Annotated in this window: 94 protein-coding genes, 1 tRNA gene and 2 riboswitches (1 of these 97 running past the window's edge); of the genes, 53 read left to right on the forward strand and 42 right to left on the reverse strand. The window is 71.7% G+C overall.

Annotation, left to right across the window (positions count from 1 at the left end; all coding sequences use genetic code 11):
* Window positions 1-296 precede the first annotated feature (296 nt).
* Window positions 297-905 carry an IclR family transcriptional regulator gene (locus ACIBF8_RS24165; protein ID WP_396786025.1) on the reverse strand — a complete coding sequence of 203 codons (609 nt, stop codon included), beginning with the start codon at window positions 903-905 and terminating at the stop codon, window positions 297-299.
* Between the two features lie 438 nt (window positions 906-1,343).
* On the opposite strand from ACIBF8_RS24165, the gene cysS reads away from it, so the two are divergent.
* Window positions 1,344-2,759 (forward strand): cysteine--tRNA ligase, encoded by a 1,416-nt coding sequence (gene cysS, locus ACIBF8_RS24170; RefSeq protein ID WP_396785817.1) that lies wholly within the window; start codon window positions 1,344-1,346, stop codon window positions 2,757-2,759.
* Entirely contained in the window at window positions 2,759-3,889 is a 1,131-nt protein-coding gene (gene rlmB / locus ACIBF8_RS24175) for a 23S rRNA (guanosine(2251)-2'-O)-methyltransferase RlmB (RefSeq protein WP_396785818.1), read from the forward strand. The genes cysS and rlmB overlap by 1 nt, the downstream gene beginning before the upstream one ends.
* Window positions 3,890-4,051: 162 nt before the next feature.
* On the opposite strand, the gene ACIBF8_RS24180 is transcribed toward rlmB, so the two are convergent.
* Window positions 4,052-5,143 carry an ABC transporter ATP-binding protein gene (locus tag ACIBF8_RS24180; protein ID WP_396785819.1) on the reverse strand — a complete coding sequence of 364 codons (1,092 nt, stop codon included), beginning with the start codon at window positions 5,141-5,143 and terminating at the stop codon, window positions 4,052-4,054.
* 339 nt (window positions 5,144-5,482) lie between these two features.
* Here ACIBF8_RS24180 and ACIBF8_RS24185 point away from each other — a divergent pair.
* The 3 genes from ACIBF8_RS24185 to ACIBF8_RS24195 all read left to right on the forward strand — a co-directional run bounded on the left by ACIBF8_RS24185 (window position 5,483) and on the right by ACIBF8_RS24195 (window position 6,631).
* Window positions 5,483-5,559 (forward strand) — tRNA-Thr (locus ACIBF8_RS24185).
* 215 nt (window positions 5,560-5,774) lie between these two features.
* On the forward strand, window positions 5,775-6,176 hold the full coding sequence (locus tag ACIBF8_RS24190; RefSeq protein ID WP_396785820.1) for a helix-turn-helix domain-containing protein: 402 nt from the start codon (window positions 5,775-5,777) through the stop codon (window positions 6,174-6,176).
* A 35-nt stretch (window positions 6,177-6,211) separates the two neighbouring features.
* Window positions 6,212-6,631, forward strand: coding sequence for a VOC family protein (locus ACIBF8_RS24195; protein WP_396785822.1), 420 nt, complete (start codon window positions 6,212-6,214; stop codon window positions 6,629-6,631).
* Window positions 6,632-6,646: 15 nt separating this feature from the next.
* On the opposite strand, the gene ACIBF8_RS24200 is transcribed toward ACIBF8_RS24195, so the two are convergent.
* Window positions 6,647-7,195 carry a hypothetical protein gene (locus ACIBF8_RS24200; protein WP_396785823.1) on the reverse strand — a complete coding sequence of 183 codons (549 nt, stop codon included), beginning with the start codon at window positions 7,193-7,195 and terminating at the stop codon, window positions 6,647-6,649.
* 221 nt (window positions 7,196-7,416) lie between these two features.
* On the opposite strand from ACIBF8_RS24200, the gene ACIBF8_RS24205 reads away from it, so the two are divergent.
* A complete protein-coding gene (locus ACIBF8_RS24205; protein ID WP_396785824.1) occupies window positions 7,417-8,184 on the forward strand; it encodes an enoyl-CoA hydratase/isomerase family protein in 768 nt (255 codons plus the stop codon).
* Window positions 8,185-8,281: 97 nt separating this feature from the next.
* Entirely contained in the window at window positions 8,282-9,808 is a 1,527-nt protein-coding gene (locus ACIBF8_RS24210; protein ID WP_396785825.1) for a protein kinase, read from the forward strand.
* Between the two features lie 71 nt (window positions 9,809-9,879).
* Here ACIBF8_RS24210 and ACIBF8_RS24215 read toward each other — a convergent pair whose 3' ends face one another.
* The 4 genes from ACIBF8_RS24215 to ACIBF8_RS24230 form a co-directional block, all read right to left on the reverse strand.
* Window positions 9,880-10,323: an HNH endonuclease gene (locus ACIBF8_RS24215; protein WP_396785827.1), complete on the reverse strand. Its 444-nt coding sequence runs from the start codon at window positions 10,321-10,323 to the stop codon at window positions 9,880-9,882.
* 212 nt (window positions 10,324-10,535) lie between these two features.
* Complete coding sequence (locus ACIBF8_RS24220) at window positions 10,536-11,744, reverse strand: hypothetical protein (protein WP_396785828.1); 1,209 nt, start codon at window positions 11,742-11,744, stop codon at window positions 10,536-10,538.
* A gap of 66 nt (window positions 11,745-11,810) precedes the next feature.
* On the reverse strand, window positions 11,811-13,358 hold the full coding sequence (locus tag ACIBF8_RS24225) for an FAD-dependent oxidoreductase (protein ID WP_396785830.1): 1,548 nt from the start codon (window positions 13,356-13,358) through the stop codon (window positions 11,811-11,813).
* A gap of 25 nt (window positions 13,359-13,383) precedes the next feature.
* Window positions 13,384-13,872, reverse strand: a complete 489-nt coding sequence (locus tag ACIBF8_RS24230; RefSeq protein WP_396785832.1) for an MSMEG_6728 family protein — start codon at window positions 13,870-13,872, stop codon at window positions 13,384-13,386.
* Between the two features lie 95 nt (window positions 13,873-13,967).
* On the opposite strand from ACIBF8_RS24230, the gene ACIBF8_RS24235 reads away from it, so the two are divergent.
* The 7 genes from ACIBF8_RS24235 to ACIBF8_RS24265 all read left to right on the forward strand — a co-directional run bounded on the left by ACIBF8_RS24235 (window position 13,968) and on the right by ACIBF8_RS24265 (window position 33,795).
* Window positions 13,968-15,953 carry an NAD-binding protein gene (locus ACIBF8_RS24235; RefSeq protein WP_396785833.1) on the forward strand — a complete coding sequence of 662 codons (1,986 nt, stop codon included), beginning with the start codon at window positions 13,968-13,970 and terminating at the stop codon, window positions 15,951-15,953.
* A 75-nt stretch (window positions 15,954-16,028) separates the two neighbouring features.
* Window positions 16,029-16,589: a hypothetical protein gene (locus tag ACIBF8_RS24240; protein ID WP_396785836.1), complete on the forward strand. Its 561-nt coding sequence runs from the start codon at window positions 16,029-16,031 to the stop codon at window positions 16,587-16,589.
* Between the two features lie 109 nt (window positions 16,590-16,698).
* On the forward strand, window positions 16,699-28,293 hold the full coding sequence (locus tag ACIBF8_RS24245; RefSeq protein WP_396785837.1) for a LamG-like jellyroll fold domain-containing protein: 11,595 nt from the start codon (window positions 16,699-16,701) through the stop codon (window positions 28,291-28,293).
* A complete protein-coding gene (locus ACIBF8_RS24250; RefSeq protein WP_396785839.1) occupies window positions 28,290-28,862 on the forward strand; it encodes a suppressor of fused domain protein in 573 nt (190 codons plus the stop codon). The genes ACIBF8_RS24245 and ACIBF8_RS24250 overlap by 4 nt, the downstream gene beginning before the upstream one ends.
* 278 nt (window positions 28,863-29,140) lie before the next feature.
* Entirely contained in the window at window positions 29,141-31,993 is a 2,853-nt protein-coding gene (locus tag ACIBF8_RS24255) for a BTAD domain-containing putative transcriptional regulator (protein WP_396785841.1), read from the forward strand.
* 30 nt (window positions 31,994-32,023) lie between these two features.
* Window positions 32,024-33,013 carry an ATP-binding cassette domain-containing protein gene (locus ACIBF8_RS24260; RefSeq protein WP_396785842.1) on the forward strand — a complete coding sequence of 330 codons (990 nt, stop codon included), beginning with the start codon at window positions 32,024-32,026 and terminating at the stop codon, window positions 33,011-33,013.
* Window positions 33,014-33,039: 26 nt separating this feature from the next.
* Window positions 33,040-33,795 carry an ABC transporter permease gene (locus ACIBF8_RS24265; RefSeq protein WP_396785844.1) on the forward strand — a complete coding sequence of 252 codons (756 nt, stop codon included), beginning with the start codon at window positions 33,040-33,042 and terminating at the stop codon, window positions 33,793-33,795.
* 28 nt (window positions 33,796-33,823) lie between these two features.
* Here ACIBF8_RS24265 and ACIBF8_RS24270 read toward each other — a convergent pair whose 3' ends face one another.
* Both ACIBF8_RS24270 and ACIBF8_RS24275 read right to left on the reverse strand, forming a co-directional pair.
* The gene (locus ACIBF8_RS24270; RefSeq protein WP_396785846.1) at window positions 33,824-35,062 is read right to left on the reverse strand and encodes an APC family permease; all 1,239 of its coding nucleotides are present in this window, start codon (window positions 35,060-35,062) and stop codon (window positions 33,824-33,826) included.
* Window positions 35,063-35,073: 11 nt separating this feature from the next.
* Window positions 35,074-35,811: a phosphatase PAP2 family protein gene (locus tag ACIBF8_RS24275; RefSeq protein ID WP_396786026.1), complete on the reverse strand. Its 738-nt coding sequence runs from the start codon at window positions 35,809-35,811 to the stop codon at window positions 35,074-35,076.
* 132 nt (window positions 35,812-35,943) lie between these two features.
* Between ACIBF8_RS24275 and ACIBF8_RS24280 the strand changes: the two genes are divergently transcribed.
* Window positions 35,944-37,155, forward strand: a complete 1,212-nt coding sequence (locus ACIBF8_RS24280) for a DUF4032 domain-containing protein (RefSeq protein ID WP_396785847.1) — start codon at window positions 35,944-35,946, stop codon at window positions 37,153-37,155.
* Between the two features lie 307 nt (window positions 37,156-37,462).
* Here ACIBF8_RS24280 and nagA read toward each other — a convergent pair whose 3' ends face one another.
* Genes nagA through ACIBF8_RS24295 form a run of 3 tightly spaced genes read right to left on the reverse strand, consistent with a single transcriptional unit; the run spans window position 37,463 to window position 40,466 of the window.
* Window positions 37,463-38,572 (reverse strand): N-acetylglucosamine-6-phosphate deacetylase, encoded by a 1,110-nt coding sequence (gene nagA, locus ACIBF8_RS24285; protein WP_396785848.1) that lies wholly within the window; start codon window positions 38,570-38,572, stop codon window positions 37,463-37,465.
* Entirely contained in the window at window positions 38,569-39,516 is a 948-nt protein-coding gene (locus ACIBF8_RS24290) for an ROK family protein (RefSeq protein ID WP_396786028.1), read from the reverse strand. The genes nagA and ACIBF8_RS24290 overlap by 4 nt, the downstream gene beginning before the upstream one ends.
* A gap of 20 nt (window positions 39,517-39,536) precedes the next feature.
* Window positions 39,537-40,466, reverse strand: a complete 930-nt coding sequence (locus tag ACIBF8_RS24295) for an SIS domain-containing protein (RefSeq protein WP_396785850.1) — start codon at window positions 40,464-40,466, stop codon at window positions 39,537-39,539.
* Between the two features lie 200 nt (window positions 40,467-40,666).
* On the opposite strand from ACIBF8_RS24295, the gene ACIBF8_RS24300 reads away from it, so the two are divergent.
* The 9 genes from ACIBF8_RS24300 to ACIBF8_RS24340 all read left to right on the forward strand — a co-directional run bounded on the left by ACIBF8_RS24300 (window position 40,667) and on the right by ACIBF8_RS24340 (window position 47,486).
* Window positions 40,667-41,452, forward strand: coding sequence for a DeoR/GlpR family DNA-binding transcription regulator (locus ACIBF8_RS24300; protein ID WP_053654382.1), 786 nt, complete (start codon window positions 40,667-40,669; stop codon window positions 41,450-41,452).
* 121 nt (window positions 41,453-41,573) lie between these two features.
* Window positions 41,574-42,584 carry an ABC transporter ATP-binding protein gene (locus tag ACIBF8_RS24305; RefSeq protein ID WP_396785852.1) on the forward strand — a complete coding sequence of 337 codons (1,011 nt, stop codon included), beginning with the start codon at window positions 41,574-41,576 and terminating at the stop codon, window positions 42,582-42,584.
* Entirely contained in the window at window positions 42,581-43,597 is a 1,017-nt protein-coding gene (locus tag ACIBF8_RS24310) for an ABC transporter permease subunit (RefSeq protein ID WP_396785854.1), read from the forward strand. The genes ACIBF8_RS24305 and ACIBF8_RS24310 overlap by 4 nt, the downstream gene beginning before the upstream one ends.
* 111 nt (window positions 43,598-43,708) lie before the next feature.
* Window positions 43,709-44,113 carry a DUF3263 domain-containing protein gene (locus ACIBF8_RS24315; protein ID WP_396785856.1) on the forward strand — a complete coding sequence of 135 codons (405 nt, stop codon included), beginning with the start codon at window positions 43,709-43,711 and terminating at the stop codon, window positions 44,111-44,113.
* Between the two features lie 208 nt (window positions 44,114-44,321).
* Window positions 44,322-44,957, forward strand: coding sequence for a hypothetical protein (locus ACIBF8_RS24320; RefSeq protein ID WP_396785857.1), 636 nt, complete (start codon window positions 44,322-44,324; stop codon window positions 44,955-44,957).
* Window positions 44,954-45,349 (forward strand): phage holin family protein, encoded by a 396-nt coding sequence (locus ACIBF8_RS24325; RefSeq protein WP_396785858.1) that lies wholly within the window; start codon window positions 44,954-44,956, stop codon window positions 45,347-45,349. Before ACIBF8_RS24320 ends, ACIBF8_RS24325 begins: the two co-directional genes overlap by 4 nt.
* Before the next feature lie 22 nt (window positions 45,350-45,371).
* Window positions 45,372-45,971: a DUF3618 domain-containing protein gene (locus tag ACIBF8_RS24330; RefSeq protein WP_396785859.1), complete on the forward strand. Its 600-nt coding sequence runs from the start codon at window positions 45,372-45,374 to the stop codon at window positions 45,969-45,971.
* Window positions 45,940-46,836 carry a hypothetical protein gene (locus ACIBF8_RS24335; RefSeq protein WP_396785861.1) on the forward strand — a complete coding sequence of 299 codons (897 nt, stop codon included), beginning with the start codon at window positions 45,940-45,942 and terminating at the stop codon, window positions 46,834-46,836. Before ACIBF8_RS24330 ends, ACIBF8_RS24335 begins: the two co-directional genes overlap by 32 nt.
* 140 nt (window positions 46,837-46,976) lie before the next feature.
* Window positions 46,977-47,486: a GNAT family N-acetyltransferase gene (locus ACIBF8_RS24340; protein WP_396785863.1), complete on the forward strand. Its 510-nt coding sequence runs from the start codon at window positions 46,977-46,979 to the stop codon at window positions 47,484-47,486.
* Between the two features lie 75 nt (window positions 47,487-47,561).
* Here the strand turns inward: ACIBF8_RS24340 and ACIBF8_RS24345 are convergent, their stop codons facing one another.
* Genes ACIBF8_RS24345 through ACIBF8_RS24375 form a run of 7 tightly spaced genes read right to left on the reverse strand, consistent with a single transcriptional unit; the run spans window position 47,562 to window position 55,801 of the window.
* Entirely contained in the window at window positions 47,562-49,775 is a 2,214-nt protein-coding gene (locus ACIBF8_RS24345) for an AAA family ATPase (protein WP_396785865.1), read from the reverse strand.
* 36 nt (window positions 49,776-49,811) lie between these two features.
* Window positions 49,812-50,324: a hypothetical protein gene (locus tag ACIBF8_RS24350; protein WP_396785866.1), complete on the reverse strand. Its 513-nt coding sequence runs from the start codon at window positions 50,322-50,324 to the stop codon at window positions 49,812-49,814.
* 38 nt (window positions 50,325-50,362) lie between these two features.
* A complete protein-coding gene (locus ACIBF8_RS24355; protein ID WP_396785867.1) occupies window positions 50,363-51,121 on the reverse strand; it encodes a GTP-binding protein in 759 nt (252 codons plus the stop codon).
* Complete coding sequence (locus ACIBF8_RS24360) at window positions 51,099-51,587, reverse strand: DUF742 domain-containing protein (RefSeq protein ID WP_396785868.1); 489 nt, start codon at window positions 51,585-51,587, stop codon at window positions 51,099-51,101. Before ACIBF8_RS24360 ends, ACIBF8_RS24355 begins: the two co-directional genes overlap by 23 nt.
* A complete protein-coding gene (locus tag ACIBF8_RS24365; RefSeq protein ID WP_396785870.1) occupies window positions 51,584-52,057 on the reverse strand; it encodes a roadblock/LC7 domain-containing protein in 474 nt (157 codons plus the stop codon). Before ACIBF8_RS24365 ends, ACIBF8_RS24360 begins: the two co-directional genes overlap by 4 nt.
* Window positions 52,054-54,636 carry a nitrate- and nitrite sensing domain-containing protein gene (locus ACIBF8_RS24370; RefSeq protein ID WP_396785871.1) on the reverse strand — a complete coding sequence of 861 codons (2,583 nt, stop codon included), beginning with the start codon at window positions 54,634-54,636 and terminating at the stop codon, window positions 52,054-52,056. Before ACIBF8_RS24370 ends, ACIBF8_RS24365 begins: the two co-directional genes overlap by 4 nt.
* Window positions 54,623-55,801, reverse strand: a complete 1,179-nt coding sequence (locus tag ACIBF8_RS24375) for a hypothetical protein (protein WP_396785873.1) — start codon at window positions 55,799-55,801, stop codon at window positions 54,623-54,625. Before ACIBF8_RS24375 ends, ACIBF8_RS24370 begins: the two co-directional genes overlap by 14 nt.
* 372 nt (window positions 55,802-56,173) lie before the next feature.
* On the opposite strand from ACIBF8_RS24375, the gene ACIBF8_RS24380 reads away from it, so the two are divergent.
* Together ACIBF8_RS24380 and ACIBF8_RS24385 are read left to right on the forward strand one after the other, a co-directional pair.
* On the forward strand, window positions 56,174-59,038 hold the full coding sequence (locus ACIBF8_RS24380) for an alpha/beta fold hydrolase (protein ID WP_396785874.1): 2,865 nt from the start codon (window positions 56,174-56,176) through the stop codon (window positions 59,036-59,038).
* A complete protein-coding gene (locus tag ACIBF8_RS24385; RefSeq protein WP_396785876.1) occupies window positions 59,038-59,904 on the forward strand; it encodes an ABC transporter permease in 867 nt (288 codons plus the stop codon). The genes ACIBF8_RS24380 and ACIBF8_RS24385 overlap by 1 nt, the downstream gene beginning before the upstream one ends.
* 9 nt (window positions 59,905-59,913) lie before the next feature.
* On the opposite strand, the gene ACIBF8_RS24390 is transcribed toward ACIBF8_RS24385, so the two are convergent.
* Window positions 59,914-60,633, reverse strand: a complete 720-nt coding sequence (locus tag ACIBF8_RS24390; protein ID WP_396785877.1) for a DUF4232 domain-containing protein — start codon at window positions 60,631-60,633, stop codon at window positions 59,914-59,916.
* Between the two features lie 345 nt (window positions 60,634-60,978).
* A complete protein-coding gene (locus ACIBF8_RS24395; RefSeq protein WP_396785878.1) occupies window positions 60,979-61,284 on the reverse strand; it encodes an ArsR/SmtB family transcription factor in 306 nt (101 codons plus the stop codon).
* A 91-nt stretch (window positions 61,285-61,375) separates the two neighbouring features.
* Here ACIBF8_RS24395 and ACIBF8_RS24400 point away from each other — a divergent pair, with 91 nt between their 5' ends.
* Complete coding sequence (locus ACIBF8_RS24400) at window positions 61,376-62,338, forward strand: DMT family transporter (protein ID WP_396785879.1); 963 nt, start codon at window positions 61,376-61,378, stop codon at window positions 62,336-62,338.
* Here the strand turns inward: ACIBF8_RS24400 and ACIBF8_RS24405 are convergent, their stop codons facing one another.
* Complete coding sequence (locus ACIBF8_RS24405; protein ID WP_396785880.1) at window positions 62,339-63,100, reverse strand: hypothetical protein; 762 nt, start codon at window positions 63,098-63,100, stop codon at window positions 62,339-62,341. It lies immediately after the preceding gene.
* Between the two features lie 164 nt (window positions 63,101-63,264).
* Here ACIBF8_RS24405 and ACIBF8_RS24410 point away from each other — a divergent pair, with 164 nt between their 5' ends.
* From ACIBF8_RS24410 to ACIBF8_RS24425, 4 genes are all read left to right on the forward strand, one after another.
* The gene (locus tag ACIBF8_RS24410; protein WP_396785882.1) at window positions 63,265-63,789 is read left to right on the forward strand and encodes a hypothetical protein; all 525 of its coding nucleotides are present in this window, start codon (window positions 63,265-63,267) and stop codon (window positions 63,787-63,789) included.
* Window positions 63,790-63,833: 44 nt separating this feature from the next.
* Entirely contained in the window at window positions 63,834-66,692 is a 2,859-nt protein-coding gene (locus tag ACIBF8_RS24415) for a hypothetical protein (protein ID WP_396785883.1), read from the forward strand.
* Between the two features lie 162 nt (window positions 66,693-66,854).
* Window positions 66,855-66,990: riboswitch (SAM riboswitch) on the forward strand.
* A gap of 10 nt (window positions 66,991-67,000) precedes the next feature.
* On the forward strand, window positions 67,001-68,287 hold the full coding sequence (gene thrC, locus ACIBF8_RS24420; protein ID WP_396785885.1) for a threonine synthase: 1,287 nt from the start codon (window positions 67,001-67,003) through the stop codon (window positions 68,285-68,287).
* Between the two features lie 251 nt (window positions 68,288-68,538).
* Window positions 68,539-69,558, forward strand: a complete 1,020-nt coding sequence (locus ACIBF8_RS24425) for a GNAT family N-acetyltransferase (RefSeq protein WP_396785886.1) — start codon at window positions 68,539-68,541, stop codon at window positions 69,556-69,558.
* 9 nt (window positions 69,559-69,567) lie between these two features.
* Here ACIBF8_RS24425 and ACIBF8_RS24430 read toward each other — a convergent pair whose 3' ends face one another.
* Window positions 69,568-71,760 (reverse strand): hypothetical protein, encoded by a 2,193-nt coding sequence (locus tag ACIBF8_RS24430; protein ID WP_396785887.1) that lies wholly within the window; start codon window positions 71,758-71,760, stop codon window positions 69,568-69,570.
* A 130-nt stretch (window positions 71,761-71,890) separates the two neighbouring features.
* On the opposite strand from ACIBF8_RS24430, the gene paaN reads away from it, so the two are divergent.
* Complete coding sequence (gene paaN / locus ACIBF8_RS24435; protein WP_396785888.1) at window positions 71,891-73,564, forward strand: phenylacetic acid degradation protein PaaN; 1,674 nt, start codon at window positions 71,891-71,893, stop codon at window positions 73,562-73,564.
* A 144-nt stretch (window positions 73,565-73,708) separates the two neighbouring features.
* On the opposite strand, the gene ACIBF8_RS24440 is transcribed toward paaN, so the two are convergent.
* A complete protein-coding gene (locus tag ACIBF8_RS24440) occupies window positions 73,709-74,239 on the reverse strand; it encodes a GNAT family N-acetyltransferase (protein ID WP_396785889.1) in 531 nt (176 codons plus the stop codon).
* Window positions 74,240-74,450: 211 nt separating this feature from the next.
* Here ACIBF8_RS24440 and ACIBF8_RS24445 point away from each other — a divergent pair, with 211 nt between their 5' ends.
* From ACIBF8_RS24445 to groL, 3 genes are all read left to right on the forward strand, one after another.
* Window positions 74,451-74,654 (forward strand): cold-shock protein, encoded by a 204-nt coding sequence (locus tag ACIBF8_RS24445; protein WP_196920002.1) that lies wholly within the window; start codon window positions 74,451-74,453, stop codon window positions 74,652-74,654.
* Window positions 74,655-74,750: 96 nt separating this feature from the next.
* Window positions 74,751-75,926, forward strand: a complete 1,176-nt coding sequence (locus tag ACIBF8_RS24450) for a hypothetical protein (protein ID WP_396785891.1) — start codon at window positions 74,751-74,753, stop codon at window positions 75,924-75,926.
* A gap of 273 nt (window positions 75,927-76,199) precedes the next feature.
* On the forward strand, window positions 76,200-77,822 hold the full coding sequence (groL, locus tag ACIBF8_RS24455) for a chaperonin GroEL (RefSeq protein ID WP_030490078.1): 1,623 nt from the start codon (window positions 76,200-76,202) through the stop codon (window positions 77,820-77,822).
* Between the two features lie 56 nt (window positions 77,823-77,878).
* On the opposite strand, the gene ACIBF8_RS24460 is transcribed toward groL, so the two are convergent.
* The 3 genes from ACIBF8_RS24460 to ACIBF8_RS24470 all read right to left on the reverse strand — a co-directional run bounded on the left by ACIBF8_RS24460 (window position 77,879) and on the right by ACIBF8_RS24470 (window position 81,827).
* On the reverse strand, window positions 77,879-78,127 hold the full coding sequence (locus ACIBF8_RS24460) for a hypothetical protein (protein ID WP_396785893.1): 249 nt from the start codon (window positions 78,125-78,127) through the stop codon (window positions 77,879-77,881).
* Between the two features lie 79 nt (window positions 78,128-78,206).
* Window positions 78,207-79,139, reverse strand: coding sequence for a GNAT family N-acetyltransferase (locus tag ACIBF8_RS24465; protein ID WP_396785894.1), 933 nt, complete (start codon window positions 79,137-79,139; stop codon window positions 78,207-78,209).
* Window positions 79,140-79,208: 69 nt separating this feature from the next.
* Window positions 79,209-81,827: a S8 family serine peptidase gene (locus ACIBF8_RS24470; protein ID WP_396785896.1), complete on the reverse strand. Its 2,619-nt coding sequence runs from the start codon at window positions 81,825-81,827 to the stop codon at window positions 79,209-79,211.
* Between the two features lie 228 nt (window positions 81,828-82,055).
* Here ACIBF8_RS24470 and ACIBF8_RS24475 point away from each other — a divergent pair, with 228 nt between their 5' ends.
* Window positions 82,056-83,873, forward strand: coding sequence for a glycerol-3-phosphate dehydrogenase/oxidase (locus tag ACIBF8_RS24475; protein ID WP_396786030.1), 1,818 nt, complete (start codon window positions 82,056-82,058; stop codon window positions 83,871-83,873).
* A gap of 88 nt (window positions 83,874-83,961) precedes the next feature.
* Window positions 83,962-84,498 carry a hypothetical protein gene (locus tag ACIBF8_RS24480; RefSeq protein WP_396785897.1) on the forward strand — a complete coding sequence of 179 codons (537 nt, stop codon included), beginning with the start codon at window positions 83,962-83,964 and terminating at the stop codon, window positions 84,496-84,498.
* Window positions 84,499-84,508: 10 nt separating this feature from the next.
* Here the strand turns inward: ACIBF8_RS24480 and ACIBF8_RS24485 are convergent, their stop codons facing one another.
* Window positions 84,509-85,909 carry an FAD-binding oxidoreductase gene (locus ACIBF8_RS24485; protein WP_396785898.1) on the reverse strand — a complete coding sequence of 467 codons (1,401 nt, stop codon included), beginning with the start codon at window positions 85,907-85,909 and terminating at the stop codon, window positions 84,509-84,511.
* Window positions 85,910-85,977: 68 nt separating this feature from the next.
* Between ACIBF8_RS24485 and ACIBF8_RS24490 the strand changes: the two genes are divergently transcribed.
* Entirely contained in the window at window positions 85,978-86,262 is a 285-nt protein-coding gene (locus ACIBF8_RS24490; RefSeq protein ID WP_396785899.1) for a DUF4031 domain-containing protein, read from the forward strand.
* Here the strand turns inward: ACIBF8_RS24490 and ACIBF8_RS24495 are convergent.
* A complete protein-coding gene (locus ACIBF8_RS24495) occupies window positions 86,234-86,890 on the reverse strand; it encodes a metal-dependent phosphohydrolase (RefSeq protein WP_396785900.1) in 657 nt (218 codons plus the stop codon). The two genes, ACIBF8_RS24490 and ACIBF8_RS24495, sit on opposite strands and share 29 nt — an antisense overlap.
* Before the next feature lie 106 nt (window positions 86,891-86,996).
* On the opposite strand from ACIBF8_RS24495, the gene ACIBF8_RS24500 reads away from it, so the two are divergent.
* On the forward strand, window positions 86,997-88,232 hold the full coding sequence (locus ACIBF8_RS24500) for an aromatic acid exporter family protein (protein WP_396786031.1): 1,236 nt from the start codon (window positions 86,997-86,999) through the stop codon (window positions 88,230-88,232).
* A 24-nt stretch (window positions 88,233-88,256) separates the two neighbouring features.
* On the opposite strand, the gene ACIBF8_RS24505 is transcribed toward ACIBF8_RS24500, so the two are convergent.
* Window positions 88,257-89,516, reverse strand: coding sequence for an aminotransferase class V-fold PLP-dependent enzyme (locus ACIBF8_RS24505; RefSeq protein WP_396785902.1), 1,260 nt, complete (start codon window positions 89,514-89,516; stop codon window positions 88,257-88,259).
* A gap of 46 nt (window positions 89,517-89,562) precedes the next feature.
* Window positions 89,563-89,683: riboswitch (SAM riboswitch) on the reverse strand.
* Window positions 89,684-89,706: 23 nt separating this feature from the next.
* Between ACIBF8_RS24505 and ACIBF8_RS24510 the strand changes: the two genes are divergently transcribed.
* Window positions 89,707-91,200: a PrsW family intramembrane metalloprotease gene (locus ACIBF8_RS24510; RefSeq protein ID WP_396785904.1), complete on the forward strand. Its 1,494-nt coding sequence runs from the start codon at window positions 89,707-89,709 to the stop codon at window positions 91,198-91,200.
* Window positions 91,201-91,224: 24 nt separating this feature from the next.
* On the opposite strand, the gene ACIBF8_RS24515 is transcribed toward ACIBF8_RS24510, so the two are convergent.
* Window positions 91,225-91,392, reverse strand: a complete 168-nt coding sequence (locus ACIBF8_RS24515) for a hypothetical protein (RefSeq protein ID WP_167337262.1) — start codon at window positions 91,390-91,392, stop codon at window positions 91,225-91,227.
* Between the two features lie 93 nt (window positions 91,393-91,485).
* The gene (locus tag ACIBF8_RS24520) at window positions 91,486-91,824 is read right to left on the reverse strand and encodes a co-chaperone GroES (protein ID WP_030327790.1); all 339 of its coding nucleotides are present in this window, start codon (window positions 91,822-91,824) and stop codon (window positions 91,486-91,488) included.
* A 105-nt stretch (window positions 91,825-91,929) separates the two neighbouring features.
* On the opposite strand from ACIBF8_RS24520, the gene ACIBF8_RS24525 reads away from it, so the two are divergent.
* On the forward strand, window positions 91,930-93,294 hold the full coding sequence (locus ACIBF8_RS24525) for an AI-2E family transporter (RefSeq protein ID WP_396785905.1): 1,365 nt from the start codon (window positions 91,930-91,932) through the stop codon (window positions 93,292-93,294).
* 11 nt (window positions 93,295-93,305) lie between these two features.
* Here ACIBF8_RS24525 and ACIBF8_RS24530 read toward each other — a convergent pair whose 3' ends face one another.
* A complete protein-coding gene (locus ACIBF8_RS24530) occupies window positions 93,306-95,510 on the reverse strand; it encodes an ATP-dependent DNA helicase (protein ID WP_396785906.1) in 2,205 nt (734 codons plus the stop codon).
* A 103-nt stretch (window positions 95,511-95,613) separates the two neighbouring features.
* Here ACIBF8_RS24530 and ACIBF8_RS24535 point away from each other — a divergent pair, with 103 nt between their 5' ends.
* The 4 genes from ACIBF8_RS24535 to ACIBF8_RS24550 all read left to right on the forward strand — a co-directional run bounded on the left by ACIBF8_RS24535 (window position 95,614) and on the right by ACIBF8_RS24550 (window position 98,956).
* Window positions 95,614-96,120: a DUF402 domain-containing protein gene (locus ACIBF8_RS24535; RefSeq protein ID WP_396785907.1), complete on the forward strand. Its 507-nt coding sequence runs from the start codon at window positions 95,614-95,616 to the stop codon at window positions 96,118-96,120.
* A 121-nt stretch (window positions 96,121-96,241) separates the two neighbouring features.
* On the forward strand, window positions 96,242-97,183 hold the full coding sequence (locus tag ACIBF8_RS24540) for a PPK2 family polyphosphate kinase (RefSeq protein ID WP_396785908.1): 942 nt from the start codon (window positions 96,242-96,244) through the stop codon (window positions 97,181-97,183).
* A gap of 128 nt (window positions 97,184-97,311) precedes the next feature.
* Window positions 97,312-97,938 (forward strand): DUF47 domain-containing protein, encoded by a 627-nt coding sequence (locus ACIBF8_RS24545; protein WP_121653529.1) that lies wholly within the window; start codon window positions 97,312-97,314, stop codon window positions 97,936-97,938.
* 10 nt (window positions 97,939-97,948) lie between these two features.
* On the forward strand, window positions 97,949-98,956 hold the full coding sequence (locus tag ACIBF8_RS24550; RefSeq protein WP_396785909.1) for an anion permease: 1,008 nt from the start codon (window positions 97,949-97,951) through the stop codon (window positions 98,954-98,956).
* Between the two features lie 56 nt (window positions 98,957-99,012).
* Here the strand turns inward: ACIBF8_RS24550 and ACIBF8_RS24555 are convergent, their stop codons facing one another.
* Window positions 99,013-99,981 carry a Gfo/Idh/MocA family protein gene (locus ACIBF8_RS24555; protein ID WP_396785911.1) on the reverse strand — a complete coding sequence of 323 codons (969 nt, stop codon included), beginning with the start codon at window positions 99,979-99,981 and terminating at the stop codon, window positions 99,013-99,015.
* 124 nt (window positions 99,982-100,105) lie between these two features.
* Between ACIBF8_RS24555 and ACIBF8_RS24560 the strand changes: the two genes are divergently transcribed.
* On the forward strand, window positions 100,106-100,939 hold the full coding sequence (locus tag ACIBF8_RS24560) for an NUDIX hydrolase (protein ID WP_396785913.1): 834 nt from the start codon (window positions 100,106-100,108) through the stop codon (window positions 100,937-100,939).
* A gap of 241 nt (window positions 100,940-101,180) precedes the next feature.
* Here the strand turns inward: ACIBF8_RS24560 and pstB are convergent, their stop codons facing one another.
* From pstB to ACIBF8_RS24595, 7 genes are all read right to left on the reverse strand, one after another.
* A complete protein-coding gene (gene pstB / locus ACIBF8_RS24565; RefSeq protein ID WP_396786032.1) occupies window positions 101,181-101,957 on the reverse strand; it encodes a phosphate ABC transporter ATP-binding protein PstB in 777 nt (258 codons plus the stop codon).
* A gap of 17 nt (window positions 101,958-101,974) precedes the next feature.
* On the reverse strand, window positions 101,975-103,063 hold the full coding sequence (gene pstA / locus ACIBF8_RS24570; protein WP_396785914.1) for a phosphate ABC transporter permease PstA: 1,089 nt from the start codon (window positions 103,061-103,063) through the stop codon (window positions 101,975-101,977).
* On the reverse strand, window positions 103,060-104,151 hold the full coding sequence (gene pstC, locus ACIBF8_RS24575) for a phosphate ABC transporter permease subunit PstC (RefSeq protein ID WP_396785916.1): 1,092 nt from the start codon (window positions 104,149-104,151) through the stop codon (window positions 103,060-103,062). The genes pstA and pstC overlap by 4 nt, the downstream gene beginning before the upstream one ends.
* A gap of 35 nt (window positions 104,152-104,186) precedes the next feature.
* A complete protein-coding gene (gene pstS / locus ACIBF8_RS24580; RefSeq protein ID WP_396785917.1) occupies window positions 104,187-105,293 on the reverse strand; it encodes a phosphate ABC transporter substrate-binding protein PstS in 1,107 nt (368 codons plus the stop codon).
* 290 nt (window positions 105,294-105,583) lie between these two features.
* Window positions 105,584-106,510: a mycothiol synthase gene (mshD, locus tag ACIBF8_RS24585; RefSeq protein WP_396785918.1), complete on the reverse strand. Its 927-nt coding sequence runs from the start codon at window positions 106,508-106,510 to the stop codon at window positions 105,584-105,586.
* A gap of 58 nt (window positions 106,511-106,568) precedes the next feature.
* Window positions 106,569-107,444, reverse strand: a complete 876-nt coding sequence (locus ACIBF8_RS24590) for a polysaccharide deacetylase family protein (protein WP_396785920.1) — start codon at window positions 107,442-107,444, stop codon at window positions 106,569-106,571.
* Between the two features lie 154 nt (window positions 107,445-107,598).
* Window positions 107,599-108,318 (reverse strand): winged-helix domain-containing protein, encoded by a 720-nt coding sequence (locus tag ACIBF8_RS24595; RefSeq protein ID WP_396786033.1) that lies wholly within the window; start codon window positions 108,316-108,318, stop codon window positions 107,599-107,601.
* Between the two features lie 241 nt (window positions 108,319-108,559).
* On the opposite strand from ACIBF8_RS24595, the gene ACIBF8_RS24600 reads away from it, so the two are divergent.
* The 7 genes from ACIBF8_RS24600 (at window position 108,560) to ACIBF8_RS24630 (ending at window position 113,618) form a co-directional block, all read left to right on the forward strand.
* Entirely contained in the window at window positions 108,560-109,618 is a 1,059-nt protein-coding gene (locus tag ACIBF8_RS24600) for a hypothetical protein (protein WP_396785922.1), read from the forward strand.
* Between the two features lie 105 nt (window positions 109,619-109,723).
* Window positions 109,724-110,512, forward strand: coding sequence for a DUF2993 domain-containing protein (locus ACIBF8_RS24605; protein ID WP_396785923.1), 789 nt, complete (start codon window positions 109,724-109,726; stop codon window positions 110,510-110,512).
* 105 nt (window positions 110,513-110,617) lie between these two features.
* Complete coding sequence (locus ACIBF8_RS24610; protein ID WP_310503780.1) at window positions 110,618-110,695, forward strand: Ms5788A family Cys-rich leader peptide; 78 nt, start codon at window positions 110,618-110,620, stop codon at window positions 110,693-110,695.
* Between the two features lie 203 nt (window positions 110,696-110,898).
* On the forward strand, window positions 110,899-111,747 hold the full coding sequence (locus tag ACIBF8_RS24615) for a sulfurtransferase (protein WP_396785924.1): 849 nt from the start codon (window positions 110,899-110,901) through the stop codon (window positions 111,745-111,747).
* Between the two features lie 2 nt (window positions 111,748-111,749).
* On the forward strand, window positions 111,750-112,070 hold the full coding sequence (locus tag ACIBF8_RS24620) for a DUF1416 domain-containing protein (protein WP_091402852.1): 321 nt from the start codon (window positions 111,750-111,752) through the stop codon (window positions 112,068-112,070).
* 184 nt (window positions 112,071-112,254) lie between these two features.
* Window positions 112,255-112,707, forward strand: a complete 453-nt coding sequence (locus tag ACIBF8_RS24625; protein ID WP_396786034.1) for a winged helix-turn-helix domain-containing protein — start codon at window positions 112,255-112,257, stop codon at window positions 112,705-112,707.
* 47 nt (window positions 112,708-112,754) lie between these two features.
* Entirely contained in the window at window positions 112,755-113,618 is an 864-nt protein-coding gene (locus ACIBF8_RS24630) for a hypothetical protein (protein WP_396785926.1), read from the forward strand.
* A 19-nt stretch (window positions 113,619-113,637) separates the two neighbouring features.
* Here ACIBF8_RS24630 and ACIBF8_RS24635 read toward each other — a convergent pair whose 3' ends face one another.
* Window positions 113,638-115,343, reverse strand: the 3' portion of a protein-coding gene (locus tag ACIBF8_RS24635; protein WP_396785928.1) for a glycogen debranching N-terminal domain-containing protein. Its footprint extends 349 nt past the window's final position; 1,706 of the gene's 2,055 nt are visible here — the last part of the coding sequence; its start codon lies beyond the right edge, outside the window — the gene reads right to left on this strand; its stop codon occupies window positions 113,638-113,640.

Here is a 115,343-nt window from a genome sequence, read left to right on the forward strand (position 1 = left end):
TCTGCGCCCGCTCCGCGGACGACAACCTCTGCCCCGGCATGACCCCTCATCCTGACGAGAATCCACCCCGTTGCAACAACCACTTGAGCCCAAGGGCGCTGGGATACCACACTTCCCTGAAACCCGAGTTGATCAAGCCCGGGGGCGGACCAGGCAAGCCCGGGGGCGGACCAGGCAGGCCCGGGGGCGGGCAGGGCGAGGCCGGGGCGGGCAGGGCAAGACCCGGGGGGCGGACCAGGCAGGGCCGGGGCGGGCAGGGCGAGGCCCGGGGGTCGGGCGGAGAGACCGGACCGGGATCAGCTGAGGGCGGTGGCGATGGCTCGGGCGGCGGCCAGCACCTGGGGGCCGATCGTGTCGACGTCCAGTGGGGCGAGCGCGACCACGCCGACGCTGGCCTCCAAGCCGGGTACGCCGAGCACCGGCGCCGCCACCCCGTACGCCCCGGCCTGCAGCTCTCCGCTGCTACTCAACGGGTCTGCCACCCCGGCCCGACCGGCCAGGATCGCCCGGCCCGCTGCTCCCCGGTCCAGTGGATGCCGTGCCCCGGCCCGGTACGCGACGTGGTACGACGTCCAGCTCGGCTCGACCACGGCCAGGGCCACGCCCTCCCCACCTTCGACGACGGTCAGGTGCGCGGTCGCGCCGGCCTGCTCGGCGAGGCGGCGTAGCGCCGGCAGCGCGCCCTCGGCGAGCAGCGGCTGGGCTCGTCGGGCCAGGTGCAACAGTCCGGCGCCGAGGCGCAGTCGACCCTCGTCGTCGCGGCGCAGCATGCCGTGCCCGGTCAGTGCGCTGACCAGCCGATAGACGGCAGCCCGGCCGATGCCGAGCCGGTTCGCGGCCTCGGTGACGGTCAGACCGCCCGGCGCGTCGGCGACCAGGTGCAGCAGCCGCAACCCCCGGTCCAGCGTCTGCGACGTCTCCCCACCCCGCCCGGCAACCGCATCGGCCCGCCCCGCGCCAGCACGGGACGGCCCGAGAGCCCCGTCGCCGCCAGTGTCGGACGGCCCGAGAGCCCCGTCGCCGCCAGTGTCGGACGGCCCGAAGGCCCCGTGGCCGCCAGCGTCGGACGGCCCGAAAGCCCCGTGGCCGCCAGTTTCAGATGGCCCGAAAGCCCCGTGGCCGCCAGTGTCAGACGGCCCGAAAGCCCCGTGGCCGCCAGCGTCGGATGGCCCAGGAACCCCGTTGCCGTCAGCGTCAGACAGCCCGAGGACCGCGTCGCCGGGGGCGGTGGGTTTGGCTGGCGGGTCACCGGAGCCACCGGAGCGTGCGGTCGCATCCACGCCTGGCAGCGTACGACCCGGCACCGGCGGACCCGGACAGGCACGGACAGCTACCCTTGTACGGTGACGCTACGCCTGTATGACACCGCCACCCGATCGGTGCGGGACTTCGTCCCGCGGGAAGCCGGCAAGGTGGGGGTCTACCTGTGTGGTCTCACTCTGCAGGCCCCGCCGCACATCGGTCACCTTCGCTCCGGCGTCAACTATGACGTGCTGCGCCGCTGGCTGCTGACCGCCGGCTACGAGGTCACCTTCATTCGCAATCTGACCGACATCGACGACAAGATCCTGGTCAAGGCGGGCGATCAGGGTCGGCCGTTCTGGTCGATCGCGTACGCCAACGAGCTGCTGCTCGCCGAGTCGTACCGGTCGTTGAACGTGCTGCCGCCGACCTACGAGCCGCGCGCCACCGGGCACATTCCCGAGATGCACGAGCTGATCAAGAAGTTGATCGCCGACGGGCACGCGTACCCGGCGAGTGACGGCTCCGGCGACGTCTACTTCGACGTGGCGTCCTGGCCGGCGTACGGGTCGCTGTCGGGTCAATCCCCGGACGCCATGCAGCCCGCCGGGGACGCCCCCGACCGGGGCAAGCGGGACCCGCGTGACTTCGCGCTGTGGAAGGGTGCCAAACCGGACGAGCCGGCGGACGCGTACTGGCCCTCGCCGTGGGGGCTGGGCCGGCCGGGCTGGCACATCGAGTGCTCGGCGATGTGCTGGCGGTATCTCGGCCCGGAGTTCGACATTCACGGCGGCGGCCTGGATCTGACGTTCCCACACCACGAGAACGAGATCGCCCAGTCCCACGCCGCCGGGTTGCCGTTCGCCCGCTACTGGGTGCATCACGGGCTGCTCAGCATCGGCGGGGCCAAGATGGGCAAGTCCGCTGGCAACGCGTTGGGCCTGGCGTACGTGGACTCGCTCGGGGTGCGGCCGGTGGAGCTGCGTTACTACTACGCCGCCGCGCACTACCGCTCGGTGATCGACTACTCGGAGGATTCGCTGCGCGACGCGGCCACCGCGTACCGGCGGATCGAGGGTTTCGTGCTGCGGGCGGCCGAACGCGTCGGTGCCGGGCAGTTCGCTGAGCTTCCCGCCGGCTTCGTCGCGGCGATGAACGACGACCTCAACACGTCCGCCGCGCTGGCTGTGCTGCAACAGCACATTCGGGACGGCAACACCGCGCTGAGCGTCGGCGACGATGTGACCGTCCGCACCACGCTGGCCGTGGTGCGGGCGATGCTGGATATTCTCGGGATCGACCCCCTCGACCCGGCCTGGACCGGTGGCGGCCGATCAGACGATCTGCGTGCCGTGGTGGACTCCCTGATCGCGCTGGCCCTGGAGCAGCGTGCGCAGGCCCGGGGCCGCAAGGACTGGGCTGCCGCCGACGCGGTACGTGACCAGCTCAAGCTGGCCGGCGTGGTGGTCGAGGACACCCCCCAGGGCCCCCGTTGGACTATTGGAGAGCAGGACTGATGGCCGGCAACTCGCAGCGCCGTGGCCGGCGACTGACGTCGAAGGCGAGCGCCCCCAAGGGCTCCGGTGGCAAGAACAAGGACTCGCTGGCCGGGCGGGGCCGCACCCTGCCCGCCGACGAGCGGCCGTGGCACAAGGGCTACTCGGGCACCGAGAAGCTGCCCCAGCGCACCGCCTGGAAGCAGGACAAGGAGCGCCGCGCGGCGGCCGAGGAGGGGCGTGCCCCCAAGATCGGTCAGCCTGGTAGCAAGGACACCACCTGGGGCCGGGGCGGCGGCCGGGGCGTACCGGTCGGTCGGGGCGCCACCAGCGGCCGGGGCGGCAAGCCGTCCGCGCGGTCCGGTCCTCGGGTCACGCCGGGGCGCAAGTCCAACCCGTCCAAGGACACCCCGGAGCTGCTGGTCGGGCGTAACCCGGTGCTGGAGGCGCTGCGCGCCAGCGTGCCGGCGACGGCGCTCTACACCGCCCAGGGCATCGACATGGACGACCGGATCAACGAGATCATCCGGACCGCCGCCGACCGGGGCATCGCCAACCTGGAGATCAGCCGGGCCGAGTTGGACCGGATGACCGGCGGCGTGCTGCACCAGGGCGTCGGGTTGCAGGTGCCGCCCTTCGCGTACCAACCATTCGAGGACATGGTCGCCGCTGCCCTGGAGCAGCAGGCCCCGCTGCTGGTCGCGCTGGACGGTGTCACCGACCCGCGCAATCTGGGCGCCGTGATCCGGTCGGCGGCCGCGTTCGGCGCGCAGGGTGTCTTCGTACCCGAGCGTCGTGCCGCCGGGATCACCGCGACCGCCTGGCGGACCAGTGCCGGCGCGGCCGCGCGGGTGCCGGTGGCGCAGGTGACCAACCTGACCCGGTCGTTGAAGGCGTGCCGGGAAGCCGGCTTCATGGTCGTCGGCCTGGACGCCGACGGCGACACCGACCTCTACAACCTGGAGGCCGCGGTCGGTCCGCTGGTGGTGGTGGTTGGTTCCGAGGGGCGCGGTCTGTCCCGCCTGGTCGGGGAGACCTGCGACCTGACCGTGAGCATTCCGATGATCTCCGAGGTCGAGTCGCTCAACGCCAGCGTGGCGGCGGCGGTCGCGCTGGCCGAGGTCGCCCGCCGGCGTTCCGTCGAGCTGTAGCGCACATCCACGAAGGCCCTCTCCCGAGCGCGGGAGGGGGCCTTCGTCGTCAGATCTGACGGGTCCAGGCGACGAAGATCCGGTACGACCGGGGAGCGTGCTCGGGTACGACGAAGGGGCGGCCCGCCGAAGCGGACCGCCCCTTATCGGTACGGCGTTACGTCAGATCCGGCTACCGGTGGCGGCGTGGAAGACGTGGCTACGACCGGCAACCGGCCTGACGAACACGGTGTCACCCATGTTCGGCATGTTGCGCCGGTCGGTACGGACGACGAAGCGCTCCGAGTTGCCACCCAGCGCGGCGTGGCCGTAGACGTTGGCGTCCGAACCGAGGTCCTCGACCAGCTCGACGACGACCGGCATGCCGCCCTCGGTCGGGCTGACCAGCTCGCAGTCCTCCGGGCGGAAGCCCACGGTGACCTTGCCGTCGCCACCCTCGGCGCGGGCCGCCTCGACCTGCTCCCGGGTCAGCGGGATGTTCAGCTCAGCGAACTCGGCACCCCGCTCGTTCAGCGGAACGGTCTTGATGTTCATGGCGGGAGAGCCCATGAAGCCGGCGACGAACACGTTGGCCGGGGTGTCGTAGAGCGCCCGAGGGGTGTCCACCTGCTGCAGCACACCGTCGAGCAGCACCGCGACGCGGTGACCCATGGTCATGGCCTCGACCTGGTCGTGCGTGACGTAGACCGTGGTGACGCCCAGCTTGGCCTGCAGCGACGCGATCTGGGTACGGGTCTGCACACGGAGCTTGGCGTCGAGGTTCGACAGCGGCTCGTCCATGAGGAAGACCTGCGGCTCGCGGACGATCGCCCGGCCCATCGCGACACGCTGACGCTGACCACCGGAGAGCGCCTTCGGCTTACGGCTCAGGTACTCCTCCAGCTGGAGCAGCCCGGCCGCCTCCTTGACCCGCCGGTCGATCTCCGACTTGGAGGTCTTGCGCAGCTTGAGGGCGAACGCCATGTTCTCGTACACCGTCATGTGCGGGTAGAGAGCGTAGTTCTGGAAGACCATCGCGATGTCGCGGGCCTTCGGGGGAAGGTGGGTGACGTCACGCTGGTCGATGTAGATCGAGCCGGCGTCCACGTCCTCCAGGCCAGCGAGCATCCGCAGGCTGGTGGACTTACCACAACCGGAGGGGCCGACCAGGACGAGGAACTCGCCATCGCCGATCTCGAGGTCCAGCTCGTTGACGGCGGGACGCTCTTGGCCCGGGTAGATCCGGGACGCCTTGGAATAGGTGACCGTAGCCATGGTGAAGCGCTTCCTTTCACCGGCAGGAACGTGCCGGACGATCCGAGTGAAGGAGCGACCGGCACGTGTCCGTGCCGGTCAACGGACGGCGGCCCGGATCGCGGGGGCGTCGGGTCGTCGTCCGTGTGTGAACCGTAAACGGGTTTCCTCGTGCTGCCAAGGCGGGGAAGCGTCGAACGTTATCCACGGCCTACGCATTCCGGTCACTCCGGCACGGTCGGACATCAATCGACGCCGCATTACCCCGGCGGGCGTCGGGTTGTTGACGATTCCCGTGGTCGGGAGGCCTCGCGAGCGGGATAAGCGGACGTCAGTCGCTATGCTGACCTCGACGCACGCGCCCCTGTAGCTCAGCTGGCCAGAGCACTCGCCTTGTAAGCGAGATGTCGCCGGTTCGATCCCGGCCGGGGGCTCCAATTCCATCAGGCTTTCCCCGATGGGCACTGCCACGAGTCGACCGGTTGACAGCACCGCCTCCGAGGCGAAGGTGCCTCCGGGTGTCCGCTCCGGTGACGTGGAGATTGGGCGGACCAGCGTTACCGGGCACCGCCGCGATGAGATCCACCCGACTCGACGACGACGTGCCCGGCGTAGCCTGGGTCGGACGGTGAGCGGAGCGAGGCGGGGGCCGATGAGTCGCGCGGTGGAGGAGTCGAACCGGGCGATGCTGCGTGCCCGGGACGCCATGGACCGGGCGTACGCCGAGCCGCTGGACATCCCCGCGCTGGCCCGGATCGCGCACGTCTCCGAGGCGCACTTCATCCGCACCTTCCGGGCCACCTTCGGCGAGACCCCGCACCGTTACCTGCAACGCCGCCGGGTGGAGCGGGCGATGACGTTGCTGGTGGAGACCGACCGGGACGTGACCGACATCTGCTACGCCGTCGGCTTCGGCAGCCTGGGCACGTTCAGCCGGACGTTCCGGCAGATCGTCGGGGAGTCGCCCTCGGATTTCCGGCGGCACCGCGTCGCGCTCGCCAATGTGCCGTCGTGCTTCACCAAAGCCTGGACCCGACCCAGCAGTTTTGGATAAGCAGCAGGTCACGGCCAACGTCTAGCGTCATGGGCATGACGATGAACGCGATCAGCCGCTCCCAGATCTACGTCCTCGACCAGGACGCCGCGCTTGACTTCTACGTCAACAAGCTCGGCATGGAGGTCAACACCGACCAGGACCTCGGTTTCATGCGGTGGTTGACGGTCAACCTGCCCGGCGACCCGGAGCGCGAGATCCTGCTGGAGAAGCCGGGCCCGCCCGCGCTGGACCCGGCCACCGCCGAGCAGGTCCGGGAGCTGCTCACCAAGGGTGCCCTCGGTGGGTACCTCTTCATGACCACCGACGACGCCCGCAAGACGCACGAGAATCTGGTGGCGAAGGGCGTCGAGATCACCGACGAGCCGACCGAGCGCCCGTACGGGATCGACTTCGGCATCCGGGACCCGTTCGGCAACCGGATCCGCATCGGCCAGATGTTCCCCCGGGCGTAACCGGCCCGCCCCGGACTACCTGACGTTGGTGCCGGTGGCCCGCAGCAGCAGCTTGACCACCGCCTGGGTGGCCGGCGGCGGGGGCGCGTCGGCCGGGCAGTCGACGTACCCGGATTCGACGCTGCCCACGATCAGCCGGTAGTGGAACGCGTCCGCGCAGCTGGTCGCGGTGGTCGGCTGTCGCGCCTCGGCGGCCAGCCGGGGGTCGGCGACCAGCCCTGTCAGGAGGCCGAGATCGGCAGGGGTGAGCCGGCCGTTGCGCCGACTGCCGGCCCGGTCCACCGCGGTCCACTGACCGTCCGGTTCGACGGTCACGGAGTCACCGCGCCCGGCGAAGCCGCCGGAGGTCCGCAACGTCACCTGCGCGGGCGCGGCGCTGGCCCCGGGGCCGACGGTGGGGATGGTGGTCGGCAGCGGTGCGCCGGTGGCCGTGCCGGCCGGGCCGGAGGCGCCGAAGGTCGACGGCTGGGTGGGGGTGGTGGGGGCTCGGTCGACGCTGGTGCAACCGGTCAGGAGGGCGGCCAGGAGCGCGACCGTGACGGCGGTCGTCGATGCGGGTCTCATCTCCGTCGGACGCGGGCCCCCAAGCGTTGGTTCCCCCACCCGACGCCCAGCCGTTTCTGGCAATCGTGGACAGTTTCCGTCAGACGCTGATCGGAAACTGTCCACGATTGCGCCCGCACCGGGGCGGACGATCGTGGTTGGGCTCGCGCCGTTAGGGTCGCCGGATCGGCGTGGTACGCCGGATCGGCGGTGTCGCGCAGGTGGCGGGGGAAGGAGCGGACGTGTCGGACGCGGAGTTGACCGTCGAGGTGACCGGGCCGGTCGCCACCGTGGTGATGCACAACCCGGCCCGGCGCAACGCCATGACCGCGGCCATGTGGCGTCAGCTCCCCGAACTGCTCGACCGGTTGGAGCCCGACCCGGACGTACGGGCGTTGGTGCTCACCGGCGCGGGCGACGCCTTCTGCGCGGGTGCCGATCTTGGCGACCTGGCCGAGCTGTTGGACGCCGGTGACGCCAGCATCGCGGTGGCCGCCGAGGAACGGCTCGCCCGCTTCGCCAAGCCGACCCTCGCCGCCATCCGAGGCGCGTGCGTCGGGGGTGGGGCGCAGCTCGCGGTCGCCTGCGACCTGCGGATCGCCGCGGACGACGCCCGTTTCGGCGTACCCCCGGCCCGGCTCGGTCTGGTCTATCCGGCACCGACGACGCGTCGGCTGGCCCGGCTGGTCGGCCCATCCGCCGCCAAGCACCTGCTGTTCACCGCCGAGCTGATCGACGCCGAACGCGCCCTGCGGGTCGGCCTGGTCGACGAGGTGCTGCCATCCGATCGGCTCACCGCGCGGGTGGGCGAGCTGACCGCGACGATCGCCCAGCGGTCGTCGTTGAGCATCGCCGCCGCGAAGGAGATCATCGACGATCGGGCCGAGCCGGCGCGGATCGCCTGGTGGCACCGGAAGGTGACGACCACCGGGGAGGCCCGGGAAGGGGTCGCGGCGATCACCGAACGTCGGCAGCCCCGTTTCGCCTGGCGGCCACCGACCGTCGACTGACCACGTTCAGCTGGTCGGGTGAGGCCGGCGTCGCACCCATTGCATTTTCTCGATCCCGGGTGGCCCGCTCCCAGGCGGGTACGGCAGGCTGTCCGTCGTGCAGCGTGATCAGTTGCTTGCGGGCCGCTACCGGCTCCTGGAGCGCCTCGGCAGTGGCGGCATGTCGGCGGTGCACCGGGCATACGACGAGGTGCTCGAACGAGATGTCGCGGTGAAGGTGCTGGTCGGCTCGGACAGCAACGCCCGACAACGGATCCGGGGCGAGGCCAAGGCAGCCGCCCGGCTTTCCCATCCGCATGTCACGAGCGTCTACGACTACGGCGAGTCGTCGTTGGACGGTGCCCAGGTCCCGTTCGTGGTGATGGAGTTGCTCGGCGGTCACACTCTCGAACACCGGCTGGCGGCCGGGCCGTTGCCGCCCCGCGCCAGCCTGCGGGTGTGCGCCGAGGTGGCCGCAGCGCTCGCCGCAGCCCACGAGCAGGGGTTGGTGCACCGCGACATCAAGCCGGGCAACGTGATGCTCACGCCGACCGGCGCAAAGGTACTCGACTTTGGCATCGCGGCAGCCGCCGGCGAGCCGGAGATCGACTTCGAGGGGCGACTGCTGGGCACGCCGGCGTACCTGGCGCCGGAGCGGTTACAGGCCGGCGAGGTGCTGCCGGCCAGCGACGTGTACGCCCTCGGCCTGCTCCTGCACCGGGTGCTCACCGGGCGACTGCCGTGGCCCGCCGAGGCGCAGACCGGGATGCTCCGCGCGCACACGCACGTCGAGCCGGAGCCGCTGCCGCCGATCGACGGCGTACCGCCCGAGGTGCATCGGCTCTACCGCTGGTGCCTGGCCGGCGACCCCGCCGACCGGCCGCCGGCCGCCGACGCGGCGCGCATCCTGCTCGGCGCCGTCACCGGCGCAGCGTCCGAGGCGGCCGCCGTCGCCGCCGAACCGCCGGCAGGCGACGCCGAACCGCCGGCAGGTTACGCCGAACCGACCGCGACCGAAGCCGGGGCCGCGACCGGGACCGCGACCAGGACCAGGACTGTCGATTCGGCGCAGCGGGTGCGGCGCGGGTCGTGGCGTCGGCGGCGGGCCGTTCTGACGGTCGGCGGCGCGGTGATCGCGGCACTGGCGTTGGCCGGGTCGCTCGGCGACTTCAGCAATCGTCGGCACGGGCAGGGCGCCGTGCCGAGCGGCAGCGGCCCGGGCACCACCACGGTCGGGATGCCGGGCAGCGAGGAGCCGATCGACGCCGTCGACACCGGACCGTCCGCCGTCTCGCCCACCAGGAACTCCGCGCCCGCCTCCCGGACCAACCCGGGTGCGACAGTGGCCCCGAGCCCGACGACCAACGTTCCAGGCCCGACCCCGACCGAGGCCGTGCCCACGTCCACCCCCGGTGCGGGCGTGCCCGTGCAGGCGCGCGGCGGGACGGTCACCATTCGCTGCGTGGGGAAGTTGGTCGAGGTGCTCGCGGTGACGCTCGCGCCCGATTTCCGGGCCGAGACGTACGACCCGGGCCCGGCGAAACAGATCGAGCTCGCGCTGACCTCCACCGAGTACCGCAGCGAGATCCGGGTGCAGTGCCCCGGTGGCAGCCCGAAGTCGAGGGTGCGGGAAAGCGCCGCCTGAACCGGGGGCCGACGGGTGCCGCGCCCGGGACGTACCCGGGACGCGGCCCCCCGTTCCCGCCGGCCGGTCCGTCACCGCCCGGCCAGCGCCCCCCAGCCCGGGTTCACCGGCTCCCGGCGCAGCGGCATGCCCGCCTCCGCCGGCGTCCGGTCGCCCTTGCGCTGGTTGCAGGCGTAGCAGGCGGCGGTGGTGTTTCGCCAGGTGTTCCGGCCGCCGCGCGAGCGGGGCAGGATGTGGTCGATGGTGGAGGCCGGGCCGCCGCAGTACGCGCAGCACCGGTCGTCGCGGCGCAGCACGCCGGAGCGCGACCAGGCCGGCCCGGAGTTGAACCGCCACCGGGTGACCACGAAGCGGACCAGTCGCACCACGCGGGGCAGCGGGAAGACCCCGATCACCCGGTCCGGCTCGGCCTCGTGAATCTCGGCCACCCGACGACAGAGCATCCGTACGGCGTGTTGAACGGTGACCCGGTGCAGCGGGCCGAGGTCGGCGTTGATGACGAGGACGCCGTCCATCGGGGCTCCTTTCCAGATGGTGACGGACAGCAAGAAGCCGCCCGGTCCTGCGGTCGGACGGGGCGGCTCGGCGCGTACGGGTACGCGTCAGTCGGGCCGGCCCGCCCGGGGACCTTCCGCTCGGTAACCGTCACCGGGCAGCGGCGACGGCACGGTGGTGACGTGCGACATCGTCATGAGCTGCTCCCGCGGTGGTGGTTGACCTTGCGCGCTCACGGTAGGTCGACGCGGGAGACACGGGCAACGTATTTCGATCGGCCGGCGTCGTCGGGACGTCGCTGGCGGCGGCTGCGGGGAACTGTCTTCGCGGTGACCTGGGCGGTGGTCAGCGGCCGGTTCAGCCGCAGGGCCATCCGGGCGGTGAGTTCGCTGTCCAGCAAGGGCCGGTTGACCTCACCGGCGACCGACAGCGCGGGCCCGGAGACCGACCGCCAGATCGCGGCCAGTCCGGCGCCGAGGCCCACCAGAGCCACGGTGGCCCGGGTGGTCGGCGAGCCGGCGGCCGCAGCGGCGCTCACCCCGACGACCGCGAAGAGCACCAACAGCAGGGGTACCAGCACCGGCCAGAAGATGCCCCGTGCCGCCTGCGCCACCAGCCGCCGGTCCCGGATGATCAGATTCCGGGCGATCACCGCGTAGTCCTCCTCGTCGAGCAGGTCGCGCGGGTGCAGGCCGCCGGTGAGCACATCGCGCCAGAGGTCGCCCTGGCCGCGTAGCGCCCGGCTCAGCGCGGCGGGCGTCGGCTCGGTCGGGTCCCCGTGGCCGGCGCGGTCGACCGCGCCCGCCCAGGCGGCCATCGACCGGCGCACCACCGCGGCGGAGTACGGCGGCAGCACGCTGGCCAGCTCGTCCAACCACCGGCTGATCTGGACCTGCCGGCCGCCGAACTGCCTCAGCAACTGGGTGACATCGCCGGCCCGGACGGTGTCCGCCACCGACCGACCCAGCCGGTAGGCCAGCCCGACCCGGTGGTTGGCGGCCATCGCCCAGCGCAGCACCTCCACGTTGAGGTCGTCGAGGGCGAGCAGCAGCGGTACCGGATCGGTGGCGTCGGGCCGGCCCACGTCGGGTAGCAGGGCTCGGGCGGCCGTCGTGTCGGGCACCGGTCCGGTGTGCCGGGTGAGTTCGGCGATCTGGGCCAGGGCGACGTCCACCCCGTCGAGGTACATCCGCATCCGCCGCTGGGCGGACATCTCGGTGAGGTTGGAGAGTTTGGCCGGCGGTACGGCCGGGCGGGCCTCGACAAAGGCTTGGGGTTCCGCGTGCTGCCCGTGGTGGTAGGCGTCCGCCATCCACCAACCGAGTCGAAGTGCGGTGACGATGCAGGCGCGCTCGTCGCGGATCAGCGGGTACGTGTCGTCGCGGCCGATTTCGTCGAGCGGCGAACCGTCCTCCGCGCCGGCGCGGTGCAGTGGTGACATCCCCCGCTGCCCTCCCGCCCGGCCGATCGACGGTTGATCATCTGAGCGTACGACAGCGCAGGGGGCTTATGTGGTGTTTTGTCGATTTAGCCGGCCGGCCAGCAGCCCGCGCGGCCGGATCGAGCGCACCGGCTCGGCCGCGCCACCTGCGGCACGCAGGATGTGGTTCGCGGCGATGATCCCGGTCGCGGCGGAGCGTTCCATCAACGCGCTCGGGAAGTCCGTGGCGATGCCGTCGCCGGCCAGGTAGAGGCCGTTCGCGTCGGTGCGTACCCCCGGTCGCCAGGCGTGGCTGCCCGGCGTGAACGCCGGCGCCTGCGCCTCGACCCGGGCCCGCAGCTCGCGGACCCGCAGGTCGCCGGCCTCCGGCCAGAGCGCGACCAGCTCGCGGCGCATCCGCTCGGCCAGCTCCTCGGCCGGCACGCCCGGCTCACAGGCGTACGCGTGCAGCTCGATGACCGACCCGCCGGTCTGCCGCGCCCAGCGCCGCGGCTCGTTCTCCAACCGGTGATACAGGGTCACCGAGTCCAGAGTCGGCTGGCGGGACACGCCGCTGAACACCGCCCGCTCGGCGGCCACGTCCCCGTCACACCAGTAGCGCGCCACCGCGTAGGGCGGGCCGGGCGTGCCGAAGGCAGCCATCCGTGCGGTCAGCTCGGGGGCCCGCCCGGCCAGGTCCGGTGAGGCGGCGACCAGCACGGCGAGCGCCGGCGGGTCGACGGCGAGCACGACGTGACCCGCCGGATGGCTGCCGCCGTCGGTGGTCGTCACCCGCCAGCCCTCGGCGTCGCGATGCACGCCGGTGGCGGCGCAGCCGGTGACCACCCGGCCGCCGTGCTTCTCCACGTGCCGGGTCAGCGGCTCCCAGATCGCCGTGGCGTAGTCCTCGTCGGGGCAGTCGAAGGCCAACCCCTCCGGGTTGCCGAGCAGATAGAAGTGGAACTGGGCGACCATCTCGGCCGCCGACATCTCCGCCTCGTGGTTGAAGAACGAGTGCGAGAAGACCTCGAACAGCATCGCCCGCGCCCGGTCCGGCAGTCGCAGCGAGGCCAGCAGCTCGTCGGCGGTGGTGTGATCCAGGTCGGCGTAGGTGCGCACCGGGTCGTAGCTGAGCAGCGGCAGCGCGGCATCCCGGTCCATCAGTCGCAGGTCGGCCAGGCGCAGGCTGGGGCTGCGCAACAGCAGCGCGAGCAGGTTCGCCGGCGGCGCGGGCGGCAGCTTGCCGAACTCCTCGGTCGGCCACTGGGCACTGAGGATCGGATAACCCGCAACGGGCTTGAGGAAGCCCAGGTCCCTGTCGATCCGGCGAAGGATGGACCGCCAGTTGTAGTACTGCCGGAAGAACGCGTGGAAGCCGTGCTCGTTCTGCTGGCTGCCGTCGGCGAGCGCCTCCGGCCAGGCGCCCAGTCGACCGCCGAGCGTGGGAGCGGCCTCCAGCACCGTGACCGCCACACCCCGTTCGGCCAGCACCACCGCCGCCGACATGCCGGCGATGCCGCCACCCACCACCAGCGCCGTGGTCGGTCGCGGCACGCGGTCGGCGCCACCGCCGCCCGGGTCCACCTGGTGCTGCCGTACGCCGATCAGCCGACCTACCACTTGGGACAGCGCCATGGGTCCAGTCTGCCCCACCTTCGACTCAATCGTTCGCCAAGCAGCGGCGGGGGCGGTCGGAGGCGGGCCAGACGTACTCCAGGTCCTCGGGCACGTCGTCGCCGAAGAGCGGGCGGTAGTGCGCCGGGTCCTTGCGCAGCAGTGACGAGCGGTGACTCAGGTGCAGGTCGTCGCGGCCCAGCCAGGGCGGCAGCTCACCGGCTTCGGCCAGCTCGTCCTGGGTCCGGATGACGCCGGCACCGCAGGCGGCGGCGAGGTCGACGGTCATCGTGGTGGCGCAGGTGTCGGCCCGACCCGGTTCGGTCCAGACCGCGCACATGTCCAGCCCGTAGCGGACGAGCGCCTCCTCGTACCCGGCCCACATCTTCACCGCCGGGTGGTTGCGCCAGCCGTACCCGGGTCGGGTGAGCCCGCGCAGCACCTGGATGGCCTCCACCCGCTGCTTGCCCAGCCGCTTCTGGTCCAGCGTGCGGGCGCTGGCCAGAAAGCCCGGGTACGGGAGGAACGTCTGCATGTCGCTGCTCTACCCGTCGCCGGGTCGGACATACCTGGTCCCGGGATGATCCGGACGGGGTCGCCCAGCATGGTCGTGCTGATTACGATCCGGGCATGGCGGAGCCGTGGCGGGACCGGGCGCGACGGGCGGTCGAGTGGAACTGGCGGCTGCGCTCCGTCGGTGATCCCCGCCCGCACTACGTGATCTGCGGAAAGGACGCGCTCGCCTACTACGTGGCCCGGGCGATGCTCGAATCCGAGCTACCGGCCGGCGGGGCCCGGGTGACCGTCGTGGTGCCGGAGCGGTACCGCAGCAACGGGCCGGACGTGGCCGGGCTGCGCGGGGTCCGGGTGGTCCGCTCGGACCGGTTGGACGTGGCCACCTTCGAGGCCGCCGGCCTGGCCGGTGCGACCGGGCTGGCCCTGCTGCACCAGGACGACGTGGGCAACCTGCACGCCGCGCTCTGTGCCCAGGCCGTCGACCAGCGGGTCCGCCAGGTGCTGCGGATGTTCAACGGCACCCTCGCCGACGGCGTACGCAAGCTGCTCAAGGCCCCGGTCGAGGTGCTCTCCGACGCCGAGATGGCCGCGCCGGCCTTCGTGGCCGCCGCACTCAACGAGGTCGACCCCAGTTCCTTCCAACATCGGGACAAGACGCTGCGGGTGGCGCGGCTGGCCGACGTCCGCGCGCAGGACGTGGTCTGCGCGCTGGCGCACTTCACCGAGACGCAGGGGGTGGAGCTGCTGCCGGCCGAGCAGGCCGGCGCCGACCTGGTGCTCGCCGAGGCGACCGGCCAGCCACCGGGCACCGAGGTCGCCGCCCGTCGACTGGTCCGAGCCCGTCGGCGGCGTCGCCCGGTCGCCATGCTGATGGGAGCGGTACGCGGCTTCGCCACCCGCAAGATCGGCATCGCGGTGATGCTGGTCCTCGCACTGATCGCGGTGCTGGGGGCGTTGATCTCTCGCGCCGAGGACGTCTCCCCGGTGGAGGCGCTGTACCTGACGCTGGTCACCACGCTCAGCGGCGCCGACCCGGACACCACCAAGGCGGCGGACGCGCAGATCATGCAGGTGGTGCTCAACCTGGCCGGGTTGGCGCTGATCCCGCTGATCACCGCGGTCGTGGTGGACGGCATCGTCAACGCCCGGCTGGCCCTGCACACCGGCCGGTTGCAACCCGCCCGGGTCGGGCACGTGGTGGTGATCGGCCTGGGCAACGTGGGCACCCGGGTGGTTGCGCAACTGCGCGAGTACGACGTCGAGGTGGTCGCGATCGACAAGGACCCGGAGCCGCGCGGCGCCGCCCTGGCCCGCCAACTGGAGGTGCCGCTGATCGTCGGCGACGCCGCGCTACCGGAGACGCTGGTCGCCGCGTCGGTGGCCGACTGCCAGGCGCTGGTGGTGGCATCCACCGACGATGTGGCCAATCTGGAGGCGGCGCTCGCCGCCCGCGACCTCCGAGCCGACCTGCGGGTGGTGCTGCGGCTCTTCGACGGTGACTTCGCCGAACGGGTGGAGGAGACCTTCGCGCTCGGCGTGTCCCGGTCGGTCTCCTACCTGGCCGCCCCGGCCTTCATCGGGGCGTTGACCGAACGCGCCGTGATCAGCACCATCCCGGTCGACCGGCACGCGCTGCCGGTCGCCGAGGTGCCGGTGGCCGCCGGCTCCGAGTTGGACGGCCGACCGCTGGACGTGGTCAACCGGGACGGGCAGGTCCGGCTGATCGCGCGGACCCCGGCGGGCGGTGCCAAGACGATCTGGTGGAAGGACCTCGACCCCCGGCAGGTGATTTTCGCGGGTGACCGGCTGACCGTGGTCGCCCGGCGGCGCGGGCTGGACTGGCTGACCCGGCAGTGCGCCCCGCCGGCCCACCCGAGCGTGGTCCCGCGGCCGGCCGGGTCCGTGCACGGCGGGTTGCCCACCCCGGCGGCGGCGTCCCCCTCGGTGCCGGGCCCGACGGACTCCGGCGTCGCCGCGTCCGCGCCCGGTGCGGCGCATCCCGTTCCCCCCGCCGACGGCGTTCCTTCGACAACCGACAACGACCCAGCGGACGAATTCGAGCTGACCCGCCGGCGTGACGGGGTTGGCGAGGTGAGCTGACGGTACCCGGCGTGGCCGATGCGGCACCCACCAATGGAGTCGGCCGAGTAAGGTGCGCCCGTGCTTGGTGGTGGGGTGGGTCGACGAGCTCGCGACGCGCAACGGCCGCGCCGCGACACGGTGGTCGTACGGTGGTTGCGGGCTCGGCCCAGGTGGTGGCCGCTCGCGGCGGCCGGCCTGATCGCGGTGGTGGTCGTCGGCTGGGCGCTGTGGCCCGAGGCTGAGCCCGAGCCGCGCCAGCGCGAGTACCGGGCCGAGACGGCGTGCCTGCTCACCGGCACGGCGGGCGTCGCGGCTCCCGAGGCTCGTCCGGTGTGGACCGGAATGCAGGAGGCCTCACTCGCGACGCAGGTCAAGGTGCAGTTCCTCGAGGTCGACGGCCCCCAGACCGGCGAGAACGCCGAGACGTTCCTCGCCAGCCTGGTGCAGAGCCGCTGTGGGGTGATCCTCGCCGTCGGCGAGGCTCCGGTGCAGGCGGTGGGTCCCACCGCGGCGCGGTTCCCCGCCGCGAATTTCGTCGCCTTCGGTGCCGCGACCCCAGGCCCCAATGTGGTCGTCGAAGAGGCCACCAACCCGGAAGCGGTGCAGCGTAGGGCACGGGACGTGGTCGCGGCGCTCGCCTCCGTTAAGGACTGACGCTCCAAGGTTTCTCTCAGGATTGGCCGTTCGGACATCTTGTGCCGAAGATCGAAGAGCCCTCACACTCCGCGTTGGTAATTTCACTTCACGGGGGAGGGGACCGGCCATGCGCCGATCCGTTACCACTGGCGCGCGCCGCGCGGCATTCGTGGTGGCCGTTGTCTTCGGGCTGACGGTCGCCATACCGGCCGACGTGGTGCGGCCAGGTGGTGAGTTTCCACTTACGTGGCTCACCTGGTTCGCGCAGCGTCCCGCCTGGTCGGCGACCGCGGCGTTCGTGGGCCTTCCCGTGCAGCACAGGGGGAAGCCGGTCACGGTCGACCCGCACGTGCCGGCTTCGGCGACCGATGCCGGCACGGGGGCAGGGCGGGCACCCCAGCCCGCGCCCGGCACCCTCGAGTCGTACCAGCCGCACCGAATCGCCACCACGCCCGAGGTGACGGATGTGGCTGAGCCGGGCTTCGACGCCCGGACCAGCACCCGGGACGCCCGGAAGTCGAGTGCGCGCTCGGACATCTTCGCGAACGCCGACGGCTCCTTCACCAAGCGCACCTACAACCGCCCGGTCAACTACCGCGCAGCGGACGGCAGTTGGCAGAAGATCAATTCGAACCTCGCCCGCCGCTCCGACGGCCGTCTGCACGTCACGGCGAACCGGCTCGGCGTGTCGGTCGCCGCCGGCACTCCGGGTGCGACCGGGCGCGCCACCAACTCGGCCGCGGACGGCGACCTCGCCCAGCTCACCCTCCCCAGCGGTGAGAGCGTCGGCTACCGGCTCGAGGGCGGCACCGTCAACGCGCCCGAGGTGACCGGGCCGACCGCTCGCTACCGGGACGTTCTTCCGCACACCGACCTGGAGCTGACCACCTTCGACGCCGGTATCAAGGAAACTCTGGTGCTGCGTTCGCCGGAGGCGGCGTCGACCTGGGTGTTCCCGCTGCGGCTCACCGGCCTGACCCCACGACTCACCGCCGCGGGCTCGGTGGAGCTACTCAACGCCGACGGCAAGGCCGTGGCCTGGTTCCCGCACGGCTCGATGCAGGACTCGAAGGTCGACCCCCGTTCCGGCGCCCCGGCCGAGTCCGACGCCGTCACGTTCGAGATCGTCACGTTCGACGGCGCGCCCGCGCTGAAGGTCGTGGCCGATCCGGCCTGGCTGCGTGACCCGGCCCGCCAGTATCCGGTGCGGGTGGACCCCACCGCGACCACCGGCACCACCGGTGACGTCTACGTTGACAGCGACAGCCTGACCACCAACCACAACGGCGACAACCTGCCCGTCGGCACGTACAACGGCGGTGACGTCAAGGCACGCTCGTTCATCCACTTCGACGAGTTCACCAGCGACGGCCTCGCCGGCAAGCGGTTCAGCGCGGCCAAGCTGCGCCTCTACCACACCTGGTCGTACAACTGCACCTCGCACAAGGCGTTCGACGTGCACCGGGTGACGCAGGCGTGGACGGTCGCCGGCCTGACAAGCGCCGCGCACCCCGGGCCGACCATCTCCCCCTCGATCGGCTCGCTGACCATCACCGACAACTACCCGGCCTGCACCAACGACCCGCCCAACCGGAGCACCGGCAAGTGGGTCACCGTGCCGCTCGCCGTCGACACGTTCAACGACTGGTCGACCGGTGGCATGAACGAGGGCCTCGCGCTGACCGCCTCGGAGACGGACTCGACGGCCTGGAAGCGGTTCACCGCCGCCAACTACTCGGACGGCAGCTACAAGCCGTATCTGGAGCTGACCTACACGAACAACGTCGCGCCGCAGGTCAACGTCCGCTACCCGACGAACAACGCGGTCGTGCAGACCCTCACCCCCGAGCTGCACTCTCGGGCGGTCGACCCGGACAACTGGCCGGCCAAGGGTTTCACCTACAACTACGTGGTCGCGGACGCCGGCACCGGCGCGGTGGTGGCCAACTCGGGCTGGGTCTCGACGGCGAGTTGGACCATCCCCGCGGGCAAGCTGACCTGGAACAAGAGCTACCTCTACACCGTCCAGGTCAACGACAAGGCGGGTTCCAGCGCGGTCTACCCGGCGTACGCGTTCACCACGTCGGTGCCACAGCCGTTGCTCACCGGGAGTCTGGCGCAGAACTCGGGGAAGGGCTACGACGCCGGCATCGGCAACTACACCACCTCGGCCACGGACGCCAGCGTCGCGACGGTCGGCCCGTCACTGGCGATCACCCGTAGCTACAACAGCCTGGATGCCCGGCGCAGCAACGCCTTCGGTGCCGGCTGGTCCAGCATGCTCGACACCAGGGCCACCCAGGTACGCGACGTGGCGGGCCAGGTGCAGTCGGTCCTCATCACGTACCCGACCGGTCAGGACGTGGCGCTCGGCCGCAACGCCGACGGCACGTTCACACCCGCTTCCGGCCGGTTCTCCGTCCTGAAGGAGAACAAGGACGTCAGCGGAGCCGTCACCGGTTACACGCTGACCGACAAGGACGCCTCTGTCTACGTCTTCGCCCAGTCGGCCGGTAGCGGAGTCTTCAAGATCACGAGCGTGACCGACGCCAACGGTCGGACGATGACGTTCACGTACGACGCCAGCTCGAACGCGACGAAGGTGACCTCCGCCTCCGGCCGGTCGCTCTACGTCACCTGGTCCACCCCGGCCGGTTCGGCGTACGTCCATCCGGCCACCGTGTACACCGACCCGGCCGTCCCCGGTGACTCGAGCACCTCGACGACCTGGCAGTACACCTACGGCACGAGCGACCAGCTGGCCAAGGTATGCCCTCCGACGAGCGCGACGGCCTGCACCACCTACCAGCACGACAGCACCTCGCAGTACGCCAACGCGACCCTGAACGCCGGGCCGTACTCGTACTGGCGGCTGACTGAGGCTGCCGGCGCCACCACGGCGGCGAGTTCGGTGCTGGGCAACGCAGGCGTGGACAACGCCCGCTACAACAACGTCGCGCTGGGCCAGGCGGCGGCGCTGCCCGGCTCCACCGCCACCGCTGCCGGCTTCAACGGCACCAGTTCCCACGTGCAGCTGCCGGGCAACCTGGTCAGCGACGGCCAGTACCAGTCGGTCAGCATGTGGTTCAAGACCACCACCCCGAACGGCGTGCTGTTCAGCTACCAGGCCGATGCGATCACCAAGGGCACCACGGCCGGCAACTACACCCCGTCGATCTACATCGGTAACGACGGCAAACTGCGTGGATCGTTCTGGAACGGGACCCCGTCGCCGATCAACACGAACGTGACGGTCACCGACGGCGCCTGGCACCACGTGGTGTTGGCCGGCGCCGGGGACACCCAGAAGCTCTACCTGGACGGGATCGACCGGGGCACCCTCGGCGGCACCATCGCCCAGATCCCCGGCGGCTCGGCGAACGTGCTGGTCGGTGCCGGGTTCGTCGGCGGTGGCTGGCCCAGCCACGTCAACAGCGGCGTGACGCCCGCGAGGGCCACCTACTTCACCGGCTCCATCGCCGAGGTGTCGTTCTTCAACCAGGCGGTCACCGGCACCACGGCGTCGGCGTTGCACAGCGCCGGTCGCACGGCCCACCCGGTGCTCAGCGCGGTGGTCCGTCCCTCGGGTGGGATCACCGCCCAGGTCGGCTACGACAAGACGACCGGCCGGGTGTCCACGGTCACCGACGAGAACGGCGGCGTGTGGACGATGGGCACGCCCACCGTCTCGGGCAGCAGTGACGTCTACGCGGCCTCGGTGCTCGGCGCGAAGCCGGCCGACTACTGGCGGCTCGGGGACGTCGAGGCGACGGACGCCGCCAACGAGGTGCAGGGCGGTGTCGCCACCTACAGCTCCGCCACGCTCGGTGTCGCCGGCCCGTTCAGCGACAGTCGGGCCGCGTCGTTCAACGGAACAACCTCCTACCTGCAACTTCCGCCCGAGGATGCCCCGGCCACCGGGCCCAACTCGGTCGAGATGTGGTTCAAGATGCCGGCCGGCAACACCGCCGGTGGTGTCCTCTACGGCTACCAGGCCAGCCCGATGTCGGACCCGGCGGTCGCCGGTATGTGGACCCCGGCGCTCTACGTCGGCACGGACGGCAAGCTGCGGGGCGGGTTCTGGACCGGCATCTCCACCCGGGTGATCACCAGCGCGGGCCTGGTCAACGACAACAAGTGGCACCACGTCGTGCTCTCCGCCGCCAGCAACACGCAGTCGCTCTATCTGGACGGCGCCGCCGTCGGCAAGCTCGACAACGCGTTGGTCGTCGCCGACAAGCAGAACGTCTACGTCGGCGCGGGCAAGTGGGCCGGCGGATGGCCGATGCACGGCACCCGTGACGTCGGCTACTTCAACGGGTCGATCGCCGAGGTGGCGTTCTACCGTTCGCAGCTCTCCGCCGACCAGGTCACCGCGCACTTCCAGGCGTCGAAGCAGACCGCACCGGTCGCGGTAACCATGGTCAACGGTGTCGCCAGCGCGATCCCGATGCCCGTCTCCACCGTCTCGGTCACCGGGCCGACCGGCGAGAAGGTCTCCTACAGCTACGACCTGGTCAACGGCAGCCGGATGGTCGCCCAGACCGATGGGCTGGGCAACACCACCAAGTTCGGGTACGACGTGGGCGGCTACGGCAACCTGACGTACGACCCGCGCGGGGTCTGGTCCCAGGAACTCCAGGATGCCCGGGGCAACACGAAGCAGGTCATCACCTGCCAGGACCAGTCGGCCAGCAAGTGCTCGTCGGTCTACTACACCTACTACGCCAACTCGGCCGAGCCTCTGAACTGGGCGGACGCCGCGTTGCCGATGATGTTCGAAGACTTCAGTGGTGACGGCGCTCCGGACGTGGTCTACCGGGCCGCCAACAACACCATCCAGATGGTGCAGGGCAACGGCGCGGGTGGCTGGCTGACCAGCCTGCCAACGCAGATCGGGACCAGCCTGGCTGCCGCGAACATGGCGGTGGCGGCCAAGGACTTCTCCGGCGACGGCAAGCCGGACCTGCTGTGGCGCAGCGCCTCCGACGGCAACCTCTACATGCTCAACGGCAACGGCGCGGGTGGCTGGGTGTCGAGCACCTCGGTCAAGATCGGCCCGAATGTCAGCGCCGCGGACCTGATGGTCTACTCCAAGGACTTCAGCGGTGACGGCAAACCCGACATCATCTACCGCAGTTCCGCCGACAAGAACCTGTACCTGCTGAAGGGCAACGGCTCGGGCGGCTGGTTGAGCACCACCGCGACCCTGATCGGCCCGAACGTGAGCGCCGCGAACCTGCTCGTCGCTCCGGGTGACTTCGACGGCGACGGCAAACCCGACGTGCTCTATCGCAGCAGCGCGGACAACAACCTCTACCTGCTGCGGGGCAACGGGTCCGGTGGTTGGTTGAGCACCACCGCCACCCGGGTCGGCACCGGCTGGGGCAGCGCCAAGGCGCTGCTGTCGGCCGGCGACTTCGACGGTGACAAGAAGCCCGACGTCGTCTACCACAAGACCACCGACAACGACATGTACCTGGTGTCGGGCAACGGGACCGGTGGGTGGGCGACCGGCAGCTCCATCAAGATCGGTGGCACGCCCGACCCGCGCAACGACGTCATCCTGACCATGCGCGACGGTCGATCGTCGTCGGCCACGGACAACCGCTACCTGACCAGCTACGGGTACGACGGCAAGGGCAACCAGACCAGCATCACCGACCCGCTGGGCCGGGTCACCCGGACCACCTTCACCGACGGCACCACCGTCGCGGCGAAGGATGGCGGGTTCGCCCCGGCCGGTCTGCCCTCGACCGTGACCACCGCCGGCGGGCAGACGCAGACCATCACCTACTACGCCAGCGGCGACGTCGCCGAGATGGTCGAACCGGGCGGCAAGGTCACCCGCTACACCTACGACGGGTTGGGCCGCCTGCTCACCGAGACCGATTTCACCGGCAGCTACCCCGCGGGGCTCACCACGAGCCACGAGTACGACCGGTTGGGCCGCGAGATCAACGAGACCGAGCCGGGGGTCACGAACCGGGTCACCGGCGCGATCCACACCGCCCGCACCACCACCGTGTACGACGACGACGGCAACGTCACCGAGGTCACGGTCAGCGACCTGACCGGCGGCGACGCGTCCCGTACCGAGAAGCACACCTACAACTCGTACGGGCAGGAGTCGACGACCACCAACGGCGTCAACCAGACCACCGCGTTCGAGTACGACCGGTACGGCCGGGTGGTCAAGGAGACCGGCCCGGACGGCGGGGTGACCAGCAGCACCTACGACGTCGAGGGCAACCTGCTCACCACGACGGAGAAGAACTTCACCGGCGACCCGAACAAGCCGTCGGCACCCCGTGACCTGGTGACCACCAGCCGGGCGTACGACCCGGCGGGCCGGCTCGCCAGCGAGACCGACGCGATGGGCTGGACCACCAGCTACACGTACACCGACAACGGTCTGGAAGCGAAGGTCAGCCGGACCGACGGCACCCGGACGTTCGTGGTGGAGGAGAACCTCTACGACGCTGCCGGCAACGTGGTCAGCGAGATCACCAACAACGGTCACACCGTCACCACCACGGAGTACGACGCAGCGGGCCGGTCGACGGCGGCGGTCGTCGACCCCACCGGGCTCAAGCGCCGCACCGCATTGACCTACGACGCCGACGACAATGTCATCTCCACCGTCTCCTCCGGGCCGGACGGCACCGTCACCAGCGTCTCCGACGCGCTCTACGACAGCGCCGGCCGGGCCATCGCCGAGACGGAGTACCCGTCGGCGGCGCTGACCCCGGTGGCGCGCTGGAAGCTCGACCAGACCAGCGGCACGAAGGCCGCCGACTCCGCCGGCAACAGCACGGCCAATGCGGTCGGCAACGTCGCCTGGTCCACCGACCGGGGCGGCTCGGCCGTCCTCGACGGCACCAGCGCGTACCTGAAGACCGGCCCGGTGGTGGACACCAAGCGCGCGTTCACGGTCACCGCCTGGGCCAAGCTCAAGTCCGGCGGCCCGACCACCGACCAGCTCGTCTTCGCGGCGCCCGGATCGAACGGCAACTCGGCTCTGAAGTTGTATTACGCGCCGGCCCAGAGCCGCTGGTTCTTCGCCATGGCGGTGACCAAGGCGGACGGGACCGTCACCTGGCTCGGCGGCGGCGGTCCGACCGGTTCCGCAGTCACCGACGCGTGGACGCACCTGTCGCTCGTCATGGACCCGACCGCCAGGACGGGCAAGCTGTACGCCGATGGCAGCCTGCAGACCACGGTGACCACCACCGAAGCCTTCAACAACACCGCGACCGGTTTCACCATCGGCGGCGCGGACGGTTTCGGCTGGTTCCCCGGCGGCATCGACGACGTGCAGGTCTACCAGAAGGCTCTGACCGACGCGGAGGTTTCGCAGGTCAGAGCGGGGACCGCCCCGGCGGCGGACGCGCACGTCATCCGTACCTCGCAGGTCCTGGACTCCGACGACCTGCCCACCTCGGTCACCGACCCGAACGGCAACACCACCCACTACGGGTACGACGAGGAGGGCCGGGCGGTGAAGACCACCGCCCCGGCGGCGATGACCGAGCAGCCCGGTCAGGTTCCGGCCCTGGCCAACGCGGTGAGCCTGGTCGGGTTCAACACCTTCGACGAGCCGACCGACACCCGGGACGCGAACGGCAACTGGTCGGTGGTGGAGTACGACGCGGTGGGCCGGGTGGTGTCGGACAAGGCGCCGGCGTACACCCCGCCCGGGTCGGCGACGCCGATCGTGCCGGAGACCCGGCACAGCTACGACGAGAGCGGTCAGCTGGAGGCGGTCACCGACCCGCTGGGCAAGGTGACCCGCTACGAGTACGACCAGCTCGGCCGGGTGTCGAAGGAGATCGCGCCGAACGACGGCGCCACCACCTACACCTACGACGACGCGGGCAACGTGCTGTCGTCCACCGACCCGACCGGGGCGGTGAGCGCCGCGACCTACGACTACCTGGGTCGCACGGTCACCTCGACGGAGGTGGTGCGGCAGGAGGGCAAGAGCCACACCACCAACTACACGTACAACGCCCAGGGTTGGCCGTCGCAGGTCACCACGGCCGCCGGGGTGAACAGCTCGACGACGTACAACGTGCTCGGTGATCCGCTGACGGTCACCGACGGCGCCAACAACGTGAGCCGCTACGAGTACGACGCCGAGGGTCGGACCACCAAGACGATCCGCCCGGACGGCTCGTACGCCACGGTCACCTACGACATGGCGGACCGGCCCACCCGCACCGCCGAGTACAGCCCGACCGGGACGTTGCTGTCGGAGCAGTCGGCCCGCTACGACCGGGCCGGCAACATGGTGGCCAGCACCGACGCCCGTAAGACGACGGTGACCTACGAGTACGACGCGACCGGCGTGGTCACCAAAGAGACGCAGCCGATCTCCGCGTCGGACTCCATCGTCACCACGTTCGGCTACGACCTGGAGGGCAACCGCACGCGGTTCACCGACGGCCGGGGCAACGCCTTCCACACCAGGTACAACTCGTGGGGCCTGCCGGAGGCGATGATCGAACCGGCAACCGCCGCGCACCCGGACCCGGCGGACCGGACCTTCACCCTGGAGTACGACAAGTCCGGTCGCCCGGCGAAGCAGACCATGCCGGGCGGGGTGTCGGTCAGCAACGAGTACGACGATCTGGGGCAACTGGTCCGGCAGTCGGGCTCGGGGGCCGAGGTCGCCACGGAGGACCGGACCTTCGGCTACGACGTCGCCGGCCGGATGACCTCACTGTCCGGCTCGGGCGGCACGAACACCATCACGTACGACGACCGAGGCCTGCCGCGGTCGGTGACCGGCCCGTCGGGGAACTCGGCGTTCGGGTACGACCCCGACGGCCGGCTGGCCTCCCGGCAGGACGCGGCCGGCACGACCTCCTACACCTACGACGGCGCGGGCCGGCTCTCGTCGCTGGCCAACCCGACGGCCGGCGTGCAGATGGCCTACACGTACAACACGCTCTCCCAGGTCAAGAAGATCACGTACGGGTCGAACGGGAACACCCGCGACTTCACCTTCGATCCGCTGCGTCGGCTCACCGGCGACGAGTTGAAGTCGTCCGCCGGGGCGTCGCTCGCGAAGATCACCTACGGCTGGGACGCGAACAGCAACATCATCTCGAAGTCGACGACCGGGTTCGCCGGCTCGGCGGCGAACACCTACACCTACGACCTGGCCGACCGGCTGACGTCCTGGAACAACGGCGCCGCCACCACTGTGTACGCGTACGACAAGTCCGGTAACCGGGTGCAGAACGGTTCCAAGCTGTTCACCTACGACCAGCGGAACCGGCTGCTCACCGCCGACGGGGCGAGCTACACCTACACGGCCCGGGGCACCCTGGACAACGCCGGCGGCAACATCACCCGCACCGACGCCTTCGGGCAGGTGGTGTCGCAGCAGTCGACGGGCGGTACGCAGACCTACACGTACGACGGTCTGGGCCGCGCGATTCGGCCCGGCCACGCGTACACCGGTCTGGGGAACGACCTAGCGGCCGACTCCAGCGCGACCTACGTGCGGGGGCCGTCCGGCGAGGTGGTCGGCGCCAACGGCGGCGGCAACCAGCGGATGGTCTGGACGGATCTGCACTCGGACGTGGTTGGGCAGTTCACCCCGGCCGGGACGGCGTTGGCTGGCTCGGTGACGTATGACCCGCTGGGCAAGGCGCTCAACACCAGCGGGCTGCTCGGTCAGCTCGGCTACCAGTCGGAGTGGACCGACGCGTTGACCAGTCGGGTCAACATGCTGGCCCGCTGGTACAACACGGACACCGGGCAGTTCGACACTCGGGACACGGCGAGCAACAGCCCGCTGCCGGACTCGATCAACGCCAACCGGTACCAGTACGGCGACGCGAACCCGATGACGGTCACCGACCCGAGCGGACACTTCGGCTTGGGCAGCCTGAAGAAGTCCTTCTCCCGCGCGGTCAGCTCGGTCACCTCAAGCGTCCGCTCGTACGCGTCGTCGGCCTATTCGTACGCCTCGTCGTACGCGTCGTCGGCCTACTCGTACGCGTCGTCGGCCTACAGTGCCGCGAAGTCGACGGTGAAGAAGACCGCCTCGCGGGCCAAGGCGGCGGTGAAGAAGAAGTACCACCAGGCCAAGAAGAAGTACAACCAGGTCAAGAAGCAGGTCAAGAAGAAGTACAACCAGGCCAAACGGGCGGTCAAGAAGAAGTACAACCAGGTCAAGAAACGCGTCGCCAAGAAGGTGGCGGCGGTCAAGAAACGCGCCAAACAGGCCGCGGCGAAACTGAAGCAGGCCGGTAAGAAGATCGCCGCCAAGGCACAGCGGGTGGTCAAGAAGGCCACGACTGCCGTGCGGGATGCCGCGAACGCGACGACCAAGTGGGTCAAGGAGCACAAGGACGTCCTGTTGGAGGTCGCCGCGATCGGCGGCGCGATCCTGGCAGGTATCGCCTGCACGGCGGTGACCGCCGGTGTCGGTGCGATCGCCTGCATGGCCGGTGCCGGGGCGCTGATCAGCCTGGCCAAGGACGCCGCGCAGGGCGACATCCACAGCATCGGTGACGCGCTGGGCTCCCTGGGCACCGGTGCGGTGACCGGGCTGATCGGTGGTGCGGGCGGGGCCATCGCGGCGCGGGTCGGTGCTGCGGTGGCGAAGAAGGTCGGTACCGGTCTGGTGGGCCGGTTGGCGACCGAGGCCGCCGAGAACGGTGTTGAGGACGCGGTCGGGCAGTTGGCCACGTCGGGCACCTACAACCCGCGGGCTGCCGCGGAGAACATGGTGCCAGGGCTCGGTGGGTTGAGCCGCAAGGGCGGCGGAGGCGCACGCTCCGGTGGGGCTTCTTCGAGTGGCTCCGGTGGTGGTAGCGGGTTCAATCCGCTCGGCCTCGCGGTCGGTGGCGGTGGTGGCGGCTGTAAGGGCAGTCGGCACAGCTTCGATCCGAAAACCCGGGTCCTCATGGCGGACGGCACGAGCCGGCCGATCGAGGACGTCAACGTCGGCGACAAGGTCATGGCGACCGACCCGGTGGCTGGTAAGTCCGAGCCGAAGCAGGTCACCCAACTGCACCGGAACATCGACAAGGACCTGACCGACCTGACCGTCCGCGACCAGGACGGCAACGTGACGAAGGTCGAGACGACCTGGCACCACCCGTTCTGGAACGCCTCGAAGCGCAAGTGGGACGACGCCAAGGACCTGAAGCCGGGCACCAAGCTGCTGGTCAAGGGCAAGGGCGCGGTCACCGTCGTCGCAGTGCTCAACAAGCTCGGCGTCGAGGAAATGCGCGACCTCACCGTCGCCGACATCCACACCTACTATGTGATCCCCGGTGATGAACCGGTGCTCGTCCACAACAACAACCCTGCCCGCTTCATCTGTGACAGTGACGGCGTAACTACTGATAGTGAGTATGCGGTTCCTACTGAGAGGTATAACCGCAAGAAGCACTACGGTGGAGCGCAGACCAACGGTCCTGCAGGTCGCGCAGCTCGAGCGGCTGGCGAGGGGCAGCCTTGCCCGGTTTGTAGGAAGACGATGGTCACCGGCACGGAGACCGCACCGATCCCGGAGCACGAGCCGGCCCTCCTTTTGCACTACTACGTGCACGGGGGCAAGGATTCGTCCAATGCGGAACGCAGACGGGAGGCCAGGGAGGGTATCAATGGTGCGGCGTGCAGGACATGCCAGAACGAGCAGGGTGCGGAGATGGCCACGATTTCGAGGAATATCGCGAAGGCATTTGGGTTGACATGACGACTACCAGTGATCAGGTTCATCGGCAGCTTCTCGAACATATCGGCGGCAGTTGGCCCGACCGAGAGCAGGTGGATCTGGAGTGGGAGATGGGGCCAATCAAAGAGCGCCTTCCTTCGTTCCAAGTTAGGCGCCTTTCGCCCCCTGGCCCGGGCTTTGGATATGTCTACCTTTCAGTTGGTGCATTCGAAGCTCCCAGCGCGCCTCCTTACGAGTTCTTCCTGATGGCGCCAGCGGAATCGTGGTCCCATGTAGAAACGCTCGCAATGGTGGCTCATTTCCATTCCTTTCCTGAACATTCTTTGCGCCCAGGCTCCTTAGTGGATCTCGGAAAACCGTGGACTGAAGGCTCCAAGTTCCATCATCTTCTGGTGTCTTGGCCCCACCCTTTCGATCCTCGGGTGGCAACGTGTGACACAGCTCGCGGTGAAGTGATGTTCTTGTGGCTGGTCGCGATTTCCGAACAGGAGGCGCAGTTTTCTCGTACCTACGGGGTGGAATTGCTTGAGGATCGCCTTGAGGCTTCCGGGGTGAATCTGTTAGATCCGTTCCGGGGCTCGGTCATCTGATCCTCTGGGATGCTATGGACTTCGGTTGGGACTTGGCGGCCGAATCGCGGCCGCAGCCGAGTCATCGGCGTAAGGAAGATGCTCGTTCACCGCGAGAGCAGAGCCACCCGTGACTTCGACTGTGGGCTGGCTAAGTTCGAGGCCAGCCCACCGACCCCATGCACCTGTTGCTCCTGATGAAGGATCTCCGCCGCGCGCTCAGCGGTTGACCCTCCAGATCAGCAGGGGCGGCGGATCGGTCCGCAGGAACCGGCCGGCAGTGGGCGACAATCCATGGCATGCGTTTCCGCATCCTGGGGCCGACCCAGGTGGTGCTGGCCGACGGGCGAGAGGTCCCCGTGGGCGGTCCGCGGCTGCGCGCGCTACTGGCGCTCCTGCTGCTCGACGCGGGTCGGGTGGTCTCCACCGAGCGACTGATCGACGGCCTGTACGGCGATCATCCACCCCGAGGTGCGGCCAACGCGCTGCAGTCCCAGGTGTCGCGGCTGCGGCAGGCCCTGCCGGCCGGGCACGACCCGGTCGAGTTTCACCCGGCCGGTTATCGCCTCGCCGTGGATCCCGACGATGTCGACGCGTACCGGTTCGAGCGGCTCGCCGAGGCGGGTCGCCGCGCGCTCGTCGACGGTGACTGGCCCCGGGCGGCGGCCGTGTTGCGCGAGGCGCTGGAGCTGTGGCGTGGTCCCGCCCTGGCCGATGCCATCGGTGCAGGCGGCGCGCCCGCGCAGGCGGCCCGGCTGGACGAACTGCGGTTGGCCGCCATCGAGGATCGGGTTGAGGCGGACCTGGCGTTGGGCGCACACGGCGCGCTGATCGCGGAGCTGCGGGAACTGGTCGTCACGCATCCGCTGCGGGAGCGCTCGCGGGGCCAGCTCATGCGCGCCCTGGCCGCCTTGGGTCGGCCGGCGGAGGCGCTGGCCGAGTTCGAGGACGCCCGGCGCACGCTGGCCGACCAGCTCGGCGTCGACCCGTCGGCGGAGCTGGCCGCGATTCATCTCGCGGTGCTGCGTGGCGAGGAACGCGGGTCGGCCGAACCCGCGCTGCCGGGCCAGCTCACCACGTTCGTCGGGCGGGAGGATGAGCTAAAACGCGTCGGCGAGCTGCTCGGCGAGCGGCGGCTGGTCACCCTCACCGGCCCCGGGGGCGCGGGCAAGACGCGCCTGGCGATCGAGGCCGCGGGCCGGGTCGACGGGGAGGTCCGTTTCGTCGAGCTGGCGGGGCTGGCCGACGGTTCGGACGTCCCGCAGGCGGTGCTGAGCGCGCTCGGCCTGCGCGACGCCGGCCTGCGCGCCCCGGCCGAGCCAGGCCGACAGACCACCGATCGGCTGGTCGAGGCGCTCGCCGAGCGGCGACTGCTGCTGGTGCTCGACAACTGCGAGCACGTCATCGCCGACGCGGCCCGGCTTGCCGCCCGGTTGTTGAGCGGGTGCCCGGCATTGCGCGTCCTGGCCACCAGCCGCGAGCCGCTCGGGCTGGCCGGTGAGGCGTTGTGCCCGCTGTCCGGGCTCACCCTGCCACCGCTCGGCGCATCGGCGCTGGACACCGACGACTACGCGGCGGTCAGCCTTTTCGCCCAGCGGGCGGCCGACGTCGTACCCGATTTCACCGTCACCCCGGCCAACGTCGAGCTGGTCCTGCGGATCTGCCGCACGCTCGACGGCCTGCCGTTGGCCATCGAGTTGGCCGCCGCGCGACTGCGAGCGTTGCCCGTCGCCGAGGTGGCCGCCCAACTGGACGATCGGTTCCGGATGCTGTCCATGAGCAGCCGTGCTGCGGCGCCCCGGCACCGCACCCTCCGGGCGGTGGTCGAATGGAGCTGGGACCTGCTCGACGACGCCGAACGGCGACTGGCCCGACGGCTGACCGTCTTCGCCGGTGGGGCCACGCTGGAGGCGGCCGGGCGGGTCTGCGGCCTGCCCGGCGCCGAGTTCGTCGACGCGCTCACCGGTCTGGTCGACAAGTCCTTCGTGGAGATGACCGGCGGCCGGTACCGGATGCTCGAAACGGTGCGGGCCTTCTGCGCCGAGCGTCTCGCCGAGGCCGGCGAGGCCGACCAAATGCGTCGCGCGCACACCGCGTACTTCCTGGAGTTCGCCTGGACCGCCAGCGACCACCTCCGGTGCGCGGAGCAGCTGCACTGGCTGCGACGGCTCGACGCGGAGCGGGACAACCTGCACGCGGCGCTGCGCCGTGCCACCGCCGCCGGTGACGCGTCCGACGCGGCGGGGCTGGTCGCGGCCCTGTCGTTCTACTGGTGGCTGCGCGGCATGCGTGGGGAAGGGGCGCGGCTGGCGGCCGACGTCCTCGAACTGCTCGGCGCCGAAGCACCGCCGGGAATGAGCGAGGAGTTCGCCCTCTGCGTCTACAACGCGTCGCTCGCCGGTTCCGGTCACCTGCCGTCTCTCGGGACGCAGCACGCCGTGATCCGCAGCCTCGACCGGCCGCCGCGACAACCCTTCTTGCTGTACCTGTCGGGGATCTCGACCGGACCGCCATCCGGCGGAGTCGAGCACGTCGACGAGCTGACACGGGAGCTGCAGTGGCTGGTCGGCCGGGACCCGTGGATCAACGCGCTTGTCGCGATGGGAAGGGGCTCGACGTTGATGTGGTGTGGTGAGCAGGACCGGGCCAGGGCCGCGCTGACCACCGCGCTCGACGGCTTCCGAAAAACCGGGGACCGGTGGGGTTCCATGATCACGCTTGGTGCGCTCGGCGAGCTGGCGGCGTGGCAGGGCGATCCGGAGACGGCGGGCGCCCACATGGACGAGGCCATGGGCCTGGTCGAGGCGCTCGGGTCGGCCGTCGACCAGGCCGACATGCTGCGTACCCGGGGTGAGATAAGGCTGCGCGCCGGTGACCTCGCGGCGGCGCACGACGACTTCGCCGGTGCGCTGCTCCTCGCGCAGCGCAGCGGCGCGCCCGAGTTCGTGGCCAGCGCCCGGCTCGGCCTCGCCCAGGTGGCGCGCCTGCGCGGTGACCTGGCCGCGGCGCGGCGGTTCTGCGAGGAGGCGTTGATCGGCGGGCTCACCGGCTGGTATGTCGGCGAGGCCGCCCGTGCGGAGATCCTTCTCGCTCTGCAGGAGATTACCGAGGCGGAGAAGGCCGGTGCGCCGCCGTCAGTGGACGGTGCGTGATCCGTCAGCGCCCGACCGCACCGTGGGGGCATGACGACATTCGAAGTGGTCGCCGAGGGCCTGGGCAAGCGGTACGGCCCGACCCGGGCGCTCGACGCGTTCGATCTGACCGTGCCGGCCGGCACGGTCCACGGACTGCTGGGGCCGAACGGCGCGGGCAAGACGACGGCCGTACGAATCCTCACCACGCTGCTGCGCTTCGACACGGGACGGGCCACCGTGGCCGGGTACGACGTGCTGCGGCAGCCCGACGAGGTGCGGGCCCGGATCGGGCTGACCGGGCAGTACGCCGCGGTCGACGAGATCCTCAGCGGCCGGCAGAACCTGGAGCTGTTCGGCCGGTTGTTCCGGCTCGGCCGACGGGAGGCCCGTCGACGCGCCGGCGAACTGCTGGAACGGTTCGGGCTCGAGGAGGCGGCGAGCCGGTCCGCCGGTGAGTACTCGGGTGGGATGCGCCGCCGGCTGGACCTCGCCGCCAGCCTGATCCGTACGCCGCGGGTGCTCTTCCTGGACGAGCCGACGACCGGCCTGGACCCGCGCAGTCGCAACCAGGTGTGGGACCTGGTCCGCGGTCTGGTCGCGGACGGGACCACGGTGTTGCTCACCACCCAGTACCTGGAGGAGGCCGACCAGCTCGCCGACCGGATCTCGGTGATCGACGTCGGCCGGGTGGTGGCCGAGGGCTCACCGGACGAGCTGAAGTCGATGACCGGTGGTGACCGGATCGAGGTGGTGGTGCGCGAGGCCGCCGAGGTGACCCGGGCCGCCCGCATCATCGCGCCGATCTGCGGCGCGGAGCCCGAGCTCGACCCGGAGGTTCGGCGGCTCAGCGTGCCGGTGGTCGACCGCGTCACGGCGTTGGTCGACGTGGTACGTGCCCTGGACGACGCCGGGATCGCGGTCGAGGACGTCGGCCTGCGGCGCGCGACGCTGGACGAGGCGTTTCTGCACCTGACCGGGCGCCGTCCGGACGAGACCCGCGAACCCGTCGGGGCCGGCCGAAAGGCGGACGCGGCATGACGGCAGCGATCACGGACAGTTGGACGATGACCAGGCGGAACATGACCCACGTGATCCGCGCGCCGGAGGAGTTGATCCTCTACTTCTCGCTGCCGATCATGTTCGTGCTGGTCTTCGGGTACGTCTTCGGCAGCGGCATGCAGGTGTCCGGTGGTGGCAACTACCGGGAGTTCCTGCTGCCCGGGGTCTTCGTGATGACGATGCTGTACGGGCTGGGGGCCACCGCGACCGGCTTGGCGCTGGACCTCAGTCGGGGGGTGGTCGACCGGTTCCGGTCGATGCCGATGGCACGGTCCGCGCTGATGACCGGTCGCAGCGCCGCCGACCTGTTGCGCGCCCTGCTGGAGATGTCCACCCTGCTGGTGTGTGGCCTGCTCGTCGGGTGGCAGTGGCGCCTCGGTGTGGGCAGAGCGCTGCTTGCCGTTGGGCTCCTCCTGCTGCTGCGAATCGCGATCACCTGGGTCGGGATCTACCTGGCGTTGCTGGTCCGCAACCCGGACACGGTCGGTGTGATCGTCTTTCCGGCGGCGTTCCCCTTCACCGCGATCTCCAATGTCTTCGTGTCGCCCGAGCTGATGCCGTCGGTCATCGGGACGATCTCGGAGTGGAACCCGCTGTCGGCCACCGTCGCGGCGATCCGTGAACTGTTCGGCAACCCGGGCCTGGGTGGCGACTCCTGGCCGGCGGAGCACGCGGTGCTGTTGGCGGTGCTCTGGCCGGTGTTGCTGATCGCGACGTTTGCTCCGCTGGCCGTGCGCCGCTACCGACGGCTCAGCCGCTGAATCCTCGCGCGCCGGTGGCCCCTCCGGGTCACCGGCGCGAGCGGCGGAGCGCGTACCAGGCGGCACCGGCCGCGAGCACACCGAACCCCGCCAGCACGCTGGTCACGGGCAGATTGACCGCGAGTAGCAGACACCCGGCCAGCCCCAAGCCGGCGAGCACCTGCACCGGCAGCCGACGACCAGACTCCCGGCCCAGCGTGAGCGCCGCCGCGTTGGTGATCGCGTAATAGACGAGCACGGTGCAGCTGGAGAAGCCGATAGCGTCGCGTACGTCGCCCAGCAGCACCACCACGATCACCACGGCGGCGACCGCCAGTTCGGCCCGGCGCGGCACCTGGTGCACGGGGTGCACGGCGGCCAGCGCGCCGGGCAGGTCACGGCGACGGGCCATCGCGAGGGTGGTCCGGCCGACCCCGGCGACCAGGGAGAGCAGCACCCCGACGACCGCGATGGTGGCACCGGTGCGGACCACCCACGCGAGGCCGGGCAGCCCGGCGGCGGTCACCACGTCGACCAGGGGCGCGGCGGAACCGGCCAGCCGGTCGGCGCCGAGCACGCCGAGCGCGACCACGGCCAGCACCAGGTAGATCGCGAGCACCACCCCGAGCGCCAGCGGCACCGCGCGCGGAATGGTCCGCTGCGGGTCGCGGACCTCCTCGCCGAGCGTGGCGATCCGGGCGTACCCGGCGAAGGCGAAGAAGAGCAGCCCAGCGGCGGTGAGCACGCCCCGCGCCGAGCCGCCGGGTTCGCCGAGCCGGCCCAGGTGCACCGGCCCGCCCAGCACACCGACGACCGTGACGAGGGCCAGCACCGCGAGCACCAGTGCGACGAGGGCCCTGGTCACGGTGGCGGTCTTGCCGATGCCGCGCAGGTTGACCCCGGTCACCGCGAGCACCGCGCCGACGGCGACCAGCCGCGCCTGGCCCGGCCAGAGGTACGCCCCGATGGTCAACGCCATCGCCGCGCAACTCGCCGTTTTACCGACCACGAAGCCCCAGCCGGCCAGGAACCCGGCGAACGGCCCGAGCCGTTCCCGGCCGTACACGTAGGTGCCGCCGGACTCCGGATAGCGGGCCGCCAGCCGCGCCGAGCTGGTCGCGTTGCAGAAGGCGATGAAGCCGGCCAGCACCAGCGCCGGCAGCAAGCCAGCTCCGCCGGCCGCCGCCACGGCCGGGCCGAAGACCACGAAGACGCCCGCGCCGAGCATCGAGCCCAACCCGATGACAACCGCATCGGGTACGCCGAGCCGCCGCGCCAGTTGATTCACGAGGCGAAACCCTAGGGGTACGAGGTGAACGGCCGGTCCCATTCGCGTAACCGGCCGGGGAGTGGCACGTCGTCCCAGGGCACCCGGTGCAGCACCCGGTCCAGGAGCAGGCCCAGCAGCAGCCCAGCCGCCGAGTCGGTCAGCCAGTGCCAGCCGAGGTAGGTGGTGGTGGTGAGGACGACCAGCGGCGGCACGATGCGGATCACGGTGACGAGCCGGGCCGGTAGGTGCCGGCCGAAGCTGCGGGCCAGCGGGGCGAGCAGCAGTGCGATGACGCCGTACCAGACGATGGCGTTGGCGACGTGCCCCGACGGGTAGGACTGGGCGAATCGGACCGGCAGGTCGTCGTGGAACAACGGCAGGGTCTGCTCGGCTGGCAGGAAGGGTTCCTTGATGCTGGCGCTCGGTGCCGCCCGGGCGGTCCAGACCTTGAGCGGACCGATCGTCAGGTAGGTCAGCACGAAGCCGACCACCGGCGGCAGGATCGGCCGCACCGACCGCAGCCGGACGGCCAGCAGCACACCCAACCCAGCGGCGATCAGAGTCAGTGGGGTGCCCTGGCCGAGCAGGTTGAACACCCGGGCCACCCAGTAGGCGAGCGTGGGTCGGTGCCCGTCGGCCCAGTCGGCGACGGCCCGGTCCACCCCGAAGAGGTGGTCGGCGGCGAGCGCCGCCGTCAACCCGACCAGAGAGACCAGGAGGAGCGCGTCGAACCACCAGCCGGCCGGGCGGACAGGCCGTAGCCGCAGGTCACGTCGTACCGCCGTGGGTTTGAGCACGCGACCACGCTACCGGTCCGGCGCGAGGACCGGATGTTTGGTGCTGTGGGCCCAACCACGATGTGAGGCGGATGCGGGGGGCGACCAGTCATGCTTGTGCCCGTGCGGATCACGTCTGCCCTCGTGGACCCGGCGCTGCTCGACCTGCCCTGGTCGACACCGCTGGAGGAGTGGCCTGCCCAACACCTGGTGGCGCTGCCGCAGGGCATCTCCCGACACATCGTCCGGTTTGTCCGGCTGGGCGAGTACGTGTACGCGTTCAAGGAGACCCGCGAGCGGATCGCCGAGCGGGAGTACGACCTGCTCCGGGCCCTGGAGCGGATCGGTTTTCCGTCGGTCGAGGCGGTGGCGGTCGTCGCCGACCGGCAGACCGAGGACGGGGAGCCGCTCGAATCGGTGCTGATCACCCGGCACCTGCAGTTCTCGCTGCCGTACCGGGCGCTGTTCTCGCACACCCTCCGGCCGGAGACGATGAGCCGGCTGCTCGACGCGCTCGCCGCCCTGATCGTGCGGATGCACCTGACCGGCTTCTTCTGGGGCGACTGCTCGCTGTCGAACACCCTGTTCCGGCGGGACGCGGGCGCGTTCGCCGCCTACCTGGTGGACGCCGAGACGGGCGCGCTGCACACCTCGCTCTCCAACGGTCAGCGCGGCGAGGATCTGGAGATCGCCCGGGTGAACATCTTCGGTGAGGCGCTGGACCTGCAGGCCGCCGGCCTGCTGCACGAGTCCATCGACCCGGAGGTGGTCTGCGAGGAGGTCGTGCAGCGCTACGAGCGGCTCTGGCACGAGATCACCTATGAGCAGGCGATCGAGCGGGAGGCCCGGCACGACATCGAGGGCCGGATCCGCCGGCTCAACGAACTGGGCTTCGACGTCGCCGAGGTGGCCATGTCATCCATCGACGACGGGCGGTTCCTGGTCCGACCAAAGGTCGTCGACGCCGGCTACCACACCCGGCGGTTGCTGCGGCTGACCGGGCTGGACGCCGAGGAGAACCAGGCGCGCAAGCTGCTCAACGACCTGGACGCCTACCGCGCGGAGAGCGACCTGATCGACGAACAGCAGGCCGCGCACCGCTGGCTCACCGAGGTCTTCGAGCCGGTGGTCCGGGCCGTTCCCGCGCACCTGCGCCGCAAGTTGGAGCCGCAGGAGCTGTTCGCCCAGATCATCGAGCACAAGTGGCTGCTCTCCGAGCGGGCCGGCCGGGACGTGGGGATGCGCCACGCGGTCCAGTCGTACCTGACCGACGTCCTGGTGCACCGCCCCGACGAGCAGGCCGTCCTCGGCGTGGAAGTCGCCACCCTGAGCTGAGCCTCAGCCTGGAGCTGATGTCGTAGACGAGTCAACTCCAAAGGGTTCCTAACGCCCTGTCGAGCTGCCCCGAATGTGGGGCGGGCTGGTGTGCGGTGCACCGACACCGAGCGCCTACACCCGGCCCGCCGCCCGCCCGGCTGCTCGCCCGCCCGCCGGCTGCTCGTCCGCCCCGAATCTGGGGCAGCTCGACAGGCAGCGCAACAGGCCCAAGAGACCAACAGGCCCAACAGACCAACAGGCCCAACAGGCGCGGCCGGTCGGGGGCACGCCCGCGACCGGCCGCCTGCGCGCGAAGGCTCCGGCGTCACTCCACCCAGGAGCCCTCACGCAGCACTCGCACCACGTTGAGGTCGTCGTCGAGCACTACCAGGTCGGCGCGGAGACCCACCTGCAGGGAACCGACCCGGTCGCCCAGGCCGATGGCCCGCGCGGGGGTGGTGGCGACCATCCGTGCGGCGTCGACGATCGGGATGCCGGCGTTCACGGCGTGCCGCAGCGCGGCGTCCATGGTCAGCGTGCTGCCGGCGATCGCGCCGTCACGGGCCAGCCGCGCCACCCCGTCAGCGACGGTGACGGCCTGGCCGCCCAGTTCGTACTCGCCGTCGGGCATTCCGGCGGCGGCCATCGCATCGGTGATCAGCGCGGCGCGGTCCGGCCCGGCGGTGGCGGTGGCGAAGGTCAGCATGCCGTCGTGCAGGTGCACCCCGTCGCCGATTAGCTCGCAGATCACGGTGGGCGCGTCGAGTAGCGCCACCACCGGGCCCGGCTCGCGGTGGTGCACCGGCCGCATCCCGTTGAACAGGTGGGTGCCGACACTGGCGCCGGCGGCGACCGCCGCGCGGGTCTGCTCGTACGTGGCGTCGGTGTGGCCAACCGCCGCCACCACCCGCTGCGCGGTGAGCAGCTTGATCGCCTCCAGTGCGCCGTCGCGCTCCGGAGCGAGGGTGACCATCCGGATCGCGCCCCGACCCAGCTCGATCAGCTCGGTCAGCTCGTCGGTCGACGGGTCGCGCAGGTACTCGGGATTCTGTGCGCCGCAGCGGGCGGCCGACAGGTACGGGCCTTCGAAGTGGACCCCTGCCAACACGCCCTCGTCGACCAGCGGCGCGAACGCCTCGGTGGCCGCCCGCATCAGCGAGTAGGGCGCGCTGACCAGGCTGGCCAGCAGGGTGGTGGTGCCGTGCGCCAGGTGGAAGTCCGCCGCCGCGCGAGCCTCTTCGGCCTCCCCGGTGGTGAAGGTGTGCCCGCCGCCGCCGTGCGTGTGCATGTCGACGAAGCCGGGCAGGATCCAGTGCCCGTCGCGCACCGACGGGTACTCGGCCACCGCTGTGATCCGATCGCCGTCCCACTCGACGCAGCCCTGTCGGACGACGCCGGTCGGGGTCACCACTCGGCCGTTCACCCGTACGGTCATCGCTTCTCCTGATGGTTAAGGACGCGCACGGCGTCCAGGGCGAGCAGTGCGGCACCGAGGCAACCGGCCTCGTCGCCGAGGGCTGCCGCGACCAGCTGCGGCTCCCGGTGGAAGGTCATTCGCTCGTGCAACGCCGCCCGCAGCGGGGTCAGCAACCCGTCCCCGGCCTGGGCCAGGCCGCCGCCGAGCACGATCGTCGCCACGTCGAACAGGGCCTGCCCGCTGGCGAGGCCATCGGCGAGCGCCTCGATCGCCTCCTGCCAGACCTGGCTGGCGAGCGGTTCGCCGGCGGCGGCCCGCTCGGCCACCTCGGCCGCCGTCACCGGCGCGTCGGCAGTCTCACCGGCCAGCTCGGCGTAGCGGCGACCGATCGCGGCTGCCGACGCGATCGCCTCCAGACAGCCGGGTCGGCCGCAGCCGCAGCGCGGGCCGTTCGGCCGGACCAGGATGTGGCCGATTTCCCCGGCGGCGCCGTGGGCGCCCACGGCCGCCGTGCCGTCGACGACGTGCGCGGCCGCGATGCCGGTGCCGATCGCCACGAACAGCACGTGCCCGGTGCCGCGTCCGGCGCCGAGCCGGGCCTCGGCGAGGCCACCGACGCGCACGTCGTGGCCGATCGCCGTCGGCAGGCCGAGCCGCGTCACCGCCAGGTCCCGCAGGGGTACGTCCCGGAAGCCCACGTTCGCCGACCAGACCGCGACTCCGCGCGCCTCGTCCACCACCCCGGGCACGGCGATGCCGACGGCGATCGGGGTGAGCCCGTCGGCGCGGCCCTTGTCGGCCAGCCCACCGGCCACGTCCAGGATGGTGTCGACCACGGCGGCCGGGCCACGCGCGGCGTCGGTGGGGTGCCGCTCGGTGCGGATCGCGACGCCGTCCGGTCGGACCAGGGCGCACTTCATGCCGGTGCCGCCGACGTCCAGCGCGACGACCACGCGGTCCATGCCCACGGCGTCGCGGTCGCTCACGCCAACACCACGGACCGGGTCAGGTGTCGGGGCGCGTCCGGGTCGAGGCCCCGACTGGTCGCCAGCGCGACCGCGAAGCGTTGGGCCAGGATCAGGTCGGCCATCGGGTCGACCGGGGTACGACCGGCGGACCAGCTGCCCAGCACCGTGCGCCAACCGTGCGTGCGGCTGTGCACGAAGGCCGCGCCGGTGGCGGCGACATCCTCGGGCAGCCCGTCGGGCAGCTCACCGAACGCCCAGACCAGCCGGCCCGGCGCGGCGACCGAGATGGGCCCGTGCCGGTAGTCCATCGCCGGGTACGCCTCGGCCCAGAAGGTGGCCGCCTCACGGCACTTCAGCGCCGCCTCCTGGGCCAGCCCGACCGTCCACCCCCGACCAAGGAAAGTGGCCTGTTCGATGGTGGCCGGGTCGATCGGCAGCGGGGAACGTACCGCCACCTCGGCGTCGGCGGCGAGCGCGCTGACCGGGTCGCCCAGGTGGGCCCGGAGCAGGGCCAACGCGGTGGTCGCGAAGCGGGTCTGCACCACCGACCGCTCGTCGGCGAAGGGCATGGCGACTGTTGCCTCGGCCAGCTCGACCGCCGGGGATGCGGGGTCACCGACGATGACGGTGGTGGGTGTCCGGCCGCGCAGCGCGGCGAGCAGGTCCAGCACCTCCGTGGTGGTGCCGGAACGGGTGATCGCGATCAACCGGTCGTAGCGGCGGCCGGCCGGGAACTCGGACGCCTGGAACGCGTCGGTCTCGCCCAGGCCGGCCTGCTCGCGGCGGGCCGCGTACGCCATCGCCATGAACCACGACGTGCCGCAACCGACGACGGCGACCCGCTCACCGGGGCGCGGCAGGTGACCGCGCACGACGTTCGCCAGTGCGGCCGCCTCCCGCCAGCAGTCGGGTTGGCTCGCGATCTCCGCGTCCACGTACGCCATGGGAACTCCTCGCAAGGGCCGACCGGTGCGCAATACGGCTCGTTAGACCCGCATTTCGCGCGTTATTCTGCGCGAACGCGGGTGACCATGGCAACCGGCCAGCCGATCGCGCAGGTCAGTCTTTTGCGCCAGCCTAGTTTCGCGCACTAGTGTGCACGCAATCAATCACCGTCCGTGCAGTTGCTGGGAGGGCCCCCGCGGTGGACCGGTACGCCAGATGGAACGCCCTGCTCGAAATGCTGACGGACAACGGCCGGGTCAGCGTCGAGGCGGCAGCCGAGCGGCTGGACGTCTCCCAGGCCACCATCCGACGTGACTTCGACCAGCTCGCGCAACAGCAGATGATCACGAGGACTCGGGGCGGCGCGGTCGCCAACGGCGTGTCGTACGACCTGCCGTTGCGCTACAAGACGGCCAAGCACTCGGCCGAGAAGCAGCGGATCGGGGCGGCCGCTGCGGCGCTGGTCACGCCGGGCACGGTGGTCGGCCTGAACGGCGGCACCACCAGCACCGAGGTGGCGAGGGCGCTCGCCGTCCGACCGGATCTGAACACCAGCGCCGAAGGCGCCCAGCTCACCGTGGTGACCAACGCGCTGAACATTGCCAACGAGCTGCTGGTCCGCTCCCGGATGAAGGTCGTGGTGGCCGGCGGCGTGGTGCGTCCGAAGTCGTTCGAGCTGGTCGGTCCGCTGGGTGGGGCGCTGCTGCGCGAGGTCACCCTGGACGTCGCCCTGCTCGGTGTGGACGCCATCGATCCGCAGCTCGGGGCCGCCGCCCATCACGAGGGAGAGGCGGCGATGAACAACCTGATGGTGGCCCGCGCCAAGCGCGTGGTGATCATCGCGGACTCGTCCAAGCTGGGCGGTCACGCCTTCGCCCGGATCTGCCCGGTCGAACGGGTGGAGACGCTGGTGACCGACTCCGGCGCCGCCCCGGAGGTGGTGGACGCGTTCCGCGCTGCCGGCGTACAGGTCGTCTGCGCCTGACCGGTCACGCTCCGTCAATGAAGTAGCCCGATCGGCGCGTCGATGCATACCGCGTATTGCGCACTGCTGCATACCGCGTATGGTGTCGGCTGTCACGCCCACCCATCGGGGGAGGTGCAGCTTGCCAGCTGTCCTGGAGATCGAAGGTCTACGTAAGACGTACAAGAGTCGTCGACGCGGCACCCGCAACGCGCTCGACGGCTTCGACATGCGGGTCGACGCGGGGCAGGTGCACGGCTTCCTGGGTCCCAACGGGTCCGGCAAGACCACCACGCTGCGTACCCTGCTCGGCCTGATCCGACCCGACGGCGGCCGGATGGCGCTGCTCGGGCACGAGGTCCCCGACGCACTGCCCACGGTCGCCGGCCAGGTCGGCGCGATCGTGGAGAGCCCGCAGTTCTTCCCGCACTTCACGGCACGGGACACGCTGGCCCTGCTCGCGGGGGCGGGCGAGGTGCCGGCGGCCCGGGTCGACGAGGTGCTGGAGCTCGTCGGGCTGCGCGACCGGGCCGGTGAGCGGGTCAAGACGTACTCGTTGGGCATGAAGCAGCGGCTCGCCGTGGCCTCTGCCCTGCTGAAGAACCCGAAGCTGCTGATCCTCGACGAGCCGGCCAACGGCCTCGACCCGGGCGGCATCCGGGAGATGCGCACGCTGATGCGCAACCTCGCCGAGTCCGGCATGACGGTGGTGCTGTCCAGCCACATCCTCGGTGAGATCCAGCTGATCTGCGACTCGGTCACCATCATCTCGCTCGGCCGGCGGGTCGCGTTCGGCCCGGTCGACGAGGTGCTCGCACAGCACTCGTCCGGTGCGGTCCGGATCCGGCTGGAGGCGGTCAGTGACCTGCCGCTGGCCACCGAGGCGCTCACCCAGGCCGGGATCCGGGTCACCGGTCACCCGGACCACCTGATGCTGGCCGGCGTCGACAAGCCGGCGGCGGTGACCCGGCTGCTCGCCGAGAAGAACCTCTACGTCAGTGAGTTGGCGCCGATCGCCGTCGATCTGGAGAGTGTCTTCCTCGAACTGACCGCCACCGCGCCGGTACCCGGCCAGCACCGGCAGGTCGACGAGTCCATGAAGGTCGGCGGGTCGGGTCAGCCCGGTCCTGCCGGAGGAGGGTGGGGCGCGTGAGCCTCTTTCGTACGGAGCTGCGCCGGCTCGCCAAGCGGCGTTTCACCCGTTACATGACGCTGCTCGGCCTGCTGGTGCTGGCTGCCGTGGTGGTCGGGGTGTTCTTCACCAACCAGAAGATCGACGCCGGCCAGCTCGCCAAGGCCGAGCGGCAGGCCGACCAGCAGTACCAGGAGCAGGTGCGCTGGAGCGAGCAGGAGCGCGCCGCGTGCGAGCAGGCCAAGACGGCCGGTACGGCGACCGACGGCCGCTACCCGGACGACTGCTCGATGATCACGGCCCCGTCCCGGGACCAGATCGAGGCGAAGTGGTTCCTGCCCTCGACGTTCAACTTCCGGGAAACGTTCGACGAGACACTGATCCCGTTCGCGGCGATCCTCGCCCTGGTCGGGTTCGTCATCGGCGCGTCCTTCGTCGGTGCCGAGTGGAGCACCGGCGGCATGATGAACCTGCTGCTCTGGCGGCCGAAGCGGCTCACCGTACTGCTCACCAAGCTGGCCGCGCTGCTCACCGGCATCCTGGCGGTGACGCTGCCCGCCGCGGTGCTCTGGTTCGCCGGATTCTGGGCGGTGGCCACGTTCCGCGGCAGCACCGAGAAGATGACCTCGGGTGCCTGGCAGTCGTTCCTGCTGACCGGCGTCCGCGGTGTGGCGCTGGTGTTGGTGCTCACCACCATCGGCTTCGCCCTCGCCTCGCTGGGTCGGCACACCGCGATGGCCCTCGGTGGCGTGGTGGCGGTGATGGTGGTCGGCCAGTTCGGTCTGGGCATCCTGCTGTCCATGGCGGGCGTGCGGTTCGCCGAGGCGTGGCTGCTGCCCACGTACGCGCTGGCCTGGATGACAAAGACGGTCAAACTGGAGGACTGGAACTCCTGCAACGCGACCTACTTCGGGCAGTGTGAGCCGGCCACGATGGAGATCACCTGGCAGCAGTCCTCTGTCCTGCTCTCGGTCGGGGTGGTGGTGATCCTCGGGGCGGCGCTCTGGGCGATGCGTCGCCGCGACATCTCCTGACCTGACCGAAGTGACGCGGCGCGGTCGGCCCGGCCGTCGGGGTTCCCGGCGGCGCGGGGCCGGCCGCGCCGCTTGCTGCGTCCCTGCTCGCCCCTGGCTAGGCTGAGCGACATGTCCGCCGACGCCACCCCGGCCACCCCCGAGCCGTCCACCGACGCTCGTCCGGGTGACGCGGCGGGTGGCGGCGGACCGGCCGTCCCGAACCCCCGACCGGCGCCGCCCATCGAGATCACCGACGAGTCGGCGTCGCCCGCCGACGAGTCGGCGCAGCCCCCTGATCCCGCCCCGGGGCTGACCGAACGGGAGCGGGCCATCCTCGTTTTCGAGCAGCAGTGGTGGCGGCACGCGGGTGCCAAGGAGCAGGCCGTCCGAGACACCTTCGGGATCTCGTCGACTCGGTATTACCAGCTGCTCAACGGCCTGCTGGACAATCCGGCCGCGCTCGCCGCCGACCCGGTGCTGATCAGCCGACTCCGCCGGTTGCGCTCCTCACGAGCCCGCAACCGCCGCCGCTAACTCCCACCCCACCCCACCCCACCCCCGCGATCTTGCACTTTCTGTTGCCGTTTCGCGGTTTTTATGGGTCTTTGCCGGGACACAAAGTGCAAGATCGCGCTGTCTAGCGTCGGTCAGCCGGGCTAGCCGCATGGCGGCCGGCCGGGCGGGTAGGCGGGAGGTGTTCCGGGGTCGCCAGGCGACCGAGAACCCAGGAGGGGAGCGGAGCATGACGGCAACGAACCAGAGCGGACGTGGGCAGCAGGCCCGACAGGAGGCCTCCCGGGTCGGCCAGCAGGCCGCGCAGGCCGGGGGGCAGGTTGCTCACACCGCCGCTGAGCAGGGCGGGCAGGTGGCTGCGGAGGCGCGGCGGCAGGCCCAGCAGTTGACCGGCGAGGCCACTGGGCAGCTTCGGGAGCAGGCGCAGTCGCAGCAGCGGCGGGCCGCCGCAGGGCTGCGCGACCTGGGTCAGAACCTCAGTTCGATGGCTGAGCGGGACGGCGATGCCGGACTGGCCGGTCAGGTGGTACGCAAGGCGGCCGACGCCGCCCAGCAAACGGCCGGCTGGCTCGACGAGCGCGAACCCGGCGAGGTGCTCGACGAGGTCCGCACGTACGCGCGGCGCCACCCGGCGACGTTCCTCGCGGGCGCGGCGGTAGCCGGGCTGCTGGTGGGGCGGCTCACCCGTGGCCTGACCGCACCGCCCTCGGGCAACGGCCAGGGTGGCAGCGGGTCCGGTGCTTCGTCACCAGCGCAGGGCGCACCGGCGGACGCCGGTCAGCCGTACGTGGGGACGGCCCGGGCGCAGAACGTCTCGCCCACCGGCCAGCCGGCGCGGAACCTGCCCGGCGGGGTGGCGCCGTGAGCGCCCCGGAGAAGGAGCGGACCCAGGCCTCGGTCGGCGAGCTGATCGGTGATGTGACCCGGGACATGTCCACCCTGGTGCGCAAGGAGGTCGAGCTGGCCAAGGCCGAGTTGCGCGAGGAGGCCAGCCAGGTCGGCAAGGCCGGCGGCATGTTCGGTGGTGCCGCGCTGGCCGGGTTCCTGGCGGTGTTGTTCGTGTCGTACGCCCTGTGGTGGGGGCTGTCCAACACGATGGACCAGGGGTGGGCGGCGCTGATCGTCGCGGTCATCTGGGCCGCCGTGGGCGGTGGCCTCTTCATCAACGCTCGGACCCAGCTGAAGCGGGCGCGCGCGGTTCTGCCCCGGACAAAGCAGACTGCCCGGGAGCTGCCGGACGCCCTGCGGGGTCGGTGAACGAGTCGGGAGGGAACAGGTCATGTCCAGTGATCCGGATCGGATCCGGCGGGAGATCGAGACCACCCGCAACGAGTTGAGCAGTGACGTCGACGCACTGACCGACAAGGTCAACCCGCGTCGGATCGCCGGTGACCGCGTCGGGCAGGCCCGCGGGGCGTTCACCCGAGCGAAGGAGAAGATGATGGGCAGTTCGAATCAGCTCGGGCAGGAGGCTGGCCAGCGGATGTCGCACGTGGCCGGCTCGGTACGCGACGAAACCCGTTCACTCGGGCAGCACTCCCGCGAGCAGGCTCAGGGCAACCCGATGGCCGCCGGCCTGGTCGCCTTCGGAGTTGGTCTGCTGGCCGCCTCGTTGATCCCGCCGAGCGGGCGTGAGCGGCAACTCGCCGGACGCGCGCGGAGCATGGCGACTGAGCACTCCGGTGAGCTGCGCGAGCAGGCGAGCCAGGTTGGCCACCAGATGCAGGACAACCTGCGGGGGCCCGCGCAGCAGGCGGCCCAGTCGGTGCGGTCCAGCGCCCAGCAGGGCGTGTCCGCGGTACGCGACCAGGGCCGTTCGGCCGCCGGGCAGGTGCAGGGAGAGACGCATGCGGCCGTTGACGACCTTCGGCAGCACTGACCCGATCGGCGCGGCGGGGCCGGCGCAGGTGATGCGGGTGAGTTCCGCGTCCGCGCTGGCCCCGGACCGGGCGGTCAACGAGGACCTGGTCTTCCGGTTCGGTCCGCTGGTCGGTGTCCTGGACGGCGCGACCGTACCGGACGGCTTCGACACCGGTTGCGTGCACGGGCCCGAGTGGTACGTCCGGCACCTGGCCGCCCGGATCGGCGTCGCCGAGGCGGTACGCCCCTCCGCCCGACTGACCAGCAATCTGGCCGCGGCCATCCTGGCGGTGCGCGCCGACCACGGCGGGCAGTGCGACCTCGACCATCCCGGCACCCCGTCCAGCACGGTCTGCCTGCTGCGGGACTGCGGCGACCAGGTGGACTACCTGGTGCTCTGCGACAGCCCGCTGGTCCTCGACGCCGGCGGGCAGGTCAGCGTGGTGACCGACAACCGGCTGGACACGGCAATGGCCGAGCTGCGGGAGACCGTGGCGACCGTGCCGGGCGGCGCGGCGGACCCGGTCACCCGGTTCCGGCACGCGGTGAGCGTCCAGCGGGAGCGGATGAACCGTACGCATGGCTACTGGGTTGCGGCTGCCGACCCGGACGCAGCCTTCCACGCGGTGACCGGGACCCTGCCCCGGCGCGGTCCGGCGGCGATCCGGCGGGCCGCGCTGCTCAGCGACGGCGCGTCCAGCGCGGTGGAGCAGTTCGGGCTGACCGACTGGGCCGGTCTGCTGGACCTGGTGAGCGCCGATGGGCCGGGCGCGTTGATCGACCGGGTGCGGGACGCCGAGCGCGACCACCCCGATCGGCTGCGTCGGCACAAGTCCACCGACGACGCGTCGGTGGTGTTCTGCGAGTTCGAGCCGGCGGTTTGAGCGCTCGACACCCGGACGGGTGACAACAGAGCGTGAGGTGGAACACCCCGGCCGCCCGACCGGCCGGTACCGCTGTCCAGACCGCCAGTGGATGGCCAATGGGGTGGACTTCGGCCGATGAGGGCGGCAGACTGCGGCACGTGGCGGGTGCGGTCCGGCTGGAGCCGGTGGACGAGCGGAACCTGGAGCCGTTGCTCTCCGTAGCGGCTGCGGAGGCGGAGCCCGGTGACGTCATGCCTCCGGTCGAGGCTCCCGCCGGCTGGTCGCTCGCCCGCCGCGAGGCGTTCCGGGAATTCCATCGGGCCAGCTTTCGCGGGCTGGACGGCCCGACCCGTTCGCAGATGTACGCCATCCTCGTCGGTGGCGAGGTGATGGGCATGGTGCGGATGACGCGCTGTGACGAGCCCGGCACGGTGGAGACCGGAATGTGGCTCGGCCGCTCGGCACGCGGGCAGGGGATCGGCGCGGCAGCCCTGCGGGAGCTGCTGAACGCCGCCGCTCGGGCCGGCATGCGAGCGGTGGTGGCCGAGACGACCTCGGACAACATCGGCGCGGTCGCCGTCCTGCAGAAGTGCGGCGCGAAACTGCGCGAACACGACGGCAAGGTGCACGCCGAGATCTGTCTCGACTCGACACCGCCCGCCCGTTGAGAGGTGCCGGCTGGTCGGCGGCGATGTGACGTACTACGGACGTCCCGCGCGTGACAAAGGGTTGTGCTGCTCTGATCACTCCCGGTTGGCGGCGTACTCGGCCAGCCGCCTGACCTGGGCGGGGTCCAGCGACGGACGTACCCGGGCCCGCGCGGTCGCCACGTGCGCGGCGGTGACCGTGGCCGCGGCGAGCGACTCCCGCATCGCGGCCAACGCCGCCTCCCGGACCAGCGCCGCGCAGTCGGCGGCGGAGAAGCCGGTCAGCTCGTCGCCGAGGGCGGGCAGGTCGACGTCCGGTGCCAACGGCACCTGCCTAGACGCGGCCCGCAGGATCTCCGCGCGGGCCGGCCCGTCCGGCGGCGGCACGTAGACCAGCCGCTCCAACCGGCCCGGCCGCAGCAGTGCCGGGTCGACCAGATCCGGTCGGTTCGTGGCGCCGACCACCACCACGTTGCGTAGCGTCTCCACCCCGTCCAACTCGGTGAGCAGGGCGGCGACCACCCGGTCCGTGGTGCCACCGTCGGTGGCCTGGCCGCGTACCGGTGCCAGCGCGTCCACCTCGTCCAGGAAGATCAGGGTGGGGGCCGCCTCCCGGGCCCGCCGGAACAGCTCCCGGACCGCGCGTTCGCTCTCGCCGACCCACTTGGAGAGCAGTTCGGCGCCCTTCACCGACAGCACGTTGGCCCGTCCCGAGCCGGCCAGCGCGGTGACCAGGTAGGTCTTGCCGCAGCCCGGCGGCCCGTAGAGCAGGACACCGCGCGGCGGCTGCACCCCGAGCCGGGCGAACGTGTCCGGGTAGGTCAGCGGCCACAGCACCGACTCGGTCAACGTCTGCTTGACCTCGTCCAGGCCACCCACGTCGTCCAGGGTCACCGAGGCCAGATCCAGGGTGGACGCCGCCATCGTGGTGGGCCGGACCACCTCCCGAGCGGCGGTGAAGTCGGCCATCGACACCGTCGGCGTCTCGGCGGACTTCTGCCGCAGCGCCGCGCGTACCCCGGCCTCCCGGACCAGCGCGGCCAGGTCCGCCGCGACGAACCCGGGGGTACGCGCGGCGACCTCGTCCAGCCGGACGTCGTCGGCCAACGGCACCTGCCGGGTCAGCACGGTGAGCTGTTCGCGGCGCAGCGCCTGATCCGGCAGTGGGACGCTGATTCGCAGCGACAGCAGGTCCGGCGCCCGCAGTGCGGGGTCGACGGCCTCCGGCCGCCCGGTGGTGCAGACCACGGCGACGCCGGCGCGGACGCAATCCGCGAGCACCTGGCGGAACACCGTCGCCACCGGGCCGGGCTCCTCCGCCGGTGCGATCGCCTCGACGTCGGTGACCAGCAGTACCGCCGGCCCGCCGGCTCGGGCGGCCGTGCCCGCGACGCGCAACCGCTCGGCGGCGGCCTGATTGGCCAGCGCGGCCACCTCGGGTGCCCAGAGCGGGTGCACGCGGGCACCGACCCGGGCGGCCACGGCCCGGACCAGCGCCGACTTTCCGGAGCCCGCCGGGCCGACGAGCAACACCCCCAACGAGATGGTGGTACCCAGCCGGCCCAGCACCTCCCGGTGGTGGAAGCCGAGATCGAGCAGTTCGGTCAGCTCCTCGGCCTGGGTTCGCAGGCCGGGCAGCTCGTCCACGTCGGGCGCGTCGTCCGCCGGGGCCACCTCGGTGCTGGCCCGCGGTTGGGTCGGTGCGGTGTCGACCGGGCTGGGCCCGCCGTGGGTGCTCGCGCCGTGCTCCCAACCGAGCACCGTGCCCATGGTGACCAGCGCACCGGCCCCCGGCTCGACCGTGACCACGGTGAGCAGGGTGCTGGTCCAGGCGAACCCGACGGTGTTGGCGAGGCTGCGTCGCGCCGCCTCGACCAGGCTGCGGACCGAGGCGTCCGGCAGCACGTCCTGCGGTAGCAGCGACACGTCGTCGCCGGCGGTGAGCACCTTGCCCAACAGGGCGAGCCGGAGCATCTCCGGGCTGACCGCCGCGACGACCTCCACTGGCCCGGTCAGGACGACCCGGCTCGCCGGGACCAACGGCACCGGGCTCACCCGCACCTGACCACCGTCGCGCAGACCCAGGTTGCCCAACGTCAGGTCGTCGGCGTACAGCAGGGCGCTGCTCGCACCCGGTGCGGCCGCCGCCGCGATCCCGGCCGTCTCCCGGCGGCCGACGAGCCGGACCGGATCGCCGGGGCGGAGCCCCAGTGCGGTCAGCGCCTCCGGGTGCAGCCGCACGATGCCCCGTCGGGCGTCCAGCGTGGCCGGCCGCAGGCTCGCCGTCAGGGTCAGATCAGGTTGCGCCACCGCCCGACCGTAGCCGCCAGCGGCCAGCCCCGCCGGTCAGCGCCGCGGATCCAACTCGTCCAACAGCGACGGGTCGCGCCGGATCAGCTCCGCCAACCGGGCCGCCGGGTCCGGGGTCAACCCGTCCGGGCCGGGCGCCCAGGCGGGCACCGTCCGGCCGGACAGCGGCCAGGACGGCGGGGGTTCCACCGGCGCCGCCGGGGGCACCGGTCCGACCGTGACGGCGGGCCCGTCCCAGGAGACCCGCATCGGGTACGTCCGCCCGGCGTGCTCCACCTGCACGGTCACCGCCAGCCCGGGGTGGGCATCGACGACCTGGCGGACCGCCTCGGCCACCTCCTCGACCGGTCCCCACCCGGGCACGTCACTCGGGGTCTCGACCCCCGCGTGCCGCGGATCGTGCCGGCCCGGCCGGGCGTTGCGGGCGCCGCTGCCGAGCCCGGTCGGGCTCGACGGTGCGGCGGTGTCGTCACGGTCGGCGGCCCGACGGCGTGACGCCTCCTCACGCCGGGCCAGCCGGGCCAGCGTCTCGTCCAGGTCGCCCCTCACCAGATCACCTCTTCCCGCCACGGCCGGAGCTGGTCGGCTCAGGCCCTTCTGTCTCGGGTAGCGCGGTCCAGCGCACGATCCAGGACGACCAGGAGGGCGTCCCGCACCGAGAGCCGGTCCCGGGCATCGAACTGCACCAGAGGAACATGATCGCCGATGGCCAGCGCCCAGCGGATCTCGGCGAGCTCCAGGGCCAACCGCCCGTCGAAGGCGTTGACCCCGACCACGAACGGCAGCCCGGCCCGCTCGAAGAAGTCGATGGCCGGGAAGCAGTCGTCCAGCCGGGCGCTGTCCACCACCACCAGCGCGCCGAGTGCTCCCCGGGCGAGGTCGTCCCACATGAAGCCGAACCGGGTCTGCCCCGGCGTGCCGAACAGGTAGAGCTTCAGGCTGCGGTCGATCGTCACGCAGCCGAAATCCATCGCCACCGTGGTGGTGGTCTTGGTGGATCGGGCGCCCGGGTCGTCCACGCCGATCCCGGCGCTGGTCATCTCGGCCTCGGTGGTCAGGGGCGCGATCTCGGAGATCGCGCCCACGGTGGTGGTCTTGCCCACCCCGAACCCACCGGCGACCAGGATCTTGACCGGGATCGGCGGTGCGGCCGGCTTACCGCCCGGAGGTGGCACCGACGCCGTGCCCGACGGGGGCCGGTACGGCGGCGGTGCGGCCGGCGGTGGGCCGGTCCGCCCGACTATCGGCCCGGTGCCCGGGGACATGCCGTAACGGGCGGCGGCGCTGTTCGCGGCGACCCCGCCGAGCGGGGCGACCGGCCATTCAGGAGATCGCACGGAGTCCATCAATCACTCGCAGGATGAGATCGGGATCGACAGCGTCGTCGGTGTCGGTGACGTGCACGTCCAGGTGCCCGGCGGCGCGGAGGTCGCCGACCAGGACCCGTACCACGCCGAAGTGCAGCCGGGCGCGGGCCGAGATCTCGGCCACCGAGATCGGCTCGGCGCAGAGCGCGATGATCGTCTGCAGTTCCGGTGCCAGCAGCGCGCCGGGTGGGCCGGCCCACCAGCCACTGTCCACGCGGGCGGTCACCTGGGTCTCCAGCCCGATCGCCGGGTCGGCACCGGCCACCCGCCCAGCGGTGAGCACGAACGGACGGGGACCGGCCGGCTGCTCCCCGCCCGACTGCGGCTCGGGCAGCGTCGGTGTCGCCGCCGCGCCGTCCCCGGTCGGGGACGGCGTGCGCAGGTACGGGCGGATCCGAACCCTGGGATCCGGATCCGGGTCCTCGCCGGCGACGTCGGGGGTCACTGCTGAACGGCGTTCTTCAACTCGACGATCAGCCGCGGGGTCAAGGCACCACCGGCCCGCCCGGCGAAGAGCGTCATCTCGTACGCGACAGTGCCCAGGTTCGCCGACCGGTCGGCGACCACCCCGAGCACGGAACCGCTGCTGATCGCGCTGATCAGCAGGTAGCCGTCGGCCATGTCGACGATCACCCGGTTGAGGCCGCCGAGCGCGTACCAACTGGCCGCCCCGCCGGCGAGGCTGGTCATCCCGGACACGACGGCGGCCAGGCGCTCCGCGTTGGACCGATCCTTGATCGCCGACATGGCCATCAACAGACCGTCCGAGGAGACCGCGATCGCCTCCAGGACCCCGGCGGTGCTGGAGGTGAAGGAGTCCAGCAGCCAGTTGAACGTACGGGCCTCCGGGCTGAGGTCCCCCGGGGTGCTGGGTTGGCTCTGGTCGACGTTGTCGTGCAGGAAGGGGCTGGTCACCGTGATGATCCTTCGTTCCGGTGGTCGGGGCTGACTTCGCGGAGAGCGCGGGCGACGCCCGCCTCGAACTCGCTGATGAGGTCGCGGACCTCGGCCGGGTCACCGAGGTGCGTACTGGGTGGCTGGCAGGCCGGGATGGCGGTGAGGTTCGCCCCCGGCACCCGGCGGCTCAACCGGGGCCGCTCCGATGTGGGTTCGGTAGAGCCACCGCCACCGGTCACCATCGGGCCGGCGCCGCCCGGTGTGCTCGGCAGGTCGACGGTCACGTCCGGATTCCCCACGGCCGCCCCGACACTGGCCGCCGAACCGGCCGGACCCGGTGCCACCTGTAGCTCGGCCCGGCGTACACCGGCCTGGAACGCCTCGACCAGGGCGCGGGCGGCGGCGGGGTCCGCGCCGGTGGCGTCCACCGGCCGGGCCGGTGCGGCGGTGGCGTGCAGGCTGGCCCCGGGCACCCGTTGCCGGACCCGTGGCCCGGTCGGCTTGCCCGACGGCTCCGGGCCCTGGGGTTCGGGAACGGCCTGCTCGGGTTGGCCCCGACCGAACGCGTCCCAGGACGAGCCGGCGTCCAGGCTGCGGGTGACCCGGCTGAGCAGGTCCGAGTCGAAGCGGGCCGGCGCGGCGACGGCCGCCGTGCGGGGCCGCCCCGGGTCGAGCGTCACCGTCGTACGCCGGTCTCGGGCCGGCACCGCGGCCCGGGCCACGGCAGCCCCGGCGCGGTCGGCGCGGCGCAGCACCAGTGACGCCGCTGGGATCTCCAGGTATGCGGTCACCCCACCGCCGCCGGTGGCGGCCAGGCCGACCTGCCAACCGTGCCGGCGGGCCAACCGGCCCACCACGAAGAGACCGAGCACCTCGGTCGGGGCCAGGTCGAGCCGTTCCCGGCGGGTGAACCGGGCGTTCTCCTCAGCCAGCCGCTGCTCGCTCATCCCGATGCCGTGGTCCACCACGGTGAGCCGCGCGCCCAGGCCGGACGTCTCGGCGGCCACCAGCACCCGGGTGTGCGGCGGGGAGAAGACGGTGGCGTTCTCCATCAGCTCGGCCAGCGCCAGCACGAGGTCACCGACCACCGCCGGCGCGGCCGAGATGCCCGCCGGCACCTGCACCTCCACCCGGGTGTAGTCCTCGATCTCACCGAGCGCCAACCGGACCACGTCGGCCAGTGGCACCGGTGCGGTGTGCGCGTCGGCCCCGGCCGAGCCGGAGAGCACCACGAGGCTGCCGGCGTTGCGCCGCAACCGGCTGGAGATGTGGTCGAGTCGGTACAGGTGCTCCAGGCGGCCCGGGTCGGCCTCCTGCTGTTCCAGCCGGTCGATCAACGCGATCTGCCGACCCACCAGGTTCTGCGTACGCCGCCCGACGTGGCCGAACATCTGCGCCACGTTGCGTCGCCCGGCGACCTGCCGCTCGACCAGCTGCGCCGCGGTGTTCTGCACCCGGTCGAAGGCCCGCGCCAGGTCGCCGATCTCGTCGTTGGCCCGGATGTCCACCGGTTCCAACCGGACCGACTGAGAGCTCTCCGTCTCGTCGTCGGTGACCCGGACCAGCTCCGCCTCGGCGACCCGGGCGACCCGGTCGGCCGAGCGGGTGAGTCGGGTCAGCGGTCGGGCGACGGTCCGCGCGACCGCCACGCTGAGCAGCACCACCAGCGTCAGGATCAGCGCCGCCGCGGCACCGACCAGGTACGCGGCGGTCAACGCCCGCCGCTGCTCGGCGGTCACCTCGGCGAGTACGTCGGCGACCAGCTTCTTCTCGACGAACTGACCGAGCCGGATCATCGTGCGGACGGCCGGGAAGAGCGCCTCCATCGGCACGTCGCGGACCGCGGCGGCCGGGTCCCGGGCGCTTCTGACCAAAAAGTCGGGGCTGGTACGCGCGGCCACAGCGGCGTCGTTGAGCTGGGCCACCGTGAGCTGCTCGGGCGTGATCAGGCTGCGGAAGCGCGAGTTGTCGACCATGAGCGCGGCGATGCACGCCACGTATCCGGCGGTGGTGTCCGGGGTGCCGATCGCCTTGACCAGCAGGCTCAGGGTGGCGCAGGTGGCCAGGCCCTCGTCGGCGCGGAGCAGCCCGTCGAGGGCGAGCACCTGGCGGCCCGGCAACGTGTCGGTGTCCACCCCGATCACCAGCTGCAGTGACTCGATGATCCCCTTGTTGACCGGGCCGAACGCGTCCATCACCTGGCCCGGGTTCGCGGCCCGAGCCAGCACGGCGGTCCGCAGGTCGATGAGGCTGGACACACCGTTGAGCGCCTGGTCGACCTGGTCGGTCAACGCGCCGCTGCGCGCCGCCCGGAGGTCGGCCACCCGATCGTCCACGTCGGCGGACTTGCGAACCAGCTCGCTCCGTTCGACCCGGCCGAGCAGGAAGCCGACGGAGAGGATGCGTTCCTGCTGGAGGTCCTGGACCAGGCTGCCGACCCGGCTGGCGAGTCGTACCCGTTCGGCGGTGTCGCCGGCCCGCTGTGCCGCGGCGACCCGGTCGTGCATCACCGGCACGGCCAGGCCGACCATGCTGAGCAGGGGGATCACCACGAGCAACGCCAGCTTGCCGCGGATCCGGAGCCTACCGAGCAGCATCGAAGGCCCCCCACTGGGCGGTCTCCGGTTCACCGGCCGCGCCGACCGGTTGCCGCGCACGCGGCTCGTCGGCCGGCGGTTGCCAGGGGTCGCGGGGCAACGGGGTGTCGGGACTCTCCGCGTGGGTCGCGGTCAGGGCGGCCCGACGCCGTGCCCGGCGGCCGGCGGCGATCAGCAGCGCGGCGAGCCAGCTCAGCAACAGGGCGGCGACGACCCCCGCTCCGGTGGTCAGCCAGCGGTCCCGGTCGAGTCGATCGATGCGTTCGACCAGCAGCGAGTCCAGTTCGGTGAGGATGACCGGCTGGAGTTGGCGGGCCGAGCGGTGCGCGTTGAGCGCGGCGGCACTCAACTGGACCGGGTCCACCACGCCGGTCTCCTTGCCCGGCGCGGAGTACGCGGCAAGCGCCTCCACCGAGCGCTGGTACGTGTCCAGCGGGGTCAGCACGTTGGCGCCCAGGTCGGTGCTCTCCGAACCGTCCACGGCCGAGCGCAGGTTGTCGACGAGGTCGGTGGCGGGTGCCAGGGCGGTCACCCGCAGGCCGGTCAGCTCCAGCAGGCCGCGAGGTTGCTCGGCGGCCGGCCGGCGGGAGACCAGCGTGCCCAGGTCGCGAAGCCGGCCGGCGGCCACCATCGCCTCGGGCAGTTCCTGGCCGACGCTGTCCTGCAGGAAGAAGGAGTCGGCCTCGGGGTCACGGACCAGCCCGGAGCTTTCCCGGACCTTCCGGTGCAGGGCCAGCAGCAGGTCGGAGACCTCGCCGTACGCCGTGTAGGCGGCCTCCGGGTCGGCGGCGGCACGGCCGCGTAACGCCTCCAACTTGGCCCGTACACCCGCCCAGCGTTCCTGGCTGAGTAGCTCACCGCCGATGCGGGCGTCCACCGCGGCGGCGCCCTCGACCGCCCGGTTCAACGCATCCCGTGCGTCGGGGCGTCCGTCCACCGCGGCGGACTGGGCCTCGACGAGGGCGTCGGTGACCGCCGCCAGAGCGGTGAGGTACTGCACGCCGAGCCGTTCCCGGGCGGCGAGGTTCCGGTCGTCGGTGATCTGCCGCCAGTTCGAGGTTGCGAGCAGGCCCAACGGTGCCAGCAGTGCTGCGACGAGCAGCAGGGGCAGCAGCCGGCCCAGCGTGGACGGCCGTCGACGAGCCCGCGGCGCGGGGACTGTCATGTGTGTCTCCTCCGGCGTGGGGCGCGGATCGGCGCGGCGTCGGGTAGACCGACAAGTCCCGTGCACCGGACCGGAAAACTAATCGAACCCCCGGCTGGTCAGACCGCACTCGACGAGTCAGGTTCACGTCACTTCGAGCCATGTCACCATTTGTCCGCGTTACCCGCACGCTCTGTGTCATCGGTGGGTGTGACATGGAGGGATCGAGGTGGATATCCGCGGAAGATCGGAATTCACGGGATCCGAAGTCAACGCACTGGGCCGCGCCGGACGCTGCGCGCTCGCACCCCACTGGGCACCGATCGGGGCAACCGGACGGACGTACGGCGGATCTCAGCCAACGCTCAGGCTGCGGGCCGTACCGTGTGCCGCATGACATCGCCGTCGCCGGCCGCGTGGTTCCGGCGTGCCCTGCCCACCCGCCGCCGCGCGATCGCCGCCGCGGTGGTCGTCGTGCTGTTGGCCGCCGCCGTGACCTGGGCGGTGTGGCCACAGGGTCCCGGCGTACGCACCGAGAGCGCGATGCTCACCGTCCGCTCCGGACCGTCCGGGGACCAGCCGGTGGACCTGGACACCACCCTCTACCTGCCAAACGACGCCTCGTCCGGTCGGAAGGTGCCGGCGGTGCTGCTGGCGCACGGGTTCGGCGGCACGAAGGAGTCGGTGCGTTCCGACGCGGAGGAGTTCGCCGGGCGTGGCTACGCGGTGCTCACCTGGACCGCGCGGGGCTTCGGCCGCAGCGGTGGTGAGATCCACCTGGACAACCCGGACTACGAGGTACGCGACGCCCAGCGACTGCTGGACTGGCTGGCCACCCGGCCGGAGGTGCGCACCGACGGTGCCGGCGACCCGAAGGTCGGCGTGGTCGGCGGCTCGTACGGCGGCGGCTTGGCGTTGCTGCTGGCCGCCCAGGACCGTCGGGTCGACGCGATCGTCCCCATGATCACCTGGAACGACCTGTCCCGCGCGTTCCTGCCGGAGAGCACCGGCGCAGCGCCGACCGAGGGCGTGTTCAAGAAGGGCTGGGCGGGCCTCTTCTTCGGTGGGGGCGGCAACGTGGGCTCCGGCCCGGCCGGGCTCTCCGGTGCGACCGCCGCCCAGCCGCAGGGCGCACCGGCGTCGGCCGGCCCACCCAGCCCCGGGCCGGGCGCCGGTCCCGGCACCGGCCCCGGTGGCGCGCCGGTTGGTGCCGCCGACCCGTCCTGCGGTCGCTTCGCCGCCGACGTGTGTGCCGCGTACCTCCGGATCGCCACCACCGGGCGCGCCGACCAGGCCGCCGTCGACCTGCTGCGTCGCTCCAGCCCGGCGGGCGTCCTGGATCGGATCAAGGCACCCACCCTGCTGGTGCAGGGCGAGGCGGACACGCTCTTCCCGCTCGGTGAGGCGGACGCGAACGCGCGCGGCATCGCCGCCACCGGCACCCCGGTCCGGATCGCCTGGTTCACCGGCGGGCACGACGGTGGCAGTGGACCCCGCTCGGACTCCGACCGGGTGAAGTTCCTGACCGTCCAGTGGCTCGACCACTACGTCAAGGGCGAGGGGGACGCGCCCGGCGACGACTTCACCTGGTCGCGGATCGCCGGCTTCGACGCGCTCGACCGGGGTCTGGTCGCCACCGGCTTCCGTCGCGTCGACTACCCGGGCCTGGGTGGCAACAGCCGCCGGGAGGTTTCGGTCGCGGGCCCGGCCCAGCCGATCGCGAACCCGCCGAACGGCAACCCGGCCGCCATCTCCTCGATCCCGTTCGCCGGCGGGCTCGCCGCACTGCTCGACGGGGTGGCCGGCGACGTGCCCGGCCAGCACGCCCAGTTCGAGTCGACGCCGCTGACCGAGGCGGTCGACGTGGCCGGCGCGCCCACCGTCACGCTGCGGGCCGCGTCACCGACCGGTGAGGCAGTGCTCTTCGTCAAGCTTTACGACGTCGACGCGGACGGCGCGGCAACCCTGCCCAACGGCCTGGTCGCCCCGATCCGACTCACCGGCCTGCCGCAGCGGGTGCAGGACGCCCGCCCGGTCACCGTGACGTTGCCCGGGATCGTCCGGCGGGTCGAGGCCGGGCACCGGCTGCGGCTGGTGGTGGCCACCTCCGACCAGGCGTACGCCACGCCGGCCGAGCCGACCGTCTACACGGTGGCGGCGGACGGCGCGGTCAGCCTGCCCACGGTCGACGGCGAGCCGATCCCCACCGCGGCGACGATCTGGCGCTGGGTGCTCGCCGGCCTGCTCGCCGTCATCGTGATCGGGCTCGTCGTGGTCGTCGCCCTGGTCCGCCGCCGGCACCGCCGCCAGGACCGGTCGGTGCATCCGGAGTACGCGGACACCCCGCTGGCGGTGCGCGCACTGCGCAAGGAGTACGCGGACGGCTTCGTCGCCGTGTCGAACGTGGACTTCGAGGTGCACCCGGGTCAGGTGGTGGGCCTGCTCGGGCCGAACGGGGCCGGCAAGACCACCACCCTGCGGGTGCTGATGGGGCTGACCCAGCCGACCGCCGGGGAGATCTACGTCTTCGGTCGCCGACTGGTGCCCGGTTCACCGGTGCTGTCCCGGATCGGGGCGCTGGTGGAGGGACCGGGCTTCCTGCCACACCTGTCGGGCCTGGACAACCTGAAGGCGTACTGGCGGGCCACCGGGCGGCCGTGGGAGGACGCCCAGTTCGACGCGGCACTGGAGATCGCCGGGCTGGGTGACTCCGTGCACCGGCGGATCAAGAACTACAGCCACGGGATGCGCCAGCGTCTCGCCATCGCCCAGGCCATGCTCGGCCTTCCCGAGCTGCTGGTCTTGGACGAGCCGACCGACGGGCTCGACCCGCCGCAGATCGCCGAGATGCGCCGGGTGCTCCAGCGGTACGCCACGGACGGAAGGGCGGTGCTGGTCTCCAGCCACCTGCTGGCCGAGGTGGAACAGACGTGCACGCACGCGGTGGTGGTGAACAAGGGCCGCATCGTGGCGTCCGGGCCGGTGGAGGAGATCGTGGGCGAGTCGCCGAGTGTGCTCTTCGACGTCACCGACCCGGTGGCGGCGCGGGCGGTGCTGGACCGGCTGCACGGGGTCCGCGTCCTGCCGGAGAGCGACGGGCAGTTGGTGGTCGACACCAACGGCACGGCCCGCAGCGAGGTGGTGGCGGAGCTGGTGCGCGCCGGCATCGGAGTGGATCGGGTGGTGCCCCGGCGGCGCCTGGAGGACGCGTTCCTCGCCCTGGTGGGCGAGAACTCTCGGGGAAGCGGTGACCGGTAATGGTCGTTTCTGGCGCAGGTGAGGCCGTTGGCTATCGGCCTTCGGCCACCATGCCGTTCGGGGCGGAGTTCCGTCGGCAGGCATCCCGGCGGCGGACCCAGTTGGCGCTGGGGTTCATGGTGTTGCTGCCGCTGATCATCCTGATCGCGTTCCAGTTCAACTCCGGTGGCGACGACGACAATGGCAACAACGAGTTCGCCAGCCTGGTCGACCTGGCCACGTCCGGCGGGCTCAACTTCACCCTGTTCTCGATCTTCGTGTCGGCGTCGTTCCTGCTGGTGGTGGTCGTCGCGCTGTTCTGCGGAGACACGGTGGCCAGCGAGGCGAGCTGGGGCAGCCTGCGCTACCTGCTGGCGATCCCGGTGCCCCGGGCCCGGTTGCTGACGGTGAAGCTGGTGGTCGCGCTCGCGTACTCGGGACTGGCCCTGCTGCTGTTGGCCGGCACCGCGCTGTTGGCCGGCACCCTGCGCTACGGGTGGTCGCCGCTGCGCAGCACGGTCGCCGCCGAGCTGGAACCCACCGAGGGCTTGCTCCGGCTGTTGGCCGTGCTGGGCTACCTGGCGGTCGTACTCCTGGTGGTGGCCGGGCTGGCGTTCCTGCTGTCGGTGACCACGGACGCCGCGCTCGGCGCGGTAGGTGGGGCCGTTCTGCTGTGGATCCTGTCCAGCATTTTGGACCAGATCACCGCCCTGGGCGCGCTGCGGGACTTCCTGCCCACCCATTTCAGCACCGCCTGGCTGGGGTTGCTCTCGACTCCCGTGCAGACCGATGACGTGGTGCGCGGGTGCATCTCGGCGATCAGCTACGCGACGTTGTTCTGGGGGCTGGCCTTCTGGCGCTTCACCCGCAAGGACATCACGTCCTAGCGGGTTTGCTCAGAGCCGGCTGTCGGGTGGGCTCACCGACGACGGCACCGCACTCGGTGCCGGCGGCGGGGCTGGCTGCGCCGGCGTGGACGGCTCTGCTTTCTTCCAGGCGCTGACGCCGATCCGGCCGGTGTTGCCCAGGTCGATCGGGCCGTCCGGGTCGACCTCCTCGGCGGGCTGCCCGGCAGCGGGCGCCACGGTCAGGAACTCGCCGTTGGTGGCCACCACCGTCGAGTCGGTGACCAGGTTGCGCCAGAGCACCACGGCGGTGGCCCGTTCCCCGGCGGCGAGGGTGACCTGCTGGGGTGGCTGGTCGAAACCCGAGGTGATCTCCTTTGCGCCGTTGACCACCCGCAGCATGACGGGCTCGCGCTGCTCGTCGAACACGTGCAGCACCGGGTACCCGTTGAGCTGGTAGGGCCGGTCGCCGCAGTTGACAAGTTCCAGTCCGAGGGCGCGCAGGCCCATGGCAGCGTCCCCGCCGGTCGACCGGATCCGGACGCCGGTCGCCGGGCACTCGGCCAGCGGGTCGGGGCTCGCGGACGGGCCTGCTTCCGGGCCGGACGCGGTGGGCGGTCCGGCCGGGTCGCCGGACTGGCCGCGATGGTCGCCAGGTCGGCAGGCGCCGAGCGCGAGGGCGGCCGTCACCACCGTCACCGCCGTGAACCCCTTGACCGCCGTGGACGCCGTGCTGGCCCACCGCCCTGCTGACGTCTCGCGAGAGATCATCCACCGATCCTCGCGTACGTGGACGTTCCATCGCTGGCCGGCCCCCGGGCCTTTGCGGTGGCTGCTCCGGTGCCGACTCCGTCGCTGTCGCCGGCGGGCGGACCTCATGGCGCGCCTTTGGAGCTGAATCGTTTGCGAAAGCACCGGACTGATGGCCAGTCGGGTTCGTCCTTCGGTTTATCGGTCGGGCCACCTGCCGCCCCACGTTTGGGGCAGGTCGACATGCCCTGTGGGAGGGGTGCGGGCGGCACGTCTCTCGGCTCGGCGGGCCGACTCGGCTCGTGGTGCACGGGCCGGGTGCCTTGAGGGGCTTTCGTTGACGCGCCGGTCGGGCGTGAGGTGACGTCAGGCCGGCGGGCGCTGGGTGAGGACCGCGTCCAGCAGGCCGGGGTAGAGCTTGTCCAGCTCGTCCCGGCGGAGCCGGACCAGTCGACTGGTGCCGGCCGCCCGGGTCCGGGTCAGGCCCGCCTCGCGCAGAACCCTGAGGTGGTGGCTGCGGGTTGCCTTGGAGACGCCGAAGTCGAAGCTGCCGCAGGCGGCCTCGCCGCCCTCGGCGAGCGCCCGGACGATCTGTAGTCGCACGTCGTCGGCGAGTGCGGCCAACACGCTGGTGACCGGTACGGCGGTCAGGTCGGGTTCGTGCAACTCCATGTGACCAGTGTAACCGTTGTTCGACAATAATCGAACAACACCCTATGGTCGGTGTCGTTGGTTCGACGATACTCGAACATTGGAGTTGCCGATGCGATCCCGCGCCGTCGCATACCCACTGCTCGCCGTGCTCGGCTGGGGCGTGATGTTCCCGGTCCTGGCCAGCGCGCTGAACCGGGTCGACCCGCTCAACCTGACCACGGCGCGCTACCTGCTGGCCGCCGTCGTCCTGGTCGCCATCCTGCTGCTTCGCGAGGGTGCCGGCGCGCTGCGTCACGGCGGCCGGGCGGTCGAGGTGGTGGTACTCGGCGTGGTTGGCTTCGCGGGCTTCAACCTGCTCACCAACCTGGCGCTCGAACACGCCGCTCCGCAGCAGGTCTCCCTCTTCGTGGCCACCACGCCGGTGATCACCCAGCTCGTTCGCTGGGCTCGGGACGGCGTACGCCCGAAACCGCTCCTGCTGGCCCTCTCCCTGGTAGCGCTCGTCGGGGTTGCCCTGGTTATCACGCGCGGGAGCCTGGCCGGGCTCGGCCAGTTCGGCCTCGGCGGGCTGATGATGATCGGCGCGGTGCTGGGCTGGGGCATCTACACCCACGGCGCGAGCCGGTTCGGCGAGTGGTCGCCGCTGCGCTTCACCACCCTGACCGCGCTCTCCGGCACGGCCGCCATGCTCGTCCTGAGCATCGGCGCCGACGCGGTCGGCTGGCAGCACGCGCCGGGGGCCGCCGACCTCGTGGCGGTCGCCCCGCAGCTGGCGTACGCCGTGCTGGTGGGCGCCGTGGTCGCGGTCCTGGCCTGGAACACCGGCGTGCAGCGACTCGGTGCCGCCAACGCCGCGCTGTTCATGAACCTGGTCCCGGTGACCACCTTCGCGGTGCAGATCGCCCGTGGCTACCGGCCGGTCGGGATCGAACTGGCCGGGGCGGCGCTCACCATCGCTGCCCTGGTCGCCGCCAACGTGGTGACCCGCGCGCGCACCGCCCTTGCCTACCAGGCGACCGCCGTCGCCGACCCGGTGGCGGTAGTCGACCCGGTCGCGGTGGTGAGCCGTTAGCTAGGCCGGCCGGGTCAGTTCGACGGCGACCAGACCGGCAGCGGGGCGGTTGAGGACGACTCGGAATTCGCCGACCCGGCCCTCCTCCCGCTCGGGCTGCGCGGCCTTGCCGGCGGTGATCCGGCGGTCCAGCCAAGCGTCGAGGCTGTCGCGGTCCGCAGCGGCGGCGAGGGCCCCGAGGGCGCAGTCGTCGATGAACTGTCGCCCCTCGCTGGTGAGCGGTCGACTGTCCGGGCCGCTGGCCCCGCAGTACACGCCGCGCAGCCGCTTCTCCTTGTCGATGAGCAGCGTCACCTGCCGGGTTCCGCTGGCTGGGTCGCCGGCCGCCCCACTGTGCCGGGTGGCGGAGCCGAAGTACGGATTGCTGTAGAGCCGCAGCTTCCACCGCGCTGCCAACCGCTGCATCAACGCCTGCGGGTCGACACCGGGTAGCGCGGTGTCGCCGTTGTCGAAGGGTGAGCGGGTGGGCGCCGGGTTGCCCCCGTTCAGGGAAGCGCCGGGCTGCGCGGGCGTCCCTGCGGTCGGCCCGCCGGTGTCCGGCCCGGCTGCGCCCGGGGTGCCCGGGGCGGCGGCGCTCGGTGTGGTCCGGGCCGCGTCCCGCTCCACCGGTGGGTCATCGGTCTGCCGGGTGACGACGACCACCACGGTGACGACCAGGGCCGCGACGGCGAGCACGAGGGCCAACCACCACAGCGGTCGCCTACGTCGGTGCTGCTCCGGAGAGTCGGTCGAAGGGTGCCCGGTGGCCTGGTCGATGGTCATGCGGTTGCCACCATGCTCGATCCCCGTTTCATCCGCCCCGCCGAGCCGTCGGGGTGTGCTCGATGTCTATCACGCGACATCGACACACTCAAGTCTGTCGCAGCCACCACCGGTGAGACTACCGTGACCCCAGGTTCGTCCTTACCTACACGGGGGTGTAACAGGTGCGACTACGTCTGCATGCGGTTTTTGCCGCGCTCGTCCTGATGGCGAGCGCGGGCACGGTGGTCCAGGCCACCCCGGCCCAAGCGGCCGTCAACTGCAACGGTTGGAAGTGCGACGGCCGTTGGCCCGGCGAGGAGGGTTGCCGAGCCGATCAGGTCGCGGTCAGACAGATCGCGATGGACCAACTCGGCGGTGGCCAGGCGACCATCTACCGGTCGCGGGCCTGCGGAGCCGCCTGGGCCGACTTCGATTTCACCACGGTTCCAAACTACCCCTGGCTCTTTCTGTACATCTGGGCTCAGCCCGCCTACGGGGGGAAGGGCCGGATCATCCGTAACGGCTCCGGTCAACACTCCACCCTCGTCTCCGGCACCACCAAGACCTACCGGACGGTCCTGGTCAGCTGGGACAACTCGGTGAAGCTGTGTTTCGGCGACGGTTACCAGATTCCCGGCCAGGAGTACGACCCGGACCCGGACACGAACGGTAGCGGGACGTCGGGAGCGTGTTCCACATGGCAGTGAACATGTCGATCCTGCGATCTCGCCGCCGTCCGGAGGGGAACCCCATGCATGCCTCGCGCCTGCGGGCTGTCCTGGCAACCGTGGTGCTCACCTCGAGTGTGACCATCGCGCCCCAGGCCGCGTCCGCCGTACCCACCCCATCGACCGAAACCGGCCGGCAGGCCGCCGTCACCGACCCCGCCCGCGTTCTCGGCGACGACTGGAAGTCGTCCTCCGACGTCCTGGTCACCGGATCCGGCGACACCGACGGTTTCCACCTCTACATTGCCCGGGAAAAGGACGCCTTCGCCTGGTCGCGGCTGGCCACCCTGACCGGCGGACGGACCGAGGCCGGCTCCTGGACCGGCTACGTCTGCCTGACCGGTTCCGGCCGGTACGCCGCAGTGGTCTACGCGCCGGTCATGTCCACCAACAAGCCGGCCCTGGTGAACGCCGGCGCGCTCGCGGCCGTCGTGGACGTCCGCACCGGCGCCGCTCGAAAGATCGCCGACGACGTCCAGCTCGCCTACTTCAACCCGGGCTGCGGACCGGACGACCGGATCCTGCTGACCCGAGCCATCGGCCCGGACCAGCAGCAGACCGATCTGTTGACTGTGGACGCGACCGCCAGCAAGGTCGTGAGCACCCGGCGGGTCAAGGCGCAGCTCACCAATCCGGCCCCCGGGCCGGACGGCGACTACGGCGTGATCCGTGGCGAGGTCGTCCGGGTCGCCGGGAACGGCCGGCCGACGGTTGTCGCGCGGCCGGGCGGCCAGCCCTACGGTCTGCGGGCCACGGCCGACGCCGCCCTCGATGTGGTGACGCTCAAGTCGGAGGGCGGCGTCGAGCGATCGGCCGCCTACCGACACCGGGCCGGTCGACTGACCCACCTCGGCACCTCGCCCGGGAAGCGGCTCGAACTCTTCGGCCTGTCCGAGGGGCGCAACGCGCTGGTCGGGGACGTCACCGGGATCGCCACCGGTGCCGCCCGCGACCTGCGGCTGCTGCGCAGCAGCCGACCCGCCCGGGGCGTGTCGCAGCAGGGGCACCTCGTCGTACAGGGACTGTCGGTCGAGCAGACGCGGGAGCGCATGGCGGGCCGGAAGGCGGCGGCCGGCGTCCTGCGGGTCACTGTCGAGTCGCCCGCCAGCGGCGAGACGCGGTCCGGCACGGTGCGATCCGAGCGCCGGGCCCCCGCCGACGTGGCAAGGCCGACCTTCACCGGTCCGATGGCCGCCACCCTGGCCGACCTACCACCGATCACCGACCCGGGCCAGCCGAAGTGCGTGATCGGTCGCAACGAGCTGTCCACCCAGGTTCTGCAGCCCAGCGCCAACCAGGTCGAATGGGCAGTCGACCAGGCCGCCAACGGTGTGCTGCTGAACGATCGGAGCACTCCGGGCGCCGGCGAGCCCTACAAGCCGCAGGTGATGTTCCGGAAGCCGACGAACGCCCCGAACGTGCCGGCACAGCTGATGCTGGCGATCCTCGCCCAGGAAACCAACCTGGCCCAGGCGTCGTGGCACGCCGTGCCCGGGGACGCGGGTAACCCGCTGATCTCGGACTACTACGGTCATCGGGCCCACGAGGAGGACATCCGCATCATCGACTACTCGTCGGCGGACTGCGGTTACGGCATCTCCCAGGTGACCGACGGCATGGCCCGGGGTCAGACCACCTACAACTCGTGGCAGCAGCAGGCCATCGCGATGGACTACCAGGCCAACATCGCCGCCGGCATGGCGATCCTGCAGGCGAAGTGGCTGGAGGTGGCGCGGACCGGATCCATGGTCAACAACGGCAACCCGGCCTTCATCGAGAACTGGTATCTGGCCGTGTGGGGCTACAACTCCGGCGTCTACCAGAACACCGGCGGCCCGTACGGCGTCGGCTGGTTCAACAACCCGGCCAATCCGCAGTACAAGGCGAACCGTGACCCGTTCCTTCGGGTCGACAAGGACGACGCGAGCCACCCGGCCGACTGGTCGTACCCGGAAAAGATCATGGGCTGGGCCGAGGTGCCGCAGTGGCAGTGGATCGAACCGTTCGACAAGTACCTGCCGCCGGCCTTCGGCACCGGTTCCAACAACCAGCTCCAGCTGCCCGGTCGCTACCAGTTCTGCGGGACGGTCAACTACTGCACTCCCAACGTCCTCAACGCCTGCCCGTCCGACAACTCGAACTGCTGGTGGCACGGCACGACGAGTTGGAGCGACGGGTGTGCCGCCAAGTGCGCCAAGGAGCGACTGGCGTTTCCGCTGTTCTCGTCCGAGCCACCGCTGTTGCGGGTCTACCCGACCGCCTGCACCCCGTTCAAGGCCGACATCGGCACGGTCGCCGCAGTGATCGACGACAGCAACGGAGACTCCAGCTTCAACCGGCTGGGGTGTGCGCCGCAGCCCCGGGGCGGCAAGTTCACGCTCCGCACCGGTAGCCCCTTCGGCTCGTACGCCGCCCTGTACGGCCAGGTGGACCTGCACCAGGTCGGTGCCGGCTATCTGGGGCACACCTGGTTCACCCACTCGTACGACGGTGACTCCGGGGGCAGCGAGGAGTTCAAGCGTCACCGGGTGCTCGGCACCTGGACGACGGATCTGCCGTCGGACGACTACGAGATCGTCGTACACCTGCCCTCGCACGGCGCCAATGAGCAGGTGGACTACATCATCTCGCAGGGTGACGGCGGTCCCGGTGGCTCCGACCACCAGATCATCTGCTCGATCGACCAGAACTCCGCGAACTGGGAGGACAAGTGGGTGTCGCTGGGTTGGACGTGGCTCTACCCGGGCGCCAAGGTCCAGCTCGACAACATCGTCGCGCAGGCGGATGGCACTGTTGACGTGGCGTACGACGCCATCGCCTTCGTCAACGTTCCCGGTTACGCCAACGGCCGCGACTGCGGAGACCCCTACCCGGGGAACTGACGCACCGCACGGTGGCCGGGGTGAGGCGACTCGCCCCGGCCACCGCCGCGCGTCCGGCAGGGTCCCCCGTCGTTCGTGGCGGGGCTGGTCGGACTGTTCACCACGCGGGACGCCCGTGGGCGTCCCGCGCGGTGTTGCGTAGACTCCACGGCACAACTGAATACCTCATCCAGAGGGGCTGAGGGATACGGCCCGACGACGCCCCGGCAACCACCCCGCGCGCTCACCGCTGAGCGCCCCGCGGGGCAGGTGCCAATTCCGTCCCCGCCGCACGGTGCGATGCGGGGAAAGATGAGAGGACTCTCGACATGACGTCGACGCTCGCCGCCTCCGGCATCGACACCTCCGCCAGCCCCGCCCGCGCCCTGGTCTGCCGTGCCTGTTCGGCCCGCTACCCGCTCGCCGCGCAGCACGCCTGTTACGAGTGTTTCGGCCCGCTGGAAGTCGACTACGACATCGCCGCGCTGGCCACCGTCACCCGGGAGCAGATCGAGGCCGGCCCGCAGAACATCTGGCGGTACGCCGCCCTGCTGCCCGCCGGTCAGGACCCGGCCAGCCGGGTCACCCTCGACCCGGGGCTGACCCCACTGGTGGCGGCCCCGCACCTCGCCGCCGAGTTGGGCTTCACCGCGCCGCTCTGGGTCAAGGACGACAGCGCCAACCCCACCCACTCGTTCAAGGACCGGGTCGTCTCGGTGGCGCTCACCGCCGCCAAGGCGCTCGGCTTCACCCGGTTCGCCTGCGCGTCGACCGGCAACCTGGCCAACTCGGTGGCCGCCCACGCGGCCCGCGCCGGCGTACCCTCGGTGGTCTTCATCCCCAGTGACCTGGAGCAGGGCAAGGTCATCACCACCGCCGTCTACGGCGGCGAGCTGGTCGCCATCGACGGCTCGTACGACGATGTCAACCGGCTCTGTGGCGAGTTGGTGGAGACCGACGAGTTCGAGGACACCGCGTTCGTCAACGTGAACGTCCGGCCGTACTACGCAGAGGGTTCCAAGACCCTCGGCTACGAGGTGGCCGAGCAGCTCGGCTGGCGGATCCCGGCGCAGGTGGTGATTCCGATGGCCAGCGGTGAGCTGCTCACCAAGATTGACAAGGCGTTCTCCGAGCTGGTGGAGATCGGCCTGGTCGAGGCGCCGGCCGGTGGCTGGAAGGTCTTCGGCGCCCAGTCCGCTGGCTGCAACCCGATCGCCACCGCCCTGCACGCCGAGACCGACACGATCATCCCGGTCAAGCCGACCGGCATCGCCAAGTCGCTGAACATCGGCGACCCGGCCGCCGGCCTCTACGCCCTGGAGGCGGTACGCCGTACCGGCGGTTGGATGGAGTACGTCGACGACGACGAGATCCGTGCCGGCATCCGCGATCTGGCCCATACCACCGGGGTCTTCGCCGAAACCGCGGGCGGGGTGACCGTCGCCGTGCTGCGCAAGCTGGTCGAGTCCGGTCGGCTCGACCCGGCGGCCGAGACAGTCGTGTTCAACACCGGTGAAGGACTGAAGACCATCGATGCGGTGGCCGGTCAGGTCGGGCCGACCCATCACATCAAGCCCTCGCTGCGCGCCGCCCGCGACGCCGGCCTCCTCGGCTGACCCGGGGACCGAGTGGATCAGTCGGTAACTGGGTTTTCGCTGTGAGTGTGGAAAACCCGCCCCTACGGACTTGACGGCAGGAACCGGACGGCGCAAGATGCTCCGTGCGGGAGGGCATTTCGCCGAAGACTTTTGAAGTTCTTGCGACCCAACGCCGGAGGCGTTGTGCGAGTGTCCCTCCCGACCACGTCCGATCGGGCCAGCGATTAATTCGCTGGCCCGATCGCTTTGCGGGGCGCACGCTCATCGGCATGAGCATCACGATCGCGTCGTTCGACAGCGCCGACCGAGCCGCCGTCGACGCGGCGTACCTGATCGGGGCGGCGGCCCGAGACGTCGATCTGCCGGAGCTTCCGCCCTTCTGCCGGCAACGCTTCGACGCGCTGTTCCACACGCCGATGCCCGGCACCGAGTCGCTCTGGGCGCTGGCCCGGCTGGACGGGGTGCCAGCCGGTTACCTCCAGCTCGACCTGCCACATCTCGACAACACCGATAACGCCACCGTCGAGCTGACGGTGCATCCCGAGCTGCGGCGGCGGGGCGTCGGCCGGGCCCTGCACGAGTACGGGCTGCGCCTGCTGCGGGAGCACGGCCGCAAGCGGGTGGTCGGGATGACCGTCTCCGCGCTGCCCGACGGGCCCGCCCGAAGCGTGGCGGGCGACGCGTTCGCCGCCTCGACCGGCGCCCAACCCGCCCTGGCCGAGGTGCGTCGTCGGCTCGAGATCGCCAAGATCGACCGGGTTGCGCTGCGGGCCGCGCTGGCCGAGGCCCAGCCGCGGGCCGAGGGCTACCAGTCGGTCTGCTGGCAGGGGTCCACCCCGCAGGAGTACGTGGCGGACATCGCCTACCTGGACAGCCGGCTCATCATGGACGCGCCCATGGGCGACGTGCAGTGGGAGCCGGAGCAGGTGGACGCCGAGCGCATCCGTGGCAACGACCGGGCGTTGGACGCCAGGGGCCGGCGGCGCTACCACCTCGGGATCCTGCACGAGGCGTCCGGCCGGCTGGTCGCCTGGACCCTGCTGGACGTGGGCGCGTCCGCCGACTGGCACGCGTTCCAGCAGATCACCATCGTCGACCCGGCCCACCGAGGGCGCCGCCTCGGCCTGATCGCCAAGGCCGAGAACCTGCACCACCTGCTCACCCACGAGCCGGCGGTCCGAGTGATCGACACCATGAACGCGGCCAGCAACACCTACATGGTGGCGATCAACGAGCAGCTCGGCTTCCGCCCGGTGGACTCCTGGAACAACTGGCAGCTCACCCTCTGAGCCGGGTGGTCACTCGTCCGTCCGCTCCAATCGCCCGACCAGTTCGCGGATCGCCTCGTGGAAGTCGTCGTCCGGGGTGAACCGGTGGCCCTGCACGGGTGGGGGCACGGTGTCGGTCGGTGGGATGAGGAGTCCCTTCGGGTCCCGTACCCGACGGTCGACCCGGGCGGCCGGGTCGTCGGGTCCGTCCACGAGCGGGACGAACACCGGTCCGCCCACCGCGTCGGTGTACCGCCACAGGTTGATCCACCGCCAGGCTAACCGATCGCCGACCTCGCGCAATATTTCGTCGCTGACGTACGCCGGGAAGACCCGCCGGTAGCGGTTACCGAGCGGGGTGCCGCAGGTCAGCAGGGCCACTCGCCGGCGGCAGCGGTCCGGGAGTTGAAGGACCGTCGCCGCCGCGAGCACGCTGCCGTGACTCTGCCCGGACAGCACCACCGCGTTCCCGTCGGCGGTCAACTGCCCGATCCGACGGGTCAGCTCGGGGACCGCCCGCTCGACGTAGCACGGCGGGGCGAGCGGGTGCGCGGCACGAGGCCAGAAGGTGGCCAGCTCCCAGAGCACCCCGACCAGCCGGATCGCGCCGGATCGGTAGGCGACCAGTCCCATCACGGCGAGGACCAGGGCGAACAGCCCGATCAGCAGGCCGCCCAGGTCGGTCACGAAGACCACCGGACGGGCCAGCGGTTCGCCGCCCATTCGCAGCGCGAGCGCCCCCGGGCCGGGACCGATCACCGAGAGCCCGGCCGCCGCGAGGGTGAGCAGTGCCAACATCACGTACGCGGCGGCGAGCAGCGGCCCGAGCCGATCCGCCAGCCCGGCACGCACGATCGCGTCGCGGACGGCCCGGACCCGTTCGGGGGCCGCCCGGGAGGCTTCCGGGTAGTCCCGCCGGACCAGTTCCTCGGCCCCCCGGCGGCGACGAGCATGGCCGATCCGGGGTATGAGCAGGGCCGTCACGAGCACCAGCAGCACGGCCAGGGAGAAACCGAGGGTGACCCAGCGGTAGGCGACCGGTGGCGACAGCGGCGGCGCACCGGGCGGTGGCGGCCGTGCCGGCGTCGGGCTGGAACCACGGTCCAGATACTCGGCAAGCCCGTAGGTCAGGCCCGAGTCGTAGGCGACGCCCAGCCCGATCGCGACGGTTGTCAGCACCGGCGCGCCCAGCCCGGCCAGCAGGAAGAGGGGACGGGGAAGGGAACGGCGCTGGACCACGACCACCAGGCCGAGCATCGCGAGCAGCACTACCTGCCCGGCGAACAGGCCGGCGGCGAGCGTCTCGTACCCCGGCAACATCCCCTCGGCCCTCCACGGCGGCCGTGGCACCAACGCGTACCCCAGGGTCAGTGCGGTGAGCGCAACGGCCGCCCAACGGATCGTCCGCGAACTTCGCTGGTCCTGCTTCCCGCGTCGCTCAATCGCCGGTCGGCAGAGCAGCACCAGCGCGCCGGCGAGCAGCGCGACGTCCGCGGCCAGCAGCAGCCAGCCGGGCAGGGTGGCGTCGTGCGGTGCCAGAGCCAGCAGCAGAGTGATGTTGAGCGTGCCCAGCGCCACCGCGACGTGAATCGAGCGCAGGCGGCGCAGCAGCGAGCGGGTGTCCCAGAAGGCGGGCGCGTCGAGCCGGTCCGCACCCACCCCGGGCACCTGGTCGCTGTCCTCGGGGAGCTGCCAGGTCCGGGCACCGAGCCGCCAGATCAGGGCGATCACGATGATCGGCGGTACGGCCAGCAGCGCCAGCCGCTGCCCGGGCGGCACACCCCCCAGCCAGGAGATCTCCCGCCGCCCCTCCAGACACCTTGGGTAGGCCGCGCACTGCCAGGCGATCAGGTCGAGGGACACCCCGACGGTGGTGAGGACGTACATCGCGGTCATCGTCGCGGCCAGCAGCCGGCACAGCGCCCGCGCGGCACGGCCGCCGCGACCGGTGACCGGCAGCATCCAGACCGCGATGTTGCTGAGCATGAACGGCAGGAGCAGGACCAGGGAGAACGTCCGGGTCGCGGTGCCGCCGGTCAGCCGGCTCCAGCGGTACGCCTCAAGCGTGACCCCGTCGCGGTCCGCGGGGGCACCGTAGCCGGGCCGCGGCCGGTAGAAGCCCGCGTTGTCGTCTCCCGCGACCCGCGCGACGATCGGTCGGTCGAGGATCGTCTCGGGCCCCTTGTCGGCGACCCCGTGCACCCGGATCTCGGTGATCCTCACCCGCAGCCCTCCCGTGGCCGGCTTTCCTGGCCGGAAGGCCCGCGGTTACCCGCTGCTGCCGTGGGCAACCCCGGTGCTGTCGGTCATTGGCGCTTCTGCACCCGAACCCGACTGCGGCATGATGGCGGGCATGACGGAGACCCCGCATCCCCTGTACGACAGGCACGCCGACACCCTCAACCGTGCGCTGACCGCGATCACGGAGCGGGGCTACTGGTCCGCCTACCCAGAATCTCCCAGCCCCCGCGTGTACGGCGAGACCGCCGCCGCCGACGGCAAGGCCGCCTTTGAGGCGTACCTCGGTGGAGACTTCCCGCTCGACCAGCCCGGCGCGGGCGCTCGGGTCGCCACCGAGACGAGCCCGTTCGGGGTGGAGCTGGCCGTGCGTTACCCGCACGCCAGCCCCGGCGAGTTGGTCAGCGCCGCCTCCGCCGCGCTGCCGGCGTGGCGCGATGCCGGCCCGCAGGCCCGGGTGGGCGTCTGCCTGGAGATCCTCGACCGGCTGCACAAGCACATCTTCGAGCTGGCCAACGCGGTGCAGTTCACCAGCGGGCAGGCGTTCGTGATGGCCTTCCAGGCCGGTGGCGCGCACGCGCTGGACCGGGCGCTGGAGGCGCTGGCTTACGCGTACGCCGAGATGACCCGGCACCCGGGCACGGCGGGCTGGGAGAAGGCCGCCGGCAAGGGCGACCCGCTGCGGATGACCAAGACGTTCCACGTGGTGCCGCGTGGGGTGGCGCTGGTGATCGGCTGCAACACCTTCCCGACCTGGAACTCGTACCCCGGGCTGTTCGCCTCGCTGGTCACCGGCAACCCGGTGATCGTCAAGCCGCACCCGCGCGCGGTGCTGCCGCTGGCCATCACCGTGAAGTACGCCCGGGAGGTCCTCGTCGAGGCCGGCTTCGACCCGAACCTGATCATGCTGGCCGCCGAGGCGCCCGGCGAGAAGCTCGCCAGCGACCTGGCCCTGCACCGCTCCGTCAAGATCGTCGACTTCACCGGCTCCACCGAATACGGCGACTGGTTGGAGACGCACGCCCGGCAGGCATCGGTCTACACCGAGAAGGCCGGCCTGAACACCGTCGTCATCGACTCCACCGACGACTTCGCCGGCATGTGCCGCAACCTCGGTTTCACGCTGACCCTCTACAGCGGGCAGATGTGCACCACCTCGCAGAACATCCTCATTCCCAGCGGGGGCATCGAGACCGACCAGGGGCACAAGAGCTTCGACCAGGTGGCCGGCGGGATCGCCGCAGCGGTCGGCAAGCTCACCGCGGACCCGGCCCGGGGCGTGGAGCTGACCGGCGCCATCGTCAACGGCGGGGTGCTGGAGCGGCTGGCCGAGGTCACCAAGGTCGGCGAGCCGGTGCTGGAGTCGCGGGCGGTGGCCCACCCGTCGTACGCCGACGCGGTGGTGCGTACCCCGACGATCGTGAAGCTGACCGCGGACGACGCGGAGACGTACGGCCGGGAGTGGTTCGGACCGATCTCGTTCGCGATCGCCACCGACTCGACGGCGCACAGCCTGGAACTGCTCCGCCGGACGGTCGGCGAGAAGGGCGCGCTCACCGCCGGGGTCTACTCGACGGACGAGGCGGTGCTGGACGCCGCCGAAGCGGCGGCGGTCGAGGTCGGGGTGCACCTGTCCTGCAACCTCACCGGTGGGGTCTTCGTCAACCAGTCGGCGGCGTTCTCCGACTTCCACGGCAGCGGGGCGAACGCGGCGGCCAACTCGGCGTTGACGGACGGGGCGTACGTGGCCAACCGGTTCCGGATCGTGCAGTCTCGGCGGCACGTCTGATCTGTGGTTGCGGTTGGGGTTACCCCGGGCAGCCCGCCGTGGGCACGCTGGTCGCCTCTTGGCGGTGATCAAGAGGTTTGCGTCAACATTGGTGCTTGTTCTGACGCAAACCTCTTGATCAACGGGGTCAGGTGGGGGTTGGGGTCAGGCTGGTCGGCGCATTTGTAGCTCGGTCAGGGCTGGGATGGTGGGGTGCGGGACCCGTACGCCGGTGTCTTTGAAGCCCAGGCGCTGGTAGGCGCGGTAGGCCCGGTCGTTGCCGACCACCACCTCCAGCAGCAGCTCCGGTCGGCCGCAGGCCCGCGACCAGGCGGCCACCTCATCGATCAGCTCGCCGAGCAGCCCGCTGCCCCGCCAGGTCGGCGTGACGTACACGGCGTAGATCACGGTCAGCCCGGGTTCGTTGGGGGCGGTCGTGCCCCCGGCGTGCCCGACCAGCCGGCCGCCCGGGTCGGCGACGAACTGCGCGTTGTGGGAGCCGGCTGAGGTGTACGCGACCCGGGCGGCGAACTCGTTGTGCGGTCGGGCTGCCGCGTCCGCCAGGGTCTCCAGGAAGGCCAACGGCGCGTCGGCGAGCATCTCCAGGCGAAGCGCCCGCATCCGAGCGGCGTCCGCCGGCCGGACCCGGCGGATCTCCGCGCGCCGTAGGGCGGGTGAGCCGGTGTCGGTGGTCATGCCCGCATGCCTACCACAGGGGATGGACGCCACGGGCAGCCCCGACGTGTGTCCGATTTGTGGCCGTGCGCGGCTGTCACTGCTCGTGTAGCGTGCGATTTCGGTCACCTGCTTCAATGGCGGTCATCGATCGCTGAGTCGGTGGTCCGAGGCGCCCGGCTGCGCCGTGCGCCGGGTCAGGCAACACCGCGCAGAGTGAGGGAAGTGCACCGTGGCACAGGGCACCGTGAAGTGGTTCAACGCCGAAAAGGGCTACGGCTTCATCGCCGTCGACGGCGGTCAGGACGTGTTCGTCCACTTCTCCGCGATCGAGATGGACGGTTACAAGGCGCTGGACGACGGTCAGCGGGTGGAGTTCGAGGTCGCCCAGGGTCAGAAGGGCCCGCAGGCGGAGCACGTACGCGTCATCGGCTGAGATTCCTGACCGGTCGGCCCCCGCGAGTCGGGGCTGCGGCAGAGCCGCGCAGCCGGGAAGATCGTGAACCGTTCCAGCCAATGCCGAGGAGCGTTCATGACTGACCAGCCGCCCCCGCCCACTCCGCCCTCCGGGCCGGGAGAGCCGGGCCCGTCCGACCCGTCCTCGCCCGCTGGCGGTTCCAGCCCTGCCGGCCCGCAGCCTGGCCCACCGCCTGGCCCGCCGCCCGGCTGGCAGCCAGGTCTGCCTCCGGCTGGCCCGCCGCCGGGCTGGGATCCCGCGCAGGGCACCTGGGGTGCGACCCCGCCGTCGCAGGGGTGGGTGTTCCCGCCCACCGGTGGCTACCCGCCGGGAGCGGGACCCTATGGCGGGCAGCCGTGGTATCCGGGGGCGCCGGTCGGCTGGTACCCGTCGGGTTACGGCTACGACCCGAACGACCCCCTGGTCACGCCGCCGGGCGCCGGTCTCGGTGGCTGGTTCAACCGGTGCGCGGGAGCGCTGCGCCGCGGGTGGCGGCAATTGGTACCCATCATGCTGCTCACCCAGGTGCTGCCCGCGGCGGTGCTCTCGGTGATCTCCCTCGGCGTCGACCCGTCGGCCAACTGGGCTGCCCAGGCCGAGTCGAATCCGACCGCCGCGCTGCCGGACAACTTCGCCGCCGAGTTGCTGAGTCTCCTGGTGGTGTTGGTCGGTGGCAGCCTGTTGGTCGGTTTGGTGCAGGCCGTCGGGTGGGCCGCTGGCACCTGGGTGATCTCCCAACAGGCCGCCGGTCAGCCAGCCAGCCTGGAGTCGGCGCTGCGCTACGGCCTGCGTCGGGCGCTCGGGCTGTGGGGCTGGACCCTGCTGATCAGCGTGCTCATCGGCGTCGGGTTCTGCTTCTGCGTGCTGCCCGGCATCTACCTGGCCTTCGCGCTGAGCATGGCCGGCCCGGTCTACCTCTTCGAACGCCACAACCCGATCGGTCGATCGTTCCGGATGTTCCACGACCGGCTCGGCCTGCTGCTCGGTCGAGTGGCCCTGGTGGCCCTCGCGGTGATCGTCGGCACCCTGATCCCCGCTGGTCTGGAGGGAGTGGGTACCTCCGCGCTCGGTACGGATCCGCTGGCGTCGCCGGGCACCGCCGTCGGGGCGGTGGTGGTGATCGGGATCACCGCCGTGCTGGCGCTGCCCGCCCATCTCGCCCAGATGATCGGTCTGCTGGTGACGTACACCGAGCAGCGGGCCCATGAGGCACCGGTGAACAGCGCTGGACTGGCTGCGGAACTCGGCTGAGCGGCAGCATCGTGCTTGCACTCGGCAGGGGAGAGTGCTAAACAAGTCATTGGCACTCGCATACCGTGAGTGCCAATGGTCGGGACGGTGGGGCCAGGTTGCATCGGCGTGGAGACGCCGGGGCGGCACATGGCCGGTCGTCGCGGGCTATCCGGCCCGGCCGAAGGACGTCGTCGTCGCCAGGTGGCGACGTCCCAAGGTGCGTACACCAGGCGGCCCATCCGGGGGCACACATCTCGGGTGGCCCGTGAGTGTCCAGGAGGACAACGCCGTATGGCCAAGATGATCGCGTTCGACGAAGAGGCGCGCCGCGGCCTCGAGCGGGGCATGAACCAGCTCGCCGACGCCGTAAAGGTGACCCTCGGCCCCAAGGGCCGCAACGTCGTGCTCGAGAAGAAGTGGGGTGCCCCCACCATCACCAACGATGGTGTGAGCATCGCCAAGGAGATCGAGCTCGAGGACCCGTACGAGAAGATCGGCGCTGAGCTGGTCAAGGAGGTCGCCAAGAAGACCGACGACGTTGCCGGTGACGGCACGACGACGGCGACCGTCCTGGCCCAGGCCCTGGTTCGCGAGGGCCTGCGCAACGTGGCCGCTGGCGCCAACCCGATGGCCCTGAAGCGGGGCATCGAGGCTGCGGTCGCGAGCGTCTCGGAGGAGCTGTCCAAGCTCGCCAAGGACGTCGAGACCAAGGAGCAGATCGCCTCCACCGCCTCCATCTCCGCTGGCGACAGCACCGTCGGCGAGATCATCGCCGAGGCGATGGACAAGGTCGGCAAGGAAGGCGTCATCACCGTCGAGGAGAGCAACACCTTCGGGCTGGAGCTGGAGCTCACCGAGGGTATGCGCTTCGACAAGGGCTACATCTCGGCCTACTTCATGACCGACCCGGAGCGTATGGAGGCCGTCTTCGACGACCCGTACATCCTGATCGCCAACAGCAAGATCTCGTCGGTGAAGGACCTGCTCCCGATCCTGGAGAAGGTCATGCAGTCGGGCAAGCCGCTGCTGATCATCGCCGAGGACCTGGAGGGCGAGGCCCTGGCCACCCTGGTGGTCAACAAGGTCCGTGGCACCTTCAAGTCGGTCGCCGTCAAGGCGCCGGGCTTCGGTGACCGCCGCAAGGCCATGCTGACCGACATCGCCATCCTCGCCGGTGGCCAGGTCATCAGCGAGGAGGTCGGCCTCAAGCTCGACGCCGCCAGCCTCGACATGCTGGGCCGCGCCCGCAAGGTCGTGGTGACCAAGGACGAGACCACCATCGTCGACGGTGCCGGTGACGCCGAGCAGATCCAGGGCCGGGTCAACCAGATCCGGGCCGAGATCGACAAGAGCGACTCCGACTACGACCGGGAGAAGCTGCAGGAGCGGCTGGCCAAGCTGGCCGGCGGCGTTGCGGTGATCAAGGTCGGCGCGGCCACCGAGGTCGAGCTCAAGGAGCGCAAGCACCGCATCGAGGACGCCGTTCGCAACGCGAAGGCCGCCGTCGAGGAGGGCATCGTCCCGGGTGGTGGCGTCGCGCTGGTGCAGGCCGGCAAGACCGCCTTCGACAAGCTCGACCTGGTCGGCGACGAGGCGACCGGTGCGAACATCGTCAAGGTCGCGCTGGACGCCCCGCTGCGGCAGATCGCCGTCAACGCCGGCCTTGAGGGCGGCGTCGTGGTGGAGAAGGTCCGTAACCTCGAAGCGGGTCACGGTCTCAACGCCGCCAACGGCGAGTACGTCGACCTGCTGGCCGCGGGCATCATCGACCCGGCCAAGGTGACGCGTTCGGCGCTGCAGAACGCCGCTTCCATCGCGGCGCTCTTCCTCACCACCGAGGCCGTTGTCGCGGACAAGCCGGAGAAGACCCCGGCTGCCCCGGCTGGCCCGGGTGGCGGGGACATGGACTTCTGAGTCCAGTTCCGACACCGAACGGGGCGGGCCGCTGACGCGGTCCGCCCCGTTCGTCGTCAGGTGGGTAGGGGACGCTGGTTGCGCCGTTTCTGTGCCCGGTTGTACGGCGGAGGCAGGTGGATCGGCGCGTCCACCATCTCCTGCGGCTCCTCGACCGGCGATGGCTCACCGTCGGTGGTCATCTCGGCCAGTTGCTCGGCATCGCCGTAGTCGAGCCGGTCGAACGGCAGTTGGCCGGGGAGTTCACCGATCGGTTTCCAGGTGATCGGCGGGCCGTCCTCGGTCTGGTTGTCATCCGTGGTCATGGCTGCCTCCTCTACCGAAACGGTAGGGGGCGTCGATGGCCCGATGCGGGCGAATGGATCCATGTCCCGTTTGACGTGTTTATTCCGTCAACGTCCGTCGGTACAGGAAGAAGACCCGCTCGATCCAGGCGCCCGCGCTGCCCGAGTAGAACGGCACCGGCCCCACCCAGCCGATCTGTGCCCGGTCCAGCCCTGCCGCCCGCTGGTCGCGTAGGCAGCGCCGCAGCAGCACCCCGCCGATGCCCGACCCCTCGGCGGCCGGTGCGGTGCCCATCGGCCCGAACCAGCTCGGCCGCGACGACCCGTACGCGGCGAAGCCGAGCACCTCGCCGTCCCGCTCCGCCAGGTGGCAACCGGCGTCGGCCCGCCCGACCGACCCGGCCAACTCGCCGTCCCAGGTGCCGCCGAAGGTGGACCGGGCGAACGCCGTCAGCGCCGGCAGATCCGCCGGCTCCGCCCGGCGTACGGTGACACCCTGATCGGCCAGCCGCCGCTCCGTCGCTTCGGTGGACCGCAGTGCCGGCGACCCGTCGTACGACAGGTCGGCGGTCATGTTCCAGGCGGTCCGGTCCTGCTGGTAACCGAGCGCGAGGGCGGCGCAGACCGCCGGCGTGTAGCGGACGTCGATGCCCGGCCACGCGTAGTACGGCGGGTTCCCGGCCAGCAGCACCTCGGTCACGCCGCGCTCGGCGAGCACCTGCTCGGCCCGGCGCACCAGCGAACGGCCGACGCCTCGGCGGCGCTGCTCGGGGAGGACCGCGACCAGGTCGACGTGCCCGATGCCCGGCTCGGTCGACGACTCCGAGCAGATCAACACCCCGACCAGGTCCGCGCCCCGGTACGCGCCCAGCGCCACCACCTGTCGGTCGGCGGTGGCCCGAGGCCAGAGCACGTCCACGATGGGGTTCGCCTCGGTGGCGTCCTCGGGCAGGTCCAGTGCCTGCTCGCAGAGCTGCACGACGGTGGGGGCCAGGTCGGCGGTCAGCTCGGTGACGGTGATCTCGGCGTCCATGGTCGCCGACCCTAGATCACCAGGTGCCCGGGCCGCACCCCCATCCGACGCTTCAGTAAATAAGCCTGCCTATTGCTGGGCGGCACGCACGGCCGCGTAGGCGTCGACCTGGCCGGCGCCCGTGACGTTCGACGGAGCGCCGCAGGCGTCGGAGGGGCTGTCGGAGCGGTAGGTGGGCGTCGCCGCCGTGGCGGTCTCCCGCAGGATCTGCCGGGTCCGGGTCACGTCGCCAACCAGCGCCGGGTTCGCCGACCACATCAGCGCGACCACCCCGGCCACCTGCGGAGTCGCCATCGACGTGCCGTCCAGCGCGGCGTACGTGCCGCCCGGCATGGCCGACACCACGCCCACCCCCGGTGCCAGCACGTCCGGCTTGCCGGTGCCGTCCGGCACCGGCCCGCGCGAGGAGAACTCGGCGACCCGCCGCTGCGCGTCCACCGCGCCCACGGTCAGCACGTCCGCGTACGGGGCCGGCGGATCGTCGATCGACGCACACCATGGCCCGGTGTTGCCGGCCGCGACGGCCACGAAGATCCCGGCGGCGTCCAGCGCGGCGGTGGCTGGCAGCAGGACCCCCCGGTCGCAGCCCTCGATGGGCGGGCAGCCCCACGAGTTGGTGAGCACCTGCGGGGCGCGCTCCGGACGTCCGTCCGTGAACGGGTCGCCGCCGGCCGGAAAGGGCGCCAGCATGAACTGGAGACAGTCCAGGTAGTGCCCGGGGCTGCCGAGGTTGCGATCCAGGTTGACGCAGCCCACCCACTGCGCGTCCGGCGCCACTCCGATGCCGTCCCGCCCGACCGCGCTGCCCACCGTGTGGGTGCCGTGCCCGCCCTGGTCGGTGGGGCTCCGGGTGCCGTCCCACGGGTCGTACCAGGAGTCGTTCCCACCACGGAACCCAGCTCGCAGCGCCGGATGGGTGCCGTCCACCCCCGAATCGGAGCTGCCGACCACGACGCCCGTGCCGGTCACCCCGAGTTGGGACCACACCCGGTCGGCGCCGATCTGCCGGATGTTCCACTCCGGGCCGGTGGGCTTGGGCGCGCTGCCCCGATTCTGCCCCGCCGGGGCCGGCAGCGGGCGCAGGCGCTGGCTGACCAGCACCCGGGCCACCTCCGGCCGGCGGGCCAGCCAGGCCCGCACCGCCGGGCCGCCGTCCACCTCGACGGCGTTGACCAGGTAGTAGGACACCGGGTCGAGGCGCAGCCGGTTCAGCCCTCGAAGCAGGTCGCCCTGGCTCTGCTCGGCGGTCGTCACGAGCCGCCGGTAGACCTCCGTCGCGCGGGCGTCCCGACCGGCCCGACCCGTGCCGGTCGGAAGACCGCTCAGGTCGGCCTGCGCGCGTAGCACCACGAACAGCCGCTCGCCGTACAGGCCCGGTTGCCCGGGACCGAGGTCGACCACGCCGAACGTCACCAGCAGCAGCACGGCCGCCGCCGCGGCGAACCGCCGGTTCGGGGCGCCGGCCGTCGGCCGGGCGAGCAGCACCGCGTACCCGATGGCGACCAGGACCGCGACGGCGAGCCCGGCACCGGCGGCGGCCGCCACCCAGAACGGCACGTCCCGGGTGCCGACCAGCAGCAGGGTGATCTCTTCCGGGTCGGTGAAGGCCAGCGGGCCGAGTGCGGCCAGGCCCACGAGCCAGCCGGTCGCCGTTCGGCCGGCGCGGATGGCCTCGGCGGGGTCGGCGGTGGGCCGCCAGGTCGCGGCCCAGAGCGCGGCCAGGGCGAAGCCCACCGGCGGCAGGGTCAGCAGTGCGGGCAACTGCGCGCCGGACTGGCCGGTCCCGGCCGCGAGCAGTAGCAGCCCGATCCCGGCGACCAAGCCGCCGACCAGCACCAGCCGTGCGGGCCGGGGCGGGCGCCCCACCGCGAACCGGGACCAGAACGACGCGTCCAGCAGGGTCGTGGCCAGCACCCCGAGCGCGGCGGCCGCCAGCAGCGCGAGCGCGGTCTCCAGGAGGCCGCCGAGCGCGCCCAGCCAGGCCCACGGCAGCAGCAGTGCCAACCCGGCGGCGATCGCGAGCAGCGGCACCGGGCCGAGCCCCCGCAACCCCCACTGGCGGCCGGCCGGCTCATGGCCCTGGCCGGCCTCCGGTGCGGCGCTACCGCTCGGCCCCGGGCTGCCGGCGGCCTCCGGTGCGGCGCTACCGCTGGGCCCCGGGCTGCCGGCGGCCTCCGGTGCGGCGTCACCGATCGGCGCCGTGCCACCAGTGCCGTCCCCGGCGGCCAGCATCGCGGCGGCACCGGACGCGCCGCCTGTGTCCGACGCGGCCGTCCGGCGCGCCGACCAGCGCACGGCGAGCGCGGTCAGCACCGCCGCGCCGGCCAGCGCGGCGAGGTACGCCTCGTGGTGCACCGGCGGCACGACCCGCAGCAGTGTGAGCACGCCGAGTACGAGTGCCCCGAGCAGCCAGACCCGCCCCGTGGCCCGGACCGTGGCCGACCGGGGCAGGACGGCCAGGAGCAGGGCGGGTGTGCCCACCAGCACGACGGTGGCCAGGCCGAGCACCGGCCAGAGCCAGCCGACGCGGTCCCGTCCGAAGCCCAACAGCACCTGATCGGTGACCCATCCGCCGGCCTGGGTGGCCACGGTGACCGCCACCGTCCAGCCGCCGACCAACACCGCCGCGACCACCGGCCACGGGGAACTGCGGTCGCTGATTCCGGGGTGTGCGGGCTGACCGTGCATCCGAGAACCTTACGACCACGATGAACAGATTCGGACCGGCGTCGACGTGACGTGCGGTGATCAAGTGATGAAAAGTAGGTCAGAAGCGCCGCTGGTAGCTACTTTTCATCACTTGATCAAGAAGTGGGAGCGGAGGCTGCAACTGGTCATCGAACAGTGCGAAGGCAGGGGCGGCGAATGTCGACCCGCCGGCACGGCGGTTACGGTGGAAGGGTGCGCGACCCCAATATCTCCCGATCCGTCGCCGGTCAGCTCTCACCGGTCCGCCGCGCGTCCGACCTGCGTCGACTGCGCGCCGAGCGCTTCGACGTGTTGGTCATCGGCGGTGGGGTGACCGGTGCCGGTGCTGCCCTGGACGCGGCGTCCCGGGGCCTGAAGGTGGCGCTGGTCGAGGCGCGTGACTTCGCCGCGGGCACCTCCAGCCGGTCCAGCAAGCTCATCCACGGTGGCCTGCGCTACCTGGAGCAGCTGGAGTTCCACCTGGTCCACGAGGCGCTCACCGAGCGCGGCCTGCTGGCCACCCGGCTCGCGCCGCACCTGGTGCGCCCGGTGCCGATCATGGTGCCGCTGCCGGCCGGGCGGGGCCTGCGGGACCTGCCGGCCCGGTTCTTCCGCCGCTCGTACTACGGCGCCGGCGTGGCCGCCTACGACGCCTTCGCCGGGGTCTTCGGCGGTGGCCGGGGCATGCCCCTGCACCGTCACCTGACCCGGGAGGGCGCCCGACGGATCTTCCCGAGTCTGCGGGCCGACGCGCTGGCCGGGGCGATCCGCTACTACGACGGGCAGGTCGACGACGCCCGGTTGGTGGTCACCCTGGCCCGCACCGCGGCCAGCCTCGGTGCCACGGTGGTGAGCAGTGCCCGCGCCGTCGGGCTGATCCGGCAGGCGCGTGAGGTGACTGGCGTCCGCGTCCGGGACCTGGAGGCGCCGCCGGGCTCGCCGGACGCGGAGTTCGAGGTGCAGGCCCGCACCGTCATCGCCGCCACCGGGGTGTGGAGCGACGACATGTCCCGGATGCTCAACGACGTGGGCCTGCGGCCCGGCGTCCGGGTGCGCGCCTCCAAGGGGGTGCACCTGGTGGTGCCCCGCTCGGCGATCACCGGCGAGACGGGGCTCATCCTGCGTACGGCGAGTTCGGTGCTCTTCGTCATCCCGTGGGGCGGGCACTGGATCATCGGCACGACGGACACCGACTGGCGACTGGACCGGTCCCACCCGGCCGCCTCGGCCCGTGACATCGACTACCTCCTCCAGCAGGTCAACACCGTGCTGGACCGGCCGCTGACCACCGCCGACATCGAGGGGGTGTACGCCGGGCTGCGACCGCTGCTGGCCGGCGAGGCCGACTCGACCTCGAAGCTCTCCCGGGAGCACGCGGTCTTCGAGCCGATGCTCGGGCTGCTGTTGGTGGCCGGGGGCAAGTACACGACGTACCGGGTGATGGCGTCCGACGTGGTCGACCGGGCCGCCCGCCGGCTCGGCGGCGCCCGCCCGTCCCGTACCGCCGACCTGCCGCTGCTCGGCGCCGACGGGTACCCGGCGATGTGGCGGGACCGGGCCGACCTGGCGCGCCGGCACGGTGTGCCGGTGGGCGTGGTGGAGCACCTGCTGGAGCGGTACGGCACCCTCACCCTGGACCTGCTGGCGCTGGTCGACGCCGATCCACTGCTGGCCTCCCCGCTGGCCGGTGCGCCGGAATACCTGGCGGCGGAGGTCGTCTACGCGGCGCGAGCCGAGGGCGCGCTGCACCTGGAGGACGTGCTGACCCGGCGGACCCGGATCTCGTTCGAGACCAGCCACCGGGGGCTGGAGTCGGCGGAACACACGGCCGAGCTGATGGGCGCGGTGCTCGGCTGGGACGCGGCCACCCGGGCGCGTGAGGTCGAGCACTACCGCGCCCGGGTGGAGGCGGAGCGGCAGTCCCAGTTGATGCCGGACGACGCGGCGGCGGACGCGGCCCGGCTCGGCGCTCCGGACGTCCGGGGTTACGCGGCCGACCGGGGCGACGGCGACGATCAGGCGGAGCTGCGCCCGTCCGCTAGATGACGAATTGCGACGTTACCGATGGGTAACCATCGATACCGACCCGGATGGTGGTTTCGGACGCTACCTACGGTGGGGTAGGTTTCCGCGCGTGCTAGCCCGCCCGCGCCCTCGTCTACTCGTAGCCCTCCTTGCCCTCGCGCTCGCCGGTGCCCTGACCGGGTGCTCGCTCTTCGACCGGGACAAGCCGGGCACGCCACTGGCGCAACCGTCCGGCGGCGTGGTGGGCGGCGGATCGCAGCTGGAAATCCCCGCCACGGTCGCCGCCGGCCAGGTCAGCCTCATCCAACGACTCGGCGAGGACGGCCCACTGCGCACCCTGAGCGTCGAGCGGAACGGCGCGTGGCAGTGCGTCGACTGCGCCGGGGACGGCGTGACCTCCCGGGGCACCCTCGCACCGGAGCTGACCGAACGACTCCAGGTGCTGCTCGCCAACCCGGCGCTGGCCGACGAGACCGATCAGGCCCGGCGGTACCGGACCACCTGTATCGACGCGCTCACGTCCAGCCTGATCACCTCGACCGGGCTGATCACCTCGCAGGACTGCCCGGGTGAGGAGCGCACGCCGGTCGCCGGTGAGATCCTGCTGCTGCTCACCCAGGCGACCCCGGCCGAGGTCACGGGCTGACCGCAGTCGATCAGAGCACCTTGCCCGGGTTGAGCAGACCGGCCGGGTCGAGCGCGGACTTGATCGCCTGGTGCACCCGGACCCCGACCGGCCCGATCTCCCGGGCCAGCCAGTCCCGCTTGAGCAGCCCCACCCCGTGCTCACCGGTGCACGTGCCGCCCAGGTCCAGGCCGAGCCGCATGATCTCGTCGAACGCCCGCCGGCCCCGCTGCACGCTCGCCGGGTCGGCCCGGTCGACCACGATGTTCGGGTGCATGTTGCCGTCCCCGGCGTGCCCCACCACTCCGATCGGCACCTCGCACTCGGCCGCGATCCGGGCGACCCCGTCCAGGAGCGCGGCGAGTGCGCCGCGCGGCACCGCCACGTCGTCGATCACCAGACCGCCGTTGCCGCCCGGGTAGGTGTCGGCCGCGAACTTCTCCATCGCCGGGTGCGCCAGTCGGCGGGCCTGGAGAAGCGCCGCCGCCTCGACCGCGTCGGTGGCCGCATAGACCTCGTCGGCACCGACCGCCTCGCACACCTCGGCCAGCGCGGCCAGGTCGCCCGCCGCCCGGGTGCCGGTGTCGACGGCGGCCAGCAACAGAGCCTGCGCGTCGGTCCGCAACCCCATCGGCTGGTACGCCTCGATCGCCCGCAGGTGGGTCTGGTCCAGCAGCTCCAGCAGGCTGGGGGTGAGTCCGCGAGCCGCGATCTCGGCCACCGCCGCCCCGGCCGTGGCGGTCGATCCGAAGACCGCCACCAGGGTCAGTGAGTCGGCCGGGGCGGGCCGAAGCGCCACGGTCACCTCGGTGATCACCCCGAGGGTGCCCTCCGAACCCACGAACAGCCGGGTCAGGTCGTAGCCGGCCACCCCCTTGGCGGTACGCCGCCCGGTGCGCAGCACCTCGCCGGAGGCGAGCACGACCTCCAGGCCCAGCACGTACTCGGTGGTCACGCCGTACTTCACACAGCACATGCCGCCGGCGTTGGTGGCCACGTTGCCGCCGATCGTGGACGACTCCCAGGAGCCGGGGTCCGGCGGGTACCAGAGGCCCTGCTTGGCCACCGCCCCGGCCAGCGCCGCGTTGACCACCCCCGGTTGAACCACCGCGATCCGGCTCACCGGGTCGATCTCCCGGATCTCGTTCATCGCGACGGTGCTGAGCAGCACCGCGCCGTCCACCGCGTTCGCCGCGCCGGCCAGCCCGGTCCGCGCGCCCTGCGGCACCACCGGTACGCCGTGACGCGCCGCGGCCTGAACCACGGCGACCACCTGCTCGGTGGTGCGCGGGCGGGTCACCACCAGCGGGATGCCGGCGGCGCACAGGTCGGCCTCGTCCCGCTGGTGCACGCGCAGCAGGTCCGGGTCGGTGAGCACGGCGTCGTCACCGAGCGCGGCGCGCAGGTCGTCGAGGAGCGCGGTGGGGGCCATGCAGCCGAGGCTAGGTCGCCGGCCGGCGATCATCAACATGATCGACTGCGCGGGATAGCTTGGGCACCATGCTCTACCTGGACCGGCCGGCCTGGCCGTGGCGCGGTCGGCTCTGGTCACACCTGATCAGCGACGTGTCGTACGCCGAACTGCACGCCTTCGCCGAAGCACTCGGCGCGCCCCGGCGCGGCTTCGACCGGGACCACTACGACATCCCGGCCGACCGGTTCGCGGCGGCGGTGTGGCTCGGTGCCCAGGTGGTGCCGAGCCGAGAGCTGGTCCGGTTGCTCCGCGCCGCCGGCCTGCGTCGCCCGAAGCACCTGGTCAGCGCGTCTCCTCCGGGTCCCCGGTAAGCGCGGCCAGCTCGCGGCGCACATTGTCCCGGGCGGGTTCCTCCCACCGGCTCGCCAGCGGCGGCAGCCGGAACAGCGCGGGCAGCGCCAGCAGGCCGGTCAACACCGCGGCCCGTCCAGCCCGGAAGGCGGGCTCCGGCACATGGGCGTACTCCCGACGGATCGCCGCCGCGTAACGCTCGTAGTCGGCGGGCGGCGCGGCCAGGACGGCCAGGTCCGCGTCGCAGAGCAGGGCGGCGTCCGGGTCGCCCGGTGTCACCGTGTGGCCGGCGGTGAGCAGCACCAACCGGCGTACCTCGGCCGCCGTGGACGCCGGCACCCCGAGCCCGGTGAGCACACTCTGGGCCAGTACTGCGCTGTCCCGTTCGTTGGTGTCGCCAGCGGCACGAGGGTCGTAGACCGCGTCGTGGAACCAGGCCGCCAGCCGGACCACGTCCGCCTTCCCGGCCAGGTCGGCGTGCTGGTCCACCACCTCGAGCACCGCCGTCAGGTGGGCCAGCGTGTGATAGTGCCGGTGCGGCTCCCGCCACCGGGCGAGCAGGTGCTCCCCGGCCCGGGTCGTGTCCGGTTCGGGCCGCGCGCCGGCACCCCGGGCCGCCGCCCGCCACCGGTCCAGCAGATCAACCACCGCCCGAGTCTGCCGCATCCGTCCGCGACGCGCGGGGCGGGAGGATTCAGTGGGCCCACCTCGGGTAGTCGCGCCCATGGCCGTGGCCCGGGACAAGCGACAGCCGATGGTGCGCCGTACCGCGCTGCGCGAGGGGTTGGTGGACGTCGACGGCGCACGGATCGCCGAGGCCACCGAACAGCTGCGCCACCGTGGCCGGGCCACCCTGCACGACCGGCTGCACCGGGTCCGGATGGCCGGCGGACTGGCCCTGCAGGCCGGGCTGGCTGCCGGCCTCGCGTACCTGATCTCGCACAAGGTGCTGGGCAACCCGCAACCGGTCTTCGCGCCGATCTCCGCGGTCGGCACCCTGGCCGCGTCGGTCGGCCAACGATTCCGCCGAACCGTGGAGTTGATCGTCGGGGTGGGGGTCGGGGTGGCCGTCGGCGACCTGCTGATCTACCTGCTCGGCACCGGGGCGTGGCAGCTCGGCCTGGTGGTCACGGTGGCGATCCTGCTCACGATCTTCGCCGGGGCGAGCGTGGCGATCGTCATCCAGGCGGCGGCCACAGCGGTGCTGATCGTCACGCTGAGCCCCTCCACCCAGAACCTGGAGATCCCCCGCTTCGTCGACGCGTTCCTCGGGGGTGGGATCGCGTTGCTGGTCACGGCGGTGCTGCTGCCACTGAACCCGCTCCGCGTGATCAACCGGGCGGCCCGACCGGCCCTGGACCTGCTCGCCGCCCAGCTCGACGTCACCGCCGACGGTCTGCGCAGCCGGGACCGGGCCAGCATTCAGGGCGCACTGGATCGGCTGCGCAACAACAAGGAGGAGCTGGCCACGCTCGCCGAGGCGGTCGAGGGTGCGAAGGAGACGGTCACGCTCTCCCCGGCCCGCTGGCACCGCCGCAGCGAGCTGGTCCACTACGCGGAGGCGGCCGACCCCATCGACCGGGCGATGCGCAACAGCGGGACGCTGATCCGCCGGTCCGTCACGCTGGTCGAGGACGAGGAACCGGTGCCCGATCCGATGCCGGACGCGATCGGCCACCTCGCCGAGTCGGTCCGGCTGCTCAAGCACGAGTTCGCCGCCGGCGAGGAGCCGGAGAAGGCCCGAGAGCGGTCGCTGCGGGCGGTCAGCGAGGCCGGTCGGGCGTACGGCACCGGGGTCGGGTTCTCCGGCAGTGTGGTGATCGCCCAGATCCGTACGACGGCGAGCGACCTGCTGGTCGCCTCCGGGATCGAACAGGAGGAGGCGAACCGGTGGATCCGCACCGCCTTCGGTGAGCAGGAGCGTCCGGTCGGTGAGCCCGCCGAGCCCAACGAGACGCCGAAGCCACCCACCGCCCCGCCGGTCGGCTGAGCGAGGGCCACCGCCGGCCGGGCCTCAACCCAGCTCGGCCAGCGCCGCGAGCAACCGGTCCACCTGGGCCCCTGTGCTGCCCAGGCCGATGCTGGCCCGCAGCGCGGTGGGCGGCAGGTCCCGCCGGCCGGTACGCCCCGCCGCCTCGCTGAGCAGACGTCGGGCCAGCGGGTGGGCGCAGAACAACCCGTCTCGTACGCCGATGTGGTGCTCGGCGGCCAGTCGCGCGGCCACCTCGGCGGAGTCCCAACCGGCGACCACGAACGAGACGATGCCGACCCGGGGCGCGTCCGGGCCGAAGGTGCGCAGCTCGACCACGTGCGGCAGGGCGGCGAGGCCGGTCCGCAGCCGGGCCAGCAGGGCCTGCTCGTGGGCGGCCAGCGCGTCCTGGTCCGCGTCGTCGAGCGCCGCGCACACCGCCGCCAGCGCCACCGCGCCGAGCAGGTTCGGGGTGCCGCCCTCGTGTCGGGCCGGGCCGGTCGCCCAGGTCACGTCATGGGTGGCCGGCCCGACGTGGCTGGTGGCCCCACCGCCGGCCAGGTACGGCGGGGCGGCGTCCAGCCAGTCCGCCCGGCCGATCAGCACGCCCGCACCGAACGGCGCGTACAGCTTGTGGCCGGACACGGCCAGGTAGTCGACGTCCAGCGCGGGTAGGTCGACCGGGGCGTGCGGGGCGAGTTGCGCGGCGTCGAGCACGATCCGGGCACCGTGCCGGTGGGCCACCCGGGCCAGCTCGGCGACCGGCCACCGCTCACCGGTCACGTTGCTCGCACCGGTCACCGCGACCAGCACCGGCAGCGCCGGGTTGCTGCCCCGGCGCAGCTCGGTGAGGGCGGCGGCGAGGTCGCGTACCGCCCCGTCGGGCTCGGTGGGCACCGGCAGCCGTACCGAGCCGCGCGGCCAGGGCAGCAGGTTGGCATGGTGCTCCCCGGCGAACGTGACCACCGTCGTGCCGGCCGGCACGGCCCGCGCCAACAGGTTGAGCGCGTCGGTGGTGTTGCGGGTGAAGATCACGTGATCCTCGGCGCGCGCACCGAAGAAGTCACCGATCGTCTGCCGGGCCTGCTCGTACGCCAGGGTGCAGCGCCGCGACAGCGCGCCCGCTCCGCGATGCACGCTGGCGTACCAGGGCAGCAGCTCGGCCACGGCGTCGGCGGCGGCCCGCGCGCACGGCGCACTGGCCGCGTAGTCCAGGTTGATCTCGCCGGGCACGCCGAGGACGTCGAGCGGCGCGGACGGCGCGGTGGGCAGGGTGGGCAGCGAGGGGACGAGAGTGACGGACACGCCGGAACCTCCGGGGTCAGGGACCCCGGGTGCGGCATCGGGACGGGGTCCGCGCTTGCCCAGCACACCGATCGGGCTGGGCCCGGTCATCACCCGGGGCACCCCACCGCGAACTCGACGAGGGTTGCCGGCCAGCAAGCCGGGGCTTGACGCTGGCGCTCGTGACCTGCGGGCAGCATAGCGGCTACCGATGCGACCGAACCAGCCGGCAGTGGATGGCTACGCTGACCGCATGGACGACACCCCGCCCGGTTCACCGCTGCCGCCGTCGCCCGCGTCGACGCCGCCCGCGCCGACCGCCCCGGCCCAGGGCGAGGCGCCCCGGATGCCGCTGCGCCGACTGGGCTGGCGGCGGTTCCTGGTGCTGGCCGGGGTGGTGCTGCTCATCGCGGCGTGCGCGGTGTTCATGGTCTTCACGCTCGGCCAGTCGCTCGGTGCGCAGGCCCTGCTGATCGGGGTGATCGCCGCCATCCTGCCGGTGCCGGTGCTGGTCGCCTGCTTTCTCTGGCTGGACCGGTACGAACCGGAGCCGCTGAAGTATCTGATCTTCTGCTTCGCCTGGGGGGCGTTCGTCTCCACCGCCGCGTCGCTCACGGTGAACGACTTCGCCGCCAACCGTTTCGCCGACTGGGGCCTGCCGTCCGCGCTCACCGGTGTGCTGGTGGCACCGTTCATCGAAGAGCTGACCAAGGCGCTGGGCCCGATCCTGCTGCTGGTGTTCCGCCGACGCGAGTGGTCCGGGATCACCGACGGCCTGGTCTACTGCGGGCTCGCCGCGGTCGGCTTCGCGATGGTGGAGAACATCCTCTACCTGGGCGGGTTGGGCTACGCGTCCGGTGCCGACCGGTACGGCCCGGCCACCGGCATCCAGCAGGTCATCGCGATCTTCATCCTGCGGATCCTGCTGTTCGGGTTCGCCCATCCCCTTTTCACCTCGATGACCGGTGTCGGGTTGGGCATCGCCTCCCGTACCGCGGACCGGCGCATCCGGGTGCTCGCCCCGATCGCCGGCCTGCTGCTGGCGATGATGCTGCACGGCACGTGGAACCTGCTGCCCACGCTGACCCAGGCCACCGGCGAGGCCATGATCATGCTGTACGGCTTCCTGGGCCTGATGGTGCCGGTCTTCTTCGGCACGGTGGGGCTGGCGCTGTGGTTGCGCGCCTGGGAGGGGCGGCTCACCGAGCGCGTGTTGCCCGACTACGTACGCACCGGCTGGCTCAGCCCACCCGAGGTGGCCGCGCTGAGCAGCCTCGGCAGGCGGCACGCCGCCCGCAGTTGGGCGCGGCGGGTGGCCGGCGACGCCGGGGTGCGGGCGATGCGCGGCTACCAGTCCGCCGCCACCCGGCTGGCCCTGCTGCGTGACGGGACGCTGCGCGGCCTGGACCGCAAGCCCGCCGACCAGGAGCGGACCGCCCGCGAGGAGCGGGAACTGCTGGACGCGATCAGCGCGTACCGGTCGTTCTTCGTCGGTCGGGACCCGCAGGCTCCGGCGGGCGTCTGGGACGGCAGCCGCTACCACCTGCGCTTCCCGGACGGTACGCAGCGTCCGGTGGACGCGCCGGACGAGCCGGTGGTGCCGATCCCGGTGGTGCTGGCACCCGCTCCGGCTCCGGTGGGGTACGCCCCGCCCGGCTGGCCCGGCCCGCGATCGGCGCCGCCCTGGCCGCCGGCGCACCCCTGAGGCGGGCGGTCGCCGGCTGGCGGCTCAGGTCATCAGCGAGGTGAGGAAGTCACCGAGGCCCTGGAACATCGCGATCAGGGCGGCCCCGATCGCCCGGAACATCTGCGCGGCGCCGTCCGGCCGGAAGGCCATGAAGTAGATCAGGAACGCGACACTGCCCCAGGTCAACAGCTTCTTCACGAATACCGGCATCGTCCCTCCCCAGGGCCACGGTCGCCGGATGGCTTCCCGTCGTGCGGCCGGGCAAACGGTGCGGGACGGGGCCTGGTGGCCGGGGGAGGTGCGTCAGAGGTAGAGGCCGGTCGAGTCGTTCTCGATCCGCTCGGCGGCCACGGCGTGCACGTCCCGCTCGCGCAGCAGCACGTATCCGCGGCCGTGCAGCTCGACCTCGGAGCGGTCGTCCGGGTCGAAGAGCACCCGGTCGCCGGAGACGATGGCGCGAACGTTCGGCCCGACGCCGACCGCGGTGGCCCAGGCGAGGCGCTTGCCGACCGCGGCGGTCGCCGGAATGACGATGCCAGCGGTGGAGCGGCGTTCGCCCTCGCTGCCCTCCATTCGCACCAGCACGCGGTCGTGCAGCAGGCGGATCGGCAGGCCGGCGTCGAGATCGTTGTCGGCGGTCACGCCGCAGACGCTACCGTGTGGCCGACGGCGGCCGGGCGGTGGTTACGGCCAAGGCGGTCGGGGCATTGTGTGGCTGAACTGCCCTACGGTGTCGGGAACGGGCGTATGCTGTCCGACCTGTCGCCGTTGGCGGGCCGGGTTTTCTGCCAGGAGGTGCGCTTGAGCCGCTTCGAGCGGATACGCGGGCGGCTTCGCCGCGCCCACCAGTCACGACAGGAGACGACGCGGGCGGATGAGGGCGCTACGAGTGACGCGCTGAACGACGCGTCGGAGGCGGCCCGGGTGGCCTCGCCGGCCGTGCCGGGGCCGACCGCGCCGCCGAACGCCACGGTCTACGGCGCGGAACCTCCGGTGGATCTGCACAGCTCCACCTCCAGTCGGGACGACGCCGACGTTCCGCACGGTTTGCGCATCGCCGCCGCGTGGTGTTGGCGACTGATCGTGATCGGCGTGGTGGCCTGGTCGCTGCTGGTGATCGTCAGCACGGTCAAGATCGTGATCATCCCGCTGGCCATCGCGCTGCTGCTCTCCGCGCTGCTCGCGCCGGCGGTGGGCTGGCTGCTGCGGGCCCGGTTCCCCCGTTCGTTGGCGACGGCGGTGGTGCTGGTCGGCGGCCTGGCCGCGGTGATCGGCACGCTGACGCTGGTGGTCAACGAGTTCATTCGCGGCGTACCGGAGCTGAGCGAGAAGTCGTCGGAGGGCGTCCGGCAGATCCAGAACTGGCTGAAGACGGGCCCGCTGCACCTCTCCGACACCCAGCTCGACCGCTACATCGACGAGGCGCAGGCCTGGATCAACAACAACAACTCGAAGTTCACCAGCGGTGCGCTGAGCACCGCCGCGACGTTGGCCGAGGTGCTGACCGGCACGCTGCTGGTGCTGTTCGCGACGTTCTTCTTCCTGCGCGACGGCAACCGGATCTGGCGCTTCCTGGTCCGGCTGCTGCCGGTGGCCGCCCGGTGGAAGGTCGACGACGCGGGCCGCGCCTCCTGGCACACGCTCGGCGCCTACGTCCGGGCCACCGTGCTGGTCGCCTTCATCGACGCGGTCGGCATCGGCATCTTCCTGGTCATCTTCGACATCCCGTTCGCCTTCCCGCTGGCCGCGTTGGTCTTCCTCGGCGCGTTCATCCCGATCGTCGGTGCGGCGCTCTCCGGCGGCGTGGCGGTGCTGGTGGCCCTCGTCGACAGCGGACCGGTCACCGCGTTGATCATTCTCGGTGCGGTGATTGGCGTGCAGCAGATCGAAGGCCACGTGCTCCAACCGCTGATCATGGGACGGGCGGTCGCCCTCCACCCGCTCGCGGTGATCATCGGCATCGCCGCCGGTGTCGTTCTCGCCGGGATCACCGGCGCGCTGGTTTCCGTGCCGCTCATCGCGGTGCTCAACACCGCGGTCCGCCGGCTTGCCGCCCGACGGGTCCCGGACACCCCGCCCGACGCCGTGGTCGTCGCGTCCCGGGCTCCGTAACCCGCCCGGGGTCAGGACTTGGCGAGGCGTTCCAGGGCGCCGCGGGCCACCTCGGGGCGGGTCGTGTACCAGAACGGGGGCAGCGAGCGGCGCAGGAACGGCCCGTAGCCCCGGGCCGTCTCCAGCCGGGAGTCGAGCACCGCGACCACACCCCGGTCGCCGGTCGCCCGGATCAGCCGGCCCACGCCCTGAGCCAGCCGCACCGCCGCGATCGGCACGCTGACCGCGGCGAAGCCGGAGCCACCGCCCGCGTCCACAGCCGCCGCGCGGGCAGCCGCCAGCGGTTCGTCCGGGCGGGGGAAGGGCAGCCGGTCGATGACGACCAGCTGGCAGGCGTCACCCGGGACGTCCACCCCCTGCCAGAGCGACATCACCCCGAACAGGCAGCTGGCGCGCTCCTCGCGGAAACGACGGACCAGCAGCGGCAGAGCTTCCTCGCCCTGGAGCAGCACCGGCAGGTCGGTCCGCGCCCGCACCAGCTCCGCCGCCTGCTGCGCGGCCCGCCGGGAGGAGAAGAGCCCGAGAGTACGACCACCGAGCGCCCCGACCAGCCCGAGCAGCTCCTCTCCGGCGGCCTCGGGCAGCCCGGAGACGCTGGGGCGGGGGAGGTGCGCGGCGACGTACAGGATGCCCTGCCGGGCGTAGTCGAACGGCGACCCGACGTCGAGTGAGCGCCACCCGGGGCCCTCGGTGGCCGGCACGACAGCGTTCGGCGCCACGTCGCCGGCGAGGCGACGGCCCGGCGTCTCGGCGGCCGGACGACCCGGGCCGGTGCGGGCCGCCAGCGCGGCCGCGGCAGGCGACGGCGGGGCGGGCGGTGGCGCGTCCAGCCCGAGGGCGCGGGCGACCGTGTCGAACCGGCCGCCCAGCGCCAGGGTGGCCGAGGTGGCCACGACGGTGCGTTCGTCGTACAGGTGGGTGGCGAGGGTGCCGGCGACGGACAGCGGCGCGACCACCAGCGCCCGGCGGCTGCCGCTGTCGTTCTTCTCGACCCAGGCCACGTCGTGGTCGGCCTCCTCCAGCAGCCGCTGCGCGGTGGTGGAGAGCTCGTCCAGGGCGGCCTTGGCCTGCTGCTTGCGGACCGGGTCGGGGTCATCGGCCTTGATGTCGCCGATCGCGTCCAGGGCGGTGCGGGTCGCCGCGTCGAGCAGCGTGCACGCCTCCCGCAACGGCGTCGGCAGCCCGGCGGTGATCCGCCCGGCCGGCGCCTCGGCCAGCCCCACGGCGAGGGCGTCGCCGGCGGCGGTGAGCGCCTCGGCGGTCTCCGGCCGCAGCAGCGTACGGGCCCGCCGGGTGGTTCGGTCGATCAGCTCCGGCACCAGCTCCGCCTGCGCCGCGGAGGACACCCGGTCGGCCAGCTCGTGCGCCTCGTCGACGATGAGCAGCTTGTGCGGCGGCACGATGTGCCGGTCGGCGAGCATGTCCACCGCGAGCAGGCTGTGGTTGGTCACCACGATGTCGGCCTCCCGGGCGCGGGCCCGCGACGCCTCGGCGAAGCACTCCTGCCCGAACGGGCAACGGGTCGCGCCGACGCACTCCCGGGCCGGCATCGACACCAGCCGCCAGGCCTGGTCGTCGACGCCCGGGTCCAACTCGTCGCGGTCGCCGGTGGCGGTCTTCTCGGCCCAGGTGCGCAGCCGCTCGATCTGCTTGCCCAACCGGCCCGCCTCACCGAGCCACTTCGTCCCGCCGCCGGGGCGCGCCGCCGGGGCGTCGAAGAGCGTGTCCTCCGGCTCCTCCTCGGTGGAGTTGTCCAGTCGGGCGAGGCAGAGGTAGTGGTGGCGGCCCTTGAGCACGGCGAAGGTGGGCCGACGGCCGAGCACCGGCTCGACCGCGTCGGCGAGCCGGGGTAGGTCGTGGTCGACCAGCTGGGACTGCAGGGCCAGGGTGGCGGTGGAGACCACCACCGGACCGTCCACAGTGAGCGCCGGTGCGAGGTAGGCCAGCGACTTGCCGGTGCCGGTGCCCGCCTGCACGAGCAGGTGCTCGCCGCCGGCCACGCACTCCTCGATCGCCGTGGTCATCTGTAGCTGGCCGGGGCGTTCGGCGCCGCCGGGCACCGCGCCCACCGCCGCCGCCAGCAGCTCGGTGCCACTGGGCCGGGCACCCCGCCGCCGGCTCCCGGCACGGGCCGACGGGGTGGCGGAACCGGTGGCGGTGCGGGGCGGAGTCACCGTGCGACGGTACCCGGCGGTGCCGACACCAGCCGCGCCCATCCGCCGCGTGGCGCGATGCCGACCAGGCGGCGTCTCACCGCCGACGCCGCCCGGTTACGGCCGCGCTACGACGCGTTGGGCCGTATCGGTTAGGGTGCGAATCATGCCGAGCGACATGGTCCGTGTGATCTACCGCAAGTACGACGGCAGCGCCCACCGCGACTACCCGGCCCGCCGGCTCACCGAGGATGATCTCGGCATCTGGCTCGGCGTGCCCGAGGGCACCGAGTCGGTCTACCACGGCCGGCCCTCGGTGGAGAAGATCCCGTTCGTGCTGCTGGTGCCACATCGTGCCTGGTGGACGACCATGTTCAACCCGCCGCCGCGCACCAGCGAGGTCTACTGCGACATCACCACCCCGGCGCACTGGGAGTCCGACGACACCGTCCACCTGATCGACCTGGACCTGGACGTCGTCCGGCGTCGGGCCACCGGCCTGGTGGAGCTGCTCGACGAGGACGAGTTCGCCGAGCACCGGATCCGATTCGGCTATCCGGACGACGTGGTGGCCGAGGCCGAGGCCGCGGCACAACGGCTGTTCGGCGCCCTGGGCGACGGCACCGAGCCGTTCGCCACCGCGTACCGCAAGTGGTTGGCCCTGGTGGTCTGAACGCCGCATGCCCGGTCGGGCCGGCTCACCAGCGCGGCGGCCAACGGTCGTCGACGCCGAGCGGCGGCAGGACGGGGGCTCTCGACGGGCGGAACGGCGGTGGGTGGGCGATGATCCGTGCATGAGCGCACCCCAGCAAGGGCAGATCGTGGCGCCGGACGGCGGTTCGGTACGGGAGCTGCTGCGGGTCACCGCGCCGGTGGATCTCGGCGCGATCGACCCGCGGTCCATGCCCGGCCTGCCGGGACCGGCGGGCAGTGGCGAGCACCGTAAGACCTGGGCGCGGGAGCAGGTGGAGCTGGTCGGTGCGGAGTTGGGCCGGCAGCAGGAGATGCTCTTCGCGATGGCCAAGACCGGGTCGGAGCGGCCGGCGCACCGGGTGCTGCTGGTGCTCCAGGCGATGGACTGCGGCGGCAAGGACGGCACGATCAAGCGGGTCGCCGGTGCGATGAACCCGCTGGGGCTGCACATCCGCTCGTTCGGGCCGCCGACCCGACAGGAGCTGCGGCACGATTTCCTCTGGCGGATCCGCCGGGAGCTGCCGCCGCCCGGGTACGTGGGGATGTTCAACCGTTCGCACTACGAGGACGTGTTGATCGCCCGGGTCGGCTCGCTCGTGCCGGAGGCGACCTGGCGAGCCCGCTATGACGAGATCAACTCTTTCGAGCGGGAGCTGACCGAGGACGGCGTGACCCTGATCAAGGTGATGCTGCACATCTCGTACGCCGAACAGGGCAAGCGCCTGCTGGATCGGCTCACCGACCCGAGCAAGCACTGGAAGTACAACCCCTCGGACATCGACTCCCGGGGGCACTGGGACGACTACCAGGCCGCGTACGCCGAGGCCCTGAGCCGGTGCGGCACGGACGCCGCGCCCTGGTTCGTGGTGCCGGCGGACCGCAAGTGGTATCGGGACTGGGCGGTGGCCCACCTGCTGCGTGAGACGTTCGACACGCTCGATCTGGGGTATCCGGCTGCCGATTTCGACGTGGCGCGGGAGCGGAAGCGCCTGCTGGCTGGGGGAGCGGATGCGGGTGGGGCGGCCGAGATGAACGGCAGGTGAACGAGCGGTGAATGGGGCCTGGCCAGGGGTGGGCCGGCGAATTCACGGTTCGGCCGTTTCCTAGCATTCACCGAGCGGGCGCTCATCGGGCGCCGCCACCCTTCCACCGACGCGACGAGGTCTGTGCTGTGAAGTTTTCCTTCCGCCCCACCGAGGGCGCCTTCTACGAGCTCTTCACCAGGGCCGCGCAGAACCTGGTCCGCGGCACCGAACTGTTGAACGAGCTGGCCCTCCCCGGCGTGGACGTGCAGTCCGTCAGCGAGCGGCTGACCGAGGTCGAGCACGACAGCGACCAGATCACCCACGAGCTGTACAAGAAGATCAACTCGACCTTCATCACCCCGTTCGACCGGGAGGACATCTACCGGCTCGGCTCGCTGCTGGACGACGTGATGGACCACCTGGAGGCGGTCGGCGACCTGCTCTACCTGTACGGGCTGACCGAGCTTCCGGCGCTGCCCCGCGAGTTGCACGAGATGGTCAACGTGCTCGACCAGCAGGCCAAGCTGACCGCGGACGCGATGCCCCGGCTGAAGTCGATGAAGGATCTCGAGGACTACTGGATCGAGTGCAACCGGCTGGAGAACGAGGGCGACCGGATCAACCGGCAGCTGCTCGTCCGCCTCTTCTCCGGTGAGTACGACGCGCTGACGGTGCTGAAGATGAAGGAGGTCGCCGACGAGCTGGAGGCCGCCTGCGACGCCTTCGAGCACGTGGCCAACACCGTCGAGACCATCGCGGTCAAGGAGTCCTGATCCTGTGACCGTGACACCCGAACTCATCGCCGTGCTGGCGGTGATCGGGGTAGCCCTGGCGTTCGACTACACCAACGGCTTCCACGACGCCGCCAACGCGATCGCGACAAGCGTCTCCACCCGGGCGCTGACACCCCGGATCGCCCTCGGGCTCGCCGCGGTCGGCAACTTCGTCGGCGCCCACTTCGGCGCCGGCGTGGCCAAGACCGTCGGCGACGGCCTGGTCACCCTGCCGACCGGGGTGAGCAGCCTCGGGGTGGTCTTCGCCGGGGTGCTCGGGGCGATCGCCTGGAACCTGATCACCTGGTACTTCGGTCTGCCCTCGTCGTCCTCGCACGCGCTCTTCGGCGGCCTGGTCGGCGCGACCCTGCTGTCCACCGGCGGCATCGTGCAGTGGGTCAACATCGGCGAGAAGGTGCTGCTGCCGATGGTGCTCTCGCCGATCGTCGGCCTGACCCTCGGCTACCTGCTGATGCTGGCCATCCTCTGGCTGTTCCGGAAGGGGCAGCCGGGCAAGCTCAACCGGGGCTTCCGCTGGGCGCAGACCGTCTCGGCGGCCGCCATGTCGGTCGGCCACGGCATGCAGGACGCCGCCAAGACCATGGGCATCGTGGTGCTGGCGCTCTACACCGGTGGCTTCCAGGAGAGCAAGACGCACATCCCGGGCTGGGTGTTCTGGACCTCGGCGACGATGCTGGCCCTCGGCACGTACGCCGGCGGTTGGCGGATCATCCGCACTCTCGGTCGCAAGATCATCGACTTGGGGCCGCCGGAGGGCTTCGCCGCCGAAACCGTCGCCAGCGCGGTGCTCTACTTCAACGCCCTGGTGCTGAAGGCGCCGATCTCCACCACCCACACCATCACCTCGGCGATCATGGGGGTGGGCGCGACCAAGCGGCTCTCCGCGGTTCGCTGGAACGTCGCCGGCAACATCGTGCTCGCCTGGATCATCACGTTCCCGGCCGCCGCACTGATCGCCTGCGTCACGTACCTGCTGGTCCGGCCGCTCTTCGGCTGAGTTTCTGGAAGGGCCCCCGGCCACGGTCTCGCCGTGGCCGGGGGCCCTTCCGCTGTTCAGACGTAGCGCACGCCGATCTGCTCGCGGACCGTGTCCAGCAGGGTCATCACCTCAAGGGTGGTGGCATGCGGCACCACCGGGCTCTCGGTCAGGCCGGCGGCCAGGCAGCGCTGCACCTCGATCGCCTCGTACTGGTAGCCGTTGCCGGCCCCGTCGGCGACGATCGTCTCCGGCTCCGCGCCGGCCCGGTGCACAGTCACCGAACCCGGCCGGAAGAACGGCTCGGGCAGGTCGATCCGTCCCGTGGTGCCGGTGATCGAGGCGGTCTGCCCGCTCAACCCGACCATGCCGCAGCTCAGGGTCGCCAGCGCGCCGCTGTCGTAGCCGAACAGCATGCCGGTGTTCTCGTCCGTCCCCTCCGGGCCGAGCTGCGCCCAGGACCGGATGTGCTGCGGCACCCCGAGCAGCAGGTGAGCCAGGCTGATCGGGTAGATCCCCAGGTCGAGCAGGGCACCCCCACCCAGCGCCGCGTTGCGCATCCGATGCTCCGGAGCGAACGGCCCGGCCACCCCGAAGTCGGCCCGGACGCCGGTCACCGTGCCGATCGCCCCCTCCGCGATCAGCTCAACCACCCGCAGGATCAGCGGATTCAGTCGCATCCACATGGCCTCCATCAGGAAGACCCCGGCGGCGCGGGCGGTCTCCACCAACTCGGTACTGGTGGCCAGGTCCAGGGTGAACGGCTTCTCCAGCAGCACCGCCCGCCCGGCGGTGAGGCAGGTCATCGCCGCCTCGTAGTGCGCGGAGTGCGGGGTCGCCACGTAGATCGCGTCCAGCTCCGGGTCGGCGGCCAGCTCCACCCAGGAGCCGTAGGCGCGTTTCGCGCCGTACGTGTCGGCGAAGCGCTGCGCGCTGTCGAAGGCGCGGGAGCCGACCGCTACCAACTCGGCGTCCGGCACCAGCCGGAGGTCTTCGGCGAAACGGCTGGCGATGTGGCCGGTGGCCAGGATGCCCCAACGAGTCATGCCGGAACGCTAGCCGAGTCAGGTGAACCACCCGCTGCCCGGCCCGCTCCCGCTGCCCGCCCGGGTGCCCGGCGTCGCTGCCGTGGACCCGGTGGGTACCACACCGGGGAACTAGGCTCGCGGCATGACGATCGACAGTGCCGGCTTCGCCGCCCCGGCCGCCCTGGTCGAGCACGCCCGCCGGTTCCAGGCCGAGGGCGGCACCCCGGCCACGCCGCGGGTCGCCGCCACCGTGTTGCTGCTGCGTCCGACCGGCGCCGACTTCGAGGTGTACGTCATCCGCCGGGTCGCCGCGATGACCTTCGGCGGGATGTACGCCTTCCCCGGCGGCGGGGTGGACCGCTCCGACTCGGAGGCGCACCTGGACTGGGCCGGCCCGACCCCGGGCGAGTGGGCGGACCGGCTCGGCGTGGCTCCGGACGCCGCGCAGGCGGTGGTCTGCGCGGCCGCGCGGGAGGTCTTCGAGGAGGCCGGCGTACTGCTCGCCGGCCCGAACCGGCAGACCGTGGTGGGCGACGTCAGCGACGACGACTGGGAGGCGGCCCGGCAGGACCTGGAGGGGCGCCGGCTGGGCTTCGCGGCACTGCTCGCCGACCGTCAGCTCACCCTTCGATCGGACCTGCTGCTGCCGTGGAGCCGGTGGATCACTCCTGAGTTCGAGCCGCGCCGCTTCGACACGTACTTCTTCATTGCTCTGCTGCCGGCGGGGCAGCGGACCCGCGACGTCTCCGGCGAGGCCGACCACACGCTGTGGATCCGGCCGGCGGACGCGCTGGCCCGCGCGCAGGCCGGCGAGCTGACCATGCTGCCACCGACCCTGGTCACGCTGGCCCAGGTGGCGGCGGCCGGTGACCTGGCCGGGGTGGCGCGGGCGGCGGCCGACCGGGACGCCGCCACCCCGGTCACCCCGCGTCTGGATCTGCCCCCGGACGGCGAACCCCGTTTCGTCCTGGCCTGACCGCGGCCCGCTCCTGCCGAGACCACGCGAGAAGATCGCGCCGATCTTGCAGTTTCAGTTGTCGATATGGGTGGGATGCCCCTTGCGTCCGGACAGCAAGTGCTAGATCGCGGAGTTGGGGGCAGTGTGGGTCCGGCGATCATGGGGTTGTGGCGCCTGGTTTGGGGCTTTTTCGGGTGTTTCATTACCCACCACAACTCCATGATCGGCGAGGTAGTGCCGGTGACCGGACCTGGTCGGCTCAGCCGAAGCGGCCGGTGATGTAGTCCTCGGTCTTCTTCACGCTCGGGTTGCTGAAGATCTTCTGGGTGTTGTCGTACTCGATCAACCGGCCCGGGTCGCCGGTCTTCTCGATCGAGAAGAAGGCGGTCCGGTCCGACACCCGAGCGGCCTGCTGCATGTTGTGGGTCACGATGATGATCGTGAACTTGTCCTTGAGCTGGAACATCAGGTCCTCGATCGCCAGCGTGGAGATCGGGTCCAGGGCCGAGCACGGCTCGTCCATCAGGACGACCTGCGGCTCGACCGCGATGGTCCTGGCGATGCAGAGCCGCTGCTGCTGACCGCCCGAGAGGCCCGCGCCGGGCTTGCTCAGCCGGTCCTTGACCTCGCCCCACAGGTTCGCCGCGCGCAGGGCCTTCTCGGCCGCGTCCTCCAGGATCGACTTCTTGCGGACCCCGTTGAGCTTCAGCCCGGCCACCACGTTCTCGAAGATGCTCATGGTGGGGAACGGGTTCGGCCGCTGGAAGACCATGCCGATCGTGCGCCGGACCGCGGTGACGTCCACGTCCCGGTCGTAGATGTCCTGGTCGTCGATGGTCAGGCTGCCCTCGACCCGGGCACCCGGCAGCACCTCGTGCATCCGGTTGATCGACCGCAGGAACGTCGACTTGCCGCAACCGGACGGCCCGATGAGGGCGGTGACCGTCTTCGGCTCGACCGTCAGGTTGATGTTCTCGATCGCCTTGAAGCCGCCGTAGTACGCGGTGACGTTCGAGGCGGAGACGCGCTTGGCCATGGTGGTACCTCCGGGGTTCATCGGCTGAGCCTGTTGCGACGGGCCAGCAGCTTCGCCGCGATCGTCAGGATGAGCACGAGGGCGACCAGGGTGAGTGCCGCGGTCCACGCCCGTGCCGGGGCGTACTTCGACGCGTCACCGGCCTGCTGGTAGACGAAGAGGGACAGCGACGACTGGTTGTTCTCGAAGGGGTTGGTGTTGATCGCCGCGCCACCGCCGGCGACCAGCAGCACCGGCGCGGTCTCGCCGGCCGCGCGGGCGATGGCGAGCATGACGCCGGTGACGATGCCGGGCAGCGCCGTCGGCAGCACCACCCGCAGGATCGTCTTCCACTTGGGTACGCCGAGCGCGTACGCGCCCTCGCGCAGTGGCGCCGGGACGAGGCGGAGCATCTCCTCGGTGGACCGGACGATGGTGGGCAGCATCAGCACGCTCAGCGCGAGCGCGGCGGCGAAGCCGGAGAAGCTCGGCCGACCGTCGTTGAACCACGGCGACACGATCAGCACCCAGAACGCCAGCACGAACAGGCCGGAGACGATCGACGGGATGCCGGTCATCACGTCCACGAAGAACCGGATCGCGAAGGCGAACTTGCCCCGGCCGTACTCGACGATGTAGATCGCGCAGAGGACGCCCAGCGGCACGGTGATCAGGGTGGCGATGCCGACCTGCTCCAACGTGCCGAGGATCGCGTGGTACGCGCCGCCGTTGGCGTCCCGGGCCCCGATGTTGTTCATCGAGGTCTGGAAGAAGTTGACGTCCAGCCGCTCGGTGCCCTTGCTGACCAGGGTCCAGACCACCGAGACGAGCGGCAGCACCGCCAGCACGAACGCGGAGTGGATCAGCGCGCTCCAGGTGCGGTTACGGGCCGACCGGCGCCCCTCGACCGCGTTGGCCGAGGCGAAGAGCCCGGCCAGGTAGAGGAGCGCGCCGAGGACGACCACGAGGACCGGGCCGCCGATGCCGGTGCCGTAGACGATCACGGCGGAGAGCGCCAGGGCCGCCACGGCGATGGCCGGCGCGGCGTACCAGGGCAGCCGCTTGGCCCGCAGCGTTGCGGGCTGGGCCGGCGGCCGGGTGCGATGGGAGGTGACGGTTGTGGTCATGCGGCCGACTCCGTGAACTCCCGGCGGCGGTAGATGATCGCCCGCGCCGTGATGTTGACGATCAGCGTGATGGTGAACAGCACCAGGCCGGAGGCGATCAGCGCACCCCGGCCGGTCTCGTTCGCCTCGCCGAACGCGTTGGCGATGTTGGCGGCGATGGTGTTGCCGCCGTTCTGGATCAGGTTGAACGAGATGCCGAAGGTGATGCCGAGGGTCAGCGCCAGGGCGATGGTCTCGCCCAGCGCCCGGCCGAGGCCGAGCATCGTGGCGGCGATGATGCCGGGGCGGCCGTAGGGGAGCACCGCGGTGCGGAGCATCTCCCAGCGGGTGGCGCCCAGGGCGAGGGCGGCCTCCTCGTTCGCGGTCGGCGTCTGGAGGAACACCTCGCGGGAGAGCGAGGTGATGATCGGCAACACCATGATCGCGAGCACCAGGGCGCCCAACATGATCGACTTACCGAATGGGCCGTCACCGCCGAAGATCGGCAGCCAGCCGAAGTACTTGTTCAACCAGACCGAGAAGTCCCGGACCGGGTTGATGAAGATGTCCCGCCCCCAGAGGCCGAAGACCACGCTCGGCACGGCGGCCAGCAGGTCGATCAAGAAGCCGAGCGCGGTGCCCAGCCGGCGGGGCGCGTAGTGCGAGAGGTAGAGCGCGATGCCGAGCGCCACCGGCACTGCCATGAGCAGCGCCAGTGCCGCGCTGAGCACGGTACCGAAGGCGAGTGTGCCGATGCCGAACTTCGGCTGGGCCTCGTTGGGCGACCAGCCCTCGTAGGTCCAGAAGTTCTCGGTGTTGGCGCGTAGGGCCGGCACCGCCTTGGCAATCAGGAAGATCGCGATGGCGGCGATGATGACCAGAACCGTTGTGCCGGCGGCCAGTGTGAGACCGCGGAAGGCCCGCTCGGCGCCGAACTTCCGGTTGCGCGGCAGCGCGCTGCCGCCGCCCAGCCCGGCGCCGCCCGGGGAACGGGTGCTGACTGGTGCCTCGGCCACACGCGCCGAGGCACCGGCGGGCCACTCGTGACTCTGAGTCACGCGCGTCCCGCCGGTGCCGGCGTCGGCCGAGCGGTGGGGGGTGTCACCCATCTGCTCGCTCGATTCGATTGCGGAGTGGTGTCGGGTCAGGAGATGTTCTTGACTGCGGCCTCGACCTTGGTGCGGACGCTCTCCGGCAGCGGGGCGTAGCCCAGCTCGGTCATGGCAGCCTGGCCCTCGGCGCTGGCCGCGTAGCCCAGCAGACCCTTGACCAGCGGGAGCTTGTCGGCCGGAAGGCCCTTGCTGCAGACGATCTCGTACGTCGCCAGGACGATCGGGTAGGCCCCGGCCTCCTTGGTGTTGTAGTCGATCGACATCTTGAGGTCGTCGCCCTGGCCCTCGATCTTGGCGCCGGCGATGGTCTTGCCGGCCGCCTCGGCGGTCAGCTCGGCGAACTCGCCCGCACCGTTACCGATCTTGGCCATCTTCAGAGCCGCGTTCTCGGCGAACGACCACTCCATGTAGCCGATGGAGCCGTCGGCGCCCTTGACCGAGCTGGCCACGCCGTCCGAGCCCTTGGCGCCGGTGCCACCCGGGGCCTTCCACGCCTTGGCCTTGCCGAAGGTCCAGTCGGCCTCGGCGGTCTTGGCGAGGAAGTTGGTGAAGTTGTCGGTGGTGCCCGACTCGTCCGAGCGGTGGACGGTCTGGATCGTGGTCGCCGGGAGCGTGGCACCCGGGTTGTCGGCCTTGATCGCCGCGTCGTCCCACTTAGTGACCTTGCCGGCGAAGATCTTCGCCAGGGTGGCCGGCTTGAGCTGGAGGTTGTCCACGCCGCTGACGTTGTAGGCGACGGCCACCGGGCCGATCACCATCGGCAGGTGGATCGCCTTTCCACCGACGCACTTGGCGTCGGCCTGCGGCTGCTCCTCCGGCTTGAGCGCGGAGTCGGAGCCGGCGAAGTCGGCGGTCCCGGCGATGAACGCCTGGATGCCGGCGCCCGAACCAGTCGGCTCGTAGTTGATCGTGGTGCCCTGGCACTTCTGCTGGTACGCCTTGATCCACTCGGCCATGGCGTTCTTCTGCGCCGACGAGCCCTGGGCGTTCAGCGTTCCGGTAGCGCAGTCGACCGCGGCGGCCGAGCCCGAAGCGCTGGCGCCGGGAGTGGGCCCGTTGTTGTCCGAGCCGCATGCACTGAGGCCGAGCGTCGCGGCAAGGGCGAGGCCGGCAATAGCGCCGTACCGCTGGAGCTTCACCTGAGGGGTTTCCCTTCGCGTCTGACTTGGCGCCCCGATCCCGGGGCCCGAGGACCGGCAGTGACCGGCTGACACGAAAGTTAGAAGTGCCAGGTAGCCGGTTCGCCGGTCGCAAGTGAACGCAAGGTGAACACGTACGGCCGCCGAGGTGACCGCTTGCTGAGGGTGAGTTGTCCGTTAAGTGAACCCGGGTACACCTGTCGGAAGTATGGGTATATTTCCGGTTCGCTGTTATGTCGCCGACGCCCGGCCGTTACCCACCGGTGACCCGCGCGGGGCGACCGCGACGGTCAGCCCAGGTGGTAGTTGATGTGCGCGGACCAGCGCGCGAAGCCCAGCCGCTCGTAGAGCGCGACCGCCCCGGTGTTCGACTCGTCCACGTAGAGCATCACCCGGTCCAGGCCGCGCCTGTCCCGCAGGTACGCCAGCCCGGCCGTGGTCAGCGCCCGGCCGAGCCCGCCGCCGTGCGCGGTCGGCTCCACACCCAGGACGTACACCTCACCGATCCGGGCCGACCCGGGCCGCTCGTGCACCTTGGTCCAGTGGAAACCGAGCAACCGGCCGGTCGCGGTCTCCTCGGCGAGCAGGAAACCCGCCGGGTCGAACCACGGCTCGGCGAGCCGGACCCGCAGCTCGTCCGAGGTCCATCGGCCCTGCTCGGGGTGCTCGGCGAAGGCCCGCGCGTTGAGGCCCAGCCAGGCAGCGTCGTCCGCCCCGGGGCGGAACGCGCGCAGCGCCACCCCGTCGGGCAGCCGCGGCTCGCCGAGCGGGGCGGCCAACGGTCGGCGCAACTGCCAGAGCACCCGGGCCCGGGTGAAACCGAGGTCGACGGCGAGCGCGGCGGCCGAGGGGTGGTCGCCGTGCGCCCACGCCCGCAGTGGCCCGGTGGCCGAGGCGAGTACGCCCCGGGCGAGCGCCCGCCCGGTGCCCCGTCGCCGGTACGCGGGATGCACCACCAACTCGACCCCGATCCCGCTGACCGGGTCGGTGGTGTCCAGGTGCGCGTACCCGGTGAGCGTGCCGTCGTCGGCGCGGGCGATCAGGTGCACGGCGGGGGCGCCGGGGTCGCGCAGCCGGAGCAGGACGTGTTCGTCGAGTGGGTCGGCGCCGTCCGTGTCACCCGCTGCACGGGCGAGGGACAGCACGTCGGCGATCTCCGCTGGCGCCAGTAGGTCGGTCCGGGTCACCTGGTCGCTGGTCGGCTCCGCGCTGCTCATTCCGCCACCGTATCCGCTGCGTGTCGTGCCGCCCGGACCGTGGCGGTAAAGCCGCGGCTCACGTCGGGTCGGTGGGGAGTGCCTCCACCTCGAACCGTGCGGTCAGATCGGGCAGGATGCGGCGCAGCGCGTCCACCGTGCCCTGTCGGTCCCCGCCGGCGTCGTGCAGCAGCACCACCGAGCCCGGTTCGGCCTGGGTCAACACTGTCGCGGTGATTTTGCTGGCGCCGGGCAGATCCCAGTCCGACGGATCCACCGACCAGTGCAGCGGGGTCATGCCGAGCTGCCGCGCCACCGACACCACCGGGTACGTCCAGGCCCCGCCCGGCTGGCGGTACCAGACGATCGGCGCGTCCGGCACCGCCGCCCGGATCGCCGCGTTGGTGCGGAGAAGGTCGGAGCGGATCGCGTCGGCCGACCGGGCGCCCAGACCGACGTCGTGGTGCCAGGAGTGGTTGCACAGGGTGTGCCCGTCCCGAACGATCGACTGGATCAGGTCGGGGTGGTTCTGCGCGTTTTCGCCGACCACACAGAACGTGGCGCGCACGTCGAATTGGCGCAGGAGGGCAAGGACCTGCGGGGTGTAGCGCGGGTCCGGCCCGTCGTCGAAGGTCAACGCGAGCCGCGGGGTGCCGGTGGTGGCGTGCGCACCGAACAGCTTGTCGCCTCCAGCGTCGCGTCCGGACCCGTCCTGACCGGCTTCGGCGGGACCGGCGCCGCTGCTGGTGCTGGCGCTCGGAACGGCGCCCGGCTCGCCGACGCTGGGTTGGTCGGCGTAGTGCGGCCCGTCGGCGCTCGTGTTGAGGCCGGTGGAGTGCCGTGGGGTCTGGTCGGGGACGAGGCTGCGGCCCAGCACGTACGCGGAGCCGAGCAGCCCCGCCACCACCAGCGTCACGATCCCCGCGGCCTTCGCGGTCGAACTGCCCCGCGTCACGACTTCCACCCGGCTCGCCGGTCAGGCCGGCCCGTCGCCCGCGTGTTCAGTGCGCGCACCGTCGCCCCTTTCTCCGACAAACCCGGCAGTCAGAATAGAGCTGCCAAGCCGCGCAAAAAGGGCATATGGGAAATCGCCCTGAGTGGTCCGCGGATCAGACCGGCAGGGGCGCGTGTTCCTGCTCGGGGAGCGACCGCGACGGCGGAACGACGAACTTGTAACCGACCTGGCGAACGGTGCCGATCATCGACTCGTACTCCGAGCCGAGCTTGGCGCGCAGTCGCCGGACGTGCACGTCCACCGTGCGGGTGCCGCCGAAGTAGTCGTAGCCCCAGACCTCGCGCAGGAGCTGGTCCCGGGTGAACACCCGGCCCGGGTGCTGGGCCAGGAACTTCAGCAGCTCGAACTCCTTGTAGGTGAGGTCGAGCGGGCGGCCCTTGAGCTTGGCCGCGTACGTGTCCGGGTCGATGGTCAGTTCGCCGGCCCGGATCGAGCCACCCGCGCCCGCGGTCGCGTTGCTGAGTCGGCCCACCGCCAGCCGCAGCCGTGCCTCGACCTCGGCGGGGCCGGCCGAGGCGAGGATGACGTCGTCGACGCCCCAATCCGCGTTCAACGCGATCAGGCCGGCCTCGGTCACCACCGCGACCAGCGGCACACCGAGCCCCGTCGCGTGCAACATCCGGCAGGTCGCCCGGGCCTCGCTCAACTCCGATCGGGCGTCCACCATCACCGCGTCCGGGCTGGGGCCCGCGACCAGGGTGCGAACGTCGCGCGGCGCGGTGCGGACCGAGTGCGGCAGCAGGTCGAGTGCCGGCAGCACGGCCGACGGTTCCCCTGCGCGCGCGGTCACCAGCAGCAGGATCTCCACGATCACCTCCGTCCCGGCGGCGCTCGGCCGCACGCGACCAGTCGCACTCATCAAGGAGTGCGCTGAGAAATTGCGTGGTCCCGGCGTCGCTGACGGGCGGGTAACGCGTTGAGCGTAACCGATCGCCTCGGCCGCGCCGTCAGGCCATTTCCCGTTTGTCTAGCTTGCCCCTGATCGTGGCACAGATTTTAACGTCGCTGAAACCCGTGACCACCGCGTCGGGCGGTCGGTCTGGCACGATCGGGTCGTGTTTCCCTCCACCTCGCCCGAGGCCGGCCGCGAATCGTGGCCCGCCGGGCCCCATCCGGGCCCGGCCGCCGCGCCGACTCGCGGCAACCCGCCCGCGCCGCGTACCGGTCCGGCCACCACCGCCGGCGATCGCCGCGAACGGGGTGGGCCTCGCCGTGCCCGTCGCGCCGGCGAGCCGGCCCGCCGTTCCGAAGACGAGGTCGACGAGCCGGAAGAGGAGGTCGTACCCCCGGTCGAGGTGCGCCGCCAGCTGGCGCTGACCATCGCCGGCTTCGCCGCGCTGCTCGGTGTCGGTCTGGTCCTCGGCGCGCAGACGTCGGGCCCCGGTCACCGGTTGCCGTTCGCCTTCATCATCTTCGGCGTCCAGCTGCTGTTCGTGCTCGCCTGGACGATGGCCATGCGTCCGCCCGCGTTGCTGGTGGTCGCCGGGATCAGCGCGGCGGTCGCGGCGCTGGCCGACATCGCCGCGGTGCAGACCGACGTCGCCGGCCTGGCGCCGCTGGGCTATCTGGCCGCTGGCGGGTTCCTCGCCGCGGTGCTCGGCCAGCTGGTCCGCCGGGTCGACCGGGTCCGGGTCACCGACTCACTCGGCGCCACGCTGCTCATCGTGGTCGGGGTGGTGGCCTTCGGCACCCTGATCGTGCTGAGCCGGATCCCGGCCGGCACCCAGGCGATCACCGTCTGCCTGACCGCGAGCGCTGTCGCGTTGACCATCGCCCGGCTCACCGACGCCGTGCTGCCCTGGCCCCGGCTGGCCCCGCAGGTGCCCCGGGGTGCCGCTGGCGTGGTGGCCGGCGCGATGGTCGGCACGCTGACCAGCGCCCTGCTCGGCAGCTACCTGGTGGCGCCCTTCACGCCGACCCGGGCCGCCGTGATCGGGCTGGTCGCGGCGGTCACCGCCGTCCTCTCCGACCTCGCCGTGGGGTACGCGGAGGCGGGTCGGCTGATGGCCGGCGAACCGCCCACGATGTGGGTGGCCCGGCACATGCAGGGTCCGCTCGGCGGCTTCGCTCTGGCGGCACCCGCCGCGTACGCCATGTGCATGCTCTTCCTCTGAGTCACGGTTGAGCGGGGAGCCGGTCGGGTACCTACGGGTGCGCCGCCCGGCGGCACCGGTACGGACGACCCCGTCGCGACGCGGCGGGCGGAGACAGGAGGCGGCGTGGCGCAGGACTATCCGGCGGACGAGGCGCGTCCCCGACGGCGCGGCCGCAAGCTGCTGATCGGGCTGTTCGTTCTGCTCCTGCTCCTGGCCGGGCTGCTGGTGGTCGCCGACCGGGTTGCGGTCGGGGTGGCCGAGCGGACCATCGCCGACCGGGTCCGTCAGGAGATCGCCAAGCAGGGCGCGCAGTCCACCGAGCCGGAGGTCGAGGTCGCCGGCGTCCCGTTCCTCACCCAGGTGCTCGACGGCCGTTACCAGCGGATCTCGATCAAACTGCGGGACGTGCAGGCCTCGGTCGAAGGTGACGCGGTCCGACTCCCGGTGCTCGATGTGGACGCCCGTAACGTGCGGGCCTCGCTGGACACCCTGCGCACCGGGCAGGGCGACGTCGTGGCGGACACGGTCAACGGCACCGGCACGATCAGTTACGACAGTCTGGCCGCGCTGCTGAACCGCCCGGGGCTCACTCTCGGCGAACAGAACGGCAAGCTGACCGTCACGGCCCCGGCCGACATCCTCGGTCAGAAGCTCACCATCAGCGGCACCGCCGACGTCACCGTCGCCGACAACGGCGCCGTTGCCCTGCGCTTCAACGACCTGGACGCCGCGGGTCTGCCGAACCTGCCGTTGGCCCGCGCCTTCCTGAGCAACTACGCCAAGAGCATCTCCGTCGACGTACCCCTGCCTGAGCTGCCGTTCCAGCTCGCGGTCCGGGAGGTCCGTCCCCTGCCGGAAGGGCTGACGGTCACCGCCGACGCGAAGAACGTGCCGATCAACTCCGCCGGCTGACGCCGGAGGCGCGGTGGGACGCCGAAAACGTCGGCGGCCCCGACGGTTCCCGGATGGTGGTCGGCTGAGTGGCAGCACGGTCACTGGCTGGTAGGCTCCCTGGCCATGGGGACCCACCTCACCAAACGGCGCGCGGTCGACCTGTGCCGCGTGGCCACCTGCCTGTGTCGCCCCGTCATCTGACGGCGGGGCTGTCTCCGGCCGCCTGACGGCGGCCACCGGCACAGGGTTCTCACACCCTCCGGTCATCCCACCGAACGCCCGGCAGCGGCGCCGTCGCACGAACCCGTGATCCCGTCCTTCCGCTGGGTCCCGCGCGTGGTGCGACAGAAAACATCGATACGCGCGCGTTGGCTCACCATCCATCCTCACCAGGGAGTGATTCGATGAGTCGCGACACCGCACTCGTTTCGGCCGAGTGGGCCGAGAAGAACCTCGACGCCCCGGGCGTCGTCTTCGTCGAGGTCGACGAGGACACCTCGGCCTACGACACCGGCCACATCGCCGGTGCCATCAAGATTGACTGGAAGACCGACCTGCAGGACCAGGTCCGCCGGGACTTCGTCAACAAGTCCCAGTTCGAGGCGCTGCTCTCGGAGCGTGGCATCAGCAACGACGACACCGTCATCCTGTACGGCGGCAACAACAACTGGTTCGCCGCGTACGCCTACTGGTACTTCAAGCTCTACGGCCACCGCGACGTGAAGCTGCTCGACGGCGGTCGCAAGAAGTGGGAGCTGGACGCCCGCCCGCTCGTCACCGACCAGGTGTCCCGCCCGGCGACGCAGTACGTGGCGCAGGAGCCGGACACCTCCATCCGGGCGTTCCGCGACGAGGTCGTCGCCGCGATCGGCACCAAGAACCTGGTCGACGTGCGCAGCCCCGACGAGTTCGCCGGTCGCCTGCTCGCCCCCGCCCACCTGCCGCAGGAGCAGGCGCAGCGGGCCGGCCACATCCCCACCGCGATCAGCGTGCCGTGGTCCAAGGCGGCCAACGAGGACGGCACCTTCCGGTCCGACGACGAGCTGCGCAAGATCTATGGCGACGCGGGGCTCGACGACGGCAAGGAGACCATCGCGTACTGCCGGATCGGTGAGCGCTCGTCGCACACCTGGTTCGTCCTTCAGGAGCTGCTGGGTCACCGCAACGTCAAGAACTACGACGGCTCCTGGACCGAGTACGGCTCCCTGGTCGGTGTGCCGGTCGCGCTCGGCGACGAACCCGGGGAGGCGTGATCATGACTCTGCCCACCGCCGCGGGTTGCGCCGCACCGGACCAGGCCGCGCCGCTGCCGGCCAGCCTGGACCTGGAGAAGGAAACCGTCATCACCGGCATCGTCCGCTCCGCCGAGGCCGAGCCGGTCCCGGGCGCGTACGTCCGGCTGCTCGACTCGACCGGTGAGTTCACCGCCGAGGTCGTGACCTCGGCCGCCGGCCAGTTCCGGTTCTTCGCCGCACCGGGTTCCTGGACGCTGCGGGCGTTGTCCCGGCACGGCAACGGCGACACCGCCGTCACTGCCGGCCGAGGTGTCAACGAGGTTGCCGTCACCGTCGCCTGACCCACTGCTCTGATCGATCGGGGCCGGTCACCTTCAGGGGTGGCCGGCCCCGGTCGTTCGCGCCCCGCAACCGCGCCCCCCGAAATCCATCGGCATGCGTCACTATCTACGGGTGGAAATCAGGGATGAAAGTGGCGTGTCCGACGAGGTCCCCATCGTCGTCTGCGTGAGCACGGACCTGTCGATGCGGGAGCGGGTGCTGCGCCAACTCGACGGGTACGCCCCGGTGCTCAGCTGCGCCGACCTGACCGAGCTGCGCGAGCTGCTGTCGTCGCCGGCAGGCCCGGTGCCGGTCGTGCCCACGGTCTCTCCGCTCGCGAAACCGCAGGGCCCGGCCAGGTGGGGTGAGTTGGTCGTCGACCCGACCAGACACCAGGTGACCTGGCGCGGCGACCCGCTCCCGCTCACCCCCACCGAACGGGAGCTGCTCGCCCTGCTCATCGGTCCGCCGCTGGTGGTGAGGAGCTACGAACAGCTCTTCGCCGCCGTGCGCAGCGGCCCATACCGGGGCAGCGCGATCGTGCACTCCGCCATCAAGCAGCTCCGGCGGAAGCTGCGTGACCTCCCGGGCGGGCCGCAGGTGCACACCGTCCAGGGGGTCGGCTACCGGCTCGATCCACCGCCCCGGTCGGCCTGAGCGCCTCCGCCGCCGGGTCGGCGGTGGACGCGTGACACCATGGCCGGGTGAGCGGTGCTGTGCAGACGGGTTGGGCCTCTTCGGCCGGCCCCGCCGCGCCGGCGCCGGCCCGGTCGCGGCGGCGTTGGCTGCTGGTCGCGACCGTGGCCTGGGCCGTGTTGCTGGCCGTGCTCACCTGGACGTCGGTCCGCGACGACCCGCCGACCGTCCGCGAACAGCGTTCCCTCGACCAGGCCGGCCCGGTGGTCGACCGGGCGGTCGGCGAACTGGCCCGCGCGATCGGCGCGGCCGGGCTGCTGGAGCTGGGCCCGCCGCGAATCGCGACCGGCTGTCGGGTCACCCCGCTCGCCGACGGCGCGCGGCTGCGGCGCGAGGTCGGCGTGCTCGCGGCCGCCGGTGACGAGCAGGCCGTGCTGGCCGGTATCGCCAAGCGGCTGCCGGCGAGCTGGCGGGCCGGGGTCGGGACCGGGGTGGGCGGCCCGGAGCTGCGCGCCGACGCCGGAGAGTTCGTGGCCGTCGAGGGACGGCCGACCGTCGACGGGCGGGTGCGACTGATCGTCGACACCGGTTGCCGGCCGGTCGGCGCCGGTTACGCACCGGCCCCGCCCGCGGCTGCCGGCCCGGAGACCGCCGCGCTGACCGCCGCGCGGCGGGCGCTCGACCGGCCGAGCGACGCCGCGCCGGAGCTGGTGAGCGCACCCTGTCCGGGTGGTGGGCTCGCCCGTACCGCGCGGTCCACGGACGATTCCGGCCCGGTGACCTCGACGGCCGCACTCGCACCGCTGGCCGGCGACGCCCCACTGCTGGACCAACCCCCGGTGTACGCGTACCGCGCCGGCGGCGTCACGGTGCTGGCCGAGATCGGCCCGGACGCCACCCGCCTGGCCGCCACCGTCGGCTGCCCGGGTTGAGCCGGGCTGCCCGCTCGGGTCAGCCGGTACCCGGCTGATCCTCCGGGTCGCGGCTACGGCCCAACGCGTCGACCATGCCCCACCGGCCGGGGATGTCCAGCAGCTCGACCCGGCCCATCCCGGGTGGCACGGCCGGGTCGATGATCAGGTGCTCGCCCTGCGGCTCCAACCCCAGCATCACCCGGAGCAGCAGCAGTGGCGTACCGGTGGACCAGGCTTGTGGGCTGCACGCGGTCGGGTACTCCACCGGATAGTCGGTGAGGTCGCGGGCGTAGCCGGCGAACGCCTCCGGCAGCCGCCCCTCGAAGTACCGGGACGCCGCCAGCATCCGGTCGCAGAGCAACCCGGCCTCGTTCCGGAAGCCGTACCGCCACAAGCCCCAGGCGATTAACGAGTTGTCGAACGGCCATACCGTGCCGACGTGGTAGCCGATCGGGTTGTACCGTCCCTCGTCCGCGGCGAGCGTCCGTACCCCCCAGCCGGAGAACAGTCGGGGCCCGAGCAGATGCTCGACCACCTTGCCGGCGCGGGACTCGTCCACGATGCCGCTCCACAGCAGGTGCCCGATGTTCGAGGTCAGGGCGTCCACCTGCCGGCCGTCGGCGTCCAGCGCGAGCGCGTAGTATTCGCGGTCGGCGATCCAGAAGTCGCGGTCGAACCGTCGCTTCAGGTCGGCGGCCTCCCGCTCCAGCCGGTCGGCGTACTCCGGGTCGTTCCAGAAGGTCCGGGCCAGCCGGGCCGCCCGGATCTTCGCGTCGTACGCGTAGCCCTGCAACTCGCAGGTGGCCCGGGGGAAGCCGGGCAGTTGGCCGTCGGCGTACGAGATGGCGTCCCAGGAGTCCTTCCAGCACTGGTTCTGCAGACCGGTCTCCGGGTTGCGGGTCTGGTACCAGAGGTAGCCGGTGCCGAGCAGGTCACCGTACGTGTCGATCCACTCCAACGCCGCGCGGACCTGCGGCTCCAGCTTGCGGACGAGTGTGGTGTCGCCGGTCCAGCGCTCGTACTCGTCGATCAGGATGATGAACAGCGGCGTCGAGTCGGCCGCCCCGTAGTACGGCGAGTGTGGCTGCTCCTCGAAGCCGGCGGTCTCGCCGTACCGCAGCTCGTGCAGGATCTTGCCGGGTTCCTCGTCCCGGAAGTCGTCCACCCGCTGCCCCTGCAGACCGGCCAGCATCAGGATGGTCGGCGGGACCAACTCCGGCAGGAACGGCAGCACCTGCAATGACGTGATGATGCTGTCCCGACCGAACAGGGTCATGAACCAGGGCAGACCCGCGGCGATCAGCCGCACCCCCAGGGCGATCGACTCGTAGCGCAGTGCGCCCAGGTCGTTGAGGCTGCGCCGGTACGCCCCGGCCAGCGGTTCGCAGTCGCAGCCGAGCTTCGGCGCCCGGTCGATCAGCTCCTGCTGTTCGGCCCGGATGGCCTCCGCGGTGCGGCTGCCGCCGTACGGGAGGGTGGCCCGGATGTCCTCGCCGCCGGCCCCGTAGACGACGCTGGACACGTGCAGCCGGGTGGTCCAGCTGCTGTTGCGGGCTATCCGGATCCGAAAGGTCATCCCGGTTTCGTCGACCTGCGCCGGCTCGGTGGTGCTGACCACCATCTCCCGGTGGAACGCCTCCCGCCGGTAGGTCAGCCGCAGCTCGTTCTCGGCGACCGTGACGGTGGTCCGGCCCCGCTTCTGCCGAGAATTCTTGATCTCGAACAGGTCGGCGAAGTCGGCCC

This window comes from Micromonospora sp. NPDC050276 (assembly GCF_044459545.1).
Taxonomy (GTDB): domain Bacteria; phylum Actinomycetota; class Actinomycetes; order Mycobacteriales; family Micromonosporaceae; genus Micromonospora.

Excerpts from the sequence above, each read along its gene's own strand:
- ACIBF8_RS24490 (WP_396785899.1), top strand. The coding sequence starts at position 85,978 with ATGCTCTACCTGGACCGGCCGGCCTGGCCGTGGCGCGGTCGGCTCTGG.
- ACIBF8_RS24385 (WP_396785876.1), top strand. The coding sequence starts at position 59,038 with ATGGTCGTTTCTGGCGCAGGTGAGGCCGTTGGCTATCGGCCTTCGGCC.
- ACIBF8_RS24515 (WP_167337262.1), bottom strand. The coding sequence starts at position 91,392 with ATGCCGGTATTCGTGAAGAAGCTGTTGACCTGGGGCAGTGTCGCGTTC.
- ACIBF8_RS24330 (WP_396785859.1), top strand. The coding sequence starts at position 45,372 with ATGTCCAGTGATCCGGATCGGATCCGGCGGGAGATCGAGACCACCCGC.
- ACIBF8_RS24375 (WP_396785873.1), bottom strand. The coding sequence starts at position 55,801 with ATGACAGTCCCCGCGCCGCGGGCTCGTCGACGGCCGTCCACGCTGGGC.
- ACIBF8_RS24530 (WP_396785906.1), bottom strand. The coding sequence starts at position 95,510 with ATGGGCGCGGCTGGTGTCGGCACCGCCGGGTACCGTCGCACGGTGACT.
- ACIBF8_RS24335 (WP_396785861.1), top strand. The coding sequence starts at position 45,940 with ATGCGGCCGTTGACGACCTTCGGCAGCACTGACCCGATCGGCGCGGCG.
- pstB (WP_396786032.1), bottom strand. The coding sequence starts at position 101,957 with ATGGCCAAGCGCGTCTCCGCCTCGAACGTCACCGCGTACTACGGCGGC.
- ACIBF8_RS24560 (WP_396785913.1), top strand. The coding sequence starts at position 100,106 with ATGACGATCGACAGTGCCGGCTTCGCCGCCCCGGCCGCCCTGGTCGAG.
- ACIBF8_RS24200 (WP_396785823.1), bottom strand. The coding sequence starts at position 7,195 with ATGAGACCCGCATCGACGACCGCCGTCACGGTCGCGCTCCTGGCCGCC.
- mshD (WP_396785918.1), bottom strand. The coding sequence starts at position 106,510 with ATGAGCAGCGCGGAGCCGACCAGCGACCAGGTGACCCGGACCGACCTA.
- ACIBF8_RS24540 (WP_396785908.1), top strand. The coding sequence starts at position 96,242 with ATGAGCGCACCCCAGCAAGGGCAGATCGTGGCGCCGGACGGCGGTTCG.
- ACIBF8_RS24470 (WP_396785896.1), bottom strand. The coding sequence starts at position 81,827 with ATGCACGGTCAGCCCGCACACCCCGGAATCAGCGACCGCAGTTCCCCG.
- ACIBF8_RS24620 (WP_091402852.1), top strand. The coding sequence starts at position 111,750 with ATGACTCTGCCCACCGCCGCGGGTTGCGCCGCACCGGACCAGGCCGCG.
- ACIBF8_RS24415 (WP_396785883.1), top strand. The coding sequence starts at position 63,834 with ATGCATGCCTCGCGCCTGCGGGCTGTCCTGGCAACCGTGGTGCTCACC.
- ACIBF8_RS24255 (WP_396785841.1), top strand. The coding sequence starts at position 29,141 with ATGCGTTTCCGCATCCTGGGGCCGACCCAGGTGGTGCTGGCCGACGGG.
- ACIBF8_RS24320 (WP_396785857.1), top strand. The coding sequence starts at position 44,322 with ATGACGGCAACGAACCAGAGCGGACGTGGGCAGCAGGCCCGACAGGAG.
- paaN (WP_396785888.1), top strand. The coding sequence starts at position 71,891 with ATGACGGAGACCCCGCATCCCCTGTACGACAGGCACGCCGACACCCTC.
- ACIBF8_RS24395 (WP_396785878.1), bottom strand. The coding sequence starts at position 61,284 with ATGGAGTTGCACGAACCCGACCTGACCGCCGTACCGGTCACCAGCGTG.
- ACIBF8_RS24295 (WP_396785850.1), bottom strand. The coding sequence starts at position 40,466 with ATGGCGTACGTGGACGCGGAGATCGCGAGCCAACCCGACTGCTGGCGG.
- ACIBF8_RS24245 (WP_396785837.1), top strand. The coding sequence starts at position 16,699 with ATGCGCCGATCCGTTACCACTGGCGCGCGCCGCGCGGCATTCGTGGTG.
- ACIBF8_RS24485 (WP_396785898.1), bottom strand. The coding sequence starts at position 85,909 with ATGGCCCCCACCGCGCTCCTCGACGACCTGCGCGCCGCGCTCGGTGAC.
- nagA (WP_396785848.1), bottom strand. The coding sequence starts at position 38,572 with ATGACCGTACGGGTGAACGGCCGAGTGGTGACCCCGACCGGCGTCGTC.
- ACIBF8_RS24555 (WP_396785911.1), bottom strand. The coding sequence starts at position 99,981 with ATGACTCGTTGGGGCATCCTGGCCACCGGCCACATCGCCAGCCGTTTC.
- ACIBF8_RS24460 (WP_396785893.1), bottom strand. The coding sequence starts at position 78,127 with ATGACCACGGATGACAACCAGACCGAGGACGGCCCGCCGATCACCTGG.
- ACIBF8_RS24370 (WP_396785871.1), bottom strand. The coding sequence starts at position 54,636 with ATGCTGCTCGGTAGGCTCCGGATCCGCGGCAAGCTGGCGTTGCTCGTG.
- ACIBF8_RS24450 (WP_396785891.1), top strand. The coding sequence starts at position 74,751 with ATGACTGACCAGCCGCCCCCGCCCACTCCGCCCTCCGGGCCGGGAGAG.
- pstC (WP_396785916.1), bottom strand. The coding sequence starts at position 104,151 with ATGGGTGACACCCCCCACCGCTCGGCCGACGCCGGCACCGGCGGGACG.
- ACIBF8_RS24225 (WP_396785830.1), bottom strand. The coding sequence starts at position 13,358 with ATGGCGCTGTCCCAAGTGGTAGGTCGGCTGATCGGCGTACGGCAGCAC.
- ACIBF8_RS24250 (WP_396785839.1), top strand. The coding sequence starts at position 28,290 with ATGACGACTACCAGTGATCAGGTTCATCGGCAGCTTCTCGAACATATC.
- ACIBF8_RS24230 (WP_396785832.1), bottom strand. The coding sequence starts at position 13,872 with ATGCAGACGTTCCTCCCGTACCCGGGCTTTCTGGCCAGCGCCCGCACG.
- thrC (WP_396785885.1), top strand. The coding sequence starts at position 67,001 with ATGACGTCGACGCTCGCCGCCTCCGGCATCGACACCTCCGCCAGCCCC.
- ACIBF8_RS24215 (WP_396785827.1), bottom strand. The coding sequence starts at position 10,323 with ATGGACGGCGTCCTCGTCATCAACGCCGACCTCGGCCCGCTGCACCGG.
- ACIBF8_RS24615 (WP_396785924.1), top strand. The coding sequence starts at position 110,899 with ATGAGTCGCGACACCGCACTCGTTTCGGCCGAGTGGGCCGAGAAGAAC.
- ACIBF8_RS24290 (WP_396786028.1), bottom strand. The coding sequence starts at position 39,516 with ATGGACCGCGTGGTCGTCGCGCTGGACGTCGGCGGCACCGGCATGAAG.
- ACIBF8_RS24440 (WP_396785889.1), bottom strand. The coding sequence starts at position 74,239 with ATGACCACCGACACCGGCTCACCCGCCCTACGGCGCGCGGAGATCCGC.
- ACIBF8_RS24195 (WP_396785822.1), top strand. The coding sequence starts at position 6,212 with ATGACGATGAACGCGATCAGCCGCTCCCAGATCTACGTCCTCGACCAG.
- rlmB (WP_396785818.1), top strand. The coding sequence starts at position 2,759 with ATGGCCGGCAACTCGCAGCGCCGTGGCCGGCGACTGACGTCGAAGGCG.
- ACIBF8_RS24405 (WP_396785880.1), bottom strand. The coding sequence starts at position 63,100 with ATGACCATCGACCAGGCCACCGGGCACCCTTCGACCGACTCTCCGGAG.
- ACIBF8_RS24525 (WP_396785905.1), top strand. The coding sequence starts at position 91,930 with ATGCTGTCCGACCTGTCGCCGTTGGCGGGCCGGGTTTTCTGCCAGGAG.
- groL (WP_030490078.1), top strand. The coding sequence starts at position 76,200 with ATGGCCAAGATGATCGCGTTCGACGAAGAGGCGCGCCGCGGCCTCGAG.
- ACIBF8_RS24390 (WP_396785877.1), bottom strand. The coding sequence starts at position 60,633 with ATGATCTCTCGCGAGACGTCAGCAGGGCGGTGGGCCAGCACGGCGTCC.
- ACIBF8_RS24260 (WP_396785842.1), top strand. The coding sequence starts at position 32,024 with ATGACGACATTCGAAGTGGTCGCCGAGGGCCTGGGCAAGCGGTACGGC.
- ACIBF8_RS24610 (WP_310503780.1), top strand. The coding sequence starts at position 110,618 with ATGGGGACCCACCTCACCAAACGGCGCGCGGTCGACCTGTGCCGCGTG.
- ACIBF8_RS24265 (WP_396785844.1), top strand. The coding sequence starts at position 33,040 with ATGACCAGGCGGAACATGACCCACGTGATCCGCGCGCCGGAGGAGTTG.
- ACIBF8_RS24355 (WP_396785867.1), bottom strand. The coding sequence starts at position 51,121 with ATGGACTCCGTGCGATCTCCTGAATGGCCGGTCGCCCCGCTCGGCGGG.
- ACIBF8_RS24400 (WP_396785879.1), top strand. The coding sequence starts at position 61,376 with ATGCGATCCCGCGCCGTCGCATACCCACTGCTCGCCGTGCTCGGCTGG.
- ACIBF8_RS24535 (WP_396785907.1), top strand. The coding sequence starts at position 95,614 with ATGCCGAGCGACATGGTCCGTGTGATCTACCGCAAGTACGACGGCAGC.
- ACIBF8_RS24465 (WP_396785894.1), bottom strand. The coding sequence starts at position 79,139 with ATGGACGCCGAGATCACCGTCACCGAGCTGACCGCCGACCTGGCCCCC.
- pstA (WP_396785914.1), bottom strand. The coding sequence starts at position 103,063 with ATGACCACAACCGTCACCTCCCATCGCACCCGGCCGCCGGCCCAGCCC.
- ACIBF8_RS24220 (WP_396785828.1), bottom strand. The coding sequence starts at position 11,744 with ATGTCACCACTGCACCGCGCCGGCGCGGAGGACGGTTCGCCGCTCGAC.
- ACIBF8_RS24510 (WP_396785904.1), top strand. The coding sequence starts at position 89,707 with ATGCGACCGAACCAGCCGGCAGTGGATGGCTACGCTGACCGCATGGAC.
- ACIBF8_RS24380 (WP_396785874.1), top strand. The coding sequence starts at position 56,174 with ATGACATCGCCGTCGCCGGCCGCGTGGTTCCGGCGTGCCCTGCCCACC.
- ACIBF8_RS24500 (WP_396786031.1), top strand. The coding sequence starts at position 86,997 with ATGGTGCGCCGTACCGCGCTGCGCGAGGGGTTGGTGGACGTCGACGGC.
- ACIBF8_RS24425 (WP_396785886.1), top strand. The coding sequence starts at position 68,539 with ATGAGCATCACGATCGCGTCGTTCGACAGCGCCGACCGAGCCGCCGTC.
- ACIBF8_RS24315 (WP_396785856.1), top strand. The coding sequence starts at position 43,709 with ATGTCCGCCGACGCCACCCCGGCCACCCCCGAGCCGTCCACCGACGCT.
- ACIBF8_RS24235 (WP_396785833.1), top strand. The coding sequence starts at position 13,968 with ATGGCGGAGCCGTGGCGGGACCGGGCGCGACGGGCGGTCGAGTGGAAC.
- ACIBF8_RS24625 (WP_396786034.1), top strand. The coding sequence starts at position 112,255 with ATGCGGGAGCGGGTGCTGCGCCAACTCGACGGGTACGCCCCGGTGCTC.
- ACIBF8_RS24180 (WP_396785819.1), bottom strand. The coding sequence starts at position 5,143 with ATGGCTACGGTCACCTATTCCAAGGCGTCCCGGATCTACCCGGGCCAA.
- ACIBF8_RS24190 (WP_396785820.1), top strand. The coding sequence starts at position 5,775 with ATGAGTCGCGCGGTGGAGGAGTCGAACCGGGCGATGCTGCGTGCCCGG.